Origin of the sequence: Streptomyces sp. NPDC047061 (assembly GCF_040643955.1) — a bacterium.
Classification (GTDB): Bacteria; Actinomycetota; Actinomycetes; order Streptomycetales; family Streptomycetaceae; genus Streptomyces.
The window spans coordinates 1-87,143 of the sequence record NZ_JBEYVI010000034.1; the positions used below are offsets into that span (position 1 = coordinate 1).

Genomic DNA, 87,143 nt, shown 5'->3' on the forward strand with positions numbered 1-87,143 from the left:
GGTGTCCAAACCGGACTTGCGGACCGTCTCGACCAGCAGCACCGACCCGGCCTGCGAGACCACCCCACGGCCGCCGCCCTCGACACGGACACGCGGATAAGACCCGGTACGCTTGCTCACCTGGAGAGTGCTTCTTTCCTTGCAGCTGACAGGACCCTCGACAAGTCCCATCGTTGCAGGTCAGCAGCACTCTCCGCTTATTTGATCAAGACCCGGACAACCCCACTCGCGAAAGCGCGAGGCTAAAGTACGAGGCTCCATTGCCGCTGCGGGAGGTTTTCGACGTCCCAACCCAGCGATACGGGAGCCCTGTTGGTTCCGTATCCTGCCGCACTCGACCTGCGTCACGCCCGACCCGGACTTCGTGTTCCTGGACGGCACCCTCGCCGAGTGCGACCACGTCGGCGACAGCCGCGCCGACTACTCCGCGAAGCACCGCCAGCACGGCGTGAACGTCCAGGTGGTCACCGACCCCACCGGCGTCGTGCTGTGGATCTCACCCGCCTTGCCGGGCCGTCCCCCTGACCTGACCGCCGCCCGCAGCCACAGGATTGTCCGGGTCTGCGAGCGACGAGGTGTCCCGATCCCGGCCGACCGGGACTGCACGGGCACGGCCGGCCCCATGGCCGTCCTCACCCTGGAGAGGCAACGCTGAAAGACCTCACCGGACGGCGGCGACGATGGCGGAGGAGTTCGGGCAGGTGCGGGTGGCGGCGGACGGCTAGCGCGGGCGTCAGGCATCACGGCGCCGGATGCTCCACGCTCCCGCCAGCAGCGCGGCGCCCGTCCACAGTGCCGTCACCGCGAGCCCGCTCCACGGTCCCAGGGGGCCGTCCCACGTCTCCTGGAACACCACCTGGCCTGCCCTGTCCGGCAGGACGTCCGCGACGGTGCCGAACACGTCACCGATCACGAACGACACGGTCAGCAGGAGCGGGATCAGGATGCCGAGGGTCGCGGTCCCGCTGCGCAGCACGGCCGTGAGGCCTGCCGCGAACAGGGCCATCAGCGTCAGGTAGAAGCCGCAGCCCAGCGCGGCGCGCATCCCTTCCGGCCAGGTCGGCGCGGAAGTTCCGAGCAGGAACCTGCCCAGCACGAGGGTGACGAGGCCGGTGAGCAGTCCCACCGCGAGCACGGGCAGCGCGATCGCCGTGGCCTTCGCCGCGAACCAGCGCCGCCGGTCGGGCACCGCCGAGAGGGTGAGGCGCAGGGCGGCGCCCCGGAACTCGGACGAGACGGCCGTCGCGCCGAAGGCGACCGCTGCGATCTGTCCGAGGGACACACCGGCGAAGGCGGAGAAGAGCGGGTCGGAGCCGCCGGAACCGGCCGCCGAGAGCGCGGAGCACGCGACGGTGGCGAGCAGGACGGCACACAGGGTGCCGACGAGCGGGCGGAGCGTACGGATCTTGATCCACTCGGCGTGGAGCACGGGCCGGAACGGCATGGTCAGGCCTCCTGGTGGTGCTGTGCGGTGAACTCGGCTTCCGCCGCGGTCAGATCGAGGTAGGCCTGTTCCAGGGTGGCCTCCTCCTGGGTGAGTTCGAGGACGGGGACGGCCGCGTCGGCCAGCAGGCGGCCGAGGTCCTCCACGCGCGCGTGCCGTACCGTCCAGACTCCGTCCGCGCCGCGCGCCGCGTCCTGGCCGTGCCGGGCGAGCAGTTCGGCGAGTCGTTCGTCGTCGGTGGTGCGGACCCTCGCCGCGGGCCGCACGCGCGCGTGGATGAAGTCGCGGACCGGGGTGTCGGCCAGGAGCCGGCCGCGGCCGAGGACGATCAGGTGGTCCGCGAAGGCGGCCGTCTCGTTCATGAGGTGGCTGGAAACCAGCACCGTGCGGCCTTCCGCCGCGAGTCGGCGCAGCAGACGGCGGATCCAGACGATGCCTTCGGGATCGAGGCCGTTGGAGGGTTCGTCGAGCAGCACCACCTCGGGATCGCCGAGCAGGGCGGCGGCGATCCCGAGTCGCTGGCGCATGCCCAGGGAGTACGTGCGCACCCGGCGCCGGGCGGCGGGCTCGAGTCCCGTCTCCGCCAGCAGCTCGTCGACCCGGCCGGCCGGGATGCGGTTGCTCGCCGCGAGGGCGCGCAGATGGTCGCGTCCGGTGCGCGAGCCGTGCGCGGCGTCGGCGTCGAGCAGGGCGCCCACCCGGCGCAGGGGGTCGCGGAGTTCGGGGTACGGCCGCCCGCCGATCGTGGCGGTTCCGGAGGTGGCGTGGTCGAGGCCGAGGACGAGTCGCAGGGTGGTGGACTTGCCGGCGCCGTTGGGGCCGAGGAAGCCGGTGACGAGTCCGGGGCGGACGGCGAAGGTGAGGCGGTCCACGGCCCGGCGGCCCCCGTACTCCTTGGTGAGGTCGTGCACCTCGATGCTGGTCATGGCCGACAGCCTTGCCCGGCAGGGGGGTCGGGGTCCTCCCCCGCCGGTGGAGATCGCCTCCCCCGCCCGGGGGAGGACCGTTGTCAGTGGTGCCTGCCACGATGTCCGCATGGCCCGCTTTCTCCGCCCGCTGCTGCGGGGGACGACCTACACGCGCCTGCTGCATCTGTGGGTGCCGATGCTCGTCGTCGCCCTGTGGCTCTTCATCGACCCGTCGACACCGTGGGTGCCCGCACTGCTGCTGGTCCCGGTCGGGCTGATCCCCGCCGTGCGCCGGGGCGAGGGCGTGCAGGCTCGGCTGCTGCTCACCCCCGGTGAGGAGGAGTCGGGGATCTCGGAGACGCCGTCGGCGACCTGGCGGGACCGGGGGCGCACGGTGCTGTGGCTGGAGGCGCGGATGGTCCTCGGCTCGGCGGGCGCGCTGGCTTCGGTGTGGCTTCCGGCCATCGCCTTCGACCTCGGCCTGCTCGCCGCCGGACAGGCGCCCGACGGCAACCCGCTCCTCGGCGCGGCGCGGCCGCACTGGGCGTACGCCCTCCTGGTCCCGCTGCCGCTGATCGCCCTCTACGGGGCCGTGGTCGGCCTCGGAGTGCTGGTCACCGCGCTGGCCCGGCGGCTGCTCGGGCCGTCCGCCGCCGAGCGGCTCGCGGCACTGGAGGAGCGCACCGAGCAGCTGCTGGAACGCACGCGTATCGCGCGCGAGTTGCACGACTCGATCGGGCACGCCCTGACGGTGGCGGTGGTGCAGGCGGGCGCGGCCCGGGCCGCGGGGGACCCGGAGTTCACCGACCGGGCGCTGGCCGCCATCGAGGAGACCGGCCGGAGCGCACTGGAGGATCTGGAGCGGGTGCTGGGCGTACTGCGCGAGTCCCGGCGGCCGGTGAGCGGGCGGCCCACGCTCGCCGACGCCGGCCGGCTCCTGGAGTCCGCCCGCGCTTCGGGCGCCAAGGTGGACGCCGAGGTCACCGGCCCACTGGAGGCGGTGCCGGGACCGGTCTCCCGGGAGGGCTACCGCATCCTCCAGGAGGCGCTCACCAATGTGCTGCGGCACGCGGGGGCCGTGCCCGTGCGGGTCCGGGTGAGCGTGGCCCACGGGATGCTGGACCTCGAAGTCCGCAATCCGCTTCCGGGCGCGATACCCGGGCCCGGGCGGGGCAGCGGGCTGCGCGGGATCCGCGAGCGCGCGGCCCTGCTCGGGGGCCGTACGCACACCGGACCGGACGGGGGCGACTGGCAGGTGCACGCCCAGCTGCCGGTCGGTTGATCTAGGCTGGCCGGATGCCGGTCACCGTCCTGCTCGTCGACGACGAACCCCTCGTCCGCGCGGGCCTGCGGGCCGTGCTCGCGGCCCAGCCCGACATCGAGGTGGTCGGGGAGGCGGCGGACGGGGCGGCGGTGATCCCGCTGGTGCGGCAACTGCGGCCGGACGTGGTCGCGATGGACGTACGGATGCCGTTGCTGGACGGGATCGAGGCCACCCGCGCGGTGCTGCGCACGGTCGCCGAGCCACCGAAGATCCTCGTGGTGACGACGTTCGAGGACGACGAGTACGTGTACGAGGCGCTGCGCGCGGGCGCCGACGGGTTTCTGCTGAAGCGGGCCCGGCCGGCCGAGATCGTGCACGCGGTGCGGCTGGTCGCCGAGGGCGAGTCCCTGCTCTTCCCGGCATCGGTGCGGCAGCTCGCCGGACGGTACGGCCGGGGCGAAGGGCGGGACGGCCTGGAGTGGGCGCGGCTGACCGCGCGGGAGGCCGAGGTACTGCGGCTCATGACGCAGGGGCTGGCCAACGCCGAGATCGCCGGGCGGCTGGTCGTCGGAACCGAGACCGTGAAGTCCCATGTGGGGGCCGTGCTGGCCAAGCTCGGGGTGCGGGACCGTACCCAGGCGGTGATCGCGGCGTACGAATCGGGGTTCGTCACGCCCCGCTGATCGCGGATCTCCGGCAGATCGAAGGCGTCCGGCACTCGCCCGGGTCGTCGGCGCCGAAGTACGATCCGGCCAACGTGCAGGGCTAGCTGGGAGGACGGACGTTGGCGGGACTGACCGGTGGTGATCCGTCTCTGCTGCGAAGGATCAATTCCGCGGTGGTGCTGCACGCGCTGCGGGCCACCGACTGCGCGACGCTCACCGAGATCACCCGGGTCACCGGGCTGTCCCGGCCGACCGTCGAAGGGGTCGTCGAGGGGCTCATCGAAGCCGGTCTGGTGGTCGAGAAGGCGGCCGAGGAGGGCGCCACCCGGCGGCAGGGGCGGCCGGCGCGCCGGTTCCGGTTCCGGGCCGAGGCCGGGCACCTGCTGGGCCTGGAGATCGGCCCGCACCGGGTCGCCGCGCTCCTGGCCGACCTGGACGGCCGGATACTCGGGGCCCAGGCCAAGGAGGTGGAGGAGACGGCCGACGCGGACGAGCGGCTGGAGCGGCTGCGCACCGCCGTCGCCGAGCTGCTGCGCCGGGCCGGGGTGGCGCGCAGTTCGCTGCGGGCCGTCGGGGTCGGCACCCCCGGCATCGTCGAGGCGGACGGCCGGGTGCGGCTGGGCACCGCGCTGCCCCAGTGGACGGGGCTGCGCCTCGGTGAGCGGCTCAGCCGGTCCTTCAAGTGCCCGGTGCTGGTGGAGAACGACGCCAACACGGCTGCCGTGGCCGAGCACTGGAAGGGCGCGGCCACCGACTCCGACGACGTGGTGATGGTGATGGCCGGGCTGAGTCCGGGCGCCGGTTCGCTGATCGGCGGGCGGCTGCACCGGGGGTACGGCGGGGCGGCCGGGGAGATCGGCGCGCTGCACCTGCTGGGCCGGGAGGTGACCCCGGAGACGCTGCTGTCCACCACCGACGAGCCGCTGCACCCGCTGGACGAGCAGGCGGTCGCCGAGGTGTTCGCGCTGGCCCGCAAGGGGGATGCGCGGGCCCGGGCGGCCGTCGACCGGTTCATCCAGCGGCTGGTCCACGACGTGGCCGCGCTGGTGCTGGCACTGGACCCGGAGCTGGTGGTCATCGGCGGCTGGGCGGCGGGCCTGGACGGTGTCCTGGAGCCGCTGCGCCGTGAGCTCGCCCGCTACTGTCTGCGGCCGCCCCGGGTGGCGCTCTCCCTGCTCGGTGAGGCGGCGGTGGCGACGGGCGCACTGCGGCTCGCCCTCGATCATGTGGAGGAGCAGTTGTTCGCGGTGGACGGGACGGTCACCGCACGCCGCTGAACGGCTGCCGCTGGCCGACTGCCGCTGATCGGCTGCCCTCGGCACATGCGTCGCGCCCCGGCGGAGAGCCGGGGCGCGATCTGGCCGTGCGGCGCGGGGGCGTCGCCCGTCGCGGGGCTAGGAGGCCTGCCGCTCGGGGCCGTGGTGGATCTCCACGCCGCCGGTGTCGCCGAAGGTCAGCCGGCAGGTGTCCGCGCGGTAGGTGGCGACGGAGAGCGCGGCGGTGCGGCCGGCGGCGAGGAAGCGGGTGGTGACCACCAGCACCGGAGCGCCGGGCAGCCGGTCGAGCTCCTTGGCGTCGTCCGCACGGGCCGAGCCGAGCTCCACGGCGCGGTCCTGGCCCTCCAGCTCCAGGCGCTGCAGCTCACGCAGGACGGCACGCGCGCGGGGCGCTCCGGACGGCGCGTCGATCGCCGTCAGCTCCGGGACCGAGGCCGCCGGGATGTAGAGCAGCTCGGCGGCGACGGGCTGGCCGTGCGAGACGCGCGAGCGGCGCACGATGTGCACGGGCTCCTCCGCGCCGGTCTCCAGCGCGGCCGCGACCGCGGCGGGCGGCACCGCGAGGGTGCAGTCCACGGCCTGCCAGGCGTCGCCGGAGGCGCCCGGCCAGGCGTGCTGGTCGGTGCCCACCGCCACACCCATGCGCGGAGGCGCGACCGTCGTACCGACACCGCGGCGGCGCTGCAGCCGGCCCTCCAGTTCGAGCTGTTCGAGTGCCTGACGGAGGGTGGCCCGGGCCACGCCGAAGCGGGCGGCGAGGTCGCGCTCGTTGGGCAGGATCTCGCCGACCGAGAACTCCGAGTCCAGTGCCTCACTGAGCACGGTCCTGAGATGCCAGTACTTCGGTTCCGGCACCGATTCCAGCTGCGTGGTCCCCACCCTGTCCTCCGCAATCGCCGTGGTCCGGCGGCGTTTTAGCGCCCTTGTTTATTAAAGGTTGTTGTACTTATCTGCGACCATAGGACGGCGCACACCCTTGGTCAAGACCAATCGTCGATCCCATGGCCGACGCATAGAAAGCGGTGCCATTCATCGTTCACGAGGCGTTCGCGCGAGGGCGTTTTCGTGACATGGCGGCAAAGCTCCCGTCGCAGCGCGAGAACCGCCCGGAACAGGGTGTTCATCGGGCGGACGGCGCCGGTGCCACCCCGCACCGCCCGACACGCTCCCGCACGCCCGGCGGAATCGCCCCTCGGTCGGCACCCCCGGCCCAGAATGATCCACGGACCGTCGACGACCGAGCACGCGAGCCGGCACGGCACCCCGTTTTCAACCTGGAGCCACGCGGGGCGCTTTGACGGGACAGGCCGATGCACGACACACCCCATCGGGGACTACCCGCGAGTAGCAATTGCTGACAAGCTGTCTACGGCGTCCGCCGAAGTCCCAGACGAGGAGCCCCCATGTCCGCCACCGTCTCCTTCGCTGTCCCGGCCGCGCTCGGCGGGCAGGATGTGACCGTCTCGTACGCGCGCGTGGGCCGCGGCGAACCGCTGGTCCTCATCCACGGCATAGGGCATCACCGGCAGGCCTGGGACCCCGTGGTGGACATCCTCGCGACCGAGCGGGACGTGATCGCCGTGGACCTGCCCGGCTTCGGCGCCTCCCCGACCCTTCCCGACGGCCTCGCCTACGACCTGCCGACCACCAACTCCGTGCTCGGCGCCCTGTTCGAGGCCCTGGAGCTGGACCGGCCGCACGTGGCGGGCAACTCGCTCGGCGGGCTGCTGGCGCTGGAACTGGGCCGCGAGAAGCTCGTACGGTCCGTCACCGCCCTCTCCCCCGCCGGCTTCTGGTCACAGGCCGAGCGGCGCTACGCCTTCGGCGTGCTCATCGCCATGCGGCGGATCGCGGAGCGGCTGCCGCTGCCGCTGATCGAGCGGCTGTCCCGGTCGGCCGTCGGTCGGACGGCCCTGACCAGCACCATCTACGCCCGCCCGGCGCGCCGTTCACCCGAGGCCGTGGTCGCGGAGACGCTGGCCCTCGCACAGGCCGGCGGATTCGCGGAGACCCTGCGGGCGGGCTCCGCCGTCCAGTTCACCGACGACGTCCCCGGCATCCCGGTCACCGTGGGCTGGGGCACCCGGGACATGCTGCTGGTGCGCCGCCAGGGGGTCCGGGCCAAGCAGATCATCCCCAAGGCGCGACTGGTCCGGCTGCCCGGCTGCGGACACTGCCCGATGAACGACGACCCGGCGCTGGTCGCCCGCGTCCTCCTCGACGGCAGCCGCTGAGGGACAGCCGAGCGCCGACACCGCACCCGCACCCGCCGACACCGCGTCCGCACCCGCCGACGCCGTGTCCGCACCGGCCGACGGGGGGCGGTCCGTGCGGAGGGGTGCCGGAGCATCGCAATCGCCGACCGGCGGTCGCCATGGCGGGGCGGCACCGGTGATCGCCGACAGACGTCGGCATGGCGGGACTGCGCACGGGAGACGGTCACCGACGGTCGGCGCGGCGGCGCGGCGTACGGTCGGCCGCCGTCCGGTAGCCGGTGCGGTGCGGTCGGCGGGCGGTCGGCGCCGGTCCACGGCCGCGGCGGGGCAGGGCGCCGGAGCCCAGGGCGACCCCGGCGCCCACCAGGACGCCGCCGACGGCCTGGGCGGGGCCGTAGGAGCCCGTTCCGGCGAGCGGGGCCGTGCACACGGCGGTGAGCGGGACGAGGCCGGTGAAGAGCGTCGCGCGCTCCGTGCCGATCCGCTGCACGCCCATGTACCAGCACACGAAACCGACGACCGTCACCACGGCCGCCTGCCACAGCAGCGCGGCCGTCTCCGTGGCGTCGGGCCGGCGCAGCCACGCCCCGCCGTCGAGCACGGCCCCGGTCAGCGCCGCCTCGGCCGCGGCGAGGGCGCACACGGTGGCGGTCAGCAGCCGTGGCCCGAGCGCCCGCAACACCGGTCCCGCGAGCACCGCGAACCCGACCTCACCGGCCAGGGCGCACACCGAGAAGCCGAGACCGCTGGCGTCCGTCCGCCCCCAGCCCTGGACCACGAAGGCGCCGGCCGCGACCAGCAACGCCCCGTGGAGGACGAGGCGTTGGGGCCGGCGGCCGTCGAGAATCGGGACCAGGACCGCGACCGCCACCGGGGCGCAGCCGACGAGGACGCCGGGGACCGCCGGTTCCGCGGTGCGCTCGGCGGCGAGGATCGCCAGGTTGAAGCCGACCATCCCGACGGCGGCGAGCAGGGCCAGCCGCAGCCACGCGCGCGCCCCCAGCCCGCGCAGCCGCTCGACCGCGCCCCGCCCGACGAACGGCACGAGCAGCAGGCAGGCCAGTCCGTAGCGGAGGAACTGGCCGCCCGCGTAGGGGTAGTGGCCCAGCACACTGTTGGCGGTGAAGGAACAGCCGACGAGGACGTAGGCGAGCGCGGTCAGCAGGGCGCCGCGTGTGGTGGTCGCGTTCATGAGAACGACGCTAGGAACCTCGGCGGCCCGGATTAAGGTCCACTTCCATGACGTCATCGGGGACCAGTCCGGGCGCCCTGCCGGGCTCCGCCGCGTGGGAGCTGCTGCTGCCGGCCGTGTCCGCGCCGGCACGCGCGCGTGGCCGTTTCCTCCAGGCGGGGCTGCGGGAGGCGATCCGCGCGGGGCGGCTCGCGCCCGGCACCCGGCTGCCGTCCAGCCGGGAGCTGGCCAGGGATCTCGGGGTGTCGCGGGGGCTGGTCACGGAGGCGTACGAGCAGCTGACGGCGGAGGGTTACCTGCGCAGCGACCACGGGGCGGGCACCTGGGTGGGCGGCGCCGTGCGGGCGGCGGCGCCCCGCGCGCGTGATCTCGCGCCGCGCCCGCAGGGTGTCCGGGTGGACTTCCTGCCGGGCTCACCGGATCTCTCGCTGTTCCCGCGCGCCGCCTGGGCCGCCGCACAGCGCGAGGTGCTGGCGGAGCTGCCGCACCGCGACCTCGGCTATCCGGACCCGCGCGGACTGCCCCGGCTGCGCTCGGCCCTCGCCGAACTGCTCGCCCGGCGCCGGGGCGTGGTCGCCGACCCGGAGCGGATCGTGGTCGTCTCCGGGGTGGCACAGGCGGCGGCGCTGCTCGGCTCCGTGCTGCACGCGCGCGGGATGCGCGAGATCGGCGTGGAGGACCCCGGCAGCCCGCAGCACGACGGCCTGTACGCGGCGGCCGGGCTGCGCGCCGTACCGCTGCCCCTGGACGACGAGGGCCTGGCACCGGGCCCGCTGCACGCGTCGGGCGTCCGCGCGGTGGTGACGACGCCCGCCCACCAGTACCCGACCGGGATCGCCTGCTCCGCCGGGCGCCGTACCCGGCTGCTGGAGTGGGCCCGGTCGGTGGACGGGCTGCTGCTGGAGGACGACTACGACGGCGACTTCCGTTACGACCGGGCCCCGGTCGGCGCGCTCCAGGGCCTCGACCCGGAGCGGGTGGCCTACATGGGGTCGGTCAGCAAGTCCCTCGCCCCCGGACTGCGCCTCGGCTGGCTGCTGGTGCCGGAGCACCTGGCGGACGACGTCGTCGACCGGAAACGGACCATGGACCTGGGTCATCCCTCCGTCGACCAGGCGGTGTTCGCCCGGTTCCTGGAGCGCGGCGACTACGACCGGCAGCTGCGCCGCTGCCAGCGCGCCTACCGGGAGCGGCGGGACGTCCTGGTCGTCGCCCTGGCCGAGCACTTCCCGCACGCGCGCGTGTCGGGGATCGCGGCGGGGCTGCACGCCATCGCCGAACTGCCCGAACGGTACGGGCCGGAGAGCCGCTTCGTGCGGCGGGTGGCGGCGGCCGGGGTCGCGGTGCGTCCGCTGAGCGCGTGCACGCACGCGCGGGTCGACGAATCCGCCGTACGGCTGGTGCTGGGATACGCGCAGCTGCCGGCGGCGCGGATCCGGGAGGGGGTGCGGCTCATGGCGGAGGCGCTCGACGGGTGACGGCGTCACGACCGGCGGCAGGGAGACAGCGCCTGCCGTGCCGGTCAGTTGTTCACCCGCGGTTTCCGTGTGCGCTGCGGCGCCCCAGTAGTTGTGGCTGTGCACAACTGGCCGGATCCCGTACCCGGTTCCCGTTCTGGAGGCCCTTCCATGTCCCTTTCGCTCCCCGGCCGCCGCAGTGTGCTGCGCGGCTCGCTCGCCGCGTCGGCGGCCCTGACCCTGCCCACGGCGCTCGGTTCCGCGCCGGCGTTCGCACTGTCCGGGCGCCCCCGCGCGGACTGGGGTGTACAGGCGGGCGACGTGACCGCCGACTCCGGCCTCGTGTGGGTCCGTTCGGACCGGCCGGCCCGGATGATCGTGGAGACCTCGGCCACCGAGTCGTTCCGCAACCCCCGCCGGTGGCGCGGCCCGCTGCTCGGCGCCGACAGCGACTTCACCGGCACCACGCGGCTGCACGGGCTGCCGTCCGGCGAGCAGATCCACTACCGCGTGCTCCTCGCCGACCCCGACGACCCGCGCCGCGCCGCGCCGGCGAGCCGGTCACCGGCACCTTCCGTACCGCGTCCGCGCGCCGCCGCCAGGGCGTGAAGTTCGTGTGGTCCGGCGACCTGGCCGGGCAGGGCTGGGGCATCAACGAGTCCATCGGCGGCTACCGCATCTTCGACGCGATGGCGAAGCTCGACCCGGACTTCTTCCTGTGCAGCGGCGACAACATCTACGCCGACGGCGTGATCTCGGCGACCCAGGCGCTGCCCGACGGCCGGATCTACCGCGTCCACCACCACGGCCCGCTCCTCGACGTGTTCGTCCTGGACATGCGGACCTACCGCAACGCCAACTCGCCCGACGACCAGACGACCGACCCGCAGGGCATCCTCGGCGCCGAGCAGCTGGAGTGGCTCAAGCGCGAGCTGTCCCGGTCGCGTGCGGTGTGGAAGGTGATCGCCGCGGACATGCCGCTCGGGCTGGTCGTCCCGGACCCGGTCGAGGGCAAGGCGGACTTCGAGGCCGTGGCCCAGGGCGACCCGGGCGCGCCGCTCGGCCGCGAGCTGCAGATCGCGGAGCTGCTGCGGTACATCAAGCACCGGAAGATCACCGGCACCGTCTGGCTGACGGCCGACGTCCACCACACCTCCGCCCAGCACTACGACCCGTCGCGGGCCGCGTTCAAGGACTTCGCGCCGTTCTGGGAGTTCGTCTCCGGCCCGCTCAACGCCGGCGCCTTCCCGGCGAACGCGCTGGACGGCACGTTCGGCCCCGACCGGGTGTTCGTCAAGGCGCCGACCGCCTCGAACGTGTCACCCGCGGAGGCCTACCAGTTCTTCGGCGAGGTCGACATCGACGGCGACAGCGGTGAACTGACGGTGCGTCTGCGCGAGTACGACGGGACCATGCTGTTCACGCAGACCCTGCAGCCGGGCCGGGTCGGCCAGTAACTCCCGTACGCTCTTCACAGGGCCGCGCACCGGCGTCATCCCCCGGTGCGCGGCCCTGTCGCAGCTCCCGGCGCGGGCCCCCGCCTCCCCGAACTCGCCGCCCCACGGTACGTTTTCGCAGGTCGGGACGATTGTCAGTGGCCGCCTCTACGGTTTTCCCATGACGCGATCCTCACAGGCCGTGGCCTATCGCCAACCCTCCGTGCTGCGCTCCGCCGCCGACGGCCGCCAGCTCGGTCTGGAGACCTCCCGGGGTGCGACCCCCACCGGGGTCGAGGACCATCCGCGGTTCTTCGCGGGCTTCCTGACCTCGCCTCAGGTGGCCGCGGCCGGGCTGCTCGCGGTGGCCGACGTGGCGGCCGCGCGCTACTACCAGCCGCAGCTGCGCGCCTCGCTGGACCCGGTGGTGACGGGCAACGGCGACCGGCTGCGCTTCGAGTCCTTCTCGGGCTGCGGCGGGGTGTACGCCAGGCTGGACGTCCTCGGGTCGGGACTGGACGGCGGCGAGGTGGGTCACGGCACGACGAACGTCGACGTCAACAACCCGCTGCGGGAGGCCCTTTCGCGGCTCGGCTCGGACGATCCGCTCCATCTGCGGGTCGGTCCCGAGGAGTTGGCGGTCACCACGCTGGACGGCCCGGTGGTGGAGAAGAAGGTCCCGCTCCCGGACCGCTGGCTGCGCGGCTTCGCCGAGGCACAGGTCACCGCGGCCGGGTTCGATCTGCGGGCCGAGCTGCCGGCGGACGAGGCGGTGCGGTTCCTGCGCTCGCTCCCCCGCGGCGGCACCGCGCGCCGGGGCTCGGCGGGTCCGCGCTGGGTGGTGCCGGCGGGCCGGGGACTGCGGCCGACGACCCGCCCGGTGCCGGGCGCGGTGTGCCTGCCGGGGCCGGAGCGGCTGGCCGCGCTCCAGCGGGTGCTGCGCCATGCGACGGCGTTGCGGGTCTACGGCCCGCAGAGCGCCCTCGCCGCCTCCGGTACGGCCGCCGCCTGGGAGGTCGTGCTGCCGGGCATGCGGCTCACCTTGACCCTGTCGCCGGATCCGGCACGCGGGTTCTCCGGCGAGGGCGGTGTGCTGGACGCGCTCGCCACCGACGAGGCCGCCGAGGACGCGGAGCTGATCGCGGTGCTGCTGGCCTGGGAGCCCCGCGTCGACGTCGCCGACCTGGCCGTCTCCGCCGGGCTCACCCCGGAGCGGGTCCGCGCGGCCCTGATCCGCCTCGGCACCTCGGGACGCGTCGGCTACGACACGGCGGAGGCCGCCTACTTCCATCGCGAACTGCCGTACGACGCGGGGCGCGTGGAGCGGCACAACCCCCGGCTGCGGTCGGCCCGGGCGCTGGTGGCCGCGGGCGCGGTGGCCCTGGACGGCGAGCTGGGCACGGTGACGGCCGAGGACGGTCATGTGCACCGGGTGCGGGACACGGCGGGGGTGCTGAGCTGCAGTTGTCTGTGGTGGGCGAAGTACCGGGGCGGACGCGGGCCGTGCAAGCACGCGCTGGCGGTACGGATGGTGCGGCGGGGGGCCGCGGTGGAGCACGAGTCGGAGCGGGACGTGGCACAGGACATGGCGGAGATCGGCGGGGGTGCGTGATGAGCGCGGTGCTGGAGGCGGTACGGGCGGGGCGCGTCGCTGAGACGGCCCTCCTGGTGAAGAAGCTGACCGATGCCGAACGACGCGCGCTGCTGCCCGGGTTGCAGGCCCTGCGCAAGGAGCTGCGGGCCGCGCCCTGGGAGACACCGTCCCAGCGCAGCTATCCGGCGCTCCAGGTGGCCGGGGCGATGTGCCACTCGGGGGCCGCGGCGGCCGCGACCTGGATCGCGGGGGCCGACATGCGCTGGCGGCAGGCGCCGGCGGACATGCTATTGAAGGTGCTGGCGGACCGGGACACCGGCTGGCAGGCCGATGTGGCCCGTCGGCTGGCCGCGCGGCCGGTCTCCGCTGACGTGCAGTTCCTGCTGGTGGCGGGGCTGGTACGCCGCTCGGGGTGCGAGGTGCCGGTGACGGACGCCTATGTGGTCGGCTGGGTCCGCCACATCGGCCACGGCTGGGGGCGGGTCCCCCTCGTCGACCGGCTGCGCGCCGAGCCGGACCTCGCGCCCCTGGTGAACGGGCTGTTCGAGCTCTCCGACATCGGCGAGGTCCGCTGGCTGTTCGGCGACGGCCCCGGTTCCTGGCAGAACGCCCTGGCGGAACTGACCGACGCGGGTGTGCTGGAGCGCAAGGCCGTGGTCGACGCCTGTGTGGCCCGGCTGCTGCGCGGCGGCGGCCCGACCGACCACCGGGTCTTCCTGCCGCTGCTGGGCCTGCTCGCCCTCACCCGGGACGAGGTGCGCGAGCGCGTCGCCGACTGGACGGCCCTGGCCCGGGACGCCGTCTCCCCGGTCGCCGCCCACGCCCAGTCGGTCCTCGCCGCCCTCGCCCTCGACGGCGGCCTCACCCCGCGGCAGCTCGCCGAGGCCTCCGAAGGGCTGCTGTTCCGCGCCGAGAAGAAGCTGGTGCGCGCCCAGCTGGTGCTGCTCGGCAAGGTGCTCGCCCGCGACGCCTCCGCTGCGGCGGAGCTGCTGCCGGCGGTGGCCCAGGCGTTCGGGCACGAGGACACCCAGCTGCAGGAGCGGGCGCTGAAGCTGGTGGAGCGGCACGTGAAGCGGCTCGACGACGAGCCGGCCGTCCGGTCCGACATCGGCTTCTCGGCAGAGCAGTTGAGCCCGGCCCTGCGTGTGCGCGCGGCTGCCGTCCTGGGCATCGCGCCCGCGGCGGCGCCCGAGGCGTACGAGGAGGTGCTGCCGCTGCCTCCGGAGCCGTTCCGGCTCACGACCGCGCCGGATTCTGCCGTGGAACTCGCCGAGGAGGTCTCGGCCCTGCTGGCGGCCGACGGGGGCGGGGAGGTGGCCGCGTTCGAGCGGGCGCTGGACGGTCTGGCCCGGCACGCCCACCGCGACCAGGACGCGCTGCGGGCGGCGCTCGAACCGGTGGCGGCCACCCGCTGGTGGTGGGAGCCCGAGTCGTACCGCCGGCAGCATGCCGAGGAGCACTTCGGCCATACCCGGCGCGGCCTCCTCACCGCCGAGGGCGGCCTCGAACTCGTCCTGGCCACGCTGTACGGGGCCGTGAGCACGGCCACCCTGCTCGCCGGGCTGCGGCACGGTCCGGCGGACCACGAGTGCGCGCGCCACGGGTTCTCCCGGGTCCTCGACGTCCGGCTGCGTGAACTGGCCTACCGGATACGGACGGACCCGCAGCCGCTGCTCCTGGCCACGCCGTCGTGGAGCACCGGGCTCCTGGAGCCGGACGAGCTCGTCGACCGGCTCGACGCCTACCGCCGCCTCGGGGCCCGGGTGGGCGAGGTCGACTTCGCGCAGGCCCTGCTGCGGGTCCGGCGCGAGGACCGTACGGCGGCGTCGGCCGCCGCCCGGCGTGCGAGCGGACTCGGCACACCGGAAGGCGAGCGGCTCGCGCGCCGGCTGTCCGCCGGGGAGCCCGCCCTGCCCGGCTCCGACCGTCGGACGTCGGGCCCGCGCATCCTGATCGAGTCCGGCGAGGTCCAGGAACTCCGGACGGACTTCCCCGAGGCCTTCCGGCGGCTGGGCCGGCCGTTCACGGCGTCCGACGCGGTCCGGTACTGCCACCACTGGGGCGAGGAGAACCACCGGCACTGGCTGGCCGCGCTCCCGGAGCTGCGCGAACTCGTCGCCGTACGGCTGGTGCACGACGTCTCCGAGGCCGCCCTGGCCGACGAGCGGGGCGCGGCCGCCGCCCTGCCGCTGCTCGCCGAGTCCGGCGGGCTCGCGGGTGAGAGCACGCTCCTGTGCGTGGCGTACGGGCTGGGCGCCCGGCATCCGGAGGACCGGCTGGCCGCGGTGGACGCGTTGCTGGTGCTCGCCGCGCGGGGACAGCTGGACGCGGAGCGGCTGGGTGACGACCTCGGCCGGCTGGTCCGGCTCGGGGCGGTGAAGCCGCTGCGGCTGGCCGAGTCGGCACGGACGGCGGCGGCCACGGGGGCCAACGCGACGATATGGGAGATGCTCCGGCACACCCTGCCCGTACTGCTCGCCGACCTCGCGTCCGGGGGGACCCCCGGCGCCGCGGGCGCGACCCGTGGACTCGGGGAGCTGCTCTCGATCGCCGCGGACTGCGCCGAGCGGTCCGGGGCCAGGGGCGAGCTGCCTCATCTCTCGGGGGCCGCGGCCCGGCCCGGCTCGGCGCGGCTGGTGGTCCAGGCCCGTCGGCTGCGGGACGCACTGGGCGTGGCGGCGGCCGCCTGAGAGGGGAAGGAACCGGTCATTTCTCGGACCTCGGCAACCGCACAAATCGCCATGAAAAGAACGTAAGCATGCTTTACCCATCGGTCACAGAGCGTTCGTGATCACGCAACACCCTTGGTTCACAGTGGCTGCATGAATCGAGACATGTCTGATGTGACACGCGCACGGAACGGACGTCCCGTGCACCACTGGCGACGGGACGTCGTCGAACTCGCCGCCCTGTTCACGGCCGTCGCGGTGGCGGACGCGGTGGCCAACCTGGTCGGGCACGGGCCCGGCGGTCCGGCGCTGCTGGTGATCTCGGCGCTGGTGCTGGCGGCCACGGCCGGCTTCCACGTCTGGTGGGCGAGGCGCCCAGGTCATGCACCGCCGGTGACGGATACCGATACCGGCGCCCGGCCCGCCGTCTCCGCGACACGGCAGGCCGGGACCGGCGCGGACGCCTCGGGGACCGGGGACCGGGCGAGCACGCTGTGGCGGCTGCGGACGACGGTGCGGGACGAGCCCGGTTCGCTGGCGGCGCTCTGCACCGCGCTCGCCGGGCACCGTGTGGACATCCTGAGCCTGCAGACGCATCCGCTGGCCGACGGGACGGTGGACGAGTTCCTGCTGCGGGCCCCGGGTGACCTGATCGCCGGTGAGATCACGCGGGCGGTCGCGCTGGCCGGGGGCACGGACACCTGGATCGAACGCGCCGACGCCCACGATCTGGTGGACGCCCCGACCCGGGTCCTGGGCCTGGCCACCCGCACCGCACTGGACGCGGCGGAACTTCCGCTGGCCCTCCGGCAGTTGTTGGGGAGGTGCACGATCCGCTCGCTCCCCGCCCACCCGGTCGGCGGGGCCCGGCGCCCCGAGACGGTTCCCGTCGAGGGGGCGCTGGAGGACACCGTGATGCGGCTGCGTGCGCCGGAGGGGGGAGTGATCACCGTGGAACGGCCGTATCTCCCGTTCACGCCGACGGAGTTCGCGCGGGCACGGGCGCTGGTGGAACTGGACGCCCGGCTCGGGCCGCGCATCCCGCGCAGCCAGGACGTGATCGCCCTGCCCGCGGGCGACGCGATCACCGTGCGCCGGGCCGACACCGGTGACCTGCCGGCGGCGAGGGCGATGCACGAGCGCTGCTCGCCGCGGACCCTCGGGCTGCGCTACCACGGCCCCGTCGGGGACGCGGACCGGTACCTGAACCACCTGCTCAGCCCGCGCTTCGGCCGCACGCTGGCCGTGCGGACGGCGTCGGGCCGGATCGTCGGTCTCGGGCATCTGCTGTGGGACGGGGACGAGACGGAGGTGGCGCTGCTCGTGGAGGACGCCTGGCAGCGGCGCGGCATCGGCGGCGAACTGCTGACCCGGCTGGTGGGGATGGCCGTCGAGGCGGGCTGCGAGAGCGTGTACGCGGTGACGCAGGCGTCCAACACGGGGATGGTGGCGGCGATGCGGGGGCTGGGGTTGCCGCTCGACTATCAGATCGAGGAGGGGACGCTGGTCATCACGGCGCGGCTGGCGGCGGGGCAGGGTGATGCCGTGACTGCTGCGGGGTGGCTTTCCAGTGCGGGGGAGTCGGGGAACGCCGAAGCGCCGTGATACGTACGGCGGTCCGGCGGCTGCGGGTGCGTGGGGGCTGGTCGCGCAGTTCCCCGCGCCCCTGAAGGGGCGCTAGAGCAGCTCCAGTGCCTGGTCCAGGTCGGACCAGAGATCCTCCACGTCCTCCAGGCCCACCGACAGGCGCAGCAGGCGGTCGCTGACGCCGGCGCCGTGGCGGTCGTCCTCGGGCACGACGCGGTGGCTGATGGACGCCGGGTGCTGGATGAGGGTGTCGACGCTGCCGAGGCTGACGGCGGGGGTGATCAGGCGTACCCGGGAGACGACCTCGTGCGGGTCGTCGCAGACCTCGAAGGCGATCATCGCGCCGCCCAGCCGCGGGTAGTGGACGCGGGCCACGCGGGGGTCGGCGGTGAGGCGGTGGGCCAGTTCGGCGGCGGTGGCGGAGGCGGCGCGGACCCGGATCGGGAGTGTCGAGAGGCCGCGCAGCAGCAGGTAGCCGGCGAGCGGATGCAGGACGCCGCCGGTCGCGAAACGTATCTTCCGGAGCTGACCGGCGAACTCCTCGTCGCAGGCGACCACTCCGCCGAGCACGTCGCCGTGGCCGCCGAGGTACTTGGTGGCGCTGTGCAGCACGAGCCGGGCGCCGAGTTCGGCGGGGCGCTGCAGCACGGGGGTGGCGAAGGTGTTGTCGGCGAGCAGCGGCACCGTGCCGCAGGCGTGGGCGACGGCCCGCAGGTCGAGTTCGGCGAGGGTCGGGTTGGCCGGGGACTCGACCAGCACCAGACCCGTGTCGGGGCGCAGCGCGTCGGTGATCCCGGCCGGGTCGGTCCAGGTGACCTCGGTGCCGAGGAGACCGGCGGTGAGGAGGTGGTCGCTGCAGCCGTAGAGGGGCCGTACGGCGACGACATGGCGCAGACCGGTGGCCGCGCGGGCGAGGAGGACAGCGGACAGGGCGGCCATGCCGCTGGCGAAGGCGACCGCGGCTTCGGTGCCCTCCAGGCGGGCCAGGGCGGTCTCGAACCGGGCGACGGTCGGGTTGCCCAGGCGTCCGTAGACGGGCGGGCCGGAAGGATCGGCGCCGTCGGTGGCGAAGGCGTCGATGCGGGCGGCCTCGGCGCGGCTGTCGTACGACGGGTAGGTGGTGGACAGGTCGATCGCCGGGACGTGCAGGCCCTGCCGGGCGAGATCGTCGCGGCCGGCGTGCACGGCCTCGGTGGCCAGGGCGCGTGATGCGTGGATGGCGTGGCCGCGGACGGGCGCCGGGTCGTCGTAGGTGCTCGCTGTGTCCATGACCGCAGGGTGAACACCTGACGGGAGATGTGGGGTGAGACCCGTGTTACGTTCGGGCCATGGCTGATTCCGTCGTACTGGATCCGGTCGATCTGCATCTGCTGCGGTTGCTTCAGAACGACGCCCGGACCACCTACCGCGATCTCGCCGCCCAGGTGGGCGTGGCGCCGTCGACGTGTCTGGACCGGGTGACCCGGCTGCGCCGCTCCGGGGTGATCCTCGGGCACCGCCTCGAACTGGATCCGGCCAAGCTCGGGCGCGGTCTGGAGGCGTTGCTGTCGGTGCAGGTCAGGCCGCACCGGCGGGAGTTGGTGGGACCGTTCGTGGAGCGGATCCGGGCGCTGCCGGAGTCGCGGACGGTGTTCCATCTGACCGGTCCCGACGACTACCTGGTGCATGTGGCCGTGGCGGACATGGCGGACCTGCAGCGGCTGGTCCTGGACGAGTTCACGGCGCACCGGGAGGTCGCCCGGGTGGAGACCCGGCTGATCTTCCAGCAGTGGGAGTGCGGGCCGCTGCTTCCGCCGGTGTCGTCGGCCCAATCCCCGTGACGTACGCCGGTCCGCCGTACGAGGATGGACCGCATGTCACAGACCAGTAACCCGCTGCCCCGTCAGGTCGCCGACACCTTCGTCGACGAGCTCATCGCCCTCGACCCGATCACCGGTACCTTCCTCGGCGACAAGGAGAGTTCGAGCCGCCTGCCCGACACCTCGCCGGCCGGGGCGGAGGCGCTCGCCCGGCTCCAGCGCGACACGCTCGCGAGGCTCGACGAGGCCGAGCGGCAGCCCGGTGCGGACAGTGACATCGAGCGTCGCTGCGCGCGTCTGCTGCGCGAGCGGCTCAGCGCCTCCCTCGCCGTGCACGAGGCCGACGAGAGGCTGCGCTCCGTCAGCAACCTGAGTTCGGCCGCGCACGCGGTGCGCCAGGTGTTCACGGTGACGCCCACCGCCACCGAGGAGGACTGGACGGCGGTCGCCGAACGGCTGCGCGCGGTGCCGGCCGCGCTGGAGGGCTACCGGCAGTCCCTCGAACTCGGTCTGGACCGCAAGCTGTACGCCGGCCCGCGCGCCACCGCGACCTTCGTCGGACAGCTCGGCGAATGGGCCGACACGGGCGACGGCAAGGGCTGGTTCGAGCAGTTCGCGGCGTCCGGGCCCGGGGCGCTGCGCGCCGAACTGGACGAGGCGGCCCGCTCCGCCACCGGGGCGGTGCTGGCGCTGCGCGACTGGATGCGGGACGTGTACGCGCCGGCGATCGAGGGTGCGCCGGACGTGGTGGGCCGGGAGCGGTACGCCCGCTGGGTGCGCTACTTCAACGGCACCGACCTCGATCTCGACGAGGCGTACGCGTACGGCTGGTCCGAGTACCACCGGCTGCTCGGCGAGATGAAGGCCGAGGCCGAGAAGATCCTGCCCGGCGCGGCCACCCCGTGGGTGGCGCTGGCGCACCTGGACGAGCAGGGCACCCACATCGAGGGCGTCGACGAGGTGCGCGGCTGGCTGCAGTCCGTGATGAACGAGGCCATCGAGAAGCTGGACGGGACCCACTTCGACCTCGCCGAGCGGGTGCGCCGGGTCGAGTCCCGGATCGCTCCGCCCGGCAGCGCGGCGGCGCCGTACTACACGCCGCCGTCGGACGACTTCACGCGCCCGGGCATCACCTGGCTGCCGACCATGGGCCAGACCAGGTTCCCGGTCTACGACCTGGTGTCGACCTGGTACCACGAGGGCGTGCCCGGTCACCACCTGCAGCTGGCGCAGTGGAAGCACATCGCCGAGAACCTCTCCCGCTACCAGGCCAGCGTCGGCATGGTCAGCGCCAACGCCGAGGGCTGGGCACTGTACGCGGAGCGGCTCATGGACGAACTGGGCTTCCTCACCGACCCGGAGCGCCGCCTCGGCTACCTGGACGCGCAGATGATGCGGGCCGCGCGGGTCATCATCGACATCGGCATGCACCTGGAGCTGACGATCCCGGACGACTCCCCGTTCCACCCCGGCGAGCGCTGGACGCCCGCGCTGGCGCAGGAGTTCTTCGGCTCGCACAGCAGCCGGCCCGCGGACTTCGTGGAGAGCGAGCTGACCCGCTACCTGTCCATGCCGGGGCAGGCCATCGGCTACAAGCTGGGCGAGCGGGCCTGGCTGCTGGGCCGGGAGCAGGCCCGGGAGCGGCGGGGCGCCGGCTTCGACCTCAAGTCCTGGCACATGGCGGCCCTGTCCCAGGGTTCGCTGGGCCTGGACGACCTGGTGGCGGAGCTGTCGCAGCTCTGACGGTACGGTCCGGTCCCGCCGCCCGTCGGGCGGTGGGACCGGGTCGACGCGGCTGTGCCGTTCGGGGGTGCTCCGGTGGCGGCGGCCGGGGGCAGGGGGCTTGCTGGTGCCCGAGGGCCACCGGACACAGGAAGCGAGCCGCGTATGCAGACCTCCACGCCCCCACGGCAGCCGTTGCAGACCCCTCGCGCCGCCGGCGTGGCCGGGATCGTCTTCGCGCTGCTGCTCGCCGCCGCCATGGTGCTGATCCGGCTGGGCATCCCGCAGGGCGCCGACGCGGTCTCCACCCAGCGGCCGGATCCCTCCCAGCTCAGCGCCGTCCGCGCGGCCCTCATGCTGGTGCCGTTCGCCGGCATCTTCTTCCTGTGGTTCGTCGGCGCCGTCCGCTCACACGTCGGCGACGCCGAGGACCGGTTCATGGCCACCGTGTTCCTCGGCAGCGGCCTGGTCTTCACCGCCACCATGTTCGCCGCCGCCGCGACGGCCGCGGCCGTGCTCGACACCGCCCATCCGGCGGGCACCTCGCCGTCCCGGCCCACCTGGGACTTCGGCCAGCACCTCGCGTACACGCTGATGACCGGGTACGCGATGCGGATGGCGGCCGTCTTCGTCTGTTCCGCGTCGGTGATCGGGCACCGCCTGGGCATCCTGCCGCGCTGGCTGACGCTGCTGGGCTTCCTGACCACCGTCGTCCTGCTGTTCGTGTCGACCGCGGTGCCCTGGGCCGAGCTGGTGTTCCCGGCCTGGTCGCTGCTGCTCAGCGCGTACATCGTCATGGAGAGCTTCCGCCGCTCCGCCGCGACCCCGGCGGCTCCGGCAGCCCCGACGGCACCTGCGGCCTGACGGCTCACCCGATCGGCGGGCCCCGGCGCGCGACGGCGAGGCCGGGCTCCCATGCTGGCGTGCGGGGAGTTCTCCGCCGTCCGAGACTGACGTGACGGACCGCGGTACGCACCGGACCTGGCCACCGGAAGGGCGGAGCCATGATGCGCCTTGTCGTCGACCTCAACAGATGTCAGGGATACGCGCAGTGCGCGTTCCTCGCTCCGGACGTCTTCGCCATGCACGGCGAGGAGTCGCTCGTCTACAACCCGCAGGCCGAGCAGGAGCAGCGCGAGCGGGTGGCGCGCGCCGTCGCCGCCTGTCCGGTGCAGGCGATCACCGCCGACGGCCTGGACGGATTCGCGGGAGGGGCCTCCGATGCCGCCCACTGACTATCTCGACTGGCTGCGGCGCGAGGGCCGGATCGTGATCGTGGGCGCCTCGCTGGCCGGGCTGCGGGGTGCCGAGACGCTGCGCGCCGAGGGGTTCACCGGCGAACTCACCATGATCGGCGACGAGCCGTACGAGCCCTACGACCGGCCGCCGCTGTCCAAGGCGGTCCTGCTCGGCAGGGCGGCCCCGCACCACACCGCGCTGCCGCACCGCATGGAGATCGACGCGAAGTGGCGGCTGGGCGTCGCGGCGGCGGGTCTCGACGTCGAGGCCAAGCGGGTCCGGCTGGCCGACGGCGACGAGGTCGAGTACGACCGGCTGCTGATCGCGACCGGGGTGCGGGCCCGGCCCTGGCCCAAGGAGGACGAGGCCCGTCTGGAGGGCGTGTTCACGCTGCGCACCCGGGACGACGCGGCCGCGCTGCTGCGGCGGCTGAAGGCCGGGCCGCGCCGGGTGTTCGTGATCGGCGCCGGGTTCACCGGGTCGGAGATCGCCTCGGCCTGCCGGGAGCAGGGCATCGCGGTCACCGTCGCGGAACGCGCGGGCGCGCCGCTGGTGGGCGCCCTCGGCGGGGTGGTCGGCGCGGTCGCGGCCGAGATGCACCGCGAGAACGGGGTGGACCTGCGCACCGGGGTCATGGTCACCGCGCTGGAGGGTGACCCGGCCGGTCGGGTGCGGGCGGTCCATCTGTCCGACGAGTCCGTGGTCGAGGCGGACGTGGTGATCGTCTCGCTGGGCGCGACCCGCAACACCGACTGGCTGGCCGGTTCCGGTCTCGGCGCGGGCCCGCGGGGCATCGCCTGCGACGCGGGCTGCCGTGCCTTCGACTTCCGGGGCATCGTCACCGACGACATCTTCGTCGCCGGCGATGTCGCCCGGTCCCCGCACGCGCTGTTCGGCTACCAGTTCCTGTCCCTGGAGCACTGGGGCAACGCGATCGCCCAGGCCGAGACCGCCGCGCACAACATGATCAACCCGAGCGCCGAGCGGCGGCCGCACCTGTGGGTGCCGGCGTTCTGGTCGTCGCAGTTCGGTGTGAACATCAAGTCGGTCGGGGTGCCGCCGATGGGCGAGCAGATCATGATCACGCAGGGTTCGCTGGCCGAACGCCGGTTCGTCGGGGTGTACGGCCACAACGGCCGGACGATCGCCGCGGTGAGCTTCGACAACACGCGGTGGCTGGAGTTCTACCAGCGGGAGATCGAGCGGGGCGCGCCGTTCCCGGTGGAGTTCCCGACGGTGGACCGCCGTCCGGAGGGCCGGGTGCCGGTCGACTCCGACTTCCCGGACCCCGCCCTGCCGACGCACGGCCCCATGGTGACCCTCAGCGGCTACTCGCCGACCGACCAGCAACTGGTCTTCCACCCCGCCCGCCACTGACCGCGACCCGGCCCCGACGCTCCAAGGAACTGTCATGACGCAGACCTCGATGTTGCGCCAGATCACCGACTTCGCGAACCGCGCCGACCCGTACCCGCTGTACGAGGAACTCCGCAAGACGCCGGTGCTGCACGAGGAGGAGGACGGCCCCTACCTCATCAGCACCTACCACGACATCGAGGCGCTGCTCCACGATCCCCGGATCAGCTCCGACGAGTCCAACGTGACCGCCGGCGGGAACGACGAGCTGTCCGGTCCGGAGGCGACGGGACTCCCGCCGAGCTTCATCCGGCTGGACCCGCCGGAGCACGACCGGCTCCGCCGGATCGCCAACGGCTCCTTCGGGCCGCCGCACCGGCCGCACCGGATCGACGACATGCGGGGCCAGCTGGAGGAGATCATCACCGGGCTGATCGACGGCCTCGGGGACGCCCGGGAGTTCGACCTGGTCGACCAGGTCGCCTACCCCTTCCCGGTCACCGTGATCTGCCGGCTGCTCGGCGTGCCGCGGGAGGACGAGCCCCGGTTCCGGGCCTGGGTCGACCCGATCGTCGCCGGGCTGGACCCCGACTCCCGTACGGCCGCCGAATCCCAGCGGACCGCGCAGGAGGCCCGGCTGCAGCTCGGCATGTACCTGAACGGGCTGGTGGAGAAGCGCACCAAGGAGGCGCGCGAGGACATGCTGTCCGACCTGGTGCACAGCAGCGGTCCGGACGGCGCCATGACGACCATGGAAGTGCTCAGCACGGCGGTGCTGCTGCTCATCGCCGGGCACGAGACCACCGTCAACCTCATCACCAACGGCATGCTGACGCTGCTGCGGTACCCGCAGTACCTGGAGCGGCTGCGCGACGACCCGGGGCTGTCGGTGCGGATCGTGGAGGAGCTGCTGCGCTACGAGCCGCCGGTGCAACTGCTCCCGCAGCGCACCTGCATCACCGACCTCGAGGTGCACGGGGTGACCATCCCCAAGGGGTCGCGCATCTGGCTGGTGCTGGGCGCGGGCAACCGGGACCCGCACCGGTTCACGGATCCCGACCGTTTCGACCCGGACCGCCAGGACATCCAGCACCTCGGCTTCGGCAGCGGCATCCACAGCTGCTTCGGCGCCCCACTGGCCCGCCTGGAGGCCCAGATCGCGCTGGCCCAACTGGCCCGCCGACTCGACAACCCGAGGCTCGTCACCGACCCGCCGCCCTACCGTCCGAACGCCGTGCTGCGCGGCCCGCGGCACCTCAACATCGCGATCGACGGCGTCAAGTGACGGTCGGTCAGGACGGGAGCCGGCGCAACTGCACCAGACCCAGCCAGGTTTCCGGGCCGGGTCTGGTGTAGGCGGCCCGCACCGCGTAGGTGCCGGGTTCCAGCGGGACCCGGAGATGGTCGCCGCCCTCGGCCTCGCCGCCCGGCCAGGCGGAGTCGAACAGGACGACGGGGCCGGGGACCTGCCAGCGGATCTCGTTCTCCCACACCGCGCCGTCGAGGGCGGCGGGCACCTGCGCCAGGAGTTCCTCCTCCGAGTTGGCGGCGGACCAGCGGACGAAGGTGCCGTGGTCGGGCAGGAAGGACGTCGAGGCGGGTTCGTCGCCGAGGACCAGGGCCGTGCTGTCCCCGACCGGGAGCAGTCCGACGTAGCCGTCGACCTCGCAGGCCCGGTCGTAGTCGGTGGCCAGGTCCTCGCTGTCGGCGCCGGCCCAGAACGGCAGGACCGTCTCGGGGACCGCCACCAGCGGGCCGCCGCCCGACTCCACCCACTCCACCGCGCCTGGATCCGCATATCGAGTCATGGGGTGAACCTACACGGACAGCGAGGGCACAGGTTCGCCTCCGGGAATCAGCAACCGCAGTCGCCCGCGAGGGGGGCCGTGAGCGGGTCCGGGGCGCGCCGCTCACGCCCCTGCCAGGTCTCGAACTCGAAGCCCTCACGCACCCAGTACTCGAATCCGCCGAGCATCTCCTTGACCTGATAGCCGAGTTCGGCGAGCGCGAGGGCGGCGCGGGTCGCGCCGTTGCAGCCGGGACCCCAGCAGTACGTCACCACGGGCACGGCCCTGTCGAGGAGTTCGGCCGCCTGCTCGGGGACGAGCGCGGTGGGCAGGTGGACGGCGCCGGGAATGTGGCCCTGGTCCCAGGACTCGGTCGAGCGGGAGTCCAGGACGACGAAGCCGGGGTCGCCGCCGGCGGCCAGGGCGGCGGCCACGTCGGAGACGTCGGCGTGGAAGGCGAGGCTCGCCCGGAAGTGGGCGGCGGCCTCGGCGGGGGCGGCGGGGGCGACGCGCAGGACGGGGCTGACGGTGGTGTCGGTCATGTGAGGCCTTTCGCCGGCCGCCGTCGGTGCGGCGGATCTCCTTGGCCGCAAATCTACGAGGGCGACAGGGCACGCTGAAGACGCGATCCACGGCCCCGACCTTGCCCGGCCGGGGATTCCCTGTTATCCATCCCCCATGACCGACTTTTCCCCGGACGCCACCGACCGGCGCATCCTCGAGGTCCTCCAGCGCGAGGGCCGGGCCAGCTTCGCCGAGCTGGCGCGGGCCGTGGCGATGTCCCCGAGCGCGGTGACCGAGCGGGTGCGCCGTCTGGAGGAGGCGGGCGTGATCCAGGGGTACGCGGCCGTGGTCGACCCGGAGCGGCTCGGCCTGCCGATCCTCGCCTTCGTCCGTCTTCGGTACCCGAACGGCAACTACAAGCCCTTCCACGACCTGGTCGCCGTCACCCCCGAGATCCTGGAGGCGCACCACGTCACGGGCGACGACTGCTTCGTCATCAAGGTCACCGCCCGCTCGATGCGCCACCTGGAGGAGATCTCCGGCCGGATCGGCACGCTGGGCTCGGTGACGACGAGCGTCGTGTACTCGTCGCCGCTTCCGCGCCGGGCCGTCGGCATCTAGGCTCGGCCCCCGTAGGGGGCGCGGGGAACTGCGCGACCAGCCCCCACCGACCCGCAGTGCACGATCCGCGCAACCAGCGGGGCGCTTCGCAGGGCCGAGCCTGTTCTCTGAGCGCTCCGCGGGGTGTGCCGCGTTGGGACTTCGGTCGTCCGCGGCGCCGCCGGGGCTGGTCGCGCAGTTCCCCGCGCCCCTTACGGGGCGCTCCTCAGATGCCGCGCTGTCTCAGGGCCGAGCCCGTCCTCCCCTTCACCACCTCCAGTTGGGCATGGATGCGGCGGCGCAGGTCGGCGACGTGGCTGACGATGCCGACGCTGCGGTCGCGTTCGCGCAGGGAGTCGAGGACGTCGAGGACCTCGTCCAGGGTCTGGTCGTCGAGGCTGCCGAAGCCCTCGTCGATGAAGAGGGTGTCGAGGCTGACGCCGCCCGCCTCGTCGGTGACGACGTCCGCGAGGCCGAGGGCGAGCGCGAGGGAGGCGAAGAAGGTCTCGCCGCCGGACAGCGTGGCGGTGTCCCGCTCGCGTCCGGTCCAGGCGTCGACGACGTGCAGTCCGAGGCCGCTGCGGCCGCGTCCGGTGCGGTCGTCGGAGTGGACCAGGGTGTAGCGGCCGGACGACATGCGCTGCAGACGGACGGTCGCGGCGGCGGCGACCTGTTCCAGGCGGGCGGCCAGGACGTACGACTCCAGACGCATCCGGCGCTCGTTGTCGGCGGAGGTGCCGGCGGTGAGGGCGGCGAGGCGGGCGACCCGGTCGTACTCCTCGCGCAACGGGGCCAGTCGACGCACGCCCTCGGTGGCGCGGGCGGACAGCCGGTCGAGCTCGGCGCAGCTGCGGGCGGCCCGGTCGCGGGCGGAGGCGGCGTCGCGCAGGCGACGGGCGCCCAGGTCGGCGGTGCCCTTCGCCGCGTCGAGGTCGGCGGGCGGCTGCTGGGCGGCGGCCGCGGTGTCGGCCTCCGCCAGTGCGGCACGCACCGCGGCCTCCTCGGACTGCCAGTCGTCCAGGCGCCGTTGGAGTTCGCGGTGGGCGGTGTCGTCGAGGAGGGCGGCGGCCGCGGCCTGCGGGGTGTCGAAACCGGCCCGGTAGGCGGCGTCGGCGAGCCGGGCGTCGGCGTCCTTGAGATGCCGGGCGGTGTCCTCGGCAGCGCGTGCGGTGTCGGCGGCGTCGGTGAGCAGCGCCGCCTGCCGCTCCAGCTGCGCGGCCCGTGCGGACACGCTGATGGCGCTCCCCCGGGCCCGGTCCAACTCCTCTTCCAGGGCGGCCTGTTCCGCGTCGAGGCCCTCGCGGCGGGTGAGCCGGGCGGCGGCCCGGACCTCGGCCTGCTGCCGTTCGGCCAGTCGGCGTTCGCGTTCCTGCTCGGCCAGCCGCAGCTCCTCGTGCGCCGCGTGCAGGGCGGAGCCGGCCCGCCGGGCCTGGGCGTACGCCTGCTCCAACTGGTCTGCCTGAGATGCCAGTTGCTCGGTCGGGGTGTCTCCGGCCTCCGCGGTGGCGGCGGCCAGTGCCTCGCGTGCGGTGCCGAGTCGCCGCTCGTCCCGGGCGCGCTGCTCGTCGGCGCGCTGCTGGGCGGCGAGCGCGCGTTCCTCGGCCTCGCGGTCGACGTGGCCCGCGAACTTCTCGGCCGGCGCCGGGTGTTCGGTGGCTCCGCAGACGGCGCACGGTTCACCGTCGGCGAGTTGCGCGGCCAGCTCGGCGGCGATGCCGTTCAGCCGCTGTTCCTTGAGGTCGAGCCAGTGCGTGCGCGCTTCCACGGCGCGCTGTGCGGAGGCGAGGGCCGCGCGCTGGGCCTCGTCGGTGTCCCGGCCCAGCTCGTCGCGGAGCCGCGCCGCCGCCAGCCGTCGACGGGCGGGGTCGCGCTGCACGGCGAGCTGCTCGGCGCGGGTCGCGGCCTCCTGGGCGGCGTCGATACCGGACTGGAGTCGCGTGCGCCTGGCGTCCCAGGCGGCGAGCCAGCCCGCGGCCTCGCGCAGGACGTCCTCGTCGTCCCGCTCCTGCCGGTCCAGGCGGCCGCGCTCGTCGACGACCTCGGCGAGCCGTCGCTCAGAACGGCGCGCGGACTCCAGCCCGCCCAGCTCCTCGGCGGCCCGACGGGCGGCGCCGGCGAGCCCTGCCGCACCGGCTTCCGCGAAGCTCTCCGGCAGCAGCGCACGCGCACGCAGCTCGGCGGCGGCCGCCCCGCGATGCCCGGCCTCGGCGGCCTCCCGGAGCTCCAGCGCCGGCGCCACCGCCTCCGCCTTGCGCCCCCGTTCCATCCGCGCCCGCGCCTCGCGATGGGCCCCGGCCCGCTCCTCCAGCCGTACCGCCCGCTGCCGCGCCTCCGCGAACCGGCCCTGGAGCCGCGCCAGTTCGCGGACGTCGGCCAGCGCGCGGTCGGCAGCGGAGTGGGCGGACTCGGTGGCGCTGAGACGACAGTGGGCGACGGTGAGGCGCTCGCGCGCGGTGCTGCGGGCCACGGCCGCGGCGGCGAGGACGGCCGAGGCCAGGCCGGGCTCCCCCGGGGCCAGTTCCGGCAGCTCCATCGCGTCGCCGGCTTCCTGCTGCATGCGGTGCGCGTCGGCCAGCAGCGCGGAGTCGCCCTCCCGCACCCGGGCCTCGGTCGCCTTCCGGCGCTCGGCGAGGCGCTTCTCCACGTCGGCGAAGCGCTGGGTGTCGAAGAGCCGGCCGAGCAGTTGGCCGCGGGCGCCGGCGTCGGCGCGCAGGAAGCGGGCGAAGTCGCCCTGGGGCAGCAGGACGACCTGGCAGAACTGCTCGCGGCTCATGCCGAGCAGCAGGGTGATCTCCTCGCCGATCTCCTGGTGCGAGCGGCTGAGGTCCTTCCAGGCGCGGGCGATCGCGTCGTACTCGCGCAGCCAGGTCTGGGCCTTGTCCAGCGTCGTGCCCGAGCCCCGTTTCTTGGGGCGCTCCCAGGGCGGCTGCCGGGTGATCTCCAGCCGGCGTCCGGCGACGGTGAGTTCGAGGCGGACCTCGGTGCGGGTGGCCGGGTCGGCGTGGTCGCTGCGCAGGGTGAGGCCCTGGCCGCTCTGGCGGGCGCCGGGGACGGTGCCGTACAGCGCGTAGCAGACGGCGTCCAGGACGGAGGTCTTTCCGGCGCCGGTCGGGCCGTGCAGGAGGAAGAGCCCGGCGGCGGAGAGCGCGTCGAAGTCGACAACCTGGGTGGCGCCGAAGGGACCGAAGGCGGTGACGTCGAGCCGGTGGAGCCTCACTGGGCGGCCTCCGTGTTCCGTCGCGGGCGCGTCGTCACCGCGCCACCTCCCGTACCGCGCCGTCCGTGCGCACGGCGTCGAAGGCGTCGCCCAGCACGGCCAGTTCGCGCTCGTCGGGGCCCGCGCCGCGGACATGGGCCACGAAGTCCTCGGCGATCTGGCGGTCGGTGCGACCGGCCAGGCGGCGGGCGTAGGAGACGTCGGGGTCGTCGGGTGCGCGGTCGGGGGCGAAGACCAGGCTGAGGGTGTGCGGGAAGCGGTCGGTGAGGCGGGCCATGGGGTCGGCGGGGCGGACCGGGTCGGTGAGGGTGGCCTCGATCCAGGCGTCCTCGTGGGGGGTGAGGGCGGGGTCCGCGAGGAGGTCGTCCAGGGTGCCGCGGATGCGGGCCAGCGGACGTGGGACCGGGCAGTCGAGCCGCTCGGCGGCGACCGTGCCGTCGGCGGCGAGGTCGACGAGCCACATACTCTTGCGGTGCTCGGCCTCGGAGAAGGAGTAGGCGAGCGGGGAGCCGGAGTAGCGGACGCGCTCGGTGATGGTCTGGCAGCCGTGCAGGTGGCCCAGCGCCACGTAGTCGACGCCGTCGAAGACGCCGGCGGGGACGGCGGCCACCCCGCCGACGGTGATGTCCCGCTCGCTGTCGCTGGCCTCGCCGCCGGTGACGAAGGCGTGCGCGAGGACGACGGACCGGGTGCCGGGCGCACGGGCCGCGAGGTCGGCGCGGACCCGGTCCATGGCGGCGGCCAGCACAGCCTCGTGCCCGGCCTTCTCGACTCCGAACTCGTCCTTCACCAGGGCCGGTTCGAGGTAGGGCAGCCCGTAGAAGGCCACGTCGCCGAAGGCGTCGGTGAGCACGACGGGGGTGCCGGAGGCGGACGGTTCGGTGCGCAGATGGATGCCGGCACGGTCGATGAGACCGGCGCCGACGCCGAGGCGGCGGGCCGAGTCGTGGTTGCCGGAGATCATCACCGTGGGCACGCCGAGGTCGGCGAGCCGGTGCAGGGCGTCGTCGAACAGCTCGACCGCGGCCAGCGGCGGGACCGCGCGGTCGTACACGTCTCCCGACACGACCACGGCGTCCACGGCCTGCTCGCGTACGGTCGTCACGAGGTGACCGATGAACCCGGCCTGGGCGCCGAGCATGTTCACCCGGTGGAACGCCCGGCCAAGATGCCAGTCGGAAGTGTGCAGCAACCTCATGAAACCGCTCCGACCCGCACGTCCACCCCTACTGCGCCTCTGAAACCAGCACGAACCAGCACAGGGCTCGCCCTTCACACCCGGCCACGCTAACGCATGCGGCCCCCTGGTCCACCACATACCTCACATCACCCCGGAGCACGGAATCCCACGTGCCCGGGTCGCGCGACCTGGGTCACGTCTGCGCGTCGATCTCGTCGGAGCGCGTCACGAAACGGGCGGTTCCCCCGGTCACGCGGTACAGGAACTCGCCGGTGTCCTCCTCGACCTGGAAGTACTGCTCCACGGCGTCGAAGGCGATGCGGCGGGTGATGCCCTGCCAGGGGCTGCGCAGGAGTTCCCCGCGCAGGGCGGACCGGTCGTCGTCGCCGAGGGAGGCGAGCCCCTGTGCGGCGAAGCGGACGGCGTCGTACGCCTCGGCGGCCCAGGGGCCGGGGGCCTGTCCGTGGCGGGTACGGAACGCGGCGGCGAACGCCTTGGTGCGGGGGTCGGCACTCGCGTCGGTGTAGCCCGCGCCGATCCGCCAGTCCTCTCCGACGGCGAGAAAGGACGCGCCGAGGACGTGCTCGCCCCCGACCCGGGCGCCCCGGTGGCCCGCGTCGCGCAGCGCGCGGGCGCAGGCGGCGGCGCGCTCGGGCCGGACCCCGCCGAAGAGGACGGCGTCCTGGGGTCGGGTGGCGATATGGCGGGCGGCGGCGGTGAAGTCCGCGTCCGCGGCGACGTCCTCCACCGCGGTCTCGCCGTCGAGCTTGCCGTGGACGGTGGCGATACGGACCGTGGTCAGGCTCTCCTTCTCGGTGGCCAGGTCGTGCACGACCACCGTGCGCTCCGGTTTGACGGCCCGGTTCAGATAGAGCAGTGCCCCGGGCGGGCCGGTGGACTGGGTGGTGCGCAGGACGAGCCCGGTGGTCATCTTGACGCCCTGCAGGTCCTCGGCGTCGGCGCGGACGATCAGCAGGGTCAGCCGGGCCTCCGTGCACGGGGGCAGGGCCGCGGGCGCGGTCACGTTCCCGCCCGTGGCGATCACCAGGGACACCGCCGGGTCGGCGGCCAGCCGGGCGGCCGCCGCGGCGCATCCCGCCGCGGTGCCCCGGTCGTCGGCGGTGCGCAGCACGAGGTCGACGGTGCGCCCGGCGTCCTTGTTGTGCTGCTCGACGGCGAGGCGGGCACCGCGTGTCTGGTTCTGGTGGAAGGCGTCGTCCGGACTGCCGAGCAGCGCGAGCACATGGCGGGTCCGGCGGGCGGAACCGGTGTTCGCGGCCGCGTTGCCGCGGCCCCATCGCCACCACGCTCCCGCCCCGCCCGCCGCGGTGACCCCGAGCGCGGCGCCCGCGACGAGCAGCCGCCGCCGGGTGGGCGAGGGCGGGTCCTCGGGGACCTCGGCCAAGTCGGCGGAGGCGGGCCCGGAGAGCACGGTCGGATCGGGCACGGGCAGGTCGAGGACGCGGGCGGCCCGCGCGGCGACCAGGGCGGGCAGCCCCTCGGGCAGCCACCCGTCCGCGGCGAACCCGCCGAAGACGCCGAGGAGTTCACGCGTACCCGGGCGCAGCTCCGGCTCCTTGGCCAGACACCGCCGGACGATCCGGTCGAGCCCCTCCGGTACGCCGTCCAGGTCGGGGTCCTTGTGCACGGTCCGGTACAGCACGGCCGCGGCTCCGCCGGTGCCGAACGGGGGCCGGCCGGTGGCCGTGTGGGCGAGGACACAGCCGAGCGAGAAGACGTCGCTGGGCGGGCCCACGGTGCGCGCCCGGGCCTGCTCGGGCGAGAGGAAGCCGGGAGAGCCGACGACGGAGCCGTCCGCGGTGAGCGCGGTCGCGCCGACGGCCCGCGCGATCCCGAAGTCGATCAGGCGCGGCCCGTCCACGGCGAGCAGTACGTTCGCGGGCTTGACGTCGCGATGGACAAGACCGGCCGTGTGCACCCCGTCCAGCGCCTCGGCCAGGGCGGAGCCCAGGCTGCGCAGCTGCGCCTCGGGCCAGGGCCCGTGCAGCGCTACGGCCTCGGCCAGCGACGGGCCGGGCACGTAGGCCGTGGCCAGCCACGGCTCACGCGCCTCGGCGTCCGCCCCGACGACCGGCACCGTCCACCGCACCGCGAGGCCCGCGGCGAGTTCGGCCTCCCGTCGGAAACGGGCCCGGAAGCCGGGGTCGTCGGCGTACTCGGCGCGGATCACCTTCAGCGCGCACCAGGCACCGTGCGGCGAGCGCGCCAGATAGACGACGCCCATGCCGCCCGCCCCGAGCCGCCCCGCGAGCCGGTGCCCGCCGATCACCGAGGGGTCGGACGGCAGAAGCCGCTCCACTTCAGCCGCCTCCGTTCCCCGGCCGTCCCCACTCCTGGGCTCCGGCCGACATCGTCACTCCGAGTATCCCCTCCCACCGTCTCCCGACAGCGGCCCGTCCCGGCCCTCGACCACCGTCGGCCTTCAACCGCCCCCGGCCTTGAACGGCGTCGGCCTTCAACGCCGTGGGCCCGCATCCGCCGTCGGCGCCCGTCAGCTCTTCTGCGCGCTCGCCGCGTGGATCAGGTCGGCGAGCGAGCCCAGCTGGTGGAAGGCCCCGTCGCGGACCTGGTGGACGAAGGTCCCGGCCGCCCAGCCGTCCTCGGTGCTGTCGTACTGGTGATACGTGCCGAAGGCGTACGTCCGGGCGATGCCCTTGTAGGTGTACTTCGCCTTCGCCAGCCGTTCGGCCAGCTCGGCACGGACCGGTCGGCGACGGGCCCCGGCCGGGACCGTGCGGGCGAACTCGGCGAGCAGCATCCGCACACTGTCGTACGCCTCGGTGGCGTACGGTTCCGGAGTGCCGCCGTAGCGCTTGCGCCAGGCCGCGGTGAAGTCCTTGGCCTGCTGCGTCGTCAGTACGGAGGGGTCCACGGCCGAGGTGACCACGTACCAGCCCTCGCCCGCGGTACCCGCGAGGCGCGGGAAGTCCGAGCCGTACAGCTCGTGCTGCATCCAGCGCGGCCCGGTGAAGCCGGCCGCCGCCAGTTCCCCGGCCGCGCGGACGGTGGCGTCCAGGGGACCCAGGTACACGAAGTCCCCGACACGGTCGGCAAGCAGGTCACGGACCGCCTGCGGGCCGTCGTTCGTCCCCTCCGCGACGACACGGGGGAGGACCTGCGCGCCGAGGCTCTCGCGCCAGCCCCTGATCAGCGAGGTGCCCTGGTCCTGCACGATGGAGCCCCCGGCCCGGTCGATCACGATGCCGGCCGTCGCCACCTGACCGCTCACCTGGGCATGCAGCGCGATCCAGCTGCCGAGCGCGAGATGCGAGGCGCTGCTCTGGAACGAGGTCTTCGGCGACGTCGCGAAGTAGTCCTGGTGGCCCGTGGTGCTGGACACATGGGTCAGCCCCGCCTCGCCGTAGACGGCTGCGGCCGCCCCCATGGGGATCTCGGCGACCGGGCCCAGCACGGCGACGACATTCCGGTCGGCGGTGAACGCGAGGGCCACCTTCCGGGCCGACTCCGCGTCGCCCCGGTCGGCGCGGACCTGCACCTTCAGGTCGTAGGCGCGCTTCGGTGCGGCGTTGTGCTGGGCGACGGCCAGACGCGCGGCGCGTTCACAGGCCCGGCTGACGGCGGTGTGGGCCGAGTCGGCCGCTGTGTGCACGCCGAGGACGTACACGGGGCGGGTGCTGCCGGACGGCTTCTTGTCGTCGTCCTCCGACGCCCACACCGCCGCTCCGGTGCCCGCGCCCGCGAGCAGCAGCGCACCGCCGACGAGCAGCAGGCGCCGCCTACCGGGGCGGCGGACGGGGGTGTCCGCCGGGTCGGGCGCGTCCGCCGGGTCAGGGGCGTCCGTCCCGTCCACGGCCGTGGGCTCGATGTCGGGCAGGGCCAGGCTCTCGGCTGCCCGCGTGGCAACCATGCGGGCGACGGAATCGGGCAGCCAACTGCCGGAGCCGTCCGGAACGTCCTCGGCAAGCAGGCGTCGTATCTCGTCGGCCGTGGGCCGGGCATCGGGGTCCTTGGCCAGGCAGCGCTCCACGAGGGTGCGCAACTCGCCTTCCACACCGCCGAGTTCGGGCTCGTCGTGGACGGTCCGGTACAGCAGGGCGTCCGGCGTGCCGGTGCCGAACGGCGGGGTTCCGCTCGCGGCGTAGGCCAGGACGCAGCCCAGCGCGAAGACATCGCTCGCCGGTGTCGCGGGCCGCCCCTCGGCCTGCTCCGGGGCGAGGAATCCGGGCGTGCCGACCACGAGCCCGGACGCGGTGAGCGCCGTGTCCTCCGCCGCGCGCGCGATGCCGAAGTCGATCAGGCGAGGGCCGTCCAGCGCGAGCAGGACGTTGCCCGGCTTGACGTCCCGATGCACCAGACCGGCCGCGTGCACCGCCTCCAGCGCCCCGGCCAGCAGGCCGCCGAGGACGCCGACGACACGCGCCGGCAGCGGGCCGTGCGTGGCGACCGCCTCGGAGAGGGCCGGCCCGGGGACGAACGCGGTGGCCAGCCAGGGCTCGCGCGCCTCGGCGTCGGCGTCCAGGACGGGCACCACCCAGGGGTTGTCCACCCGCCGCGCCAGCTCCACCTCCCGCGCGAACCGCGCCCGGAAGGCGTCGTCACCTGCGCTCTCCCCCCGGATCACCTTGACCGCGGCGAGGGCGCCCGCGTCGCTGCGCCCGAGGTAGACGACGCCCATCCCACCCGCGCCGAGCCGCCGGAACAGCCGGAACCCCGCGATGCGGGACGGATCGGAGGACCGCAACGACTCACTCACTGTTCCGCCCCCTTCGTCGCGACCGGCTCTTCCGTGCCGTCCGCGTCACCGCCCGCGGCGCCCCACTGGTCGATCTCGGTGGCCACCAGACTCACTCCCTGGTAGACCCCGCCGGTGACGGTGTCGTCCTCCTCCTTGCTCCGGCCCGCGCCGTGCCGGGCCGTCGCGGCCACGGTGACCGGGCCGAGCCGGAACTTGTGCCAGTCGAAGGGGTGCGCGCTGCTCTCGCCGTCGGCGATCCACTCCCCGAGCTCCGCCAGGTCGTCCTCGGAGATCGGGCTCCGGCCGTCGCCGGCGGCGTCGACCTGGGAGTACAGCCCGCGCACCACGTCCGTGGTGTTCAGCCGCTGCTCGGGGCAGCGCAGCGCCGACTCCATCGACCTCGCCATGTCGCGCCGCGCCGCCACGGTGCTCTCGTGCACGGTGACGGTCAACGACACGTACACCGCCCCCTTGCCGTCCTGCTCCGGCAGCTCGTACGCCCGCGTGAGGCTGGCCAGCGCGGTGTCCGGTAACGCCTCGCGCCGCCACAGGCAGTCCTCGCCGAGCACGGCCCACTCGGCCGGATCACTCTCGAAGGGCTCGCGTCTGCGGTACCCGGCACCGAAGTAGTCGGGCCGCACATCGAGTCCACGGACGAACGCGACCGCCTCGGCCCGCGTCTTCGGTGCCCGTTCCTCCGCGAGCGTGTACGGCTCGCTCGCGTCGGTCGCCGACGGCGACACCGAGGGCGAGGGCGAGGCGCTGGGACTTCCCTTCGTCTTCCCGCCCGCCGCCGCGTTGCCCGGCTCGCTCGTGCACCCCGCCAGCAGCAGCGCCCCGGCCGCCGCGGCCAGGACTGGTCGCCACCCGTCCATGCATCACTCCCCTTTTCGCCTGTGCCGCATCCGTGGAGGGACAGTGTGGCGTAAGTAAAGCGCACACCAACTACCCTTATAAAAGCGCCCAGTTAAGGGTTCCGACGGCAACGCAGGGCACTCCGGTTGCACCCGGCGCGGGCGTATCCGGTGGGTGTCAGCGAGTGCGACCGCGGTGCGGTGGGGGACGAAATCCCTCACCGTGGGACGAGAGACGCGCCGCTCGTCGGCGACGTCCGGGCACGGCAACGAAGGACCGGCCCCGGGCAGCGCGCGGACCGGTTCGGATCGTCACGCGTCCCCGTAGGCCTCCCCGCCCAGTTCGAGGCGTGCCGTGCCCGCCGTCGCGTCGGCCAGCCAGGCACTGAAGGCGGCCACGTCGGCGTCCGGCAGGCCGATCTCGATGGTGACGGCCTCGCCGTAGCGGACGTCACGGACCTCGCGGCCGGTGGCGCGCAGGTCGTTCTGGACCTTGCCGGCACGCTGGTGGTCGACGGTGACGGTGGCCAGCCGGAAGCGGCGCCGGGTGAGGGTGCCGACGGTGTCGAGGGCCTCGCCGACCGCACCGCCGTAGGCACGGATGAGCCCGCCGGCGCCGAGCTTGACGCCGCCGTAGTAGCGGGTGACGACGGCGACGACATACCGCATGTCGCGGCGCAGCAGCATCTGGAGCATGGGGACGCCGGCGGTGCCGCCGGGTTCGCCGTCGTCGCTGGCCCGCTGGGTGGCGGCGTCGGCGCCGATGACGTAGGCCCAGCAGTTGTGGGTGGCGTCGGCGTGCTCCTTGCGGACCGCCGCGACGAAGTCCTGGGCCTCCCGCTCGGTGGCCGCCGGGGCGAGGGCGCACAGGAAGCGGGAGCGGTTGACCTCGGTCTCGTGCGTGCCCGCGCGGGCGACTGTGCGGTACTCGTCCTGCATCCGCCCAGCCTATGCGGCGCCGTGCGCTACTCCTTCCGTTCCTTCCGCCCGCGGGCCACCGTCACCTCCGTCAGCAGCGCCGTCCCCGGGGCCAGGGCCGCCCATGCCGTGCCGTGCCAGGCCAGGACGGCGATCGCGGACGTCGGGAACTTCTCGCGCACCTGCTCCAGGGTGTCGTCGAGGCCGTCGCCCGCGAGGTCGAGGACGAGTTCCTCCAGGCCGGGGTTGTGCCCGACCAGCAGCAGCGTCTCCACCTCGGCCGGCACCTCGCGCAGGACCGCCAGCAGGTCGGGCACGTCGGCCGCGTACACCCGCCGGTCGTAGCGGACCGGCGGCGGTGTGCCCCACTGGCCGGCGGCCAGCTCCCAGGTCTGCCGGGCGCGCACCGCGGTGGAGCACACCGCGAGGTCGGGCAGGCAGTCGGACTCGGCGAGGGCCCGGCCGGCGGCGGGGGCGTCGCGGCGGCCACGGTCGGCGAGCGGGCGCAGCCGGTCCGGGACGCCCTCGGGCCAGGCCGACTTCGCATGCCGCAGGACGACCAGACGGCGCAGCGGGCCCGCACCCGCCCGGGTGATCACGCCACCCGCCCGAGGTCGCGGGTGAGGTCGAGGGCGAGCAGCCGGTCGGCGTAGGCGCAGGTCTCGAAGCGGGCCCCGGCCGGGATCTCGGGCTGGTCCTCCATCCAGCGCAGCACGCCGAGCACCCCCGGCACGTCGAGGTCGTCCTCCCAGGCGTCCCGCAGCCGTCCCCGGACCTTCTCGGGCACCGGCCGCGAGGGGCTGCGCGCCCAGGCCGCCACCGACTGGCGCAGCCTGCCGAGCCGCCGGCCGGCCGCGTCGAGGGCGCCGGCACCGAGGTGGACGGCCGCACCGCGCGGGGCGTCGAGGAGGGCGAGCCGGAGTGCGGCGGGGTCGTCGAGCGTGCCCAGGACACCGGCGTCGGGGCCGTCGGCGGGAGCGACGGCGACGGTCACGCCGGCACCGTCCACGGTCCCGCCCGCGGCCGTGACGTGGACGACCTGCGCCTCGCCCAGTCCCGCGGCGAGATCGCGGCCGTCCTCGAAGGGGCGGATGCCGAGGGAGGTGGCGGCCGCGTGCAGTTCGGCCTGGTGGCGGTCGGCGGTGAGCAGGGGCAGGACCGGGGTGCCGCCGAGTTCCAGCGCGCGCAGCAGGAGGTCGGTGGTGAGCAGGACCCGCAGCGCCGTCAGGTCGTACCCGGAGGCATGGACCTCGACCCGGGTCAGGGCACGGCGGGCGGGGACGGCGGGGACGGTCTCACCGGTCTTGGCGTCGAGGATGCGCAGCACGGGCTGAGCGTAGGCGGGCGGCGGGACCTGCGCAGGCACCTTGCGCCGATTCAGGTCACCGTGGCGGGACATGCGGGACATGCGGCACCCCCTGTCACGCGGACTGTCCCGACGGTACTGCGCGAGCCCGGCCGGGGCGGGGAATCAGGGTCCGGCGGCGGCTGTTGGGCACGGCGAACGTTCCCCGAGCCGAGGAGGCCGACCGTGTACGGCGACGAAGCGACGATCCGCAGGATTCTGACCAGGACGGGTGACACCTGGGCGGTGGTCGGCCTGTCGTCCAACCGGGGGCGGGCGGCGTACGGGGTGGCGCAGGTGCTGCAGCGGTTCGGCAAGCGGATCGTGCCGGTCCACCCCAAGGCGGAGACGGTGCACGGCGAGCAGGGCTACGCGTCCCTCGCCGAGATCCCCTTCCCCGTCGACGTCGTCGACGTCTTCGTCAACAGCGAGCTGGCCGGTCCGGTCGCGGACGAGGCGGTGGCGAGGGGCGCGAAGGCGGTGTGGTTCCAGCTCGGGGTGGTCGACGAGGCGGCGTACGAGCGGGTGCGGGCCGCGGGTCTGGACATGGTGATGGACCGCTGCCCGGCCATCGAAATACCGCGCCTGGGCCGGATCTGAGCCGGATTTGAGGAAGATCTGAGCTTGCCTGTCTTACCTTCTTCTCACATATCGCCACTGAATACGGACATTCCGTGACCCTCGCTGACCTGTGTAAAAGCTTTTACCAAGACAGTAAAGATCGAGGGTCAAATCTTCGGCAACACTCTTCTCCGGTTACGACACGCGCCCTTAAGTTGTGCCCTCTTGCTCGTTAAAGCTGCGTTCAGAAACTGAGAGGCCACTTGACATGGTGAGTGTCGAGAATGCCGCGACGGAGGACATCACACCTTCGGGCGGTCTGAGGCGGGACGTCGGGCTCATCGGCCTGATGTGGGCCTCTGTGGGCTCGATCATCGGCTCCGGATGGCTGTACGGCGCCGAGAAGGCGGTCGGCATGGCCGGCCCGGCGGCGATCATCTCGTGGGTGATCGGCGCTGTCGCGATCGTGCTCCTGGCACTGGTGCACGCCGAGCTCGGCGGCATGTTCCCGGTGGCGGGCGGTACCGCCCGTTACCCGCACTACGCGTTCGGCGGCCTGGCCGGCATGTCCTTCGGCTGGTTCTCCTGGCTGCAGGCGGCGACCGTGGCGCCGATCGAGGTCGAGGCCATGATCGGTTACGCCGGTCACTGGAAGTGGGCCCAGCACCTGGAGCACGCCGACGGCACCCTGACCGCGAGCGGTCTGCTGGTGGCCGTCGTGCTCATGGCCCTGTTCGTCGGGGTCAACTTCTTCGGCGTCCGGGTGCTCGCGCACACGAACAGCGCCGCGACCTGGTGGAAGATCGCCGTTCCGCTGGCCGCGATCTTCATCATCGCCATCGGCAACTTCCACACCTCGAACTTCCACTCGGAGGGCTTCGCTCCCTTCGGCGCCAAGGGTGTCCTGACCGCGATCAGCACCAGCGGCATCATCTTCGCGCTGCTCGGCTTCGAGCAGGCCATCCAGCTGGCCGGCGAGAGCCGCAACCCGAAGCGGGACCTGCCGCGCGCCACCCTCGGCTCGGTCGCGATCGGCGCCGTGATCTACGTCCTGCTCCAGATCGTGTTCATCGCCGCGCTGCCGCACAGCACCTTCGCGCACGGCTGGGACGCCCTGAAGTACGCCGGGATCAGCGGACCGTGGGCCGGCCTCGCCACCCTGGTGGGCCTCGGCTGGCTGGCCTGGGTCCTCTACGTGGACGCGATCATCTCCCCCGGCGGCACCGGCCTGATCTACACCACCGCCACCTCCCGTGTCTCCTACGGTCTGGCGAAGAACGGCTACGCGCCGAAGATCTTCACCCGGACCGACTCCCGCGGTGTGCCGTGGTTCGGTCTCGTCATGTCCTTCGTGACCGGCGTGATCTGCTTCCTGCCGTTCCCGAGCTGGCAGCAGCTGGTCGGCTTCATCACCTCGGCGAGCGTGCTGATGTACGCCGGTGCCCCGCTGGCGTACGGCGTCTTCGCCGACAAGCTGCCGCAGCACGAGCGCCCGTACCGGCTGCCCTTCGGCAAGTTCGTCTCCCCGCTGTCGTTCGTGGTCGCCAACCTGATCATCTACTGGTCCGGCTGGGACATCCTGTGGCGGCTCGGCCTCGCGATCGTCATCGGCTACCTGCTGCTCGGCGGTTACGCCTTCTACGCCCACAGCAAGAACCTGCCGGACGCGCCCCGGCTGGACTTCAAGGCCGCGCAGTGGCTGCCGGTCTACCTGATCGGCATGGGCCTGATCTCCTGGCAGGGCAGCTTCGGCGGCCAGAACAACATCGCGCTGTGGTGGGACATCCTGGTCATCGCCGCCTTCTCGATCGGCATCTACTACTGGGCCAAGGCCACCGCCTCCACGGCCCAGGACATCGAGCGCAGCATCGACGAGGTCGTGGTCACGGACGCCCCGGCGCACTGACCCCTCCTCCTCACCTGCGTCCCGTCAGCCGCGGCGGCACTGCCGCGGCTGACGGGACACCGTCATAATGCGGGGGTGACGCACCCCTCCCCCCACCCCGGCTCCCCTTCCGAGGAACGCCGTACGGTGGTCGTCGTGGGCGCCGGGCCCGCCGGGCTGACCGTCGGGAACATCCTGCGGGCCGCCGACGTCGACTGTGTGGTCCTGGAGACCGAGAGCAGGCAGTTCATCGAGACCCGGCCACGGGCCGGGGTCATCGAGGAATGGGCCGTGCGCGGGCTTGAACAGCGCGGCCTGGCCGGCGGCCTGATCGCCCGGGCACAAGTGCACGGCGAGTGCGAGTTCCGCTTCGCCGGCGAGCGGTTCCGCTTCGACTACGGCGAACTGACCGATCATCACCACTACGTCTATCCGCAGCCGTTGCTGGTGACGGACCTGGTCCGGGAGTACGCCGACGTACGCGGCGGGGACATCAGGTTCGGGGTGCGGGACGTGACCCTGCACGGCCTGGAGACGGACCGGCCCGTCGTGTCGTACCTCGACCCCGCGACCGGTGAACGGCACCTCCTGCACTGCGAGTTCGTGGCGGGCTGCGACGGGGCGCGCGGGGTGACCCGGGACGCGATACCGGACGGGCGGGTACGGATCGCCCGGCAGGACTACGGCATAGCGTGGCTGGCCCTGCTCGCCGAGGCGCCGCCGTCCTCGGACTGTGTGCTGTTCGGCGTCCATCCGAACGGGTTCGCCGGGCACATGGCACGCAGCCCCGAGGTCACCCGCTACTACCTGCAGTGCCCGCCGGGCGACGATCCGGAGAACTGGTCGCACGACCGGATCTGGGACGAGCTGCGTGAACGCCTCGGCGCGGCCGGGGCGCCGCCGCTCACCGAGGGGCGGCTGATCGAGAAGCGCGTCTTGGACATGCACGACTACGTGGTGGAACCCCTGGTGTACGGCCGCCTCTTCCTGGCCGGCGACGCCGGCCACCTGACCGCGCCGATCGCCGCCAAGGGCATGAACCTCGCCCTGCACGACGCCTTCCTGCTGGGCGACGCGCTCGCCGCGCACGCCACGAAGGGCGACGGCACCGGCCTGGAGGGCTATTCCCACGCCTGCCTGCGCCGGGTCTGGGACTACCAGGAGTTCTCGCAGTTCCTGTCCGGCATCTACCACGGCACGGCCTCCGGCGATCCGTTCCTCGCGGGCACCAGCCTGGCCCGGCTGCGCAGGCTGTTCACCTCACGCGCGGCGGCGACGGCCTTCGCCGAGCAGTACCTCGGAGCGGCCACGGCCTACTGAGGGCCGGCCGGGGCCTCCGGCCGGCGCTCAGCCGTCCGCTTCGGCAGCGGTCTCGGTCAGCCGGTGGTCCGCCACCTTCAGCGCCTCGTCGACCAGTCGCCGCAGATGACCGTGGCGCAGCGAGTACACCACCCGGCGCCCCTCCTTGCGCGTGCCGACCAGACCCGCGAGCCGCAGTCGGGCCAGGTGCTGGCTGACGGCGGGCCGGGCGGCGCCGCACACCTCGGTGAGGGTGGTGACGTCGGCCTCTCCGGCCGTCAGGGCGTGCAGCAGGGTGAGCCGGGTGCGGTCGCCGAGCAGGGCGAGGACCTCGGCGGCGAGCGCGAACTGCTCCTCGCCGGGGGTACGCGGATGCGCATGATGCGCAGGTGATAGGTGCATGCGTGCGCTCATACGCACATAATGGTGTCACGGGCGTCGGATGTCCACGCCCCGCGCACCGGAGAGGGGAGCCGCATGAGCGACCGGCACCACCACGAACACGCACACGCGGACGACCGTCACCCCCACGAGCACGCGCACGGTCACACCCATGAGCACGGCGACGGCCATGGACACGACCACGGCCACGCCAAGAGCCACGGTCACGCCCATCCCGCGTCGGCCGGCCTCCGCCACCGCCTCAGCCACCTCCTGAAGCCGCATTCCCACGAGACGGCCGACAAGCTCGACCCGGCGCTGGAATCCTCCGCGCGGGGCATGCGGGCGCTCTGGGTCTCGCTGGCCGTGCTCGGCGCCACGGCGTTCGCGCAGGCGGTCGTGGTGGTCCTGTCCGGCTCCGTCGCGCTGCTCGGGGACACGGTGCACAACGCGGCGGACGCGCTGACCGCCGTACCGCTGGGCATCGCCTTCGTGCTCGGGCGCCGCGCGGCGAACCGCCGCTTCACCTACGGCTACGGGCGGGCCGAGGATCTCGCGGGGATCGCGATCGTGCTGACGATCACCGCGTCCGCCGCCTTCGCCGCGTGGACGGCCGTCGAACGGCTGCTGGATCCGCGTCCGGTCACGCATCTCCCGGCAGTCGCGGTGGCCGCACTCGTCGGGTTCGCCGGGAACGAGTGGGTGGCCCGGTACCGGATCCGGGTCGGCCGGGAGATCGGCTCGGCCGCGCTGGTCGCCGACGGGCTGCACGCCCGTACCGACGGCTTCACCTCACTGGCCGTGCTGCTGGGGGCCGGCGGCTCGGCCCTCGGCTGGCAGCTCGCCGATCCGGTGGTGGGGCTGGCGATCACCGCGGCGATCACGCTGGTGCTGCGGGACGCGGCGCGCGAGGTGTTCCGGCGCGTGATGGACGCGGTGGACCCGGAGTTGACGGACCGGGCCGAGCGGGCGCTGCGCGAGGTGCCGGGGGTGCGTGCGGTGGGTGAGCTGCGGCTGCGGTGGATCGGGCACCGGCTGCGCGCCGAGGTGGCGGTCGTGGTCGACGGCGAGGCGACCGTACGGCAGGCCCACGCGATCGCCGTCGGGGCCGAGCACGCGCTGCTGCACGCCGTACCGAGGCTGACGGCGGCCCTGGTGCACGCCGATCCGGCGCCGGCGCCGGGCCAGGCGGATCCGCACCTGGCGCTGGCGCACCACGCGCACGGGGTGTCCTGAGCACGGCGCCGGGAGCGCTGCGGCATGCCGTCGTTCGGCTGACGCGCCGTCGTGGCTGGTCGCGCCCACGCGGCGGAGCCGCATATTGATGCAGCCCCGCGTCCCTTCAGGGGCGCTCAGACGCCCAGCCCCGCCAGCACCACCGCGCCCGGCAGCTCGGCGAACGCCTTGCCGGGGACCAGGAGTTTGCCGCGTCGGCGGCCACTGCCGACCAGGACGTAGGGCAGGTCGACCACGGCGGAGTCCACCAACAGCGGCCAGTCGTGCGGGAGTCCGATCGGGGTGATACCGCCGTACTCCATGCCGGTCGCCCCGGTCGCGGTGTCCATGGAGGCGAAGGAGGCCTTGCGGGCGCCGAGTTGGCGGCGCACCAGGCCGTTGACGTCCACCTTGGTGGTGGACAGCGCCAGGCAGGCCGCCAGAGTGGTCTCGCCGCCGCGCCTGCCCGCCACCACCACGCAGTTGGCCGACCGCTCCAGCAGGTCGCGTCCGTAATGCTCGACGAAGACAGCGGTGTCCGCCCACCGCGGGTCCGTCTCGACGTAGACGATCCGGTCGGCGGGCACGGCGCCGGTCCAGTGGCGCAGGGCGTCGGCGACCGGCGCGGTCAGCTCGTCGAGGCAGTCGGGGGCGGGGACGGCGGTGTCGAAGTCTCCGATGGGTGCGCGCATGCCCGCACGCTAACAGCCCGGTCGGGGAGGCTCAGGGCACGGGCGGCACGGAGACCGTCATCACCATCACCATCGGCACGTCCCCGGTGTTGCCGTACACATGGGCCGTGTTGGCCTCGAAGGAGGCGCTGGCGCCCGTCGGCACGCGGTACTCGGTCCCGTCGACGGTGAGGGTCAGTTCACCGGCGGTGACATGGACGATCTCCACCGTGCCGGCCGGGTGGGGTTCCGACGGGCTGCTCTCGCCCGGCATCAGGTGCCAGTCCCACATCTCCAGCGGGCCGGGCGCCTCGGTGCCGGCGAGGAGCCGGTTGTAGCTGCCGGCGTCGGTGTGCCACAGCCGTACGGCCTTGTCGGCGGGGATGATCTGGACCTTCGGGCCCTGCTCGTAGTCGAGCAGGGTCGTGATGCTGATGCCGAGCGCGTCACCGATCTTGACGACCGTGCCGATGCTCGGGTTGGTGCGGGCCTGCTCGATCTGGATCAGCATGCCGCGGCTGACCCCGGCCCGGGCCGCGAGCACGTCCAGGGTGAAGCCGCGCACCGCCCGCCAGTGCTTGACGTTGCGGGCCAGGGACTGGGTCAGCAGGTCGAGGTCCGACACGTTCCGTCCATCGTGGAGAGCATTGTGGTCCAATATTTTAGATGAATTAGTTCACCTTGCTGAACTACGGTGGGGTGTACCTGATCGTTCACCGAACTGTACTGCGAGGCGGGCCGTGACAGCATTCTTCGCCCTGACCACCAGTCTCCTGTGGGGACTGGCCGACTTCGGCGGCGGGCTGCTCACGCGACGCGCCCCGGCGCTCACGGTGGTCGTCGTGTCGCAGGGCCTGGCGGCGGCGGTCCTGGGTGTGATCGTGGTCGCCACCGGCGGCTGGAGCGAGGCCGGGCCGCGGCTGTGGTTCGCGGTCGCGGCGGGCCTGGTCGGGCCGGTCGCGCTGTTCTCCTTCTACAAGGCCCTGGCCCTCGGCCCGATGGGGGTGGTCTCCCCGCTGGCCACGCTGAGCGTCGCCGTCCCGGTCGGGGTCGGGCTGTTCCTCGGCGAGCGTCCGGGACTGCTCCAGGTCGCGGGCATCGCGGTCGCCGTCACCGGGGTCGTCGTGGCCGGCGGCCCGCAGCTGCGCGGCGCGCCCGTCCAGCGCCGGACGATCCTGCTCACCCTGGTCTCGGCGGCCGGCTTCGGCACCGTGTTCGCGCTGATCACAGAGGCGTCCACCACGGTCACCGGCCTCTTCCTGGCCCTCTTCGTGCAGCGGCTGACCAGCGTCGCGACCGGCGGCGCCGCCCTGTGGCTGTCCGTGCGGCAGGGCATGCCCGCGCTGCCGGAGGGCGGCTTCGCCCGCTCCGCGCTCCCGGCGCTGGGCTTCGTCGGTCTCGCCGACGTCGCGGCCAACGGCACCTACTCGGTCGCCGCCCAGCACGGCCCGATCACCGTCGCCGCGGTGCTCGCCTCGCTCTACCCGGTGGTCACCGCGCTCGCGGCCCGCGGCTTCCTCAGCGAACGGCTGCGCGCGATCCAGGCGGCGGGCGCCGGGCTGGCGCTGGTGGGGACACTGCTGCTGGCCACCGGCTGAACCGACGCCCGACGGCCGACGGCAGACGGCCAGGCCGGGGGCAGACGGCCAGGCCGGGCGCCGGTCAGCTCTCGGGCTCCAGTTCGGCGAGCCGCGCCACGTCGTCCTCGTCCAGCTCCGCCAGCGCGCGCAGCTGCTCCGGCGTCGTACCCGCCGGGATCGGCACCGGCGGGGGCGTGCGCAGCGGCGGCTGCCAGCCGGTCTCGGGCGTCCAGCGCCGTACGACCCGGGCGGGCGCACCGGCCACCACGGCGTGGTCGGGCACCGTGCCGCGAACCACCGCGCCGGCGGCCACCACCACGTTCCGGCCGATCCGCGCACCGGGCAGGATCACCGCGCCGGTGCCGATCCAGCAGCCGGGGCCGATCTCCACGGGCTCCATGCGGGGCCACTGCCTGCCGATGGGCTCGTGCGGATCGTCGTAGGAGTGGTTGGTGGAGGTGACGTAGACGTACGGGCCGAAGTAGCAGTCGCTGCCGATGGTCACCGTCGTGTCCGCGATGACGTGACTGCCGCGGCCGAGGACCACGCCGTCACCGATGCGCAGGATCGGGTCGGGGCCGAGGTCGAGGTCGGGCATCAGGCCCGCGGTGAGGGTGACCTGTTCGCCGACGATGCAGTGCGAGCCGAGGTGGATCCACGGTTCGCCGAAGACCGTGCCGAGGGGGAAGGCGAGTCGGGTGGCCTCGCCGAGGGCGCCGAAGCGGAGCCCTGCCGGGTGCTCGGCCGTGATCGAGCCGGCGCGCTGGACCCAGGCCCAGGCCGTGTGCACGGCGCGCTGGGCGAGGCGGCGTCGCCAGAATGAGAACGTGTTCTTGGACTTCGGCACGCAGTCACGCTACTCAGCGGGCGCCGACTTACAGAGGGTGGGCTGCTGTGATCTTCGCCCCAGGTCGTGGGCTAGGTTGCCGTGGACGTCGATGACGATGGGAGACGGTGATGACGCAGCAGGCGCTGATCGTGGGGATCGGGGGGCGGGAGCCGAAGGTCGAGGCCGACGTGTTCGTGGCGCCTACGGCCTCGGTGATCGGGGACGTGACGCTGAAGGCCGGGGCCAGTGTCTGGTACGGCGCGGTGGTGCGGGGGGATGTGGAGAAGATCGTCGTGGGGGCGCAGGCGAACATCCAGGACAATGTGACATTGCACGCGGACCCGGGATTTCCGGTGAGTGTGGGTGAGCGGGTGTCCATCGGGCACAACGCGGTGGTGCACGGGGCGACCGTGGAGGACGACTGCCTGATCGGGATGGGGGCGACCGTGCTGAACGGGGCCGTGATCGGGGCGGGGTCGTTGGTGGCGGCGCAGGCGTTGGTGCCGCAGGGGATGGTGGTGCCGCCGGGGTCGTTGGTGGCGGGGGTGCCGGCGAAGGTGCGGCGCGAGCTCAGCCAGGAAGAGCGGGAGGGGGTGACCCTCAACGGGACCTTCTATGCGGAGTTGGCGAAGGCGCATCGCGGGGTGCATGAGTAGGTCGTGGGGCGGGTGCGGGTGTGTGGGGGCTGGTCGCGCAGTTCCCCGCGCCCCCAGAACAAGGACATCTACTCCCCGGCGCCTACAGGTTCCGCTTCTTTCTGCGTCACCTGGACCTTCTTCGCCTTGCGGCGGACGATCAGCATCGAGGCCAGGCCGAAGAGGACCGCTGCCGCCAGGCCCACGTACGAGAACCGCTTCAGCCAGTCCTCGGCGACGATGCCGACGTAGTAGACGACCGCCGTCGTGCCGCCGGCCCAGCAGATGCCGCCGAGGAGGTTGGCGATCAGGAACTTCCAGTAGGGCATCTGGAGGACGCCGGCCAGCGGGCCCGCGAAGATGCGGAGGAGGGCGATGAAGCGGCCGACGAAGACCGCCCACATGCCCCACTTCTCGAAGGAGCGCTCGGCGGTGGCGACATGGCCCTCGCTGAAGTGGCTCGGGAACTTCCTGCCCAGCCAGGCCAGCAGCGGACGGCCGCCCTTGCGGCCGATCGCGTAGCCGATGGAGTCGCCGATGACCGCGCCCGCGGTCGCGCAGGCGCCGAGGACGAACGGGTTGACGCCCGAGTGCTGGGAGGAGAGCAGCGCGGCGGAGACCAGGACGATCTCGCCCGGCAGCGGGATGCCCAGGCTCTCGAGCCCGATGACCAGTGCCACCACGGCGTAGACGGCGACCGCCGGTACCGAGTCGAGCCACTCCTGGACGTGCACGGCCGGATCCTCCCCTGTCGTGTGCTCCTTCCCCAGGAAGGCTACCGGGTCGGCCGGGTACCACCGCGCCCGTGGCACCGGCCCGCCCTCCCGCCTTCGGTTTTCGGACATCCGGGTGTCATACGGGACGGGAAGGCTCCCCGCGTCTCCGCTCGTCTGCGGCTCCCCACCGCCGGCCCGCCGTGGAAGGACAACGTCCCCGTGTCCTCTCTGTCCTCACTGTCCTCGCCCTGCCCGGACGCTCCCGTGCGTCCGCTGCCGGCGCCCTCCTCGCCGGCGGGCCGGCCGCTCCGGCTCGCCCTGTGCCTGTCCCCGCTGCTCATCGCCGCGGTCTGGGGGCTGACCAACCAGTCGCTGCTGGCCGAGGGCGTCACCCGGCTCGCCCGCGCCGAACCGGCGTGGCTGCTGGCCGCGGGCGGTTTCACCTGCCTGACCTGGGTGGTGGCCTCCTGTATGCGGCAGGGCGCCGTACCCGACCGGCTGCCGCCGGGCCTGCTGCTGGCCTCGCAGTTCGCCGCGGGTGCCGCCAACCACGCGCTGCCCGCCGGGCTCGGCGCGCACGCCGTCACCGTGCGGTTCCTGCGCACCCGGGGTGTTCCGCTGGAGCGGGCCACTTCCTCGATCGCGCTGTACTCCGTGGCGAAGTCGGGTGCGAAGACGGTCGTGCTGATCGTGTTCCTGCTGTCGTCGTCCGCGTGGCGGCGGCTGGGCGAGCTGGTGCCGGACGGCGTGGTGCTGATCCCGGTCGCGGCGGTGCTCACCCTGGCGGGCGTGGCGACGGCCGTCGTACGACCGCTGCGGCGCCCGGTCACCGGGCTGGTGCGCTCCGCGCTCACCGACGCCCGGGCGGTCCACGCGCGGCCCTCCCGGGTGCTGGCCCTGTGGGGCGGGGCCACCGCGATGCCGCTGGTGCAGGCCTGTGTGCTGGCCTGCACCGGGGAGGCGCTGGGGCTCGGGCTGTCGTGGGGCACCGTGATCTTCGCGTACCTGGCGGCCGGTACGGCGGGGGGTGCCGTACCGGTACCCGGCGGGGTCGCGGTGGACGCGGCGCTGGTGATCACCCTGGCCGCGTTCGGCTCCCCGGTCGCGGTGGCCACCGCGACCGTGATCGGCTACCGCGTCCTGACCGACTGGATCCCGCTGCTGCCGGGCGCCCTGGTGCTGTCGGCGATGATCCGCGCGAAGGTGCTGTGAGGCGAGGCGTCAGTCGCGGCGGGCGACGATGCGGTAGGCGTTGGAGACGCGCAGGCGGTGCGAGAGAGGCCGTACGGCGAAGCGGTCCAGGAGGGTGCCGGCGATCAGGGCCGGGATGCCCGCGATGAGCAGCGCGGCGCGGAGCGTCTTCTGCAGGCCGCCCGGCGGGGTCGGCAGCCAGGGGGCGTCCTCGCGCGGGGCGGTGTGGTCCAGGGCGAGCCAGACGGCGGCCAGCAGGTCGACGGGGTCGTGGGCCTCGGCGTGCTGCTCGGCGACGACCGTGAAGCCCAGGTCGGTGAGGCGGGTGCGCAGGTTGGCGACCGGGATGAAGTGCAGGTGCTGCGGCTGGAGCCAGGGCAGCCACCAGCGGCCCAGGAGCCGGGCGTAGCGGCTCTCGGGGTCCGGGACCTCGATGAGGAGGTGGCCGCCGGGGCGTACCGCCTCGTGGGCGGCGCGCAGTTCGCGGTCGGGGTCGGTGCTGTGCTCCAGGTAGTGGAACATGCTGACCACGTCGTAGCGGGCGGCGAGGTCGCCGGCCAGGTCGGGGAAGGCACCGCGGTAGGCGTGCTCGACGCGGCCCTCGCGGGCGGCGAGTTCGACGCCGTCGGTGAAGTCGAGGCCGTCGAAGGCGGTGCCGGGCAGCACCTCGCGGGCGGCCTCGCAGAAGTGGCCGTGGCCGGTGCCGACGTCGAGCCAGTTCTTCGGGGTCGGGTCGTGCGGGACCATGGCCTGGGCGCGGCCCTGGTACATCTTGGTACGGCCGCCGAAGGTGCCGCTCATCTTCTGCTCGCCGAGGCCGTCGTAGAAGTCCCGGTAGTAGAACTCCAGGCCGGTGTCGTTCAGGCGCGGGTTCTGGAAGGTGTGGCCGCAGTCCTGGCAGCGGTCGAGGACGAAGGCGCCGGGCTTGTGCTGGAGCAGGTCGGTGGTGCGCAGCCGGGTGGTCAGCCGGTCGGAGCTGCACCAGGGGCAGGTGGTGCGGCGGGGTTCGAAGAAGCGGTCGGTGCCCTCGGCGAGGTCCCGCCGGTAGGCGGAGCGCAGTGCCTCGATCTCACTCTGCTTGCTCATCGGCTCTCCTTGCGTGCGGGTCGGCTGCGAGGTGTTCCAGGTGGGTCGCGGCGGCGGGGGCACCGCCGGCCGCGCGGAACGCGGTGCGGATCCGGGCCGCGGCCGTGCGCGGGCCGGGTTCGTACAGGACGGTGTCGAGGGCCTCGCCCAGCCGTGCGGCGGTGACCCGGCCGAACCTGACCCGGATGCCCGCGCCGGCGTCGACGACCTGCCCGGCGATCACCGGTTGGTCGTCGCGGATGGGGGCGACGACGAGCGGGACGCCGTGCCACAGGGCCTCGCACACCGTGTTGTGCCCGGCGTGGCAGACGACCGCGTCGACCCTTTCCAGGAGCGGGAGTTGGGGCAGGGACGGCAGGATCAGGATGTCCTTGTCGTCGCACGCGGGGGGCAGGGTGGCGCCCGGGTCGGCCACCAACGCCTGTACCCGGTGGGCCCGTTCGCGTACGGCGGCCACGCACTCGGCGAGGAACCGCCCGCCCACGTCCGCGTTGGCGGTGCCGAGTGAGATCAGGACCCGTTCCCGGCTCGGGTCCAGCCATTCCCAGGGGAAGCCGTCGGCGACCGGCCGCTCGGAGATCGACGGGCCCACGTGGCGGACCGCCGATCGGTCGGTGGTGCCCGCCAGTTCGGGGGTGGTGAAGGCAAGGGTGAGGTGCGGCGAGAAGCGCGGGTCGGCGGTGCCCGCCGGGTCGCCGATGCGGTCGCGCAGCTCCGTGAGCCGGTCCCGGAGCCACTCGGCGACCTTGGGGATGCCGTCGTAGGCGCCCCCGAACTCGGCCGAGGTGGTCGCGGAGGTCGCCCAGGGCAGGCCCAGCCGTTCGGCCACCAGGGCGCCGGCGAAGGCCTGTTGGTCGGCGACCACCACGTCGGGGCGGAAGTCGTCGACGGCCGCCCGCACGCCGGGCGCCATGGCGTCCGCCAGCGGCACCAGGAACCACTCCCAGAGGAACTTCAGCGCCTCCGCGCCGCGCAGGTCGGCGGGCCGCTCCCCCTCGGCCGTCCCCGCGCACGGGAACACCCGCGCCTCGGGCCCCGCCAGCCGGCGTACCAGCCCGGCGTCCGCGCAGACCCAGGCCACCCGGTGCCCGCGCGCGGCGAGTTCGGCCGCGACGCCGACGGCCGGGTTGATGTGCCCGACCAGGGGCGGTACGACGAACAGGAAACCGCTCACCGGACCCCGGCCGCCCGCGCCCCGCCGACCGAGTGGATCAGCTCCAGGATGTGTCCGCCGACCGTGCCGGCCGCCTCGACCAGCACCGAGTGCTCGTGCCCGGGCAGCACCACCGACCGGTAGTCCGCCAGCAGGGCCTCCTTCAGCGGGACCACCCCGACCAGGTCGGAGTCACCGCCGTACACCCCGAGGACCGGGCAGCGTACGGCGCTGATCTGGTCCTCGGTCAGGACCCGGCTGGCCGGGATGTCCCGGCCGAGGCTGGTCTCGCGGGCGAGCCGGGCCGCGCCCTTGGCGAGGCGGGCGGTGTTGTGGCTGCGGTTGGCGGTGATCCAGGCGATCGCGTCCGACTCGTTGTGGGCGAGTTCGGTGACGACCCGGTGCAGGATGCCGCCGAGTTTCGCGGCCCAGGCGGCGGTCGCCGGTTCGGACTCGATGAGGGTCAGGCTGGCGGTGCGCTCCGGGTGGCGGGCCGCCCAGCCGAAGGCGATGGTGCCGCCGTAGGAGTTGCCGACGAGGTGGACCGGGCCGGTGACCGACAGCCGGTCGAGCAGGGCCTCCAGGTCGTCGATGTTGTGGTCGAGGGTGTAGCCGCCGGCGGGGCGGCCGCTGCGGCCGTGGCCGCGCAGGTCGTACATGACCACGTCGAGGCCGGAGGCGGCGAAGGCCGGGGCCACGGTGAAGTAGTAGCTGGCGAGGCTGTCGGTGAGCAGCCCGTGGACGAGGACCACGGTGGCGACCGGGATCCGGCCCTCCCCCGGGCCCATTCTCTGCACGTGCAGCCGGACCTCTCCGGTGTCGATGATCGCCATGGCTCAGCCCGCCTCCGTGGCCTTCAGACTCCACACCACGTACTCGACGAGCCGGCCGACGGTCAGCTCGATGATCTCGTCGAACTCCATCCCGGCCAGGAACTCGGCGAAGTTGACCCGCTTCCCGTACCGCTCCTCCAGGAGCCCGGCCAGGGTGACCAGGTCGATGCTCTCCAGCTCCAGGTCGCGGTTGAAGGTGGTGCTCATGCCGATCACGGCGTCGTCGTCGCCGTACTCCTCCAGGAGGGTGCGGAGCATCCGCGCGAGGTCGGCGAGCACGGCCTCCTCGTCGGCTCGGATCTCGGGCTCGGTGGGATTCATCGCGGGTCCTCCTCGGGGTCTGCGGCTGCCGGTCCGGTGGTCCAGGCCACGACGTAGTCGCGGTCCGGCAGTGCGGGGGGATTGCGGACCGGCGCGCAGTGCACCGGGTAGGCGCGTTCCAGTCGGCCCGAGACCAGCAGCCGACTGCCGTCGGGGGCGGCGTCCAGCACGGTGAAGTCCCGTGGCCGGCCGTCGAATCCGGTGCCCTCCGCCTTGGCGACGGCTTCCTTGGCCGCCCAGAAACGGGTGAACCACAAGGCCGTCGAACCGTCGGCGGCCAGGGCGTGCAGCAACCGGAGTTCGTCGGCGCCGAGCGCGGCCTGCAGGGCGGCAGGGTCGCGTTCGGTGACCTCTTCGAGGTCGATGCCGGGACCGGGTCCGGGGGTGTGCGGCCGTACGATCGCCACCGCCGCCTCGGCCCGGTGGGCGAGGGAGACGTCCAGCGCGGGGAGGGTACGGCCGTGCACGCCGGCCACGTAGGGGCGGCCCAAGGCGTCGTTGTGCACCCGGAGTTCGGCCGGGAAGACCGGCCCCTCGCCGTGCTCCCAGAGCCACTGGCGTACCGCGTCCTTGGCGGCGATCCGGCCCAGCAGCCACTGCCTGCGGCCGCGCGGCGGGCGCGCGCCGTACTCGGAACGCTCGGCTCCGCCGAGGGAGTTGCGCATGATGAGCTCGCGGGAGGCCAGGTCGGGCCAGCGTTCGTGGAGCAGGGTCCAGCCGCCGGGCCGGGCCTCGGAGAGGGTGTTGCGCTCCGGGAAGCGTTCGACGGGGCGGGTGTGCGGGTCGTTGTCGAAGCGGCGGTCCTGCCAGCCGTCGATCCGGGCCCAGACCCGGTCGCCGACGGTCAGCTCCACGTCCGCCTCCAGGACGGTGTCGGTGAGCGAGGTGATCCGCACCAGGCAGCCGACCTCGGTGCCGGGGGCGGGGTGCGGGCCGTGGAAGCGCATCTCCCGCATCTGCACCGGGAAGACGACGGTCCGCTCGGTGCGGGTGGACATGATCCAGTAGCCGAGGATCTGACCGACGTTGTCGAGGAGGGCGCCCGGGGCGGTGGGCGTGGTGATCACGCCACGGACGTGCCGGTCGCCGATCGCGGTGAGTTCGGTGACGCCCTGGAACGCCGGGCCGTGGAACATCCAGCGCTCGGAGTACAGCTCGGCCGCCGTGTGGTCGGGGGTGCGTTCGGGGGTCGGCGGGGGCGCGGGGGCGGCGGGGGGCGCGGAGTGGTGGGGGGCGAGTTCGATCACCGCGCGGGCGGTGGGGCCGAAGGTGACCGAGACGCGGCCGGACCCCACGGGGGTGACGGTGACCTGGACGTCCACGGGGGGTGTGGCGGTGAGCCAGCGGTCGAAACGGGCGCCGTGCACGGCGACCGCCCGCAGTCCGGTGGCGGCCTCGGCCGCGTCCGTCATGTGCTGGACGATCGTGGTGGCCGGGACCACCGGCCAACGGTCCTCGGTGTCGGGCCAGTCGGGGCGTTGCGGGAAGAAGCAGTGGTCGAGGAGGTGGGGCATCGACTCTGGGGACACCTGCACGATGGTGGTGCGGGAGTCGGGGGACGGCGGTGTCACGGCGGCGGGGGCGGGCGGCGCAGGACGGGGTGCGGTGGGCTGAGGTGCGGTGGGCGCCGGGATGCGGGGCAGGGTGCGGGCGGCGCCGGGGGCCGTGGTGCTGCCGGACGGGGTGCGGATCGCGGTGAGGACGGCCGCTGCCGTGTCGGCCGTCTCCCGGAGCAGCGCGTCGAGTTCGGCGGCGGCCGGGATCCGGGCGGCGAGGCCGTCCAGCGGGGACGGCCCGGCGGGTGCCCGCCGGCTGCCCAGCGCCGTGCGGAGTTCGTGCAGTTCCGGGCCGTCCAGGGACACCAGTGCGCCGCCCAGGTCGAGCCGGACGGGCGGCCGCTGCCGAGCGGGCGTGGCCGTGCCGCCCGTCCTCGGGACCGCCGGTGCGACGGAGGCGCCGGCCGTCCACAACGCGGTTGCGACGCGCCGGAGTTGGGCCATCCCCGAGCGGTGCGGGGAGTTGGCGGCGACGGCCAGGTGGTCGCGGTCGCCGAGGGTGTCGCCGATCAGGGAGGCCAGCTGGCCGGGCCCGGTCTGGACGAAGACCCGGTGCCCCGCGGCGTACATGCCTTCCACCAACTGCCGGAACCGGACCGGCTCCAGCAGGTGCCGGACGAACAGCTCCCGCACCTCGGCCTCGGCCGCCGGGAAGGGGGCCGCGGTGGTGCCGGACCAGACCGGGACCGTCGGCCGGTACAGCCGGAACTGCTCGGCGGCCGCCTTGATGGGGGTCAGGTACGGCTCCAGCATCGGGGTGTGGAAACCGGACTGGAACGGCAGCACCTGGCACAGCACGCCGTCGGCCCGGAAGGCGCGGACGAAGTCCGCCACCGCCCGGTCCGGACCGCAGACCATCGACTGGTTGGGCGCGTTGTCGTGGGAGAGGACGATCCCGGCGTCCGTCCAGTCCTCGTGGAGCGCGGCGAGGACCCGGTCGGCGGGGGCGCCGACCGCGGCGAAGGCGAGGCCGGGGACGGTGACCGCGTCGGGGTCGAAGTCGGCCATGAACGCGTCGACCTGGTCACCGGAGTAGAGCCCGGCGGCCGTCATCGCCGTCCACTCGCCGACGCTGTGCCCGGCGACCGCGTCCGGCACCACGCCCATCCGGCGCAGCGCCGAGTCGAGCAGCCGCCCCACGCCGACGACACCGAACCCATGACGGCCTACGTCCCCGACCCGCACGGCGTCCGTGGCCGGGCCGGTGACGGTGGGGAGGCCGAAATGCGCGGCGATGTCGTCGACGCGGGGAGTGAACTCGCCTTCCAGACCGGGGAAGACGAAGGCCAGCCGGCCGGTGGGCAGCAGTGCGGCGGGCCGGAACCACACGTCGTTGCGGCCCTGCCAGGCGCGGCCCCTGCCGACCGCGCGCCTCGCGAGGGCGAGCCGTTTGGCGGTGGGGTCGACGATGCCCAGGCGGACCGGGCCCGCCTGCGGATGGGTCCCCTCGGGGGCGAGACCGGCGGTGAGGACGGCGGAGTCGTCGGCGGCGAGGGCGGCGGCGAGCTGTTCGGGGGTGTCGGCGGCGAGCAGCAGGATGCGCTCGGGTTCGGTGACCTTCGCGGCGAGGGGTGCGGTGACGTCCGTGGCGCCGGGCGCAGCGGCTTCCGTGGCCTCTGCGACGCCGGACGCGGTGCTGCCTCTGCCGCGGCCGACGGCGGGGGCGCGGTTGCCCGGGGCCTCCTCCAGCACCACGTGCGCGTTGATCCCGCCGAACCCGAACGCGTTCACGCCGGCTCTGCGGACCGGCTGTCCGGGAGCGGTCTCCCAGGGCGCGGCCCGGTCCAGGGTGCGGAAGCGGGTGGCGGCGAGCGCCGGGTGCGGGTCGTCGCAGTGCAGGGTGGGCAGCAGGGTGGCGTGGTGGAGCGCGAGGGCGGCCTTGACCAGCCCGGCGACTCCGGCGGCCGGCATGGTGTGGCCGATCATCGACTTCACGGAGCCCAGCACGGCCCGCTCGTCGCTGTGCCCGTCGGGTCCGAACACCTCGGCCAGGGTGGTCAGTTCGGCCGCGTCACCGGCCGGGGTGGCGGTGCCGTGCGCCTCCAGGAGGCCGACCGAGTGCGGGGCGGCGGGGTCGAGTCCCGCGGCCCGCCAGGCCTGGCGTACGGCGTGGGTCTGGCCGCCGGGGTCGGGGTTGACGAGTCCGGCGGTACGGCCGTCGCTGGCCACACCGGTGCCGCGGATCACGGCGTAGACGCGGTCGCCGTCTCGTTCGGCGTCGGCGAGGCGCTTGAGGACGACGACACCGGTGCCCTCGCCGATGAGGATGCCGTCGGCGTCGCGGTGGAAAGGGCGGATCCGCTGGCTCGGGGAGAGCGCGCGCAGCTGGGAGAACACGCTCCACAGGGTGATGTCGTGGCAGTGGTGCACTCCCCCGGCGAGCATCACATCGCAGCGCCCGGCGGTGAGTTCGGTGACGGCCTGGTCGACGGCGACCAGGGAGGAGGCGCAGGCCGCGTCCACGGTGTAGGCGGGGCCGCGCAGGTCGAGTCGGTTGGCGATCCGGGAGGCGGCCAGGTTGGGCACCAGGCCGATCGCGTGCTCCGGGCTGGCGGGCCCGAGCCGCTCGGTGAACGCCTCACGCACCCGGGCCAGTTGGCCGGGAGTGAGGTCGGGCACCAACTCGCCCAGGGTGCGCACGAGTTGCCCCGCGGTGCGGACCCGCTGATCGAGCCGGACCAGGCCGGGGGTGAGGTAGCCGCCCCGGCCCAGGACCACGCCGATCCGGCGCCGGTCGGGCAGCCGGTCCTCGCCGCCGGCGTCGGCGATCGCGGCGGCGGCCACGTCGAGGGCGATCAGCTGGTCGGGTTCTGTGCCGGGGACGGAGTTCGGCATGATCCCGTACCGGGTGACCTCCACCTCGGCCAGTCCGTCCACGAATCCGCCGCGCCGGCAGTACACCTGGTCGGGGACGGCTGGCCCGGTGGCCGAGCCCGGCCGGTAGTAGTCCGCGTCCCAGCGTCCCTCGGGCACTTCGCCGATCGCGTCCACGCCGTCGCGCAGGTTGGTCCAGTAGGCGTCGAGGCCCGCGGCGCCGGGCAGCAGCACCGCCATGCCCACGATCGCGACCGGTGTCCGGCGGTCGTCGGTCATGTCACCAGCCCGAGGCGGTGTAGACGACGGCCCGCACGGACTCCTCGCCCCAGGCGAGCTCCCGCAGCAGGGCGGCGGTGCCCTCGTCGGGGTCGATCAGCCTGACCCCGCGCCGGGCGTACTCGCGCCCGAGTTCCGGGCTGACCATGCCGGTGTGGCCCCCGACGGGCGCCCACGGTCCCCAGTGCACGGTCAGCGCACGGTTCCCGGTGCGCTCCGCCCAGCCCGCGCCGAGGCTCTCCAGGGCGTCGTTGGCGGCGGCGTAGTCGGCCTGGCCGCGGTTGCCGAGGACGGCGGAGATGCTGCCGAACAGCACCGCGAAACCGGGCCCGTTGGGCAGCTCCGCCAGGGCCGCGAGCAGGGTGGCCGCGCCGGTCGTCTTCGTCCCGTACACCCGCTGGAAGGACTCCGGGGTCTTCTCGGCGATCAGCCGGTCCTCGATCACCCCGGCGGCGAAGACGACCCCGTCGAGGCGGCCGTGGTCGGCGTGGATCTCCTTGACGGCCTGGAGTGCGGCGTCGCGGTCGCGGAAGTCGACGGCCCGGTAGCGCGCCTCGCTGCCGAGCGCGGCGAGTTCGGCCAGGGTGGCGGTGATCTCCCGCTGGGCCAGGATCAGTTCGGCCTCGCGGTTGATCTCTGCGGGCTTCATACCGCCCCGGGCGGCGAGGGCGGCGCGGAGTCCGGCCGGGGTGCCGGCGGCTGCGGTGTCCGGGGCCTCCGGGCCGGTGGGCGCGGCGGTCCGGCCGAGCAGCTCGATCCGGCAGCGGGAGGCGGCGGCGAGGGTGGCCGCGAACTTGGCGGTGATGCCCCGGGCGCCACCGACCAGCAGCACCACGGAGTCCCGGTCGAGGCCGAGGGCGGCGGCCTCGGCGGCCCCTTCCCCGGCCGGTCCGGCCCCGGTGCCGGCGAGCGCGCCGGGCTTCACCTCGACCAGTTCGAGGCCCTGCCGGCCGGCGGCCGTGCGCAGGACCACCGGAGCCGGTTCCGGCGCGAGCAGCTCGGCGACCAGTGCGTCGGCGACCGCCTCGGGTGCGGTGTCCCCGAGGGTCACGACCCGGGCGACGGTGTCCGGGTACTCCCGGGCGACGGTTCGGAAGAGCCCGTGCAGCCCGGCCGAGCGTGCCGCGTCCGCGCCGTCGGCGGGGCGGGCGGCCAGCAGCCAGCGCGGGTTCCTGGCCAGGGCCGCCCGCAGGACCGGGAAGGCGTCGGGCAGCACGGGTGCGTCGCTGCCGGGCAGCGCGCCCAGGTACAGCACGCCGTCCACGGCTCCGTCCGCCTCCGCGAGCAGGTGGTCCGCGTCGACGGTGACGGCCTCGGCGCCGTACCCGGCGAGCCGTGCCGCCACCTGCGCGCCGTTCCCGAGGAGGAGGAACCGCCTGCCCGCCAGCACGGCGGCCGGGTCGGCCCCGGGCTCCGGCTGCGGCAGGTCCACGGGCCGCATCTCGAACCGCTTCGGCGCCTCGCCCGAGGGGACCTCGTCGGCCGCGGCGGACCGGGGCGCCGGTACGCCGGCGCCGGGCGCCGTCGCCGATCCGGCGGCAGCCGCGGCCACTCCCTCGGGCGCGGCGGCGGTCGCGGCCGCTCCCCCGGACCCGGCGGCGGTCACGGCCGCCGGTTCGGGCGCGGGGGCCGTCCGGTCGGTCGTGTCCGGGGCCGGTCCGGTCGGCGCCGTGGCTGTCTCCTCCTCACCCGGGCCGACCCGTGCCTTCAGCCACCCGGTGACGGCCGCTGCCGTCCGCGCCTTGGCCAGTTCCTCGAGTTCGGCGTCGTCCAGGGTCTCCGCGCCGCCCGCGATGCCGAGTCGCTTCGCCAACTCCCCCGCGATCTCGGCCCGTTTGATCGAGTCGATGCTCAGGTCCGCCTCCAGGTCGAGGTCGGGCTCGATCATGTCCACGGGATAGCCGGTGCGCTCGCTGATGATCTCCAGAACGACCCGCTCGACGTCGGCCGCCGCCTCGGGCCCGGTCGTCGGGGCGGGCGCCGGTGCGGGTGCGAGCGCGAGTGCGGGCTCCGCCGGCTGCGGCTGCGCCACGACCACTTCGGCGGGCAGCAGCTGCTGGAGCACCGGCGCGGCCGGCACCTGCACCTGGGTCGCCCCGAAGTAGGTGAGCAGGACGTCGCGCTGGGCGGCGATCATCTCCCGGCTGGTGCGCAGGAACTCGGAGATCAGCGCGTCCCGGTCGGCGGGGGCGCCGTGCGGCTGGTTCGTCGTCACAGTCGTCGTCTCCACGACTCGTCGGGCCGGTGCGAGGGCACCGGGCAGGAGGTCTCCGGCGGCGGTGCGCACGAGCTGTCCGTCGACCGTCCAGCCCGGCCGCTTCGGCGCCGGGGTGCGGACCGCGTCCACGGCGTCCCGGCCGCGCAGCAGCCAGGCGGTGCGTACCGGGGCCCCGGCCGCGGCCAGCCGGGCGAGCGCGTCGAGCCAGCCGCGCAGTCCGCCGCCGGCCCGCGGCTCGCAGGCCACGGTGGTGTGCGGGCGGTCGCCGAGGATCTGCCCGACGAGCCGGGTGAGGACGGTCCCGGGCCCGGCCTCCACGAAGACCCGGGCCCCGGCCTCGTACATCGCCTCGATCTGGGCGGCGAAGGCGACGGGCGAGCCGATCTGGGCGGCGAGTTCGGCGCGTACGGCGTCGGCGTCGGGCCGGTAGGGGGCCGCGGTGCGGTTGGACCACACCGGGAACTCGGGCGGTCGTACGGCCGTGTCCGCGAGGACCTCCGCGAACCGGTCGCCCGCGCCGGCCACGACCGGGCTGTGGAAGGCGCAGGCCACCGGGATCCGCTTGGCGCCGAGGCCGGCCTCGCGCAACAGCCGTACGGCTTCGGTCACTTCGGCGGTCGGGCCGGAGACGACCGTCTGGCGGGGCGAGTTGTGGTTGGCCACGACCACGGAGGACGGGACCCCGGCCGTGCGCAGCGCACGCTCGACGTCGTCCGCTCCGGCGGACACCGCGGCCATGGTGCCGGGTTCGTCGCCGGCGGCGGCCAGGATCGCGGCCGCGCGTTCGGCGCTCAGGTTCAGGAGTGTCGCGGGGGTGAGGGCGCCGGCCGCGCTGAGGGCGACGAGCTCGCCGTAGCTGTGTCCGGCGGCCATGTCGGGGCGGACGCCGGCCGCGGTCAGGAAGGCGTGCGCGGCGAGGCCGGTGATGCCGAGGGCGGGCTGGGCGGCCCGGGTGTCGGTGAGGGCGGCCCGGCGGCGCTCACGGGTGTCGTCGTCGAACGCGGTGGGCGGGTAGAGGGTGTCGGCGTGGGCGCGACCGAGCTGGAGGTAGTGCTGGAGCTCGGGGAAGGCGATGAGGAGGTCGGCGAGCATGCCGGGACGCTGGCTGCCCTGGCCGGGGAAGAGGAAGGCCACCTTGGCGTCGGTACCGGTTTCGGTACCGGAGGCGTCCGGCCGCGGGTCGGTCAGGTGGATGCCGGCGGCCGGGTCGTGCTCCCCCGCGAGGACGCGGCGCAGTTGTCCGGTCAGCTCGGTCACGTCGCCCGCGACCACCGCGGCCCGTACCGGTTCGTGCGAGGCGTCCGCGCGGCGGGCGGCGGCGAGCGCCAGGTCGCGCAGCCGCCAGGACCCGGTCCCGGCGGCCCGCAGGATCTCCTCGACGCCCCGGTGGGCGGCCTGCTCGTCCCGGCCCCGGAACACGAAGAGCTCGGCGGGCCAGGCGTCCAGCCCCTGCTCCGGAGGTACCGCGCTGTCGTAGGCGGCCAGCACCACGTGGAAGTTGGTGCCGCCGAAGCCGAACGCGCTGACCCCGGCGACCCGTTCGGCGGGCGGGGTGGCCCAGGGCCGGGCCTCGGTGTGGAAGGCGAACGGGCTGCCGTCCTCCTGCCAGGCCGGGTTGGGGTGGTCGACGTGCAGGGTGGGCGGCTTGACGCCGGTGTGCAGGGCGAGGGTGGTCTTGATCAGCCCGGCGAGACCGGCGGCGCATTTCGTGTGCCCGATCTGGGACTTGACCGACCCGAGCGCGCAACCGCCGTTCTCCGCGCCCGCCTCGGCGAACACCTCGCTGAGGATGCCGAGTTCGGTGCGGTCACCGACGACGGTCCCGGTGCCGTGCGCCTCGACCAGGCCGACCCGGGCCGGGGGGATCCCGGCGCTGCGGTACGCCCGCAGCAGCGCGGCCCGCTGACCTTCGGGACGCGGGGCGGTCAGGCCCAGGGAACGGCCGTCGCTGGACGAACCCAGGCCCTTGATCACGCCGTAGATCCGGTCGCCGTCGCGTTCGGCGTCCGCCAGCCGCTTGAGGACGACGCAGGCCACGCCCTCGCCGAGCGCGATGCCGTCGGCGGAGCCGTCGAAGGCGCGGGAGCGGCCGGTCGGGGACAGCGCGTGGACGGAGGAGAACAGGACGTAGTCGTTGATGCCGTTGTGCAGGTCGGCGCCGCCGCACAGCACGACGTCGCTGGTGCCGGCGGTGAGCTCCTTGCAGGCGACGTCGACGGCGGCCAGCGAGGAGGCGCAGGCGGCGTCGACGGTGTAGTTGGCGCCGCCCAGGTCGAGACGGTTCGCGATCCGCCCCGAGATGACGTTGGCGAGCATGCCCGGGAAGGAGTCCTCGGTGAGCTGCGGCAGCTGGTCCTCGAGGCCGTCGGGCACCTTGCCGTAGTAGGACGGCAGGACGGCGCGCAGGGTGGCCGCGTTGGAGAGGTCGCTGCCGGCCTCGGCGCCGAAGACGACGGAGGTGCGCGAGCGGTCGAACTCCCGCCCCCGCGCGCCGTATCCGGCGTTGTCCAGGGCGCGCCGGGCGGCCTCGAGGGCGAGCAGCTGGACGGGCTCGATGTGGCCGAGGGAGGCGGGCGGGATGCCGTAGCCCAGCGGGTCGAAGGGGATCGGCGGCAGGAAGCCGCCCCACTTGGACGTCGTGGTGCCGTCGGCGTGGTGCACGGCGGGATCCCAGCGCTCCACCGGTACCTCGGTGACCGCGTCGTGTCCGGCGACCACGTTCGCCCAGAAGGTGGCGAGGTCGGGGGCCTGCGGGAACATGCAGGCCATGCCCACGATCGCGATGTCGAGCGGGGCCGGGGCGGGGGGCTCGACCGGGCTCGCCGCCGCCGTCCGCCGCGCGAGGAAGTCGGCGGCCCCGTCGGTCACGGCGTGGTGCAGGGCGGCCACGGTGGTGGTCGCCGAGCGCAGGACGGCGACCTCTCCGGCCATGAACATCCCGTCGGAGAACTGCCGTTCCTCGTCCACGGACGTCAACTCACCGTCACCCGACCGGTCGACGCCTTTGCTGGCGATGCGCAGCCGGCCGACGTTGAGCCGTTCCAGCTCCTCCCACACCCGCCGGTCGGGCACCCCGCTCTCCCGCAACTCCGCCTCGCGATCGCGGTAGTTGTAGGTGAACGGGCTGGGAACACAGCGGGTGGCGTGGCCGGGTGCGGTCTCCAGGAGGGAGGTCGCGGCGGCCGCCACGACCTGGCGCTGGAACAGGGGCTGGATCGCTCCCCGGTCCACGGCCTCCTCGGTGAAGAGGTAGGCGGTGCCCATGAGCAGGCCGACGGCCGCGCCCCGGGCGGTGAGCGGTGCGGCGAGCGCGGCGACCATCGCCGCCGAGCGCTCGTCGTGGATGCCGCCCGCGAAGAACACCTCCACGTTCGCCGCGTCCGGGAAGTCCTCCAGTACGGCGAGCTGGGCCTCCCAGAGCGGGAAGCTCGCGCGCGGTCCGACGTGGCCGCCGCACTCGGAGCCCTCGAACACGAACTTCCGGGCCCCGGCGTCCAGGAACTGCCGCAGCAGCCCCGGCGAGGGCACGTGCAGGAAGGTGCTGATCCCGGCCCGCTCCAGGGCCTCCGCCTGGGCGGGGCGGCCACCGGCGACGATCGCGTGGCTGGGCCGCAGCTCGCGTACCGCTTCGAGCTGGGCGTTCCGGAGTTCCTCGGGCGCGAAGCCCAGCACGCCGACACCCCAGGGACGTCCGTCGAGCGCGGCCTTGGCCTCGGTCAGCATCTCCCGGGTACGGGCGCCGTCGGCGAGGGCCAGCGCCAGGAAGGGCAACGCCCCGTCGTCGGCGACGGCCGCGGCGAAGGCGGCCCGGTCGCTCACCCGGGTCATCGGGCCCTGGGCGACGGGCAGCCGGGTGCCGAGGGCTCGGCTCATGGCGGAGGTGGCGGGCCGCAGCGCGTCGGCGGCCGGGCTCGGCGCGTCGACTGCACGGCTCCCCCGGATGGCTGCCGTCAACTCCCGTACGGTCCGGCGTACATCCCCCCACCGCTCGGCGAACCGGGCGGCGAGGAAGCCGTCCTGGCCCACCGGGAGCAGTTGGGTGCGCAGGTCCTCGGCGCCGAGCAGCGCGGCGACCGCGGCCGGGTCGTCGGCGGGCGGGCGCACGGCGTCCGGGCCGCGGCGGTGCAGGACCCGGTGTCCGGCCACGACGGCGGTCTCGGAGCCGTCCAGGGAGCGCAGTGCGGCCGCCGTCGCCTCGGACAGCCGGGACTCGGCGAGCAGGGCCAGTTGGCTGTCGAGGACCACCCCGGCCGCGCCGCCGGCCACCGCGGCCGCCGCCGTGTGCGGTCCGATGCCGCCGGCGGCCCACACCGGTACGTCCAACTCGTCGGCTGCCAGCAGTTGTTGGAGGAGGACGAAGGTGCTGAGCTCGCCGACCCGGCCGCCGCTCTCGGCGCCCCGGGCGATCAGCCCGTGCGCGCCGGCCGCGACCGCGGCACGCGCCCCTGCCAGGTCGGTCACCTCGGCCAGCACCCTGGTGTGCGGGGCGAGTTCGGCGATGGTCCAGGGTGCGTCGGCGGCCCGGACCACGGTGTCCGGGCCCGGACCGGGATCGTCCGGACCGGAATCGTCCGGGACGAGTTCGTCCGGTGTGAGGGCGCAGCCGGCGGCGATCCGCACGCCGTACGGCCCGGGCGCCGCCCGTCTCAGCCGGGCCAGTGCCTCCCGGGTTCTTCGGTCGCCGCGGCCCAGGTCGAGGACGCCGAGTCCGCCGGCGGCACAGACCGCTGTGGCGAGCCTGGCATCGGGTTCTCCGAAAGGGGTGATGCACATGATCAGGTCGACGGCACGCACAGGGGACGTCATGACGCTCCGAATAATCGGGAGGACAGCACGGTGGGGGATGTGTGCGGCGGAAAGCTCGTGGTGAGGCCACCGGAAACTAGCGAGTTCGTTACTCGCGGGTCAATAACGGAGCGTGCTGGTCGCGTCCGGTAGCATTGATTCGGCCAGCGGGTGGAATTCACCGCAAGAGCCGAAAATCCGAGCAATCCACTTCGGGACGGCCGTCGGACGGCGCGGGGAACGCGGGCGGCACACCGCCACAAGCCCGTCAAAGCGCCCTGGCCATTCACCCGGCACTCACCGCGGCGCAACGCGGCGTGCGGCCGCGCCGAGCTCTGTAAATTCGGGATGACTTCGGTCCGCTGGCTCGATCGTGGCACACCGGAAACCCAGGCTGAGCGCCTCCGCGTCAACCCTCACCCAATCCTGACAAAAACCTGCCGTCAACCGCATTGCTGCAAATGAAACACACAGCGGGGAAAATTCTTGTAAACCCTTGAAGTAAAGGGCCGGAGAGCCGCGGGCTCCCCGGCCGCTCATTGACAGGAATTCAGCGGTGGCCGTCACCCACCCACGCGCCGGTGCGCAGCCTCAGGTCGCCCGACGAGGCGCCGATCCAGACGGTCCGCCGCCCGGTGCCGAGTGCCCAGCGGTGGTGCCGCACGTCCCAGGACGACAGGGTCCGCGCGGCCACCCGCACGGTCACCCGCCGCCGCTCCCCGGCCCTCAGGGCCAGCCGCCGGTAGCCGCCCAACACCCTTACCGCCTGGTCGAGTCGGAGCTCCGGGGAGGGGCCGACGTACACCTGCGGCACGTCGGTCCCGGCGCGGCGCCCGGTGTTGTGCACGGTGAACGTCACCTCCAGCCCGTCGTGCGTCCAGCGTGCCCGGGGGTCGGAGTACGCGAAAGAGGTGTACGACAGTCCGTGCCCGAAGGGGAAGAGGGGCCGCACGCCCTGCCCGTCGTACCAGCGGTAGCCGGCGTGGATGCCCTCGGAGTACTCCTCCACACCGTCGGCGCCGGGGTAGCGGCGCGGGTCGCCGGCGACCGGGTGGTGGTCGTCGTCGGCCGGGAAGGACTGGGTGAGGCGGCCGCCCGGGTCGCTGTCGCCGTAGAGGACGGCCGTGGTGGCGGCCGCGCCCTCCTGGCCCGGGTAGTACATCTGGAGCACGGCCCCGGTCTGCGCCAGCCAAGGCATCGAGGTGCACGAGGAGGTGTTGAGGACGACGGTGGTGCGCGGGTTGGCCGCGGTCACCGCCCGGATCAGCGCCTCCTGGTGGCCGGGCAGGGCGACGGTCGTGCGGTCGAGGCCCTCGGTGGCGTCCTCATAAGCGAAGAGCACGGTGTGCCGGGCGGCACGGGCGGCGGCCACGGCGTCGGCGACGTCCCGCGCGCGGGTCGCGCCGGTGCTGCGCCGCAGCCGGAACAGCAGACCCGCGTCCCCGCCGTCCGCCGTGATCTTCAACGTGTGGGCGCCCCGGGCGAGTTGAAGCGTCTTCCGGCGGACGCCGAGGCCGTCGGGGGCGACGGCGACCAGGCCGCCGGAGAAGTACTCGCCGTATCCGGCCGCGAGCGGGAAGAGCTCCTCGCCGTCGAGCAGGACCTTGGGGCGGGCGGTGGCCGCGGAGGAGAAGTGGAGCACGAAGGTCCACTCGTCGTCCTCGGTGACGGTGAGCGTGCCGTCGTACGCCCATGACTTTCCGGCGCCCACCTGCTGTCCCTCCGTGGTGAGGCCGGGGCTGAGGGCGTCGGCCGGCAGGGCCTTGCCGAACAGGTCCTCGCCGAGGGCGTAGGTGACCGTGGCGCGGGTCCGCGCCCTGATGGCGCCGAGGGGGCTGTCGGCATGGTCGGGGACGACATGGGCGCTGCCGCCGCCGCTGACGAAGGGCAGTGAGCCGGTCGGTCCGATCACCGCGACGCTGCCGCCGTCCAGCGGCAGGGTGCGGTGCTCGTTGCGCAGCAGGGTCGCGCCGGCCTTGGCGACCTCCAGGGCCACGGCCGCGCCGGCCCGGGCGTCGCGGCCGGGGCGGGGAGGGGCGCTGCCGTCGAGGAGACCGAAGCGGTCCATCACCGCGAGGATCCGGCGTACCGCGCGGTCGACGTACTTCTCGGGCACACTGCCGTTCTGCACCGCCGACTTGAGGGCCGTACCGAAGTAGGTACCGTCGGGCATCTCCATGTCGAGGCCGGCGGTGAGTGCGGCGGCGGTGCTGTGGGCGGCGAACCAGTCGGTCATCACCCAGCCCCCGAAGCCCCACTGGTCGCGGAGGATGTCGGTGAGCAGCGTCCTGTTCTCGCAGGCGAACGTGGAGTTGACCTTGTTGTAGGAGCCCATGACCGCGCCGGTGCCGGCGCCCACCGCCGCCTCGAAGCCGCGGAGTTCGAGTTCGTGCATGGTCTGTTCGCCGGCGTGCACGTCGATCGTGTTGCGGTCCCGCTCCTGGTTGTTGAGGGCGAAGTGCTTGACGGTCGCGATCAGGCCCTCGCCCTGGATTCCGCCGATCTCGGCGGCGACCAGGTCGGAGGCGAGCAGCGGGTCCTCGCTGAACGTCTCGAAGTTGCGGCCCGCGTAGGGGGTGCGGATGAGGTTGACCATCGGGGAGAGCAGCACGTCCTGGCCGAGGGCGCGGCCCTCGCGGCCGATCACCTGGCCGTAGCGGCGGGCCAGTTCGGGGTCGAAGGCGGAGGCGAGCAGGACGGGGGCGGGCAGGGCGGTGGCGTGCTCGGTGATGCGGACACCGGCCGGGCCGTCGGCGAGTCTGAGGGGCGGGATGTCCAGCCGGGGGACGCCGGGCACATAGCCGGCCTGGCCGAGGGAGCCGGGGTCGTCGGCCCCGTGCAGCAGGGAGATCTTCTCGTCGAGGGTGAGCCGGGCGAGCAGCCCCTCGACGCGGGGACCGGCCCCGGCCTCGGGTCTGTCCGCCGCCGCGGCGGGCGTGGCCGGGAGAAGTCCGCCGGTGGCCGCGGCGGCGACCGCGACGGCACCGGCCGTCAAGCGTAGGGCGGATCGTCGGGAGACGGTTTCGGACATGAGCCGTCACTCCTTCGGTGTGCGGGCACGACGGTGTGGACCGCGAAGACGCCGGGGCCGCCCGGACCGCGTTCGGCCTGTGAACGCATCGACCGCCACAGGACCTTGACGACAGGTCAGCCGTACCACCGGCGCCCCGGAAACGTAGATCCGGTGGTGACTCGTGTCAATGATCTGAACAGAAGACCGCCTGAAGCCGACAAGAACCGAAAGCGGAGAGCCCGCTGTCAGACCTGCTCCGCACCGGCCCGCTTACGAGCACGGCAGTCGCACAGCTTGGCCGCGTTGCCGCAGACGTGGACGTGGGCGTGGACGTGGACGTCATGCCAGACGCCGCCGCCGTTGCGGGAGCGGGCGCCCCGGCGCCGGCATGAACCTGACGCCCGGCGGAGCCCGGCCCCTGTCGCGGTCGCTGCCGCCGGGCGCCGCCGCGCGGGCGCTAGCGGAGCAGGCCGGTCACCTCGCTCACGACGTCCGGGACGGAACCGAGTACGTCCGTCACGGTGGCCGGTACCGGGTCCAGGACGTCGCCGACCGCCTCGGTGACCGGAGCCGCGGGCTGGCGGGGCGTGGTCGGGGTGACGGCGACGGGACGCTCACGGGATCCGGCCTGCGCGACCCGCGTGCCGTACGGCTCCCGCGGTTGATCCGTCCGTTCCTCCGGAGCGGGCGGGGGCGGGGGGATTTCCGTCGGCGCGGCCTTCCCCGGCGCCGGGGGTGCGGAGGGCGTGGCCCCCGGTGTCACCGCCGCACCGCCGCTCCCGGACTCCAGGTCCCAGCGCTGCCGCACCGCCCCGCTGCGCCGGGCCACGACCACCCGTGTGCCGTCGGCGGCCAGCGCGAGGTCCTTGTCCCAGCGCAGCAGGAGTTCGCCGCGCACCGTCAGGTCGTACGACACCTCCCCCGCGTGCACCAGACAGCCGGAGACCACGACGCTGTGCGCACCGGGGTCGGCGGCGAGGCAGAGGGTGGGGTCGAGCGCACTGCGCAGCAGGCCGTCGTCCTGGTACGACCACTGCTGGGACCCGCTGTCCGAGCAGCGGCCGAGCCGCAGTTCCGTCCCGGTCCGCACCTGGCCCCCGCGCACGTCGACGCAGAGCCCGGCGTCGAGGCTGCGCAGCCTGCCGTGGGCGATCTCGACGGGCTCGCCCACCGAGGCCGGGGACGGGGAGGCCGCGGAGGGCGGGTTCGCGGCGGGGCCGGACCGGGTGGTGGTGCCGCCGCCGGGGGCTCCCCAGGTGGTGGTGCCGGGACGCGGGACACCGTTGTCATCGGACCAGCTCTTGGCCACGAGCACGGTGGCGAGCAGGGCGAGGGAGACCAGGCCCGCACCGGCCAGCAGGGCCTTGCGCCGTGCGCTCTCGGACCCGATGCGGTGCCGTCCGCCGGGCACCGCCCCCGGTGCGGGGCCGCCGACGGCCGGCCAGGCCTCGACGACCGCACCGTGGCCGGGCCGCGTGTCGAGATAGCGCCGGGCGCCCCAGCCGAGCACGGTCTCGGCGAGCAGCACCTCCAGGCCGCCGTCGAAATGGCTGAGCTGTTCGGCGGCGTGCCGGCAGTACCGGCATTCGGTCAGATGCCGTTGCACATCGGGGAGCAGAGAGCCGCCCCGGCGAATGGGAACATCGAGCAGCCGGTTGTAGAAGCGGCATTCCTGCGAAGGCGCGAGTTCCCGGTGGGCGCGTACCAATCCGATCCTGAATTGTTCGCGGGCCTGGTCCAGGGCGGCCGTGGCGGTTGCGGTGTCGACACCCAGCAGACCAGCGGGTATGTTTATGGGTTCGGCTTCGACCTCGGAGTGCCAGAGGAGACATTGCGAGGCTCCCGGAAGAGCCTGGAAAGCGCGCTCGGCCAGTTGCCGTCTTTCGGGGGTGCCGCGCCTCGAGGCACTGAGTCCGCGGCCGCCGGTGGTCTTGCGCAGTTCCGGTGCGACCACCGATATGGCCTCGTCGGCGGCCCAGGCGCGGACGGTCTCCCGTACCGCCACGAGAAGCTGGGGGCGCAGGGCACCGCCCACCGCGCCGCCGGCCAGTCTGCCGAGGACCCGCTCGAAGGCGGCGCTGGCGACGAGCTGGGCGGTGGGCGTGGCGGAGGCGAGACAGACGATTGCGTAGTCGCAGGTGGCGCGCCAGTGCCGGGCGAGCAGCAGGGCGACGGCATGGTGCCTGGCCGCGGGGGTCCCGGTGAGTTGGGCGATGAGATTGCGGTCGGACTCCCCCGGGGTCGAACCGGGACGAGGCGGGTAAGGCGGGCGTGGGGGGTAGGGGGATTGCACTGAACCATTTCCTTCCGAGCCGCAGGACGGCATGCGAAATGGCGCCCTGACGGAATGCAGTGCTGATCGGTGCGATTGGTGCGTACCTTTGGGGTCCATAACGGCCGGCCTGGTGGCCGTGCCGTTCCGTGACCCCCTCCCGCGGGGTGGCTCACCTTTGCACACAGGCCTCACAGGAAACAAGAAGTTGAGGTGACCTAAGTTCAAAGAGACGGGAATTCAGATAAGTTACCGGCGGTATCCGCGCCCGGCCGGGATTCAGCGGTCGCACAGGTTCAACTTGTGTGCGCCACGGACCCGATGGCACACGAAATCTTCAACTCCCGGACGGCCGGGGTCACCCGCGGCGGAACGGGGAGTTCCACAGCCGCCTCCCACGTTTCTCCCGGCCCTCTCTCATCCCGGCGGGCCAGCATGTGCCGCATGATCGCCCCCCACTCCCCCGCCCCCACGTCCCCCCGGCCGGTCCGCAAGGCCGTCGTCCCGGCCGCCGGGCTCGGCACCCGGTTCCTGCCCGCCACCAAGGCGACGCCGAAGGAGATGCTGCCGGTCGTCGACAAGCCGGCCATCCAGTACGTCGTCGAGGAGGCCGCCAAGGCCGGGCTCGACGACATCCTCATGGTCACCGGCCGGCACAAGCGGGCCATCGAGGACCACTTCGACAACGCCTTCGAACTGGAGCAGGCGCTGGCCGCCAAGGGCGACACCGTGCGCCTGGACGCCGTACGCGATCCCGCGCGGCTCGCCGACATCCACCACATCCGCCAGGGCGACCCGCTCGGCCTCGGCCACGCGGTGCTCTGCGCCAAGCACCACGTGGGCGACCAGCCCTTCGCGGTACTCCTCGGCGACGACCTGATCGACGCCCGCGAGACCCTGCTCAGCCAGATGCTGGACGTCCGCGACCGCTACCAGGGCAGTGTCGTCGCGCTGATGGAGGTCGACCCGTCCCAGGTGCACCTCTACGGCTGCGCCGCCGTGGCGCCGACCGGCGAGGACGGCGTGGTGAGGGTGACCGGCCTGGTGGAGAAGCCGTCCCCGGAGAAGGCGCCCAGCAACTACGCGGTCATCGGCCGCTACGTCCTGGACCCTGAGGTGTTCGACGTCCTGGAACGGACCGCACCCGGCCGCGGCGGCGAGATCCAGCTGACCGACGCGCTGCAGGACCTGGCGGCGGCCGGCACGGTCCACGGGGTGGTCTTCGACGGGCTGCGCTACGACACCGGCGACAAGGCCGACTACCTGCGCACGGTGGTCCGGCTCGCCTGCGAACGTCCGGACCTGGGACCCGAGTTCACGGGGTGGCTCAAGGAGTTCGTGGCGGGCCTGGAAGAGGACGGGGCCGGGCGCGAGGAGAGCCGCGCCGCCTGAGCGGCCCCTGCACAGGACGGGGTGGGGGCTCGGCGGCCCTCACCCCGTCCGGCGTTCGCGGCGCCGGTCAGCCGTTGGGACGCAGCGTCCAGACGACGGTCATCTCACCCGTGACGGCCCCGTCCTCGCGCGTGATGGCGACGGCGACCGGGAACTCGGGGCGCTTGCCCTCGTCGAGCTCGGCGACGACGTCGGCGATCGGACGGCCCAGCGTCGCGGTGGCCCTGACCGGGCCGAGGGCGACCTTCTTGTAGGCGATCTCGGCGCTGACGGCGAGCGGTACGGCCCGGGACAGCTGGTCACCGAAGGCCGCCAGCACGATCGCGCCGCTCGCCGACTCGGCGAGGGTGAACATCGCACCCGCGTGCGGTCCGCCGATGTGGTTGTGGAATTCCCCCTGGTCCGGCAGGGACAGCACGGCCCGCTCCGGAGTGGTCTCCACGTACTCCAGGTTGAGGGTCCGCACCATCGGGACCGTGGCGGCGAGCATCTCGCCTATCGACATCTGGTCAGTGCTCATGACGAACACGTTACTCACGAGTAGCAGAGTCTGACCAGAGCCGACGCCATGACCGTTGTCACGCCACTCGCCGTCGGGGATTCGGCGGGCGACCCCCGCGGCAGGCTGTACGACGTCCCGGGCGGCACTAGGGTTACGAGCCATGTGGCCAGAACAGCAGCCGCCAGGGGGCGAGCAGTACCCGCAGAACAACCCGTACCAGCAACCGGGTTACCAGCAGCCGAATCCGTATCAGCAGCCCGGCTACCAGCAGTATCCGCAGCAGGGCGGGTACGGGCAGCAGCCGCAGTGGGGGCCGGCCGGGCCCGCCGGCGCTCCGCAGGCGCCGCAGGGCGGCGGGGGCGGAGGTGGCGGTCGCACGAAGCTGGTCGCGATCATCGCGGCGGCGGCCGTCGTGGTGGCGGCCGGGGTGACCGGGTTCCTGGTCCTCGGCGGCAAGAAGGACGACAAGGCGGACACCGGCAGGAACCAGCGGGCGACCCGGTCGCCGGCCGTCTCCGCCTCGGCCTCCGCGTCCGCGTCCGCGTCGACGGACGACGATCCGCGCGGTGCCGACGGCACCGAGAAGCCGACGGTCGCCGGCTGGAAGACCGTCGTGAACCCCAAGTGGGGCACGGCCTTCGACGTGCCGGCCGACTGGGAGGTCCTGACCTCCGGGACGTCCGTCGGCTTCGAGGACAAGGACGGCAAGCCGATCATCACGATGTCGGCGCCCGCCCAGTACAAGTCGAAGTGGTGCACGAGCGACGACGACAAGGACGGCAGGACCGAGGACACGGCCCTGGCGGCGGTCGGCACCAAGGGCGAGAGCGGCGCGAAGACCCCGGGCGACGCGGCCGTCCGGGAGGTCCCCTGGTGGGTGTACGGCGGCTACACGTACCCGGACAGGAAGAGCATCACCTACGACGAGAAGGCCACCGCCTACACCACCGCCTCGGGCCTCAAGGGCGCCTACGCCTGGGCGCGTTCGACGAACAGCCCGCAGAAGGGCAAGTGCGCGGGCGACGGCAAGGCGATCACCTTCGGTTTCGAGAACTCGGCCGGCGACCTGGTGTCGTGGGACTTCTACGGCGCCAGGGGAGTGAACGGCGAGGTCCCGACCGCGACGATCATGAAGATCCTCAGCACGGTGCGGCTGCACGGCACCCCGACCGGGGGCTGACACCGGCCGCCGACCGGATGCGCGGGCTTCCGGCGCCCGCGAGCCGGATTCCCGGGCTTCCGGCGCCCGCGCACCGGATGCCCGGGAATCGGATTGGCAAGGCGGGCTCCCGGCGGGGATAGTCGGGCGGTGACCTCCGCCTCCGACTCCCCCGGCACCCCCGCCCGCCTGCGCAGACCCGCCTGGGCGGGGCGCAACTACAGCCTGCTGACCGCGGCGACGATCGTGACCAGCCTGGGCGCCAACGGCTCCCTGATCGCCGCCGCGTTCGCGGTGCTGGACGCGGGCGGCGACGGCGGGGACGTCGGCCTGGTGGCCGCCGCCCGCACCTTCCCGCTGGTGCTGTTCCTGCTCGTCGGCGGCGCGATGGCGGACCGTTTCCCCCGTCATCGCGTGATGGTCGCGGCCAACGCCCTCAACTTCCTCTCCCAGGGCACCTTCGCCGTCCTCGTGCTCACCGGCGAGCCCCGCCTGTGGCAGATGATGCTGCTCACCGCGCTGGGCGGTACCGGCCAGGCGTTCTTCAGCCCCGCGGCGGAGGGCATGCTGCTGTCCTCGGTGAGCGGCGAGCAGGCGGGCCGTGCGTTCGCCGTGTTCCGGATGGCGATGCAGAGCGCGGCCCTCGGGGGTGCGGCCCTGGGCGGCGCGCTGGTGGCGGCGGTGGGCCCCGGCTGGGTGCTGGCGGTGGACGCGGCGGCGTTCGCGGTCGCCGGTGCGCTGCGCTCGTTCCTCGACGTCAGTCATGTCCCGCCGCGCACGCCGGGCGAGGGGATGCTGGCCGATCTCCGGGAGGGCTGGCGGGAGTTCGCGGGCCGTCCCTGGCTGTGGGGGATCGTCGTCCAGTTCTCGGTCGCGAACGCGATGGTGGGCGCCACCGACGCGGTGTACGGCCCGCTGGTCGCCCGCGACAGCCTCGGCGGCGCGGGACCCTGGGGCCTCGCCCTCGCCTGTTTCGGCGCGGGCACGGTGGCCGGCGCCCTCCTGATGACCCGCTGGAAACCCCGCCGGCTCCTGTTCGTCGGCACCCTCTGCATCTTCCCGCTGGCGCTCCCCTCGGCGGCGCTGGCGGTACCCGTCCCGGTGGGTGCCCTCTGCGCGGTGATGTTCCTGGCCGGGGCCACGGTCGAGGTCTTCGGCGTCTCCTGGATGACCGCCCTGCACCAGGAGATCCCCGAGGAGAAGCTGTCCCGGGTCTCGGCCTACGACTGGTTCGGCTCCGTCTCCCTGCTGCCCCTGGCGACGGCGCTGGCGGGCCCCGCCGAGCAGGCCTTCGGCCGGGGCCCGGCCCTGTGGGGCTGCGCGGCCGTGGTCGTCGCCGTGACGGCCGCGGTGCTGCTCGTCCCGGACGTCCGCAACCTCACCCGCCGGACGGTGCCGGTCACCACACAGCCGTCGGCCGCCTCACCCGATCCCGAACGTTCCACCGGGGGGCTCGGGTGACGGTACGGCGTCCGCGTCCCCGACCGGCCGGGCCGTGCCGATGAACTCCCGCAGCGCGGGCCCGTGTTCGACCCGCGCCGGGAAGGCGTCGGCGGCCGTACGACGGGCCAGCGCGCCGGCGTCGAGCGGCCGGTGCGAGGCGACGAGCACCGCGTTCCCGAACCGCCGCCCGCGCAGCACGCCCGGCTCGGCGATCAGCGCCAGCTCCTCGAAGACGGCGGCGAAGGTGGCGAGTTGGGCACGCAGGAAGCCGAAGGGCGCGGAGTCCGCGAGGTTGGCCAGGTAGACCCCGTCGCCCCTCAGCACCCGCTCGGCCTCGCGCGCATACCCCAGCGAGGTGAGATGCGCGGGGATCCGGGACCCCCCGAAGACATCGGCGACGATCACGTCGACGGAGTCCCCGGGCGCCGCTTCCAGCCAGCCCCGCGCGTCGGCGGCGTGCAGGGCGATCCCGGTGCCGTCCGTCAACGGCAGATGCTCGGTGACCAGCTCCAGCAGCTCCCGGTCGGCGTCCACGACATCCTGCCGGGACCCCGGCCGGGTCGCCGCCACATACCGGGGCAGCGTGCAGGCGCCCCCGCCGAGATGCAGCACCTCCAGGGGCGCGCCGGCCTCCGCCACGGCGTCCAGCACATACCCCAGCCGCCGGGCGTACTCGAACTCGAGATACGTCGGCTCGTCGAGATCCACGTACGACTGCGGCGCCCCGTCGACGGTCAGCAACCAGGCCCGCTCCCGATCGACGTCGGGCATCAGCTTGGCGGTCCCGTGCTCGGTGACACGCACGACGGGTATGGCTTCGTTCACTCCTCCATTGTGCGGTGCCGGTACCGACGCGGGGGCGCGGGGCTGTACAGCCGACGGCCGGACCAGCGCCCCGAAAGGGGCGCGGGGAACTGCGCGACCGGCCCCCACCGGCCCGCAGTCCCCCACACACCGCAACCTCACTCCACGGAGGTCACGGTCCCGCTCACTCCACGGAGGTCACGGTCCCCGCCCCCACGGTCCGGCCACCCTCGCGGATGGCGAACCCGAGCCCCGCCTCCAGCGGCACCTCCCGCCCCAGCTCCACGGTCATCTCCACCGTGTCCCCGGGCCGGGCGACCGCCGCCTCACCGAGGTCGACGTCCCCGACCACATCCGCCGTACGGATGTAGAACTGCGGCCGGTACCCCGTCGAGACGGGAGTCGTACGACCCCCTTCGCGCCCCGACAGGACGTACACCCGCGCCGAGAACCGCCGCGCCGGCACCACACTCCCCGGCGCCGCCACCACGTGCCCCCGCCGCACCGCGTCCCGGGGCACGCCCCGCAACAGCAGCGCCACGTTGTCCCCGGCCTGCGCCTCGTCCATCGGCTTCCCGAAGGTCTCAAGCCCGGTGACGACGGACTCGACGTCCGCGCCGAGCACCTCGACCCGGTCCCCGACCCGCACGGTCCCCCGCTCCACGGCCCCGGTCACGACGGTGCCCCGCCCGGTGATGGTGAGCACGTTCTCCACCGGCAGCAGGAACGGCGCGTCCAGGTACCGCTCCGGCATCGGCACGTACGTGTCCACCGCGTCGAGCAGCGCCTCGACGGATGCCGTCCAACGCGGGTCCCCCTCCAGGGCCTTGAGCCCCGAGACCCGTACGACGGGCACGGAGTCACCGCCGTATCCCTGCGCGGTGAGCAGTTCACGGACCTCCAACTCCACGAGTTCCGCGAGCTCCTCGTCGGCCCTGTCGGCCATCGTCAGCGCGACGACGATGTGGTCGACGCCCACCTGCCGGGCGAGCAGCACGTGTTCGGCGGTCTGCGGCATGATCCCGTCGAGCGCGGAGACGACGAGGATCGCCCCGTCAAGCTGCGCGGCCCCGGTGACCATGTTCTTGACGTAGTCGGCATGGCCCGGCATGTCCACGTGGGCGTAGTGCCGGGTGTCGGTCTCGTACTCGACGTGCGCGATGTTGATGGTGATGCCGCGGGCGGCCTCCTCCGGGGCCCGGTCGATGCGGTCGAACGGCACGAACGTGCCGGTGCCGCGTTCGGCGAGGACCTTGGTGATGGCGGCGGTCAGGGTGGTCTTGCCGTGGTCGACGTGGCCCATCGTGCCGATGTTGAGATGCGGTTTGGTGCGGACGTATGCCGTCTTGGGCATGGCTGTACCTCGAAGCCTGGTCAGCGGTGATGCGTCTCGTCAGGGCGGGACGCGGGGACCCCGGGGAACCGGCCGACCCTCCCCCTGCGGGGTCCGCCGGACTTTCCGGGGAGGGTCAGCTTCGGGCGCCGTCGACAGCGGCCGCGAGAACGGGAACGGCAGCCTTCGGCGCATCCGCGACTGCGGATGCTGCGACGAGGAAGGCGAACCGGAACATGACACAGATCATGTCCGACGCGTCGCCCCACGTCGAACGGTTTTCCGCGGCGCCGATTTCACCCAAGGGACGGGAACCATACGGCGATCACACATCCGCTTCGGTTAGTGTCGCCGAATGCTCGATGCCAACCGCTCTGGCACCGCCACGGCCCCTCCCCGGGTCGCCGCCGAGGAGCTGACCATCGCCGTGCCCGCCCCGGTGAACTTCGGCGCGCGCTGCACGCGCGCGCTGCTGTCGCCGTGGTCCCGGCTGTCCCTGCTCGTCGCCCTGCTGGCGGCGGCCGCGTCGTCGGTGCTGCTCTTCGAGCCCCAGAAACTGATGACGCAGGGCTGGCCGCCACAGGTGGCGGGCGCCACCGCGGTGGTGATCTTCGCCGTGGCGTACGGGCTGATCACGGTGGCGTTCGTGCCCCGGCCGATCCTGAACCTCGCGGCCGGCGCGCTGTTCGGCTCGGCGACGGGCATGGGCGCGGCCATGGCGGGCACCGTGCTCGGGGCGTGGCTCTCCTTCGCGCTCGGCCGGATGCTCGGCCAGGGGGCGCTGCGCCCGCTGCTGCGCGGCCGGCTGCTGAAGGCGGCGGACAACCAGTTCAGCAAGCACGGCTTCCGCTCGATGCTGGCGGTACGCCTGTTCCCCGGCGTCCCGTTCTGGGCCGCGAACTACGCCGCCGCCGTCTCCCGCATGCGGTACACCCCGTTCCTGGTCGCCACCGCCCTCGGCTCCGTCCCGAACGTGGCCGCGTACGTGGTGGCAGGCGCCCGGGCCTCGACCCCGACGTCCCCGGTCTTCCTGATCTCGGTGGCGGCGATCGTCGTACCGGCGGTGGCAGGAGCAGTGGTGGCCTGGAAAAAGCGCCACCACCTACGCAGCGCCCGGTAACCACAGCGCCCCGCCAGGGGCGCGGGGAACTGCGCGACCAGCCCCCACCGGCGCCGCGGCCGCCCAACAACCCCACGCGGCACCCCATTAGGCACCCACCGCCCTACCGAACCGCCTCCAGAATCATCGCGTTGGCCAACCCACCCGCCTCGCACATGGTCTGCAGGCCAAAGCGAGCGCCGCGCTCCCGCATGGCATGCACCAGCGTCGTCGTCAGCCGAGTCCCGCTCGCCCCCAGCGGATGCCCGAGGGCGATCGCCCCGCCGTTCACGTTCACCTTGGCGAGATCCGCCCCCGTCTCCTGCCGCCAGGCCAGCACCACGCTGGAGAACGCCTCGTTCACCTCGAACAGGTCGATGTCCTCGATGCCCAGCCCGGCCCGCCGCAGCACCTTCTCCGTCGCCGGGATCACGCCGGTCAGCATCAGCAACGGGTCGGACCCGGTCACGGCGAACGAGTGCAGCCGGGCCAGCGGCCGCAGCCCGAGCCTCGCCGCGGTCTCACCGGAGGTGATGAGCACGGCGGACGCGCCGTCGTTGATCGGGCTCGCGTTGCCCGCCGTGACGTTCCACTCGATCTGCGGGAACCGCTCGGCGAACCCGGGGTCGTAGTAGGCGGGCTTGAGCCCGGCGAGGACCTCGGCGGTGGTGCCGGGCCGTACCGACTCGTCCCGGGCGACGCCGTCCAGCGGCGCGACCTGCGCGTCGAACAGCCCCGCCTCCCACGCGGCCGCCGCCTTCCGGTGCGAGGAGACCGCGAAGGCGTCCATCTCCTCCCGTCCGATGGACCACTTCGCGGCGATCAGCTCGGCGCTGATGCCCTGCGGCACCAGCCCCTCCGGGTAGCGCGCGGCGACTCCGGGGCCGAAGGGGTCCTTGCCGGCCGGCACGTTGGACCACATGGGCACCCGGCTCATCGACTCGACGCCACAGGCGGCGACGATGTCGTAGGCGCCGGACATGACCCCCTGCGCGGCGAAGTGCACGGCCTGCTGGGAGGAGCCGCACTGACGGTCCACCGTGGTCGCCGGGACCGTCTCGGGGAGGCCGGCGGACAGGACGGCGTACCGGGTGGTGTTCATGGCCTGCTCGCCGACCTGGTCGACGGTGCCGCCGATCACGTCGTCGATGAGGGCGGGGTCGACGCCGGAGCGCTCGACGAGGGTGCGCAGGGTGTGGGCGAGGAGTTCTACGGGGTGGACGTGCGCCAGGGACCCGTTCGGCTTGCCCTTGCCGACGGGGGTGCGCACGGCTTCGACGATGACTGCGTCACGCATCACGGGGACCTCGATTGCCAGTCTCGACCACCGGCTCGATTACCGGTGAGTAGGAAATCCGAACCCACCATAACTCTGAGAGTTGGAAAATCCAACCCTCCACTAGACTGACCCCATGACCGCCCCCAAGGACCCCCGCCCGTGCTCGATCGCCGACGCCCTCGCGCTCGTCGGCGAGAAGTACTCCCTGCTGGTCCTGCGGGAGGTGTATCTGGGCAACGGCCGCTTCGACCGGCTGGTGCGCAACATCGGCGCCCCGCGCGACATCCTGGCCACCCGGCTGCGCCGACTCGTCGACGCCGGGATCCTCACCAAGCGCGTCTACAGCGAGCGGCCGCAGCGCTTCGAGTACCGGGCCACCCCGGCGGGCCTCGAACTGGAACCGGTCCTGATGACCCTGATGGCCTGGGGCGACCGCCACCTCCACCCGGACGGCGACCGCCCCATGATGATCGAGCACAACTGCGGCAAGACCCTCGCCCCGGTCGTCGTCTGCGCGGCCTGCGGCGACCCGGTGCGGCACGAGGACCTGACGGCCCACCCCCAGGCACCGGGCTGGACCGTCACCGGGCCGGAGGCCGCCTGAGCGGCCCGCTCCACGCGGCGGTCCGGCTCAAGCCGCCCACTCCCCCCAGCGGTCCACGTCGGGCCGGCACCCAGCGGTCCGCGTGGGGCCGACCCGCGGCCCCACGACCGTGACCGCCCCGTCGCTCACCAGGGATGCGCGTCCAGGTACTTGGCGATGTCCGCGCGCTCCCAGGCCCCGTCGGCGACGACGACCCGGTAGCGGCGCCGGAGGGTGTCGCCGGGGGCGAGTTCCAGCTCGTCGTGGAAGGCCCAGGAGGGGGCGATGCCGGCCCACGGGTCGTTGCGTACGAACCAGTGCGCGGGGTGGCCGCCGTGGGTGCCCGAGTGGTCGTTCTCCGGGGCGTGTTCGAAGACGACGGTGGCATGTCCGTCGGCGCCGTCGTGCTCGCCGGACAGGGCCAGCCAGGCGGACTGGGAACCCATGGACTCCGGACCCTCCCCCTCGGGGCCGATGATCCTGCCGTCCCGGAAGGCGCGCGGGCCGCGCCAGAACAGGCCGGTGTAGCCCGCCAGTTCGCGCCCCGCCGTGGTCGGGCTGCCGAACAGCAGGGGCTCGGCACGGCGGTTGGTGATCGCGCTGGTCCAGGTGAGCGCCCAGGAACCCGCCCCGGGGTCCACGTCGTGGACTTCGACGCGGCGCCGCTCCTCCGCCCACAGCGTCCCGTCGTACGGATGCCAGGTCAGCCGCTCCGCGACGACCAGGCGGCCGTCGGCCGAGGACAGCTCGTCGAAGCCGGTGTGCCGCATCGAGCCGACGCGCTCCGGGATGGCGAGGTAACCCTGGCCGTGGACATAGGAGTTGCCGCCCCACAGGTTCGCGCCCGACAGGTGCGAGGCGGTCAGGGAGAGGCCCTTGTGCCAGCGGTGGTCGTTGGGGCGGTAGTCGGTGACGACGTCCCCGGCGAGGGTGCGGATCGGGTGCAGGTAGGGCCTCGGTGCCTCCCAGGCCGCCTCGGGCCGGTAGACGTACGAGAAGAGCTCCACGCCGGTGACCGGCTCGGTCACGGTGATCCGGTCGCCGTGGGTGTGCGTGATCCGCAGCTCGCCGCTCACGCGGACACCTCCTCGCGCTCGGCCGGCGCCCAGCCCGGGGCGCCCCCGTGCAGGGCCGTGTAGTAGGGATCACCCGGACCGATCCCGCCCGCGCGGACGGTCGTGTCGGTGAACGCCGCCTTGTACAGCGCGGTGACCAGCTCCAGGCTGGTGCGCCCGTCCGCGCCACTGCTGCGCGGCCGCTCCCCCGCACGCATGGCGGCGACCAGTTCGCGCAGCTGGGCCAGGTGCGAGCTGGGCAAGTCCGGGCCGAAGTCCTGCCAGGCCGCCGCCTCGTCGGCGGGGACGCCCGGGGCCGGCGTGATGCGCCAGTTCTCGTTGGCATGCCCGTACAGGTGGGTCAGTTCGACCGTCGCACGCTCGCAGTCGATGCGGATGCGGCTGACCTCGTCGGGGCTGAGCACGCTGTTCACGACCGTGGCCAGGGCGCCGTTCGCGAACCGGACCAGGGCGGTGGAGACGTCCTCGGTCTCCACGTCGTGCACCAGCCGGCCGGCCATCGCCCGCACCTCGCTCCACGGCCCGAGCAGGTCGAGGAGGAGATCCGTCTGGTGGATGCCGTGGCCCATCGCCGGGCCGCCGCCCTCGGTCGCCCAGCGGCCCCGCCAGGGCACCGCGTAGTAAGCGGTGTCCCGGTACCAGGTGGTCTGGCAGTGGGCGACCAGCGGACGGCCCAGTGCCCCCTCGGCCAGCAGCCGCCGTACGTGGGCGGCCCCGGAGCCGAACCGGTGCTGGAAGACGACGGAGGCGTACGGCCCGCCGTCCGTGCCCTCCTCCGCCTCGACCGCGTCGAAGTCGGCGAGGCTCGGCACCGGCGGCTTCTCGCACCACACCCAGGCGCCGGCCCGCAGCGCGGCCACCGTCTGGTCCCGGTGCAGGGTCGGCGGGGTGCCGATGGTCACCAGGTCGGGCCGCTGTTCGGCGAGCATCCGGTCGAGGTCGGTGTAGGCGTGCGGGATGCCGGCCTCGGCGCAGAACTCCTCGACGGCGGTGGCATCGATGTCGACGGCGGCGACGACCTCGGTCTCACCCTCCTCGGCCAGCCGGGCGAGGGCGGGCAGATGGGAGCCGCGCCCGATGGCGCCGGCGCCGACGACGGCGGCTCGGATGCGCCGCCCGGCGAAGGGGGCTGTCGAGCGGGGGGAGCGGGGCATGGACGTGATCAGCACTCCTCGGGCGTGTACCGGCGATGGGCGAAGTCCCGCCCGACGTGCGCCGCACACGCACCCCGATGTGCGGGAGCAAGCGCTTTCTCCTGCAGAAACGTAAGCGGCGGCACCTTGACCGGTCAACACCCCGTGGCCGGACGTCCATCTGCCGAACCCCTGTGTCCCCGCTGTCACCCCGGCCCGCTACCCTGCCGTTGCACGCGCATGATCACGTGCGCCCGTGCGATGCACGTGTGCCCGCGCGACCGCCAGCCCCTTCCTCACCCCTGGGACGCCGTACCTTCATGTCTTGGTTTGAATCGCTGGTCCTCGGCCTCGTCCAGGGGCTGACCGAGTTCCTGCCCGTCTCCTCCAGCGCGCATCTGCGGCTGACCGCGGCCTTCTCCGGCTGGGAGGATCCGGGCGCCGCCTTCACGGCGATCACCCAGATCGGCACGGAGACCGCGGTGCTGATCTACTTCCGCAAGGACATCGGGCGGATCGTCTCGGCCTGGTTCCGGTCGCTGTACACCAAGGCGATGCGGGGGAACCACGACGCCCAGATGGGCTGGCTGGTGATCGTCGGCTCGATACCGATCGGTGTGCTGGGCGTGACGCTCAAGGACCAGATCGAGGGCCCGTTCCGCGATCTGCGGATCACCGCGACCATGCTCATCGTCGTCGGCATCGTCATCGGCGTCGCCGACCGGCTCGCGGCCCGCGACGAGACGGGCGGCAAGCACCGGGCGCCCAAGCAGCGCAAGACGCTGGAGAACCTCGGGGTCAAGGACGGCCTGGTCTTCGGCCTCTGCCAGGCCTGCGCCCTGATCCCCGGCGTCTCCCGCTCCGGCGCAACCATCAGCGGCGGCCTGTTCATGGGCTACAGGCGCGAGGCCGCGGCCCGCTACTCCTTCCTGCTGGCCATCCCGGCGGTGCTGGCCTCCGGCGCCTTCGAGGTCAAGGACTCGGTGGGCGCGGGCGAGGTGGCCTGGGGCCCGACCCTGTTCGCCACGGTGATCGCGTTCGCGTCCGGATACGCGGTGATCGCATGGTTCATGAAGTGGATCTCCAACAAGAGCTTCATGCCGTTCGTCTGGTACCGCATCGCCCTCGGCATCGTCATCATCGCCCTGGTCTCGGCGGACGTGCTCAGCCCGCACGCGGCGGAGTCGGCGAGCTAGGCGCTCCGCCGGGAAGGCCGGTAAGGGCCGCGCCGGGCCCCTTCAGGGTGCTGTCGGCCGCGCGGCCGGGGTCCCCTGGTGGTAGTACATGCGCCAGCCCGTCTCCGTGAGCCGCCACAGGGAACTGCGCCAGGCCCGGCGGCCCTGGTTGTCCGCGAGGTACGTCAGGTGGACGATGCCCGGGGCCAGTACGGTCCCGGACATCCCGGTCACCTCTACCGGTGACTCCGGGGACACCGACCCGCCGCCGGTCACCGTCAGGATCGACGTCGCGTCCCAGCGACGGCCGGACACCCCGACCTCGGTGAATCCCGGGTCGAGCAGTTCCAGGACGAGGTCCGGGCGGGCGCGCACCTCGGGATCTAGGAGCCGCAGCTCCGCGTCGACGGCCGCCTGTACCGCACGCTGGTCCTCGTCCACCACCTGCTGGTTCTCGTCCACCGCACGCTGGTTCTCGTCCGCCGTCCGCTGGTTCTCGTCCGTCATACGCCGACCCTAGAGACGCGCCGCTGCCGGGCCCAGCGAATATCCACCCGGGATCAGCCCAGCTTGAGCAGCAGATCCGCGAGTTCGGCAGGCATGGTGATCATGCAGTCGTGGCCGGTGGGCAGTTCCCACACCCGCTCGGCCGCGGGCACCGGACGGCGCACGACGCCCTCCGGGACGTTCGCCACGCAGTGGATGTGGGTCCGGGGGATGGTACGAACGGCCGGATCGTCCAGGCGCACCGGCTGCTGGAGGCTGCGCACCGACTGGTCGGACAGCATGGTGCGCAGCCACGCCACGTCCGCCGCCTCGGTCACCCCGAACAGCCCGTGGGGCGGCGGTAGTTCGGGCAGTGGCGGAACCCGCCAGCCGCTGTCGGAGGCGAGGGCCCGCTCGATCAGGGTCCGGCTCACGGGCTGGATGTCCGCCGCGGTGTCGCCGTGCTCCGGGACCATCGCGTCGAGATAGACCAAGTGGCCGACGCGGTCCGGGACTTCGTTGGCCGCGGACGAGACGACCAGCCCCGCGTAACTGTGTCCGACGAGGACGACGTCGGTGAGGTCCTCGTCCCTGATCAGCCCGACGACGTCGGCCACATGGGTGTCGAGGCCGACGTCCGGGCCGAGCAGCGGGGCCTTCTCGCCGTGCCCGGTCAGGGACGGCGCGTACACCCGGTGCCCGGCCGCCGCCAGCAGGGGGACCACCCGCTCCCAGCACTCCCCGCTGTGCCAGGCGCCGTGTACCAGCAGATAGGTCGACATGATCGTGCTCCTCGGCTTGCCCCGTCGCTGTCACCGACCACGCTTGCGGGGCGGCTCCGGACCGGGCAGAGCCCCGGTGATCCTGGGGGTGACAGGACCAGGCACGGGCGCGGGGACCGCATTACGGTGGCGGGATGACCGACGAACCGAACCTGCTGGGCGCCTACGTGCGCGCCCGCCGCGAGCTGGTCACGCCGGAGCAGGTCGACATTCCCGTGCTGGGCGTACGGCGGGTGCCGGGCCTGCGCCGGGAGGAGGTCGCGATGCTGGCCGGCATCAGCGCCGACTACTACCTGCGCCTGGAGCAGGGCCGCGACCGCAACCCCTCCGTACAGGTCCTGGAGTCCCTCGCCCGCGTCCTGCGGCTCGACGAGGACGCGACGGCCTATCTGCTCCGCCTCGGCGCCGACCGGCCCCGCCGGCGCCGGCGCCGGGTCCGGCGGGAGACCGTGCCGCCGGGCGTCGCCCAGCTCGTGGCCGGCCTGCCGCTGCCCGCCCTCGTCGAGGGCCGCTACTTCGACGTCCTCGCCGTCAACGCCCTGGCGACGGCGCTGTCGCCGCGCTTCTCGGTCGGCGCCAACCGGCTGCGGGACACCTTCCTCGACCCCGCCGAGCAGGCCCTCCACCCCGGCTGGGAGGAGGCCGGTGCCGGGATGGTCGCCGGCTTCCGCAGCTCCGTCGGGGCGGACACGGACGACCCCCGCGTCATCGACCTCGTCGGCGAACTCTCCCTCGCCAGCCCGCACTTCAGCCGGCTCTGGGCCCGGCACGACGTGGCTTCCTGCGACGGTGCGGCCAAGGTAATCGACCACCCCCGGGTCGGCCGGCTGCGGCTGAACCGGGAGCGGCTGAGCGTCAGCGGCACGGCGGGGCAGACGCTCGTCGTCTACCACCCGGACCCGGGCAGCGGCAGCGCCGAGAAGCTCGCGCTGCTCGCCTCGGAGCTGCCGACAGGATGAGGACGGTCGCGGAGGGGTGAAGACGGGCTGAGGACGGTCGAGGACGGCCGGGCGCCGCATCTCGGCCAACCCCCGACTTGGGTCGTCCTCCGGCGGTTCGGGGGCACCGCACCGGCTCCGGCGAGGGCGAGGCCGGTACAAGGCCTGTACACGGGCGCGGGGCCCGGTCCGGAGTCCGGCCGGCGGCCCGGCAAATGCCAGGACTCGGCCGTCCGCCCGCCGCACCGCCCGTGACCAACCCCATACGGTCTGCGTAGTGGCCCGGTGGCGCAGGGTCAGTTCTTGCCCCTACGCTGTTCGGTATGTCCCCCGATTCCCGAACCCCTGGTTCCGTGCGGTCTGCTGCCGAGGTCAACGAGCACATCCGGGCGCTGTGGCTGCGTGCGGGCGGAACACTGTCGGCCCAGGAGCGGACGGAGTACGAACTGCTGGTGGTCGAGTGGGCCGCGGCGATCCGCGAGCAGATCATCGAGGCGGCCTGACGGCCGAGGGTTCAGCGGCCGCCGGCGACCCGCAGCACCGTGCCCGTCGTGTAGGAGGCATCGGGCGACAGCAGCCAGGCGATCGCGGCGGCGATCTCCTCGGCCCGGCCGGCGCGCCCCAACGGCGTGGTGGCACCGACCCGGCCGGCCCGGCCGGGGTCGCCCATCGCCGCGTGGATCTCCGTGTCGATCACACCGGGCGCCACCGCGTTGACCCGCACGCCGTCCGGGCCGAGTTCCTTGGCGAGGCCCACGGTGAGGGCGTCGACGGCCGCCTTGGTCGCCGCGTAGTGGACGTACTCGCCGGGGCTGCCGAGGGTGGCCGCCGCCGAGGACACGTTCACGATCGCACCGCTGCCACGCGGTGCCATCAGCCGGGCCGCCCGGCGTGAACACAGCAGCGTGCCCAGCAGGTTGACCTCCACGACCCGGCGGAGATCCGCGGTCTCCGCGTCGGCCAGCCGTCCGAACGGCCCGGTCACGGCGGCGTTGTTCACGAGCCCGGTGACGGCGCCCAGTTCCCGCTCCGCCGTGTCGAACAGCCGCTCCACGTCGGCCTCCACGGCCGTGTCCACACGGACGGCAGCACAGCGCGCCCCGCCCTTGCGCACCCCCTCCGCTACCGCTTCGGCGGCGTCGCCGTCCCGGACGTAACCGATCACCACATCGTGCCCGTCGGCCGCGAGCCGCAGACAGGTGGCGGCACCGATACCCCGGCTGCCGCCGGTGACCACCGTGACGGGACGTGCCATCGCGAACCTCCTCGAACCGACCGGACGGCGATCTTACGACCGCGGACGCGCAGGCATCCCGTCGGCCCCGGAGTACGGCCACGCCTCGACAACAGCCCGGCCGCCTGGTCGAGTTCGGCGGCCCGGACCCTGGTTCGCAGCTCTCATCCACCCGTCGTCGCACCGGTAGAGGTCGCACCCGTACCGCCACCACCGCCCCCTCCACCCGTGGTCGCACCGGTAGTAGTGGCACCCGTACCGCCTCCACCACCCGTCGTCGCACCAGTAGTGGTCGCACCCGTACCCCCACCACCACCCGTCGTCGCACCAGTAGTAGTCGCGCCGGTACCTCCCCCTCCACCCGTCGTCGCACCAGTAGTAGTGGCACCCGTACCCCCACCACCACCCGTCGTCGCACCAGTAGTAGTCGCGCCGGTACCTCCCCCTCCACCCGTCGTCGCACCAGTAGTAGTGGCACCCGTACC

Annotated in this window: 69 protein-coding genes and 2 pseudogenes; 32 read left to right on the forward strand and 39 right to left on the reverse strand. The window is 73.7% G+C overall.

Features of this window, described 5'->3' with window-relative positions:
- Window positions 1–352 precede the first annotated feature (352 nt).
- A pseudogene (locus ABZ887_RS36345) lies at window positions 353–595 on the forward strand (transposase family protein); the annotation flags it as partial.
- A gap of 138 nt (window positions 596–733) precedes the next feature.
- Here the strand turns inward: ABZ887_RS36345 and ABZ887_RS36350 are convergent.
- The gene (locus tag ABZ887_RS36350) at window positions 734–1,444 is read right to left on the reverse strand and encodes an ABC transporter permease (RefSeq protein WP_361299300.1); all 711 of its coding nucleotides are present in this window, start codon (window positions 1,442–1,444) and stop codon (window positions 734–736) included.
- Between the two features lie 2 nt (window positions 1,445–1,446).
- Window positions 1,447–2,370: an ATP-binding cassette domain-containing protein gene (locus ABZ887_RS36355; RefSeq protein ID WP_361299303.1), complete on the reverse strand. Its 924-nt coding sequence runs from the start codon at window positions 2,368–2,370 to the stop codon at window positions 1,447–1,449.
- 109 nt (window positions 2,371–2,479) lie between these two features.
- On the opposite strand from ABZ887_RS36355, the gene ABZ887_RS36360 reads away from it, so the two are divergent.
- From ABZ887_RS36360 to ABZ887_RS36370, 3 genes are all read left to right on the forward strand, one after another.
- On the forward strand, window positions 2,480–3,634 hold the full coding sequence (locus tag ABZ887_RS36360) for a histidine kinase (protein WP_361299306.1): 1,155 nt from the start codon (window positions 2,480–2,482) through the stop codon (window positions 3,632–3,634).
- 14 nt (window positions 3,635–3,648) lie between these two features.
- A complete protein-coding gene (locus ABZ887_RS36365; RefSeq protein WP_361299309.1) occupies window positions 3,649–4,299 on the forward strand; it encodes a response regulator transcription factor in 651 nt (216 codons plus the stop codon).
- 101 nt (window positions 4,300–4,400) lie between these two features.
- A complete protein-coding gene (locus tag ABZ887_RS36370) occupies window positions 4,401–5,558 on the forward strand; it encodes an ROK family transcriptional regulator (RefSeq protein WP_361299312.1) in 1,158 nt (385 codons plus the stop codon).
- Between the two features lie 117 nt (window positions 5,559–5,675).
- Here ABZ887_RS36370 and ABZ887_RS36375 read toward each other — a convergent pair whose 3' ends face one another.
- Window positions 5,676–6,437 (reverse strand): GntR family transcriptional regulator, encoded by a 762-nt coding sequence (locus ABZ887_RS36375; protein WP_361299315.1) that lies wholly within the window; start codon window positions 6,435–6,437, stop codon window positions 5,676–5,678.
- Between the two features lie 524 nt (window positions 6,438–6,961).
- On the opposite strand from ABZ887_RS36375, the gene ABZ887_RS36380 reads away from it, so the two are divergent.
- Window positions 6,962–7,792 (forward strand): alpha/beta fold hydrolase, encoded by an 831-nt coding sequence (locus ABZ887_RS36380; RefSeq protein WP_361299318.1) that lies wholly within the window; start codon window positions 6,962–6,964, stop codon window positions 7,790–7,792.
- A gap of 205 nt (window positions 7,793–7,997) precedes the next feature.
- Here the strand turns inward: ABZ887_RS36380 and ABZ887_RS36385 are convergent, their stop codons facing one another.
- On the reverse strand, window positions 7,998–8,966 hold the full coding sequence (locus ABZ887_RS36385) for a DMT family transporter (RefSeq protein WP_361299321.1): 969 nt from the start codon (window positions 8,964–8,966) through the stop codon (window positions 7,998–8,000).
- Window positions 8,967–9,013: 47 nt separating this feature from the next.
- On the opposite strand from ABZ887_RS36385, the gene ABZ887_RS36390 reads away from it, so the two are divergent.
- From ABZ887_RS36390 to ABZ887_RS36410, 5 genes and pseudogenes are all read left to right on the forward strand, one after another.
- Window positions 9,014–10,444 (forward strand): PLP-dependent aminotransferase family protein, encoded by a 1,431-nt coding sequence (locus ABZ887_RS36390; RefSeq protein ID WP_361299324.1) that lies wholly within the window; start codon window positions 9,014–9,016, stop codon window positions 10,442–10,444.
- Between the two features lie 150 nt (window positions 10,445–10,594).
- Window positions 10,595–11,880 (forward strand): annotated as a pseudogene (locus ABZ887_RS36395) (alkaline phosphatase D family protein).
- 160 nt (window positions 11,881–12,040) lie between these two features.
- Entirely contained in the window at window positions 12,041–13,471 is a 1,431-nt protein-coding gene (locus ABZ887_RS36400) for an SWIM zinc finger family protein (RefSeq protein WP_361299327.1), read from the forward strand.
- Window positions 13,471–16,143 carry a DUF6493 family protein gene (locus ABZ887_RS36405; RefSeq protein WP_361299330.1) on the forward strand — a complete coding sequence of 891 codons (2,673 nt, stop codon included), beginning with the start codon at window positions 13,471–13,473 and terminating at the stop codon, window positions 16,141–16,143. Before ABZ887_RS36400 ends, ABZ887_RS36405 begins: the two co-directional genes overlap by 1 nt.
- A gap of 132 nt (window positions 16,144–16,275) precedes the next feature.
- Entirely contained in the window at window positions 16,276–17,727 is a 1,452-nt protein-coding gene (locus ABZ887_RS36410) for a GNAT family N-acetyltransferase (protein ID WP_361299333.1), read from the forward strand.
- 72 nt (window positions 17,728–17,799) lie between these two features.
- On the opposite strand, the gene ABZ887_RS36415 is transcribed toward ABZ887_RS36410, so the two are convergent.
- Window positions 17,800–18,978, reverse strand: a complete 1,179-nt coding sequence (locus ABZ887_RS36415) for a PLP-dependent transferase (RefSeq protein WP_361299336.1) — start codon at window positions 18,976–18,978, stop codon at window positions 17,800–17,802.
- A 59-nt stretch (window positions 18,979–19,037) separates the two neighbouring features.
- Here ABZ887_RS36415 and ABZ887_RS36420 point away from each other — a divergent pair, with 59 nt between their 5' ends.
- From ABZ887_RS36420 to ABZ887_RS36445, 6 genes are all read left to right on the forward strand, one after another.
- Complete coding sequence (locus ABZ887_RS36420) at window positions 19,038–19,529, forward strand: Lrp/AsnC family transcriptional regulator (RefSeq protein WP_189266826.1); 492 nt, start codon at window positions 19,038–19,040, stop codon at window positions 19,527–19,529.
- A 33-nt stretch (window positions 19,530–19,562) separates the two neighbouring features.
- Window positions 19,563–21,251 carry a DUF885 domain-containing protein gene (locus ABZ887_RS36425; protein ID WP_361299339.1) on the forward strand — a complete coding sequence of 563 codons (1,689 nt, stop codon included), beginning with the start codon at window positions 19,563–19,565 and terminating at the stop codon, window positions 21,249–21,251.
- A 144-nt stretch (window positions 21,252–21,395) separates the two neighbouring features.
- Window positions 21,396–22,094, forward strand: coding sequence for a hypothetical protein (locus ABZ887_RS36430; protein WP_361299342.1), 699 nt, complete (start codon window positions 21,396–21,398; stop codon window positions 22,092–22,094).
- Window positions 22,095–22,237: 143 nt separating this feature from the next.
- A complete protein-coding gene (locus ABZ887_RS36435) occupies window positions 22,238–22,465 on the forward strand; it encodes a ferredoxin (protein ID WP_351720264.1) in 228 nt (75 codons plus the stop codon).
- Complete coding sequence (locus ABZ887_RS36440; protein ID WP_361299345.1) at window positions 22,452–23,846, forward strand: FAD-dependent oxidoreductase; 1,395 nt, start codon at window positions 22,452–22,454, stop codon at window positions 23,844–23,846. Before ABZ887_RS36435 ends, ABZ887_RS36440 begins: the two co-directional genes overlap by 14 nt.
- Before the next feature lie 34 nt (window positions 23,847–23,880).
- Window positions 23,881–25,110, forward strand: a complete 1,230-nt coding sequence (locus tag ABZ887_RS36445; RefSeq protein ID WP_361299348.1) for a cytochrome P450 — start codon at window positions 23,881–23,883, stop codon at window positions 25,108–25,110.
- A 7-nt stretch (window positions 25,111–25,117) separates the two neighbouring features.
- On the opposite strand, the gene ABZ887_RS36450 is transcribed toward ABZ887_RS36445, so the two are convergent.
- Window positions 25,118–25,633 (reverse strand): immunity 21 family protein, encoded by a 516-nt coding sequence (locus ABZ887_RS36450; protein WP_361299351.1) that lies wholly within the window; start codon window positions 25,631–25,633, stop codon window positions 25,118–25,120.
- A 47-nt stretch (window positions 25,634–25,680) separates the two neighbouring features.
- The gene (locus ABZ887_RS36455; protein WP_361299354.1) at window positions 25,681–26,154 is read right to left on the reverse strand and encodes a rhodanese-like domain-containing protein; all 474 of its coding nucleotides are present in this window, start codon (window positions 26,152–26,154) and stop codon (window positions 25,681–25,683) included.
- A gap of 136 nt (window positions 26,155–26,290) precedes the next feature.
- On the opposite strand from ABZ887_RS36455, the gene ABZ887_RS36460 reads away from it, so the two are divergent.
- Window positions 26,291–26,737: an Lrp/AsnC family transcriptional regulator gene (locus tag ABZ887_RS36460; RefSeq protein WP_361299357.1), complete on the forward strand. Its 447-nt coding sequence runs from the start codon at window positions 26,291–26,293 to the stop codon at window positions 26,735–26,737.
- A gap of 205 nt (window positions 26,738–26,942) precedes the next feature.
- Here the strand turns inward: ABZ887_RS36460 and ABZ887_RS36465 are convergent, their stop codons facing one another.
- The 8 genes from ABZ887_RS36465 to ABZ887_RS36500 all read right to left on the reverse strand — a co-directional run bounded on the left by ABZ887_RS36465 (window position 26,943) and on the right by ABZ887_RS36500 (window position 38,929).
- Window positions 26,943–29,933, reverse strand: a complete 2,991-nt coding sequence (locus ABZ887_RS36465) for an SMC family ATPase (protein ID WP_361299360.1) — start codon at window positions 29,931–29,933, stop codon at window positions 26,943–26,945.
- Between the two features lie 34 nt (window positions 29,934–29,967).
- Window positions 29,968–31,131: an exonuclease SbcCD subunit D gene (locus ABZ887_RS36470; RefSeq protein WP_361299363.1), complete on the reverse strand. Its 1,164-nt coding sequence runs from the start codon at window positions 31,129–31,131 to the stop codon at window positions 29,968–29,970.
- 175 nt (window positions 31,132–31,306) lie between these two features.
- Window positions 31,307–33,433 carry a bifunctional serine/threonine-protein kinase/ABC transporter substrate-binding protein gene (locus ABZ887_RS36475; protein WP_361299366.1) on the reverse strand — a complete coding sequence of 709 codons (2,127 nt, stop codon included), beginning with the start codon at window positions 33,431–33,433 and terminating at the stop codon, window positions 31,307–31,309.
- Between the two features lie 192 nt (window positions 33,434–33,625).
- Window positions 33,626–35,848, reverse strand: coding sequence for a bifunctional serine/threonine-protein kinase/ABC transporter substrate-binding protein (locus tag ABZ887_RS36480; RefSeq protein ID WP_361299369.1), 2,223 nt, complete (start codon window positions 35,846–35,848; stop codon window positions 33,626–33,628).
- Window positions 35,845–36,705, reverse strand: coding sequence for a hypothetical protein (locus tag ABZ887_RS36485; RefSeq protein ID WP_361299372.1), 861 nt, complete (start codon window positions 36,703–36,705; stop codon window positions 35,845–35,847). Before ABZ887_RS36485 ends, ABZ887_RS36480 begins: the two co-directional genes overlap by 4 nt.
- A gap of 291 nt (window positions 36,706–36,996) precedes the next feature.
- On the reverse strand, window positions 36,997–37,623 hold the full coding sequence (locus tag ABZ887_RS36490; RefSeq protein WP_361299375.1) for a YigZ family protein: 627 nt from the start codon (window positions 37,621–37,623) through the stop codon (window positions 36,997–36,999).
- Window positions 37,624–37,649: 26 nt separating this feature from the next.
- Entirely contained in the window at window positions 37,650–38,201 is a 552-nt protein-coding gene (locus ABZ887_RS36495) for a histidine phosphatase family protein (protein ID WP_361299378.1), read from the reverse strand.
- Window positions 38,198–38,929: a hypothetical protein gene (locus ABZ887_RS36500; RefSeq protein ID WP_361299613.1), complete on the reverse strand. Its 732-nt coding sequence runs from the start codon at window positions 38,927–38,929 to the stop codon at window positions 38,198–38,200. The genes ABZ887_RS36495 and ABZ887_RS36500 overlap by 4 nt, the downstream gene beginning before the upstream one ends.
- Window positions 38,930–39,133: 204 nt before the next feature.
- On the opposite strand from ABZ887_RS36500, the gene ABZ887_RS36505 reads away from it, so the two are divergent.
- The 3 genes from ABZ887_RS36505 (at window position 39,134) to ABZ887_RS36515 (ending at window position 42,713) form a co-directional block, all read left to right on the forward strand.
- The gene (locus tag ABZ887_RS36505) at window positions 39,134–39,547 is read left to right on the forward strand and encodes a CoA-binding protein (RefSeq protein WP_361299381.1); all 414 of its coding nucleotides are present in this window, start codon (window positions 39,134–39,136) and stop codon (window positions 39,545–39,547) included.
- 232 nt (window positions 39,548–39,779) lie between these two features.
- The gene (locus tag ABZ887_RS36510) at window positions 39,780–41,414 is read left to right on the forward strand and encodes an APC family permease (RefSeq protein ID WP_361299384.1); all 1,635 of its coding nucleotides are present in this window, start codon (window positions 39,780–39,782) and stop codon (window positions 41,412–41,414) included.
- Between the two features lie 75 nt (window positions 41,415–41,489).
- A complete protein-coding gene (locus ABZ887_RS36515; RefSeq protein WP_361299387.1) occupies window positions 41,490–42,713 on the forward strand; it encodes a 4-hydroxybenzoate 3-monooxygenase in 1,224 nt (407 codons plus the stop codon).
- Window positions 42,714–42,740: 27 nt separating this feature from the next.
- Here ABZ887_RS36515 and ABZ887_RS36520 read toward each other — a convergent pair whose 3' ends face one another.
- On the reverse strand, window positions 42,741–43,106 hold the full coding sequence (locus ABZ887_RS36520) for a metalloregulator ArsR/SmtB family transcription factor (protein WP_361299390.1): 366 nt from the start codon (window positions 43,104–43,106) through the stop codon (window positions 42,741–42,743).
- Between the two features lie 63 nt (window positions 43,107–43,169).
- On the opposite strand from ABZ887_RS36520, the gene ABZ887_RS36525 reads away from it, so the two are divergent.
- Complete coding sequence (locus tag ABZ887_RS36525; protein ID WP_361299393.1) at window positions 43,170–44,309, forward strand: cation diffusion facilitator family transporter; 1,140 nt, start codon at window positions 43,170–43,172, stop codon at window positions 44,307–44,309.
- Window positions 44,310–44,425: 116 nt separating this feature from the next.
- On the opposite strand, the gene ABZ887_RS36530 is transcribed toward ABZ887_RS36525, so the two are convergent.
- Both ABZ887_RS36530 and ABZ887_RS36535 read right to left on the reverse strand, forming a co-directional pair.
- Entirely contained in the window at window positions 44,426–44,980 is a 555-nt protein-coding gene (locus ABZ887_RS36530) for a YbaK/EbsC family protein (RefSeq protein WP_361299396.1), read from the reverse strand.
- A gap of 31 nt (window positions 44,981–45,011) precedes the next feature.
- Complete coding sequence (locus ABZ887_RS36535; RefSeq protein WP_361299399.1) at window positions 45,012–45,584, reverse strand: XRE family transcriptional regulator; 573 nt, start codon at window positions 45,582–45,584, stop codon at window positions 45,012–45,014.
- A 115-nt stretch (window positions 45,585–45,699) separates the two neighbouring features.
- Between ABZ887_RS36535 and ABZ887_RS36540 the strand changes: the two genes are divergently transcribed.
- Window positions 45,700–46,557 carry a DMT family transporter gene (locus tag ABZ887_RS36540; RefSeq protein WP_361299402.1) on the forward strand — a complete coding sequence of 286 codons (858 nt, stop codon included), beginning with the start codon at window positions 45,700–45,702 and terminating at the stop codon, window positions 46,555–46,557.
- A 64-nt stretch (window positions 46,558–46,621) separates the two neighbouring features.
- On the opposite strand, the gene ABZ887_RS36545 is transcribed toward ABZ887_RS36540, so the two are convergent.
- Complete coding sequence (locus ABZ887_RS36545) at window positions 46,622–47,386, reverse strand: acyltransferase (RefSeq protein ID WP_361299405.1); 765 nt, start codon at window positions 47,384–47,386, stop codon at window positions 46,622–46,624.
- Window positions 47,387–47,496: 110 nt separating this feature from the next.
- Between ABZ887_RS36545 and ABZ887_RS36550 the strand changes: the two genes are divergently transcribed.
- Complete coding sequence (locus ABZ887_RS36550) at window positions 47,497–48,024, forward strand: gamma carbonic anhydrase family protein (RefSeq protein WP_361299408.1); 528 nt, start codon at window positions 47,497–47,499, stop codon at window positions 48,022–48,024.
- A gap of 68 nt (window positions 48,025–48,092) precedes the next feature.
- Here ABZ887_RS36550 and ABZ887_RS36555 read toward each other — a convergent pair whose 3' ends face one another.
- Window positions 48,093–48,737, reverse strand: a complete 645-nt coding sequence (locus tag ABZ887_RS36555) for a DedA family protein (protein ID WP_361299411.1) — start codon at window positions 48,735–48,737, stop codon at window positions 48,093–48,095.
- Between the two features lie 201 nt (window positions 48,738–48,938).
- Between ABZ887_RS36555 and ABZ887_RS36560 the strand changes: the two genes are divergently transcribed.
- Window positions 48,939–49,931, forward strand: a complete 993-nt coding sequence (locus tag ABZ887_RS36560; protein ID WP_361299414.1) for a lysylphosphatidylglycerol synthase transmembrane domain-containing protein — start codon at window positions 48,939–48,941, stop codon at window positions 49,929–49,931.
- 9 nt (window positions 49,932–49,940) lie between these two features.
- Here the strand turns inward: ABZ887_RS36560 and ABZ887_RS36565 are convergent, their stop codons facing one another.
- From ABZ887_RS36565 to ABZ887_RS36600, 8 genes are all read right to left on the reverse strand, one after another.
- The gene (locus tag ABZ887_RS36565) at window positions 49,941–50,996 is read right to left on the reverse strand and encodes a class I SAM-dependent methyltransferase (protein ID WP_361299416.1); all 1,056 of its coding nucleotides are present in this window, start codon (window positions 50,994–50,996) and stop codon (window positions 49,941–49,943) included.
- Window positions 50,980–52,170 (reverse strand): glycosyltransferase, encoded by a 1,191-nt coding sequence (locus ABZ887_RS36570; protein WP_361299418.1) that lies wholly within the window; start codon window positions 52,168–52,170, stop codon window positions 50,980–50,982. The genes ABZ887_RS36565 and ABZ887_RS36570 overlap by 17 nt, the downstream gene beginning before the upstream one ends.
- The gene (locus tag ABZ887_RS36575; RefSeq protein ID WP_361299420.1) at window positions 52,167–52,982 is read right to left on the reverse strand and encodes an alpha/beta hydrolase; all 816 of its coding nucleotides are present in this window, start codon (window positions 52,980–52,982) and stop codon (window positions 52,167–52,169) included. Before ABZ887_RS36575 ends, ABZ887_RS36570 begins: the two co-directional genes overlap by 4 nt.
- Window positions 52,983–52,985: 3 nt before the next feature.
- Window positions 52,986–53,303: an acyl carrier protein gene (locus ABZ887_RS36580; RefSeq protein WP_361299422.1), complete on the reverse strand. Its 318-nt coding sequence runs from the start codon at window positions 53,301–53,303 to the stop codon at window positions 52,986–52,988.
- Window positions 53,300–57,952 (reverse strand): beta-ketoacyl synthase N-terminal-like domain-containing protein, encoded by a 4,653-nt coding sequence (locus ABZ887_RS36585; RefSeq protein WP_361299425.1) that lies wholly within the window; start codon window positions 57,950–57,952, stop codon window positions 53,300–53,302. The genes ABZ887_RS36580 and ABZ887_RS36585 overlap by 4 nt, the downstream gene beginning before the upstream one ends.
- A gap of 1 nt (window position 57,953) precedes the next feature.
- Window positions 57,954–64,976: an SDR family NAD(P)-dependent oxidoreductase gene (locus ABZ887_RS36590; protein ID WP_361299428.1), complete on the reverse strand. Its 7,023-nt coding sequence runs from the start codon at window positions 64,974–64,976 to the stop codon at window positions 57,954–57,956.
- A gap of 529 nt (window positions 64,977–65,505) precedes the next feature.
- Window positions 65,506–67,986: a glycoside hydrolase family 3 N-terminal domain-containing protein gene (locus ABZ887_RS36595; protein WP_361299431.1), complete on the reverse strand. Its 2,481-nt coding sequence runs from the start codon at window positions 67,984–67,986 to the stop codon at window positions 65,506–65,508.
- 439 nt (window positions 67,987–68,425) lie between these two features.
- Window positions 68,426–70,261, reverse strand: coding sequence for a ricin-type beta-trefoil lectin domain protein (locus ABZ887_RS36600; protein ID WP_361299434.1), 1,836 nt, complete (start codon window positions 70,259–70,261; stop codon window positions 68,426–68,428).
- 423 nt (window positions 70,262–70,684) lie between these two features.
- Between ABZ887_RS36600 and galU the strand changes: the two genes are divergently transcribed.
- A complete protein-coding gene (gene galU / locus ABZ887_RS36605; protein ID WP_361299437.1) occupies window positions 70,685–71,632 on the forward strand; it encodes a UTP--glucose-1-phosphate uridylyltransferase GalU in 948 nt (315 codons plus the stop codon).
- 67 nt (window positions 71,633–71,699) lie between these two features.
- Here the strand turns inward: galU and ABZ887_RS36610 are convergent, their stop codons facing one another.
- Window positions 71,700–72,137 carry a DUF4442 domain-containing protein gene (locus ABZ887_RS36610; protein WP_361299616.1) on the reverse strand — a complete coding sequence of 146 codons (438 nt, stop codon included), beginning with the start codon at window positions 72,135–72,137 and terminating at the stop codon, window positions 71,700–71,702.
- A gap of 157 nt (window positions 72,138–72,294) precedes the next feature.
- Here ABZ887_RS36610 and ABZ887_RS36615 point away from each other — a divergent pair, with 157 nt between their 5' ends.
- Both ABZ887_RS36615 and ABZ887_RS36620 read left to right on the forward strand, forming a co-directional pair.
- The gene (locus tag ABZ887_RS36615; RefSeq protein ID WP_361299440.1) at window positions 72,295–73,314 is read left to right on the forward strand and encodes a hypothetical protein; all 1,020 of its coding nucleotides are present in this window, start codon (window positions 72,295–72,297) and stop codon (window positions 73,312–73,314) included.
- Between the two features lie 129 nt (window positions 73,315–73,443).
- Window positions 73,444–74,754 (forward strand): MFS transporter, encoded by a 1,311-nt coding sequence (locus ABZ887_RS36620; RefSeq protein WP_361299443.1) that lies wholly within the window; start codon window positions 73,444–73,446, stop codon window positions 74,752–74,754.
- Here ABZ887_RS36620 and ABZ887_RS36625 read toward each other — a convergent pair.
- The 3 genes from ABZ887_RS36625 to ABZ887_RS36635 form a co-directional block, all read right to left on the reverse strand.
- Complete coding sequence (locus ABZ887_RS36625) at window positions 74,716–75,561, reverse strand: fused MFS/spermidine synthase (protein WP_361299446.1); 846 nt, start codon at window positions 75,559–75,561, stop codon at window positions 74,716–74,718. The genes ABZ887_RS36620 and ABZ887_RS36625 overlap by 39 nt on opposite strands.
- A 163-nt stretch (window positions 75,562–75,724) precedes the next feature.
- Window positions 75,725–76,894 carry an elongation factor Tu gene (gene tuf, locus ABZ887_RS36630; RefSeq protein ID WP_361299449.1) on the reverse strand — a complete coding sequence of 390 codons (1,170 nt, stop codon included), beginning with the start codon at window positions 76,892–76,894 and terminating at the stop codon, window positions 75,725–75,727.
- Between the two features lie 115 nt (window positions 76,895–77,009).
- Complete coding sequence (locus ABZ887_RS36635) at window positions 77,010–77,177, reverse strand: hypothetical protein (protein WP_361299625.1); 168 nt, start codon at window positions 77,175–77,177, stop codon at window positions 77,010–77,012.
- Between the two features lie 51 nt (window positions 77,178–77,228).
- Between ABZ887_RS36635 and ABZ887_RS36640 the strand changes: the two genes are divergently transcribed.
- Window positions 77,229–77,993 (forward strand): TVP38/TMEM64 family protein, encoded by a 765-nt coding sequence (locus tag ABZ887_RS36640; protein WP_361299451.1) that lies wholly within the window; start codon window positions 77,229–77,231, stop codon window positions 77,991–77,993.
- A 103-nt stretch (window positions 77,994–78,096) separates the two neighbouring features.
- On the opposite strand, the gene ABZ887_RS36645 is transcribed toward ABZ887_RS36640, so the two are convergent.
- Window positions 78,097–79,269: a thiolase family protein gene (locus ABZ887_RS36645; RefSeq protein ID WP_361299454.1), complete on the reverse strand. Its 1,173-nt coding sequence runs from the start codon at window positions 79,267–79,269 to the stop codon at window positions 78,097–78,099.
- A 115-nt stretch (window positions 79,270–79,384) separates the two neighbouring features.
- Between ABZ887_RS36645 and ABZ887_RS36650 the strand changes: the two genes are divergently transcribed.
- On the forward strand, window positions 79,385–79,855 hold the full coding sequence (locus ABZ887_RS36650) for a helix-turn-helix domain-containing protein (RefSeq protein ID WP_361299457.1): 471 nt from the start codon (window positions 79,385–79,387) through the stop codon (window positions 79,853–79,855).
- A gap of 125 nt (window positions 79,856–79,980) precedes the next feature.
- Here ABZ887_RS36650 and ABZ887_RS36655 read toward each other — a convergent pair whose 3' ends face one another.
- Together ABZ887_RS36655 and ABZ887_RS36660 are read right to left on the reverse strand one after the other, a co-directional pair.
- On the reverse strand, window positions 79,981–80,910 hold the full coding sequence (locus ABZ887_RS36655) for a PmoA family protein (protein ID WP_361299460.1): 930 nt from the start codon (window positions 80,908–80,910) through the stop codon (window positions 79,981–79,983).
- Complete coding sequence (locus ABZ887_RS36660) at window positions 80,907–82,064, reverse strand: Gfo/Idh/MocA family oxidoreductase (RefSeq protein ID WP_361299463.1); 1,158 nt, start codon at window positions 82,062–82,064, stop codon at window positions 80,907–80,909. The genes ABZ887_RS36655 and ABZ887_RS36660 overlap by 4 nt, the downstream gene beginning before the upstream one ends.
- Before the next feature lie 299 nt (window positions 82,065–82,363).
- Here ABZ887_RS36660 and ABZ887_RS36665 point away from each other — a divergent pair, with 299 nt between their 5' ends.
- Entirely contained in the window at window positions 82,364–83,239 is an 876-nt protein-coding gene (locus ABZ887_RS36665) for an undecaprenyl-diphosphate phosphatase (RefSeq protein WP_361299466.1), read from the forward strand.
- A gap of 42 nt (window positions 83,240–83,281) precedes the next feature.
- Here ABZ887_RS36665 and ABZ887_RS36670 read toward each other — a convergent pair whose 3' ends face one another.
- On the reverse strand, window positions 83,282–83,725 hold the full coding sequence (locus tag ABZ887_RS36670; protein ID WP_361299469.1) for a DUF4440 domain-containing protein: 444 nt from the start codon (window positions 83,723–83,725) through the stop codon (window positions 83,282–83,284).
- 53 nt (window positions 83,726–83,778) lie between these two features.
- Window positions 83,779–84,486, reverse strand: coding sequence for an alpha/beta fold hydrolase (locus ABZ887_RS36675; RefSeq protein ID WP_361299472.1), 708 nt, complete (start codon window positions 84,484–84,486; stop codon window positions 83,779–83,781).
- Window positions 84,487–84,620: 134 nt separating this feature from the next.
- On the opposite strand from ABZ887_RS36675, the gene ABZ887_RS36680 reads away from it, so the two are divergent.
- Both ABZ887_RS36680 and ABZ887_RS36685 read left to right on the forward strand, forming a co-directional pair.
- Window positions 84,621–85,445 carry a helix-turn-helix transcriptional regulator gene (locus tag ABZ887_RS36680; RefSeq protein WP_361299475.1) on the forward strand — a complete coding sequence of 275 codons (825 nt, stop codon included), beginning with the start codon at window positions 84,621–84,623 and terminating at the stop codon, window positions 85,443–85,445.
- 302 nt (window positions 85,446–85,747) lie between these two features.
- On the forward strand, window positions 85,748–85,927 hold the full coding sequence (locus ABZ887_RS36685) for a hypothetical protein (protein WP_089105573.1): 180 nt from the start codon (window positions 85,748–85,750) through the stop codon (window positions 85,925–85,927).
- A gap of 11 nt (window positions 85,928–85,938) precedes the next feature.
- Here ABZ887_RS36685 and ABZ887_RS36690 read toward each other — a convergent pair whose 3' ends face one another.
- Both ABZ887_RS36690 and ABZ887_RS36695 read right to left on the reverse strand, forming a co-directional pair.
- Entirely contained in the window at window positions 85,939–86,679 is a 741-nt protein-coding gene (locus tag ABZ887_RS36690) for an SDR family oxidoreductase (RefSeq protein ID WP_361299478.1), read from the reverse strand.
- Window positions 86,680–86,712: 33 nt separating this feature from the next.
- Window positions 86,713–87,143: hypothetical protein (locus tag ABZ887_RS36695; protein ID WP_361299481.1), on the reverse strand; the 431-nt coding region annotated here is incomplete at its 5' end.

Bases quoted from the DNA above. Each gene is read 5' to 3' on its own strand.
- ABZ887_RS36350 (WP_361299300.1), bottom strand. From the start codon at position 1,444: ATGCCGTTCCGGCCCGTGCTCCACGCCGAGTGGATCAAGATCCGTACG.
- ABZ887_RS36355 (WP_361299303.1), bottom strand. From the start codon at position 2,370: ATGACCAGCATCGAGGTGCACGACCTCACCAAGGAGTACGGGGGCCGC.
- ABZ887_RS36360 (WP_361299306.1), top strand. From the start codon at position 2,480: ATGGCCCGCTTTCTCCGCCCGCTGCTGCGGGGGACGACCTACACGCGC.
- ABZ887_RS36365 (WP_361299309.1), top strand. From the start codon at position 3,649: ATGCCGGTCACCGTCCTGCTCGTCGACGACGAACCCCTCGTCCGCGCG.
- ABZ887_RS36380 (WP_361299318.1), top strand. From the start codon at position 6,962: ATGTCCGCCACCGTCTCCTTCGCTGTCCCGGCCGCGCTCGGCGGGCAG.
- ABZ887_RS36385 (WP_361299321.1), bottom strand. From the start codon at position 8,966: ATGAACGCGACCACCACACGCGGCGCCCTGCTGACCGCGCTCGCCTAC.
- ABZ887_RS36390 (WP_361299324.1), top strand. From the start codon at position 9,014: ATGACGTCATCGGGGACCAGTCCGGGCGCCCTGCCGGGCTCCGCCGCG.
- ABZ887_RS36400 (WP_361299327.1), top strand. From the start codon at position 12,041: ATGACGCGATCCTCACAGGCCGTGGCCTATCGCCAACCCTCCGTGCTG.
- ABZ887_RS36405 (WP_361299330.1), top strand. From the start codon at position 13,471: ATGAGCGCGGTGCTGGAGGCGGTACGGGCGGGGCGCGTCGCTGAGACG.
- ABZ887_RS36410 (WP_361299333.1), top strand. From the start codon at position 16,276: ATGAATCGAGACATGTCTGATGTGACACGCGCACGGAACGGACGTCCC.
- ABZ887_RS36415 (WP_361299336.1), bottom strand. From the start codon at position 18,978: ATGGACACAGCGAGCACCTACGACGACCCGGCGCCCGTCCGCGGCCAC.
- ABZ887_RS36420 (WP_189266826.1), top strand. From the start codon at position 19,038: ATGGCTGATTCCGTCGTACTGGATCCGGTCGATCTGCATCTGCTGCGG.
- ABZ887_RS36425 (WP_361299339.1), top strand. From the start codon at position 19,563: ATGTCACAGACCAGTAACCCGCTGCCCCGTCAGGTCGCCGACACCTTC.
- ABZ887_RS36430 (WP_361299342.1), top strand. From the start codon at position 21,396: ATGCAGACCTCCACGCCCCCACGGCAGCCGTTGCAGACCCCTCGCGCC.
- ABZ887_RS36435 (WP_351720264.1), top strand. From the start codon at position 22,238: ATGCGCCTTGTCGTCGACCTCAACAGATGTCAGGGATACGCGCAGTGC.
- ABZ887_RS36440 (WP_361299345.1), top strand. From the start codon at position 22,452: ATGCCGCCCACTGACTATCTCGACTGGCTGCGGCGCGAGGGCCGGATC.
- ABZ887_RS36445 (WP_361299348.1), top strand. From the start codon at position 23,881: ATGACGCAGACCTCGATGTTGCGCCAGATCACCGACTTCGCGAACCGC.
- ABZ887_RS36450 (WP_361299351.1), bottom strand. From the start codon at position 25,633: ATGACTCGATATGCGGATCCAGGCGCGGTGGAGTGGGTGGAGTCGGGC.
- ABZ887_RS36455 (WP_361299354.1), bottom strand. From the start codon at position 26,154: ATGACCGACACCACCGTCAGCCCCGTCCTGCGCGTCGCCCCCGCCGCC.
- ABZ887_RS36460 (WP_361299357.1), top strand. From the start codon at position 26,291: ATGACCGACTTTTCCCCGGACGCCACCGACCGGCGCATCCTCGAGGTC.
- ABZ887_RS36470 (WP_361299363.1), bottom strand. From the start codon at position 31,131: ATGAGGTTGCTGCACACTTCCGACTGGCATCTTGGCCGGGCGTTCCAC.
- ABZ887_RS36485 (WP_361299372.1), bottom strand. From the start codon at position 36,705: ATGGACGGGTGGCGACCAGTCCTGGCCGCGGCGGCCGGGGCGCTGCTG.
- ABZ887_RS36490 (WP_361299375.1), bottom strand. From the start codon at position 37,623: ATGCAGGACGAGTACCGCACAGTCGCCCGCGCGGGCACGCACGAGACC.
- ABZ887_RS36520 (WP_361299390.1), bottom strand. From the start codon at position 43,106: ATGAGCGCACGCATGCACCTATCACCTGCGCATCATGCGCATCCGCGT.
- ABZ887_RS36525 (WP_361299393.1), top strand. From the start codon at position 43,170: ATGAGCGACCGGCACCACCACGAACACGCACACGCGGACGACCGTCAC.
- ABZ887_RS36530 (WP_361299396.1), bottom strand. From the start codon at position 44,980: ATGCGCGCACCCATCGGAGACTTCGACACCGCCGTCCCCGCCCCCGAC.
- ABZ887_RS36550 (WP_361299408.1), top strand. From the start codon at position 47,497: ATGACGCAGCAGGCGCTGATCGTGGGGATCGGGGGGCGGGAGCCGAAG.
- ABZ887_RS36565 (WP_361299416.1), bottom strand. From the start codon at position 50,996: ATGAGCAAGCAGAGTGAGATCGAGGCACTGCGCTCCGCCTACCGGCGG.
- ABZ887_RS36575 (WP_361299420.1), bottom strand. From the start codon at position 52,982: ATGGCGATCATCGACACCGGAGAGGTCCGGCTGCACGTGCAGAGAATG.
- ABZ887_RS36580 (WP_361299422.1), bottom strand. From the start codon at position 53,303: ATGAATCCCACCGAGCCCGAGATCCGAGCCGACGAGGAGGCCGTGCTC.
- ABZ887_RS36585 (WP_361299425.1), bottom strand. From the start codon at position 57,952: ATGACCGACGACCGCCGGACACCGGTCGCGATCGTGGGCATGGCGGTG.
- ABZ887_RS36590 (WP_361299428.1), bottom strand. From the start codon at position 64,976: ATGACGTCCCCTGTGCGTGCCGTCGACCTGATCATGTGCATCACCCCT.
- ABZ887_RS36595 (WP_361299431.1), bottom strand. From the start codon at position 67,986: ATGTCCGAAACCGTCTCCCGACGATCCGCCCTACGCTTGACGGCCGGT.
- galU (WP_361299437.1), top strand. From the start codon at position 70,685: ATGATCGCCCCCCACTCCCCCGCCCCCACGTCCCCCCGGCCGGTCCGC.
- ABZ887_RS36610 (WP_361299616.1), bottom strand. From the start codon at position 72,137: ATGTCGATAGGCGAGATGCTCGCCGCCACGGTCCCGATGGTGCGGACC.
- ABZ887_RS36615 (WP_361299440.1), top strand. From the start codon at position 72,295: ATGTGGCCAGAACAGCAGCCGCCAGGGGGCGAGCAGTACCCGCAGAAC.
- tuf (WP_361299449.1), bottom strand. From the start codon at position 76,894: ATGCCCAAGACGGCATACGTCCGCACCAAACCGCATCTCAACATCGGC.
- ABZ887_RS36640 (WP_361299451.1), top strand. From the start codon at position 77,229: ATGCTCGATGCCAACCGCTCTGGCACCGCCACGGCCCCTCCCCGGGTC.
- ABZ887_RS36645 (WP_361299454.1), bottom strand. From the start codon at position 79,269: ATGCGTGACGCAGTCATCGTCGAAGCCGTGCGCACCCCCGTCGGCAAG.
- ABZ887_RS36650 (WP_361299457.1), top strand. From the start codon at position 79,385: ATGACCGCCCCCAAGGACCCCCGCCCGTGCTCGATCGCCGACGCCCTC.
- ABZ887_RS36660 (WP_361299463.1), bottom strand. From the start codon at position 82,064: ATGCCCCGCTCCCCCCGCTCGACAGCCCCCTTCGCCGGGCGGCGCATC.
- ABZ887_RS36665 (WP_361299466.1), top strand. From the start codon at position 82,364: ATGTCTTGGTTTGAATCGCTGGTCCTCGGCCTCGTCCAGGGGCTGACC.
- ABZ887_RS36670 (WP_361299469.1), bottom strand. From the start codon at position 83,725: ATGACGGACGAGAACCAGCGGACGGCGGACGAGAACCAGCGTGCGGTG.
- ABZ887_RS36675 (WP_361299472.1), bottom strand. From the start codon at position 84,486: ATGTCGACCTATCTGCTGGTACACGGCGCCTGGCACAGCGGGGAGTGC.
- ABZ887_RS36680 (WP_361299475.1), top strand. From the start codon at position 84,621: ATGACCGACGAACCGAACCTGCTGGGCGCCTACGTGCGCGCCCGCCGC.
- ABZ887_RS36685 (WP_089105573.1), top strand. From the start codon at position 85,748: ATGTCCCCCGATTCCCGAACCCCTGGTTCCGTGCGGTCTGCTGCCGAG.
- ABZ887_RS36690 (WP_361299478.1), bottom strand. From the start codon at position 86,679: ATGGCACGTCCCGTCACGGTGGTCACCGGCGGCAGCCGGGGTATCGGT.